This is a genomic window from Streptomyces sp. NPDC104581, from assembly GCF_055583685.1.
On record NZ_JBVJNN010000017.1, the window covers coordinates 56,802 to 142,529 of the forward strand.

104 protein-coding genes and 4 pseudogenes are annotated in these 85,728 nt (G+C 70.6%); 29 read left to right on the top strand and 79 right to left on the bottom strand.

Annotated features, from left to right (window positions below; translation table 11 throughout):
- Positions 1-62: 62 nt before the first annotated feature.
- The 3 genes from ACZ61E_RS16250 to ACZ61E_RS16260 form a co-directional block, all read right to left on the bottom strand.
- A complete protein-coding gene (locus ACZ61E_RS16250; RefSeq protein ID WP_469700269.1) occupies positions 63-248 on the bottom strand; it encodes a hypothetical protein in 186 nt (61 codons plus the stop codon).
- A complete protein-coding gene (locus tag ACZ61E_RS16255) occupies positions 245-439 on the bottom strand; it encodes a hypothetical protein (protein ID WP_469700270.1) in 195 nt (64 codons plus the stop codon). Before ACZ61E_RS16255 ends, ACZ61E_RS16250 begins: the two co-directional genes overlap by 4 nt.
- Positions 440-702: 263 nt before the next feature.
- A complete protein-coding gene (locus tag ACZ61E_RS16260) occupies positions 703-1,953 on the bottom strand; it encodes a helix-turn-helix domain-containing protein (RefSeq protein WP_469700271.1) in 1,251 nt (416 codons plus the stop codon).
- Between the two features lie 121 nt (positions 1,954-2,074).
- Here ACZ61E_RS16260 and ACZ61E_RS16265 point away from each other — a divergent pair, with 121 nt between their 5' ends.
- Positions 2,075-2,269, top strand: a complete 195-nt coding sequence (locus ACZ61E_RS16265; protein WP_469700272.1) for a hypothetical protein — start codon at positions 2,075-2,077, stop codon at positions 2,267-2,269.
- 63 nt (positions 2,270-2,332) lie between these two features.
- Here the strand turns inward: ACZ61E_RS16265 and ACZ61E_RS16270 are convergent, their stop codons facing one another.
- From ACZ61E_RS16270 to ACZ61E_RS16355, 18 genes are all read right to left on the bottom strand, one after another.
- On the bottom strand, positions 2,333-2,596 hold the full coding sequence (locus ACZ61E_RS16270; RefSeq protein WP_469700273.1) for a hypothetical protein: 264 nt from the start codon (positions 2,594-2,596) through the stop codon (positions 2,333-2,335).
- A complete protein-coding gene (locus ACZ61E_RS16275; protein ID WP_469700274.1) occupies positions 2,587-3,015 on the bottom strand; it encodes a hypothetical protein in 429 nt (142 codons plus the stop codon). Before ACZ61E_RS16275 ends, ACZ61E_RS16270 begins: the two co-directional genes overlap by 10 nt.
- Positions 3,015-3,269, bottom strand: coding sequence for a holin (locus tag ACZ61E_RS16280; RefSeq protein WP_469700275.1), 255 nt, complete (start codon positions 3,267-3,269; stop codon positions 3,015-3,017). The genes ACZ61E_RS16275 and ACZ61E_RS16280 overlap by 1 nt, the downstream gene beginning before the upstream one ends.
- An 87-nt stretch (positions 3,270-3,356) precedes the next feature.
- Positions 3,357-4,196 (bottom strand): peptidoglycan recognition protein family protein, encoded by an 840-nt coding sequence (locus ACZ61E_RS16285; RefSeq protein WP_469700276.1) that lies wholly within the window; start codon positions 4,194-4,196, stop codon positions 3,357-3,359.
- 69 nt (positions 4,197-4,265) lie between these two features.
- A complete protein-coding gene (locus tag ACZ61E_RS16290; RefSeq protein WP_469700277.1) occupies positions 4,266-4,673 on the bottom strand; it encodes a hypothetical protein in 408 nt (135 codons plus the stop codon).
- A gap of 10 nt (positions 4,674-4,683) precedes the next feature.
- The gene (locus tag ACZ61E_RS16295) at positions 4,684-7,428 is read right to left on the bottom strand and encodes a hypothetical protein (protein WP_469700278.1); all 2,745 of its coding nucleotides are present in this window, start codon (positions 7,426-7,428) and stop codon (positions 4,684-4,686) included.
- Positions 7,428-9,890: a phage tail tape measure protein gene (locus tag ACZ61E_RS16300; protein ID WP_469700279.1), complete on the bottom strand. Its 2,463-nt coding sequence runs from the start codon at positions 9,888-9,890 to the stop codon at positions 7,428-7,430. The genes ACZ61E_RS16295 and ACZ61E_RS16300 overlap by 1 nt, the downstream gene beginning before the upstream one ends.
- 208 nt (positions 9,891-10,098) lie before the next feature.
- On the bottom strand, positions 10,099-10,620 hold the full coding sequence (locus ACZ61E_RS16305; protein ID WP_469700280.1) for a DUF7426 family protein: 522 nt from the start codon (positions 10,618-10,620) through the stop codon (positions 10,099-10,101).
- Entirely contained in the window at positions 10,620-11,108 is a 489-nt protein-coding gene (locus ACZ61E_RS16310) for a phage tail tube protein (protein ID WP_469700281.1), read from the bottom strand. The genes ACZ61E_RS16305 and ACZ61E_RS16310 overlap by 1 nt, the downstream gene beginning before the upstream one ends.
- A 9-nt stretch (positions 11,109-11,117) precedes the next feature.
- The gene (locus ACZ61E_RS16315) at positions 11,118-11,549 is read right to left on the bottom strand and encodes a minor capsid protein (RefSeq protein ID WP_469700282.1); all 432 of its coding nucleotides are present in this window, start codon (positions 11,547-11,549) and stop codon (positions 11,118-11,120) included.
- Positions 11,546-11,896, bottom strand: coding sequence for a hypothetical protein (locus tag ACZ61E_RS16320; RefSeq protein ID WP_469700283.1), 351 nt, complete (start codon positions 11,894-11,896; stop codon positions 11,546-11,548). Before ACZ61E_RS16320 ends, ACZ61E_RS16315 begins: the two co-directional genes overlap by 4 nt.
- A gap of 12 nt (positions 11,897-11,908) precedes the next feature.
- Positions 11,909-12,226 (bottom strand): hypothetical protein, encoded by a 318-nt coding sequence (locus tag ACZ61E_RS16325; protein ID WP_469700284.1) that lies wholly within the window; start codon positions 12,224-12,226, stop codon positions 11,909-11,911.
- The gene (locus ACZ61E_RS16330) at positions 12,223-12,906 is read right to left on the bottom strand and encodes a hypothetical protein (RefSeq protein ID WP_469700285.1); all 684 of its coding nucleotides are present in this window, start codon (positions 12,904-12,906) and stop codon (positions 12,223-12,225) included. Before ACZ61E_RS16330 ends, ACZ61E_RS16325 begins: the two co-directional genes overlap by 4 nt.
- A 2-nt stretch (positions 12,907-12,908) precedes the next feature.
- Positions 12,909-16,073: an autotransporter outer membrane beta-barrel domain-containing protein gene (locus ACZ61E_RS16335; protein WP_469700286.1), complete on the bottom strand. Its 3,165-nt coding sequence runs from the start codon at positions 16,071-16,073 to the stop codon at positions 12,909-12,911.
- A 16-nt stretch (positions 16,074-16,089) separates the two neighbouring features.
- On the bottom strand, positions 16,090-16,530 hold the full coding sequence (locus tag ACZ61E_RS16340; protein WP_469700287.1) for a hypothetical protein: 441 nt from the start codon (positions 16,528-16,530) through the stop codon (positions 16,090-16,092).
- A 62-nt stretch (positions 16,531-16,592) separates the two neighbouring features.
- The gene (locus ACZ61E_RS16345; protein WP_469700288.1) at positions 16,593-16,985 is read right to left on the bottom strand and encodes a hypothetical protein; all 393 of its coding nucleotides are present in this window, start codon (positions 16,983-16,985) and stop codon (positions 16,593-16,595) included.
- Positions 16,982-17,932: a major capsid protein gene (locus tag ACZ61E_RS16350; RefSeq protein WP_469700289.1), complete on the bottom strand. Its 951-nt coding sequence runs from the start codon at positions 17,930-17,932 to the stop codon at positions 16,982-16,984. Before ACZ61E_RS16350 ends, ACZ61E_RS16345 begins: the two co-directional genes overlap by 4 nt.
- A gap of 23 nt (positions 17,933-17,955) precedes the next feature.
- The gene (locus ACZ61E_RS16355; protein ID WP_469700290.1) at positions 17,956-18,750 is read right to left on the bottom strand and encodes a hypothetical protein; all 795 of its coding nucleotides are present in this window, start codon (positions 18,748-18,750) and stop codon (positions 17,956-17,958) included.
- 131 nt (positions 18,751-18,881) lie between these two features.
- Between ACZ61E_RS16355 and ACZ61E_RS16360 the strand changes: the two genes are divergently transcribed.
- The gene (locus ACZ61E_RS16360) at positions 18,882-19,202 is read left to right on the top strand and encodes a hypothetical protein (protein WP_469700291.1); all 321 of its coding nucleotides are present in this window, start codon (positions 18,882-18,884) and stop codon (positions 19,200-19,202) included.
- On the opposite strand, the gene ACZ61E_RS16365 is transcribed toward ACZ61E_RS16360, so the two are convergent.
- From ACZ61E_RS16365 to ACZ61E_RS16430, 14 genes and pseudogenes are all read right to left on the bottom strand, one after another.
- Positions 19,199-20,302 carry a phage minor capsid protein gene (locus ACZ61E_RS16365; RefSeq protein WP_469700292.1) on the bottom strand — a complete coding sequence of 368 codons (1,104 nt, stop codon included), beginning with the start codon at positions 20,300-20,302 and terminating at the stop codon, positions 19,199-19,201. The two genes, ACZ61E_RS16360 and ACZ61E_RS16365, sit on opposite strands and share 4 nt — an antisense overlap.
- 15 nt (positions 20,303-20,317) lie before the next feature.
- On the bottom strand, positions 20,318-21,826 hold the full coding sequence (locus ACZ61E_RS16370; protein ID WP_469700293.1) for a phage portal protein: 1,509 nt from the start codon (positions 21,824-21,826) through the stop codon (positions 20,318-20,320).
- Positions 21,826-23,094: a PBSX family phage terminase large subunit gene (locus tag ACZ61E_RS16375; protein ID WP_469700294.1), complete on the bottom strand. Its 1,269-nt coding sequence runs from the start codon at positions 23,092-23,094 to the stop codon at positions 21,826-21,828. Before ACZ61E_RS16375 ends, ACZ61E_RS16370 begins: the two co-directional genes overlap by 1 nt.
- A complete protein-coding gene (locus ACZ61E_RS16380; protein ID WP_469700295.1) occupies positions 23,094-23,624 on the bottom strand; it encodes a helix-turn-helix domain-containing protein in 531 nt (176 codons plus the stop codon). The genes ACZ61E_RS16375 and ACZ61E_RS16380 overlap by 1 nt, the downstream gene beginning before the upstream one ends.
- Before the next feature lie 72 nt (positions 23,625-23,696).
- Positions 23,697-24,089 carry a hypothetical protein gene (locus ACZ61E_RS16385; RefSeq protein ID WP_469700296.1) on the bottom strand — a complete coding sequence of 131 codons (393 nt, stop codon included), beginning with the start codon at positions 24,087-24,089 and terminating at the stop codon, positions 23,697-23,699.
- Between the two features lie 221 nt (positions 24,090-24,310).
- Positions 24,311-24,667 (bottom strand): hypothetical protein, encoded by a 357-nt coding sequence (locus ACZ61E_RS16390; protein ID WP_469700297.1) that lies wholly within the window; start codon positions 24,665-24,667, stop codon positions 24,311-24,313.
- A gap of 137 nt (positions 24,668-24,804) precedes the next feature.
- Positions 24,805-24,942, bottom strand: coding sequence for a hypothetical protein (locus ACZ61E_RS16395; RefSeq protein WP_469700298.1), 138 nt, complete (start codon positions 24,940-24,942; stop codon positions 24,805-24,807).
- A 79-nt stretch (positions 24,943-25,021) separates the two neighbouring features.
- Entirely contained in the window at positions 25,022-25,654 is a 633-nt protein-coding gene (locus ACZ61E_RS16400; protein ID WP_469700299.1) for a hypothetical protein, read from the bottom strand.
- Positions 25,654-26,100 (bottom strand): hypothetical protein, encoded by a 447-nt coding sequence (locus ACZ61E_RS16405; protein ID WP_469700300.1) that lies wholly within the window; start codon positions 26,098-26,100, stop codon positions 25,654-25,656. Before ACZ61E_RS16405 ends, ACZ61E_RS16400 begins: the two co-directional genes overlap by 1 nt.
- Before the next feature lie 9 nt (positions 26,101-26,109).
- Positions 26,110-26,700 (bottom strand): hypothetical protein, encoded by a 591-nt coding sequence (locus tag ACZ61E_RS16410; protein WP_469700301.1) that lies wholly within the window; start codon positions 26,698-26,700, stop codon positions 26,110-26,112.
- Positions 26,701-27,092: 392 nt separating this feature from the next.
- Positions 27,093-27,728: pseudogene (locus tag ACZ61E_RS16415) on the bottom strand (DUF2637 domain-containing protein); the annotation flags it as partial.
- Positions 27,725-27,871, bottom strand: a complete 147-nt coding sequence (locus tag ACZ61E_RS16420; protein ID WP_469700302.1) for a hypothetical protein — start codon at positions 27,869-27,871, stop codon at positions 27,725-27,727. The gene ACZ61E_RS16420 and the pseudogene ACZ61E_RS16415, both read right to left, overlap by 4 nt.
- Before the next feature lie 76 nt (positions 27,872-27,947).
- Complete coding sequence (locus ACZ61E_RS16425; RefSeq protein ID WP_469700303.1) at positions 27,948-28,106, bottom strand: hypothetical protein; 159 nt, start codon at positions 28,104-28,106, stop codon at positions 27,948-27,950.
- Positions 28,106-28,414, bottom strand: coding sequence for a hypothetical protein (locus ACZ61E_RS16430; RefSeq protein ID WP_469700304.1), 309 nt, complete (start codon positions 28,412-28,414; stop codon positions 28,106-28,108). The genes ACZ61E_RS16425 and ACZ61E_RS16430 overlap by 1 nt, the downstream gene beginning before the upstream one ends.
- A gap of 175 nt (positions 28,415-28,589) precedes the next feature.
- On the opposite strand from ACZ61E_RS16430, the gene ACZ61E_RS16435 reads away from it, so the two are divergent.
- Together ACZ61E_RS16435 and ACZ61E_RS16440 are read left to right on the top strand one after the other, a co-directional pair.
- A complete protein-coding gene (locus tag ACZ61E_RS16435; protein ID WP_469700305.1) occupies positions 28,590-28,820 on the top strand; it encodes a hypothetical protein in 231 nt (76 codons plus the stop codon).
- A 79-nt stretch (positions 28,821-28,899) separates the two neighbouring features.
- Positions 28,900-29,232, top strand: coding sequence for a DUF6233 domain-containing protein (locus ACZ61E_RS16440; RefSeq protein ID WP_469700306.1), 333 nt, complete (start codon positions 28,900-28,902; stop codon positions 29,230-29,232).
- A 45-nt stretch (positions 29,233-29,277) separates the two neighbouring features.
- Here ACZ61E_RS16440 and ACZ61E_RS16445 read toward each other — a convergent pair whose 3' ends face one another.
- From ACZ61E_RS16445 to ACZ61E_RS16615, 35 genes are all read right to left on the bottom strand, one after another.
- Positions 29,278-29,940: an HNH endonuclease family protein gene (locus tag ACZ61E_RS16445; protein ID WP_469700307.1), complete on the bottom strand. Its 663-nt coding sequence runs from the start codon at positions 29,938-29,940 to the stop codon at positions 29,278-29,280.
- Between the two features lie 115 nt (positions 29,941-30,055).
- Positions 30,056-30,796: a hypothetical protein gene (locus ACZ61E_RS16450; protein ID WP_469700308.1), complete on the bottom strand. Its 741-nt coding sequence runs from the start codon at positions 30,794-30,796 to the stop codon at positions 30,056-30,058.
- A gap of 89 nt (positions 30,797-30,885) precedes the next feature.
- Positions 30,886-31,242 (bottom strand): HIT family protein, encoded by a 357-nt coding sequence (locus tag ACZ61E_RS16455; protein WP_469700309.1) that lies wholly within the window; start codon positions 31,240-31,242, stop codon positions 30,886-30,888.
- A gap of 2 nt (positions 31,243-31,244) precedes the next feature.
- Positions 31,245-32,018: a hypothetical protein gene (locus ACZ61E_RS16460; protein WP_469700310.1), complete on the bottom strand. Its 774-nt coding sequence runs from the start codon at positions 32,016-32,018 to the stop codon at positions 31,245-31,247.
- Positions 32,015-32,284, bottom strand: coding sequence for a hypothetical protein (locus ACZ61E_RS16465; RefSeq protein WP_469700311.1), 270 nt, complete (start codon positions 32,282-32,284; stop codon positions 32,015-32,017). The genes ACZ61E_RS16460 and ACZ61E_RS16465 overlap by 4 nt, the downstream gene beginning before the upstream one ends.
- Positions 32,281-32,523 carry a hypothetical protein gene (locus ACZ61E_RS16470; protein ID WP_469700312.1) on the bottom strand — a complete coding sequence of 81 codons (243 nt, stop codon included), beginning with the start codon at positions 32,521-32,523 and terminating at the stop codon, positions 32,281-32,283. The genes ACZ61E_RS16465 and ACZ61E_RS16470 overlap by 4 nt, the downstream gene beginning before the upstream one ends.
- A complete protein-coding gene (locus ACZ61E_RS16475; protein ID WP_469700313.1) occupies positions 32,520-32,906 on the bottom strand; it encodes a helix-turn-helix domain-containing protein in 387 nt (128 codons plus the stop codon). Before ACZ61E_RS16475 ends, ACZ61E_RS16470 begins: the two co-directional genes overlap by 4 nt.
- Positions 32,907-32,963: 57 nt before the next feature.
- On the bottom strand, positions 32,964-33,164 hold the full coding sequence (locus ACZ61E_RS16480) for a hypothetical protein (RefSeq protein WP_469700314.1): 201 nt from the start codon (positions 33,162-33,164) through the stop codon (positions 32,964-32,966).
- Complete coding sequence (locus ACZ61E_RS16485) at positions 33,161-34,489, bottom strand: hypothetical protein (RefSeq protein ID WP_469700315.1); 1,329 nt, start codon at positions 34,487-34,489, stop codon at positions 33,161-33,163. Before ACZ61E_RS16485 ends, ACZ61E_RS16480 begins: the two co-directional genes overlap by 4 nt.
- A 71-nt stretch (positions 34,490-34,560) precedes the next feature.
- Positions 34,561-35,193, bottom strand: a complete 633-nt coding sequence (locus tag ACZ61E_RS16490) for a hypothetical protein (protein ID WP_469700316.1) — start codon at positions 35,191-35,193, stop codon at positions 34,561-34,563.
- Positions 35,162-35,695 carry a VUT family protein gene (locus tag ACZ61E_RS16495; protein ID WP_469700317.1) on the bottom strand — a complete coding sequence of 178 codons (534 nt, stop codon included), beginning with the start codon at positions 35,693-35,695 and terminating at the stop codon, positions 35,162-35,164. The genes ACZ61E_RS16490 and ACZ61E_RS16495 overlap by 32 nt, the downstream gene beginning before the upstream one ends.
- 46 nt (positions 35,696-35,741) lie before the next feature.
- Positions 35,742-36,026 carry a hypothetical protein gene (locus ACZ61E_RS16500; protein WP_469700318.1) on the bottom strand — a complete coding sequence of 95 codons (285 nt, stop codon included), beginning with the start codon at positions 36,024-36,026 and terminating at the stop codon, positions 35,742-35,744.
- 35 nt (positions 36,027-36,061) lie between these two features.
- Positions 36,062-37,846, bottom strand: coding sequence for an AAA family ATPase (locus ACZ61E_RS16505; RefSeq protein ID WP_469700319.1), 1,785 nt, complete (start codon positions 37,844-37,846; stop codon positions 36,062-36,064).
- 15 nt (positions 37,847-37,861) lie between these two features.
- Positions 37,862-38,149: a hypothetical protein gene (locus tag ACZ61E_RS16510; RefSeq protein WP_469700320.1), complete on the bottom strand. Its 288-nt coding sequence runs from the start codon at positions 38,147-38,149 to the stop codon at positions 37,862-37,864.
- The gene (locus ACZ61E_RS16515; RefSeq protein ID WP_469700321.1) at positions 38,149-38,529 is read right to left on the bottom strand and encodes a hypothetical protein; all 381 of its coding nucleotides are present in this window, start codon (positions 38,527-38,529) and stop codon (positions 38,149-38,151) included. Before ACZ61E_RS16515 ends, ACZ61E_RS16510 begins: the two co-directional genes overlap by 1 nt.
- Positions 38,529-38,891 carry a hypothetical protein gene (locus tag ACZ61E_RS16520; RefSeq protein WP_469700322.1) on the bottom strand — a complete coding sequence of 121 codons (363 nt, stop codon included), beginning with the start codon at positions 38,889-38,891 and terminating at the stop codon, positions 38,529-38,531. Before ACZ61E_RS16520 ends, ACZ61E_RS16515 begins: the two co-directional genes overlap by 1 nt.
- Positions 38,888-39,115 carry a hypothetical protein gene (locus tag ACZ61E_RS16525; RefSeq protein WP_469700323.1) on the bottom strand — a complete coding sequence of 76 codons (228 nt, stop codon included), beginning with the start codon at positions 39,113-39,115 and terminating at the stop codon, positions 38,888-38,890. Before ACZ61E_RS16525 ends, ACZ61E_RS16520 begins: the two co-directional genes overlap by 4 nt.
- Positions 39,112-39,699: a WhiB family transcriptional regulator gene (locus tag ACZ61E_RS16530; protein WP_469700324.1), complete on the bottom strand. Its 588-nt coding sequence runs from the start codon at positions 39,697-39,699 to the stop codon at positions 39,112-39,114. Before ACZ61E_RS16530 ends, ACZ61E_RS16525 begins: the two co-directional genes overlap by 4 nt.
- Positions 39,696-40,136 (bottom strand): hypothetical protein, encoded by a 441-nt coding sequence (locus ACZ61E_RS16535; protein WP_469700325.1) that lies wholly within the window; start codon positions 40,134-40,136, stop codon positions 39,696-39,698. The genes ACZ61E_RS16530 and ACZ61E_RS16535 overlap by 4 nt, the downstream gene beginning before the upstream one ends.
- The gene (locus ACZ61E_RS16540) at positions 40,133-40,504 is read right to left on the bottom strand and encodes a DUF6248 family natural product biosynthesis protein (RefSeq protein WP_469700326.1); all 372 of its coding nucleotides are present in this window, start codon (positions 40,502-40,504) and stop codon (positions 40,133-40,135) included. The genes ACZ61E_RS16535 and ACZ61E_RS16540 overlap by 4 nt, the downstream gene beginning before the upstream one ends.
- Positions 40,501-41,142 (bottom strand): hypothetical protein, encoded by a 642-nt coding sequence (locus ACZ61E_RS16545; protein ID WP_469700327.1) that lies wholly within the window; start codon positions 41,140-41,142, stop codon positions 40,501-40,503. Before ACZ61E_RS16545 ends, ACZ61E_RS16540 begins: the two co-directional genes overlap by 4 nt.
- A complete protein-coding gene (locus tag ACZ61E_RS16550; protein ID WP_469700328.1) occupies positions 41,139-41,570 on the bottom strand; it encodes a hypothetical protein in 432 nt (143 codons plus the stop codon). Before ACZ61E_RS16550 ends, ACZ61E_RS16545 begins: the two co-directional genes overlap by 4 nt.
- Complete coding sequence (locus ACZ61E_RS16555; RefSeq protein WP_469700329.1) at positions 41,570-42,316, bottom strand: exonuclease domain-containing protein; 747 nt, start codon at positions 42,314-42,316, stop codon at positions 41,570-41,572. The genes ACZ61E_RS16550 and ACZ61E_RS16555 overlap by 1 nt, the downstream gene beginning before the upstream one ends.
- Positions 42,313-43,428 carry a recombination directionality factor gene (locus tag ACZ61E_RS16560; protein WP_469700330.1) on the bottom strand — a complete coding sequence of 372 codons (1,116 nt, stop codon included), beginning with the start codon at positions 43,426-43,428 and terminating at the stop codon, positions 42,313-42,315. Before ACZ61E_RS16560 ends, ACZ61E_RS16555 begins: the two co-directional genes overlap by 4 nt.
- A 2-nt stretch (positions 43,429-43,430) precedes the next feature.
- On the bottom strand, positions 43,431-43,754 hold the full coding sequence (locus tag ACZ61E_RS16565; protein WP_469700331.1) for a hypothetical protein: 324 nt from the start codon (positions 43,752-43,754) through the stop codon (positions 43,431-43,433).
- A complete protein-coding gene (locus tag ACZ61E_RS16570; RefSeq protein ID WP_469700332.1) occupies positions 43,751-44,689 on the bottom strand; it encodes a hypothetical protein in 939 nt (312 codons plus the stop codon). Before ACZ61E_RS16570 ends, ACZ61E_RS16565 begins: the two co-directional genes overlap by 4 nt.
- Positions 44,686-45,372: a DNA methylase gene (locus ACZ61E_RS16575; RefSeq protein WP_469700369.1), complete on the bottom strand. Its 687-nt coding sequence runs from the start codon at positions 45,370-45,372 to the stop codon at positions 44,686-44,688. The genes ACZ61E_RS16570 and ACZ61E_RS16575 overlap by 4 nt, the downstream gene beginning before the upstream one ends.
- A 77-nt stretch (positions 45,373-45,449) precedes the next feature.
- The gene (locus ACZ61E_RS16580) at positions 45,450-45,683 is read right to left on the bottom strand and encodes a hypothetical protein (protein ID WP_469700333.1); all 234 of its coding nucleotides are present in this window, start codon (positions 45,681-45,683) and stop codon (positions 45,450-45,452) included.
- Positions 45,680-46,579 (bottom strand): hypothetical protein, encoded by a 900-nt coding sequence (locus ACZ61E_RS16585; RefSeq protein ID WP_469700334.1) that lies wholly within the window; start codon positions 46,577-46,579, stop codon positions 45,680-45,682. Before ACZ61E_RS16585 ends, ACZ61E_RS16580 begins: the two co-directional genes overlap by 4 nt.
- Positions 46,576-47,022, bottom strand: coding sequence for a hypothetical protein (locus ACZ61E_RS16590; RefSeq protein WP_469700335.1), 447 nt, complete (start codon positions 47,020-47,022; stop codon positions 46,576-46,578). Before ACZ61E_RS16590 ends, ACZ61E_RS16585 begins: the two co-directional genes overlap by 4 nt.
- Positions 47,012-47,146 carry a hypothetical protein gene (locus tag ACZ61E_RS16595; protein ID WP_469700336.1) on the bottom strand — a complete coding sequence of 45 codons (135 nt, stop codon included), beginning with the start codon at positions 47,144-47,146 and terminating at the stop codon, positions 47,012-47,014. Before ACZ61E_RS16595 ends, ACZ61E_RS16590 begins: the two co-directional genes overlap by 11 nt.
- Entirely contained in the window at positions 47,143-47,766 is a 624-nt protein-coding gene (locus tag ACZ61E_RS16600; protein WP_469700337.1) for a hypothetical protein, read from the bottom strand. Before ACZ61E_RS16600 ends, ACZ61E_RS16595 begins: the two co-directional genes overlap by 4 nt.
- Positions 47,763-48,539 (bottom strand): hypothetical protein, encoded by a 777-nt coding sequence (locus ACZ61E_RS16605; RefSeq protein ID WP_469700338.1) that lies wholly within the window; start codon positions 48,537-48,539, stop codon positions 47,763-47,765. The genes ACZ61E_RS16600 and ACZ61E_RS16605 overlap by 4 nt, the downstream gene beginning before the upstream one ends.
- A complete protein-coding gene (locus ACZ61E_RS16610; RefSeq protein WP_469700339.1) occupies positions 48,536-49,000 on the bottom strand; it encodes a DUF6197 family protein in 465 nt (154 codons plus the stop codon). Before ACZ61E_RS16610 ends, ACZ61E_RS16605 begins: the two co-directional genes overlap by 4 nt.
- A 274-nt stretch (positions 49,001-49,274) precedes the next feature.
- Positions 49,275-49,610 (bottom strand): helix-turn-helix domain-containing protein, encoded by a 336-nt coding sequence (locus ACZ61E_RS16615; protein WP_469700340.1) that lies wholly within the window; start codon positions 49,608-49,610, stop codon positions 49,275-49,277.
- A gap of 219 nt (positions 49,611-49,829) precedes the next feature.
- Here ACZ61E_RS16615 and ACZ61E_RS16620 point away from each other — a divergent pair, with 219 nt between their 5' ends.
- From ACZ61E_RS16620 to ACZ61E_RS16645, 6 genes and pseudogenes are all read left to right on the top strand, one after another.
- Positions 49,830-50,228 (top strand): helix-turn-helix domain-containing protein, encoded by a 399-nt coding sequence (locus ACZ61E_RS16620; protein WP_469700341.1) that lies wholly within the window; start codon positions 49,830-49,832, stop codon positions 50,226-50,228.
- A gap of 183 nt (positions 50,229-50,411) precedes the next feature.
- Positions 50,412-50,657 (top strand): hypothetical protein, encoded by a 246-nt coding sequence (locus ACZ61E_RS16625; protein ID WP_469700342.1) that lies wholly within the window; start codon positions 50,412-50,414, stop codon positions 50,655-50,657.
- A gap of 26 nt (positions 50,658-50,683) precedes the next feature.
- A pseudogene (locus tag ACZ61E_RS16630) lies at positions 50,684-52,072 on the top strand (YifB family Mg chelatase-like AAA ATPase); the annotation flags it as partial.
- A complete protein-coding gene (gene dprA, locus ACZ61E_RS16635; protein WP_469700343.1) occupies positions 52,069-53,238 on the top strand; it encodes a DNA-processing protein DprA in 1,170 nt (389 codons plus the stop codon). The pseudogene ACZ61E_RS16630 and the gene dprA, both read left to right, overlap by 4 nt.
- Positions 53,239-53,483: 245 nt before the next feature.
- Positions 53,484-54,332, top strand: a complete 849-nt coding sequence (whiG, locus tag ACZ61E_RS16640; protein WP_469700344.1) for an RNA polymerase sigma factor WhiG — start codon at positions 53,484-53,486, stop codon at positions 54,330-54,332.
- Between the two features lie 73 nt (positions 54,333-54,405).
- Entirely contained in the window at positions 54,406-54,966 is a 561-nt protein-coding gene (locus ACZ61E_RS16645; RefSeq protein ID WP_469700370.1) for a TetR/AcrR family transcriptional regulator, read from the top strand.
- A gap of 253 nt (positions 54,967-55,219) precedes the next feature.
- Here ACZ61E_RS16645 and ACZ61E_RS16650 read toward each other — a convergent pair.
- A pseudogene (locus ACZ61E_RS16650) lies at positions 55,220-55,906 on the bottom strand (peptidoglycan DD-metalloendopeptidase family protein); the annotation flags it as partial.
- A 222-nt stretch (positions 55,907-56,128) separates the two neighbouring features.
- On the opposite strand from ACZ61E_RS16650, the gene rpsB reads away from it, so the two are divergent.
- The 9 genes from rpsB (at position 56,129) to ACZ61E_RS16695 (ending at position 66,265) form a co-directional block, all read left to right on the top strand.
- Positions 56,129-57,076, top strand: a complete 948-nt coding sequence (rpsB, locus tag ACZ61E_RS16655; RefSeq protein ID WP_469700345.1) for a 30S ribosomal protein S2 — start codon at positions 56,129-56,131, stop codon at positions 57,074-57,076.
- Between the two features lie 85 nt (positions 57,077-57,161).
- Positions 57,162-58,022, top strand: coding sequence for a translation elongation factor Ts (gene tsf / locus ACZ61E_RS16660; protein ID WP_469700346.1), 861 nt, complete (start codon positions 57,162-57,164; stop codon positions 58,020-58,022).
- 198 nt (positions 58,023-58,220) lie between these two features.
- Positions 58,221-59,000 carry a UMP kinase gene (gene pyrH / locus ACZ61E_RS16665; protein WP_078074827.1) on the top strand — a complete coding sequence of 260 codons (780 nt, stop codon included), beginning with the start codon at positions 58,221-58,223 and terminating at the stop codon, positions 58,998-59,000.
- A 130-nt stretch (positions 59,001-59,130) separates the two neighbouring features.
- Positions 59,131-59,688, top strand: coding sequence for a ribosome recycling factor (gene frr, locus ACZ61E_RS16670; protein ID WP_078074826.1), 558 nt, complete (start codon positions 59,131-59,133; stop codon positions 59,686-59,688).
- A complete protein-coding gene (locus ACZ61E_RS16675) occupies positions 59,688-60,758 on the top strand; it encodes a phosphatidate cytidylyltransferase (protein ID WP_469700347.1) in 1,071 nt (356 codons plus the stop codon). The genes frr and ACZ61E_RS16675 overlap by 1 nt, the downstream gene beginning before the upstream one ends.
- Before the next feature lie 174 nt (positions 60,759-60,932).
- On the top strand, positions 60,933-62,045 hold the full coding sequence (gene rlmN / locus ACZ61E_RS16680) for a dual-specificity RNA methyltransferase RlmN (RefSeq protein ID WP_469700348.1): 1,113 nt from the start codon (positions 60,933-60,935) through the stop codon (positions 62,043-62,045).
- Positions 62,046-62,319: 274 nt separating this feature from the next.
- Entirely contained in the window at positions 62,320-63,393 is a 1,074-nt protein-coding gene (locus ACZ61E_RS16685) for a thiamine ABC transporter substrate-binding protein (RefSeq protein WP_469700371.1), read from the top strand.
- A 158-nt stretch (positions 63,394-63,551) separates the two neighbouring features.
- Positions 63,552-65,165: an ABC transporter permease gene (locus tag ACZ61E_RS16690; protein WP_469700349.1), complete on the top strand. Its 1,614-nt coding sequence runs from the start codon at positions 63,552-63,554 to the stop codon at positions 65,163-65,165.
- Between the two features lie 5 nt (positions 65,166-65,170).
- Complete coding sequence (locus ACZ61E_RS16695; protein WP_469700372.1) at positions 65,171-66,265, top strand: ABC transporter ATP-binding protein; 1,095 nt, start codon at positions 65,171-65,173, stop codon at positions 66,263-66,265.
- 32 nt (positions 66,266-66,297) lie between these two features.
- Here the strand turns inward: ACZ61E_RS16695 and ACZ61E_RS16700 are convergent, their stop codons facing one another.
- The 5 genes from ACZ61E_RS16700 to ACZ61E_RS16720 all read right to left on the bottom strand — a co-directional run bounded on the left by ACZ61E_RS16700 (position 66,298) and on the right by ACZ61E_RS16720 (position 71,538).
- On the bottom strand, positions 66,298-67,476 hold the full coding sequence (locus tag ACZ61E_RS16700; RefSeq protein WP_469700350.1) for an LOG family protein: 1,179 nt from the start codon (positions 67,474-67,476) through the stop codon (positions 66,298-66,300).
- 58 nt (positions 67,477-67,534) lie between these two features.
- The gene (locus ACZ61E_RS16705; protein WP_469700351.1) at positions 67,535-68,692 is read right to left on the bottom strand and encodes a hypothetical protein; all 1,158 of its coding nucleotides are present in this window, start codon (positions 68,690-68,692) and stop codon (positions 67,535-67,537) included.
- Complete coding sequence (locus ACZ61E_RS16710) at positions 68,674-69,402, bottom strand: ABC transporter ATP-binding protein (protein WP_469700352.1); 729 nt, start codon at positions 69,400-69,402, stop codon at positions 68,674-68,676. The genes ACZ61E_RS16705 and ACZ61E_RS16710 overlap by 19 nt, the downstream gene beginning before the upstream one ends.
- A 259-nt stretch (positions 69,403-69,661) precedes the next feature.
- Positions 69,662-71,041: an aspartate aminotransferase family protein gene (locus ACZ61E_RS16715; protein ID WP_469700353.1), complete on the bottom strand. Its 1,380-nt coding sequence runs from the start codon at positions 71,039-71,041 to the stop codon at positions 69,662-69,664.
- Positions 71,026-71,538 (bottom strand): Lrp/AsnC family transcriptional regulator, encoded by a 513-nt coding sequence (locus tag ACZ61E_RS16720; RefSeq protein WP_147878245.1) that lies wholly within the window; start codon positions 71,536-71,538, stop codon positions 71,026-71,028. Before ACZ61E_RS16720 ends, ACZ61E_RS16715 begins: the two co-directional genes overlap by 16 nt.
- A 176-nt stretch (positions 71,539-71,714) precedes the next feature.
- Here ACZ61E_RS16720 and ACZ61E_RS16725 point away from each other — a divergent pair, with 176 nt between their 5' ends.
- Together ACZ61E_RS16725 and ACZ61E_RS16730 are read left to right on the top strand one after the other, a co-directional pair.
- Complete coding sequence (locus tag ACZ61E_RS16725) at positions 71,715-73,163, top strand: gamma-aminobutyraldehyde dehydrogenase (RefSeq protein ID WP_469700354.1); 1,449 nt, start codon at positions 71,715-71,717, stop codon at positions 73,161-73,163.
- Positions 73,164-73,361: 198 nt separating this feature from the next.
- Positions 73,362-73,904, top strand: a pseudogene (locus ACZ61E_RS16730) (HXXEE domain-containing protein).
- Between the two features lie 122 nt (positions 73,905-74,026).
- Here the strand turns inward: ACZ61E_RS16730 and ACZ61E_RS16735 are convergent.
- The gene (locus tag ACZ61E_RS16735) at positions 74,027-74,785 is read right to left on the bottom strand and encodes a glycerophosphodiester phosphodiesterase (RefSeq protein WP_469700355.1); all 759 of its coding nucleotides are present in this window, start codon (positions 74,783-74,785) and stop codon (positions 74,027-74,029) included.
- Positions 74,782-75,807 carry an adenosine deaminase gene (locus ACZ61E_RS16740; RefSeq protein WP_469700356.1) on the bottom strand — a complete coding sequence of 342 codons (1,026 nt, stop codon included), beginning with the start codon at positions 75,805-75,807 and terminating at the stop codon, positions 74,782-74,784. Before ACZ61E_RS16740 ends, ACZ61E_RS16735 begins: the two co-directional genes overlap by 4 nt.
- Positions 75,808-75,968: 161 nt before the next feature.
- On the opposite strand from ACZ61E_RS16740, the gene ACZ61E_RS16745 reads away from it, so the two are divergent.
- Complete coding sequence (locus ACZ61E_RS16745) at positions 75,969-76,688, top strand: DUF4190 domain-containing protein (RefSeq protein WP_469700357.1); 720 nt, start codon at positions 75,969-75,971, stop codon at positions 76,686-76,688.
- Between the two features lie 98 nt (positions 76,689-76,786).
- On the opposite strand, the gene ACZ61E_RS16750 is transcribed toward ACZ61E_RS16745, so the two are convergent.
- Positions 76,787-77,347 carry an NADAR family protein gene (locus tag ACZ61E_RS16750; RefSeq protein WP_469700373.1) on the bottom strand — a complete coding sequence of 187 codons (561 nt, stop codon included), beginning with the start codon at positions 77,345-77,347 and terminating at the stop codon, positions 76,787-76,789.
- Between the two features lie 233 nt (positions 77,348-77,580).
- Between ACZ61E_RS16750 and ACZ61E_RS16755 the strand changes: the two genes are divergently transcribed.
- The 7 genes from ACZ61E_RS16755 to ACZ61E_RS16785 all read left to right on the top strand — a co-directional run bounded on the left by ACZ61E_RS16755 (position 77,581) and on the right by ACZ61E_RS16785 (position 85,598).
- Positions 77,581-79,191: a gamma-aminobutyraldehyde dehydrogenase gene (locus ACZ61E_RS16755; protein ID WP_469700358.1), complete on the top strand. Its 1,611-nt coding sequence runs from the start codon at positions 77,581-77,583 to the stop codon at positions 79,189-79,191.
- Positions 79,192-79,229: 38 nt separating this feature from the next.
- Positions 79,230-80,474 (top strand): ABC transporter substrate-binding protein, encoded by a 1,245-nt coding sequence (locus ACZ61E_RS16760; RefSeq protein ID WP_469700359.1) that lies wholly within the window; start codon positions 79,230-79,232, stop codon positions 80,472-80,474.
- Between the two features lie 121 nt (positions 80,475-80,595).
- Positions 80,596-81,762 carry an ABC transporter ATP-binding protein gene (locus ACZ61E_RS16765; protein ID WP_469700360.1) on the top strand — a complete coding sequence of 389 codons (1,167 nt, stop codon included), beginning with the start codon at positions 80,596-80,598 and terminating at the stop codon, positions 81,760-81,762.
- A complete protein-coding gene (locus ACZ61E_RS16770; RefSeq protein WP_469700361.1) occupies positions 81,759-82,694 on the top strand; it encodes an ABC transporter permease in 936 nt (311 codons plus the stop codon). The genes ACZ61E_RS16765 and ACZ61E_RS16770 overlap by 4 nt, the downstream gene beginning before the upstream one ends.
- Complete coding sequence (locus ACZ61E_RS16775; protein WP_469700362.1) at positions 82,694-83,488, top strand: ABC transporter permease; 795 nt, start codon at positions 82,694-82,696, stop codon at positions 83,486-83,488. Before ACZ61E_RS16770 ends, ACZ61E_RS16775 begins: the two co-directional genes overlap by 1 nt.
- Positions 83,489-83,513: 25 nt before the next feature.
- The gene (locus ACZ61E_RS16780) at positions 83,514-84,929 is read left to right on the top strand and encodes an NAD(P)/FAD-dependent oxidoreductase (RefSeq protein ID WP_469700363.1); all 1,416 of its coding nucleotides are present in this window, start codon (positions 83,514-83,516) and stop codon (positions 84,927-84,929) included.
- Between the two features lie 153 nt (positions 84,930-85,082).
- Positions 85,083-85,598 carry a hypothetical protein gene (locus ACZ61E_RS16785; RefSeq protein ID WP_469700374.1) on the top strand — a complete coding sequence of 172 codons (516 nt, stop codon included), beginning with the start codon at positions 85,083-85,085 and terminating at the stop codon, positions 85,596-85,598.
- Positions 85,599-85,728: the final 130 nt, after the last annotated feature.

The window sequence follows — 85,728 nt, forward strand, 5'->3', positions numbered from 1 at the left end:
CGGCTTCAGCACCTGGCACAGGGGCTTCAGCCCGATCGTGATCCCGCCGTATCCCCGTGTCGTCACCGGCCGGCCTCCTCACGCAGGCGCGCGGCCCGCTGGCAGTACGCCCCGGTGCTCCTGAGCAGCGCGCACGTCGTGCACCTGGCCGCGTGCTCCTCGACCGCGCGGGCCGGATCCGTGCGCGGGACGACCCCGTCGATCTCATCCACCAGCGCGGCGCCGGTCACCGTCACGCGCTGGGTCACGACGCACACCCCGGCCGGCACGCCCGCGGGAACCAGCGCACCTTGGTGCCGTGCACGATCAGCGGGCGGGGCCCCAGGTCCGTCACCTGCCCGGTCACCAGTTCCGCGCCGCACCGGACGCAGTCCGCGCCCCGCTGCTGCCGGTCCGTCAGCGTCTCCACCGCGGGGACCGCGGCGAGCGCTCCGGTCACGGCCGCCGCGGTCACCTTCCGGCCCCCCGCTCGCGTCGGGCGAGCGTCACCAGGCCGGAGACTAAGCGCGCCTCTTCGGGCGCGGTCAGCGCCAGGGGCCGGAGCCGGGACGAGGGCCAGCCCGAGCCGCGGTGGTAGCGCACGTTGCGGTCAGGCTCGGCGGTGACGGCGGGAGTTCGGGTCGCGGTAGCCATACGGGGACCGTAGGAGCGACCGGACGGGAGACGGGGTACAGAAAGTACCCCTCGCTCACCTGTTCGGTGTCACGCTGTCAGCAATCCCAGTTTTCCCGCGAGTTGGGACGCGCTCTGCCTGCGCCTCGGGCTCCGCGACTCGACCTCTTCCAGCACGATCCGGCGCGCGTACCCGTTGTAGGCGATCGTCTCCGGGGCCGCATCGTGGGCGCGCTCCAGCGTTGTCAGGGCGGTGTCCACCTGCCCGTCGAGCTGATACGCGCGGGCCTCCTCGATCCGGTGCCGGGCCAGCCGCGGGCGGGACGGGAGTGTCAGCGCCCTCGCCTGCTGTGCCTGCCGCACGGATTCCCCGCCGGCGTGCAGCTCCACGGCCACGGTGACGGCGTGGGCGCCCATGATGGCCCGGCCGAAGCTGGTGATGGGGTGGTAGTAGGAGGCGGGGAGCTTCTTGGCGGTCTTCTCCGCCTTGTCCCACCACCCCCACGCCGGGCCCGCCTGGCCCCGCCGGGCGGCCGTGTATCCGGCCTCGAACTGCAACGCCCCGGCGATGGCGAGGACGTCGTCGGGCGCGTCCGGGAGGAGTGGTTCGAGGAACGCGAGTGCCTCCAGGGTGACTGCGTCGGCGGCGTCGAAGTGGGCGAGGCCGCTGTCGCGGTGGGCCTGTGCGGCGAGCCACGCGGCGACGCCGATGGAGTGCGGGTCCTCGGACTCCTGCGCGGCGACCATGCTCCGCTCCGCGACGCGCCACAGGAGGGCGCTGTCGGGCTGGTAGGCGACGAAGAACTGGGACAGCGAGTACACCTCGGAGAGGATCGCCTGCGCGGTGCGGCGGTCGGTAGAGGTGTCGGCCTGGCGTACGGCGAGCTGCCCGTCTCGGATCAGACCGGGCAGCAACTCGCCCACGACTTCGCGGTGGTTCGGCGCCTGGTGCCGGGCGGACCATGCTCGGTCGAGCCGGGCCCGGAGATGCGCCATCGGCGGCGCCTGTCGGCCGGTGCTGAGGGTGAACGCGTTGACGGCGTCCTGCACTTCGCGGAGCCGCGGGTGCCCCGGGCCGATGAACAGGTCGGTCGGTGCGGACTGGTCGCCGGTGAGGTCGGACAGGTCTCGGACGCGCAGCAGCTCGGCGAGGCGCAGCACGACGGGGAGCTTGGGCATCTGCAACGTGCCCTTCTCCACGCGCTTCAGCCACTCCGGGGACTTGCCCATGAGGCCGGCGAGGACGGGGCGGCTCATGCCGCGCTTCTCTCGGAGGATCTTGAGACGTGTCCCGAAAGCGACCGGGGTCGGGAGGGGGTCCGGGGTAGCATCGTCAGGCACGGCCTTGCCCTTCTCTGTACAGCTTCGTCACTGTCAGGGTATGGGCAAGGCCACATTTCGTGGGGGCGATCGAGCGAGCGTCCTGAGCCTCCGGAGGGAAGCGCCCGCGTACGATCCGGTCGTGGCCATCGAACTGACCGACGAACTCATCGAGCTCGAACAAGCCGCGTGGGCTGAGCAGCAGGCAGGGGCGCTCACCATCCCCACGGCGACCGCCGTCCAGGCCGCGGTCACCGAGCACGCGAAGGCCACCGGCCAGAGCAGGTACGGGGTAGAGATGGAACTCAAGCGCGTCGTACGGCACCCCGACGCCTGACCCCGGACACGACGAAAGCGCCCCCTGCCCGGCCCGAAGGCCAGACAGGGGGCGCAGTGGTGTTCAGGCCCAGGGGCTGAGGTCCAGCTCCTGCGGGGGCTCCGGGATCGGGTCCGACTCGGGCGCCACCCGACGGCCCCACTTCAGCAGCGACACCAGATAGAACGTCTGGATCCGACGCTGCTCACGCTCGATCTTCAGCTCACGGTCGAGCCGTTCGGTGATCGTGGTGAAGTCGGAGCGGCGGTTCGTGGCCCTGGACTGAGTCCAGCCCAGCAACCCCACGATCAGCCCCACCGCTGCGGCACCTACTCCGGCTACGTCCACGCGCGGCCCTTTCTCACGTGCTGCGGCGCCGGGTCATCCATGCCCGCCGCCAGAACGACCGCGGTCGCGATACCCACCCAGATGCACGCCGATCCCGAAGCCGTGGGGAACTCCGGGATGGCCAAGGTGAACGCGGCGCCCCACAGGCCGGCGACCGCGGCGAGGGCCGCGTATCCGAACGCCTGGACGCGGGGGCAGCGCATGGCGAGCCCGGAGGCGACGCCGATGGTTCCGGCTGTGACCCACATCCAGCCGAGGGCGGGCATGCAGACCCAGCGGGTGATGTGGTCGAGCATGCGGGTCGTGTCGGCGCGCGGGTTGAGGAGGATGCCGAGCGCCCCGTATCCGGCCCAACCTGCTCCGAGTGCTACGAGGATGGCGCGGCGGCGGGAGATGCCGCCCCCCGTCGCCGCGAGCATCAGATGCTCGTGGGTCGGCGTGGGGTGTCCGCGGTGGCGACGGTCTCGGTGATGCCGGGGCCGGTCGTCCCGCCGGACGCGACGATCGCGGTGAGGAGCGCGGCGACGGCGGCCAGGCCGCCGACGGAGAACGCGTCTCCCCAGTCGATGTCGAGGAGCCCGAGGCCGTCGCCGGTCATGAGGGCGAGGACGGCCTGAGCGAACGTCCTGACCATCCGCTCGAAGGTGGCCTTCCAGAAGGCGGAAGTGTTCATGAGTGATCTCGTTTCTGCTGGTGGGTACGGCTTCCCGGCGCCGGGAAACACACAGGTCAGGGCGCGATGTGCGTTACGCGCGTCCGGTCAGGCCGACGTCCCGTTGATGTCGATGTCGACCTTGATTACCGCGTCCGCGATCGCCCGCTCGACCGCCGCGACAACCTGGGCGGTGTCGACGTTGGACCCGACGAGCTGGGCAAGCTTCGCGATCGCCGCAGTCTGTGCGGCCTCGGTCGCGGTGTTCGCCCGGACGCGGGCCTGGATGTCCCGCAGGATGCTCTGTGGCTGCCAGTTCGGGTTGGTCTTGATGTCCTTCGCGTCCGCCGGGGCGGCGAGTGCGTCGGTCTTCCAGACGGCGTTGAAGATGTCCTGCTTGGTGATCGCGGCCATGGGGTCTTCCTCCTCGGGGGTGGTGCTGCCGGTGGGTCGGGGTGCGCCCTTCTGGACCCACGCGTAGAGGGGTCCTCCGGGGCAGGCGGTGGCGTAGCCGTCGCGGTGGCCCTTGATCTCGGTCCCGGCACCGTTCTTTCGCAGCAGGTCGATGCCGTCGCGGATCGCGGAGAGCATGGCGTCCGTCGGTTCCGTGAGGCCACTGCTGCCGACGAGCCCGACGATGGCGTAGTGCCCCTGGTTGAGCGTCTGGTTGCCGTTGGCGCCGGTGCGCTTCCGCAGCCCCCGCCCCTCCAGCAGGTAGCCGTGGGGGCAGGCCGCGTAGTTGTACGCGACGTCGGAGTAGCCCTCAGCCTTGTTCGCGAGGTGCGACTTGCGGATGGCCTTCCACTCGGCCAAGCAGGCATTGTGGTCCGTCAGGAGCTTCGTGCTGACCGGGGTCCCCTCGTAGTGGACCTTCACGCCCTTCGTGGACGTCTGCGACGGCGCGGCCGACGCGGGCCAGCCGAGCGCGGCACGGGTGACGAGCTTCATCGGTTCCCCCTCTCACGGGGCATGAAAAGACCCCGGCCGGGTCGGCTCGGGGATCGGAATGTGGTGGGGTCAGATCCAGGAGCAGAACACCCTGACGTTCGTCCCGGACACGATTCCCGAGTTACCTGAGATCGACCGCAACGTGATCTGACCAGCCGTGTTGATCGAGTACTCCCCGTCCACGGTCCCGTTGCCATAGTTGCCATTCGCCGTCGCGCCCGGCCGCCACCCCGACGGCAGCGCGCACATCAGCGGATCGCCCGCGATGTTCCCCGAGTCCGCCGCCGACTGCGCAACGTCCGCGCCCGTCCTGGTCATCAGCACGTTGATCGTGGTCACGCCGGACACCCGGCGCCCCTCGAAACTGGTCACCGACCAGCCGGCGGCCGGGACGACACCGGAAGAGGTGATCTCCTCCACGTCGTGGTTGTTCAGCCGGTCTGCGGTGATCGTCATACCGGCAAGCCAGAAGGTCACCAGGTGCTCCTTACAGTGCGACGACGGCCGGGCGCGCCAGGCGGACCGGGGTGCCGGAGGAATGGGCCTTGACGATCCCGTTGACCGCCCGGGTGACGCCGAAGGTTTGTGAGAGCGCGGTCCCCGAGCACGAGGTGACGGTCATGACCTCGCCGCCGATGATCACGTCGAACGGGAAGTCCGTCGGGTACGTCGCGCTGTCCACCCACCGAGGGCCTGCCGTGGTGAGCACGTTGGCGATCCCCGACGACGCGGTCATGGGCCCGTTCAGGACACAGCCCGTCGTGTCCGCCTTGGACTGGCCGACCACGGCGACGTTCCACGGCCCGGCGGGCAGGCACTCGAAAACAACGTCCCACGTGCGGGGGCGCGGGGTGTGCGTGATCCGCCGCACCTGGAGGTCGATCGGCCCCGGTTGCACGAAGGCCGGAGGGTTGTTGATCCGGAGGACGTCCCCGATCCGCAGGGACAGGACGGCCGGGATCAGCTCGGGGTGCCGGTTCAGCCGGACACGTACGGACGGGTAGCGGGCCTCGTCCCACGTGCCCAGATGGGCCAGCCAGCCCGCTACCTGGATGGGCTGGTCGTCGTTGTGCAGGTTGAGGGTGACGGAATCGTCGTACAGCCCCACCCCGCCCTGTTCCGGGGGCAGGACGGACAACGGACCCTCCGTGACAACGACCCGCGCCGATGACCCGCCGGCACGTGTGACGGTGCGGTCGTTGCGGGTCCATTTGTCGTCGTCCACCGGCTCCAGCGGCGGCGCGATCTGCTTCGCCGCGTAGTCCAGCACGAGCTTCGGGACCTGGTTCTCCAGGCTCGCCCGGTCCCGGTACAGCAGCCCGAGCCTGCGGGGGTGCTCGACCAGCAGGCCGCCGTCGGCATCGGCGCACTCCTGGAAAAGATCCACCAGGGTCGCAGGGCGCTGCGGGCCCATCCGTGCGCTGCCCCGCGTCGCATCCCCGTCGACCCACGACAGCGGTAGCTGCGGCTCCTCCAAGGCCAGGCGGGAGAGGCGGGACAGCGCGGTCTCCCCGGCATATCCGTCGACCGCCCCGACGTACGCGGTGGTGTCGTACTGCCCGAACACGGCGATGTGGCCGAGCGCCATGGTGTCGAGGTCTGCATGGAACCCGCTCGGGACGGGGCTGGTGACTCCGGTGCAGCGGCCCACCGTCCCGGCCAGGGAGTTGGAGTAGGCGCCGGCGTCGCCGTTGACGTCGCGCCAGATGATCTGCCAGACGACGTTCCCGCCGCTCTGCCGGGCCTGGAAGGTGACCTGCGTCCACCTGTTGAACAGGTCGCTGGAGGTGCCGATGGCCTGGTTGACGACCACGGCGCCTTCCTCGTCGGTCCCGGTGATGCGGGAGATCGAGGCGGCGAACGCGATCGACCACCGGCGCACCGTCCCGGACGAGGTGACGACCATGTACGTGCGCTCGGCCGCCGGGGCCTGGTCCAGGCGGTACACGAACGAAACGTTCCACCCGGTGGCACCGGGTGGCGGAGCAGGGACCGTCCCCTGGAGGGACGCCGGGGCTTTCAGCGTGGGCAGCGGTGACGACGACGGGAGCGTGTCAGTCGAATCGAACTGCACTCCTTCGACCTTCATCGGCCGCACCCCGGGCAGCGGGCTGTACGCCTGCGTCGCCTCGCGCGCCTCCTCCATCGGCCAGTACGCCAGCAACCCTTCAGCGGCTGGAATCTTCCGCCGCAGCGTGCTGTCGATCGCCTTCCTGCCCTGCCCCAGACGCCGCAGGATCCCGGCGGCCTCCACCGTCACCCACACCTGCTTACCGCTGGGCACCCAGCGCGGCGGGTTCTTGGACATCTCCCCGGAGAACAGGTACTCCCGGTCCGAGACGGTGGCGGTCCCGGCGAGCGTCCACGCTCTGCCCGCCCCGTCGGCGAACGAAGCCGTGCCGGGGGTGAGGGCACGGAAGTCGGGCGACGCGACGACCGTGCCACCGATACCGGAGCGCACTTGGGCCCGGTGCACGCGCCCGGCCGCCGGCGCCCACGGAATGGCGGCGGGCGGGGAGGACGGCGCGAGCAGCAGCGGGCTGGTGCTGTTGTAGATGCTGGTGGGGCCGATGGCGCTGGTGCTCTGTGTGCCGCTCAGCGTCCACGGCCCGGCCAACGTGGGAGCCCAGTAGAAGTTGACGGTCAGGCCGCCAGACCCGTTGTTGACGTCCAGCGTGACCCTGAGTGCCGCCCGTGACGGGAGCACGGGCAGCGTCGACGAAGCGAAAAGAGGAGTACTCCCGTCCGCTGTCCACCGGAAGAGCAACAGCCCGTTGTCGATCTGCACGAGCCACGACCGCTGGTTGCCTGCCGCCGTCCACTTCCCGATCAGGTTCTGGACCTTGACTGATCCCCAGTCCGCCGTGGCCTCGATCCTGATGTCGATGTCGCCCACGATGTCGAGTGCGGCTGTGTCGGGGGTGGAGGCGATCCCGCTCTCGCTTCCGTCCAGGTCGAGGTACGCCTCGTGGTAGGGCACGGTCACCCGGACAGGGATGTTCCTGCCCAGGTCGCCGTACCACGGGGACAGCGGGTTCCGAGGTGACAGTGCCCCGTCCGTGTTGTCGAGCCGCAGCGTGCACATGGACGGGTCCACACGGGACCCCTCCGCGCTCATGCCGTAGCTCGCCACCAGCGGATCGGCCGTCTTCAGCCGGGACGTGATGTCCGTCCACACGCTGCCTACCTGGATCTCCGCCCGCAGGTCGAGCGCGTCCTCCGGGAACGCCATCAGTGACCAGCCCCCAATACCGTCTGTACGTCCCCGCCCTTGGCGGCGATGTTGCCCTGAAGGAGTCCGACGAGGACGTCCCCTGTCTGCCCGCCGTCCGACCGCACGACCAACTCGACCTTCGGGCCGCTTCCGCGACCGCCGCGCCCGTACGAACCGCCGGACGACATCCCCACCCCGCCGAAGCCCACCGAGGGGGGTGTGACGAGCCCGGCCATCGTCCGGTCCAGCGCCGGGGTCCCGGCCTGGATGCCCTTCACGATGCCGGAGGGGATGTGCCGGCCGACGACCTTCGCCATGAGCTTCGACGGTGACGCGATACCGAGGGCCTTCGCGATCGGCCCGGGGATGGCCGACTTCGCGAACGAGGTGAGCTTCCCGGCGAGCCAACCGCCCATGGACACGATGCCGTTGAGCAGCCCGCGGACCACGTTCTTACCGGCCCCGGTGAGCAGCGTGCCCAGGGACCCGAGCGCGGACCGGATGCGCCCGGGGATGCCGCGGACGTAGGCGATCAGCGCCGCGGTGCGGGTGGCCACACCCAGCTTGAAATTCGTCCACCAGATCAGCGCGGATGCGACGGCGCCCTTCACCCCGGACACGATCGCCGCGCCAGCGCCCCGCACCTTGGCGACCACGGCGTTCCACGCCGCGACGGTCCACGTCCGGATCTTCGACCAGTTGGCGATGACCAGCGCGACCAGGCCGACGATCGCCGCGATGACCCATCCGACCGGGCCGAGCGCGATGAACCACGCGGCGGCCATGCGTGCGGCGTGGATCATCGACTGAACGCCCATCAGCACCCACGCGGCCACCACACGGGCAGCCGAGGCGAGCGACCGCGCTGCCATCAACGCCCAACCGCCCACCACCCGCAGACCCGCCAAGACCTGAGTCGCAGCGGACGACACCGCAGCCGCACCCGACGAGACCCAGCTCGCGACGACCCGCGCGGCCGAGACCGTCGCGGTGACGCCCATCAGCACGAACGCCGGAACGAGTACACCGGTGATGATCGCGGCGAACAGCTTCACCTTCCCCGGGTTCTCGTTCATCCACCGGGCGAGCCCACCCAGAGCGGGCAGGACGTGGTCCGTGAGGGTGTTCACCAGGCCCTGCTGCATCGTGTTCTTCAGCTTGGTCACCTCGGCGCCCGCGTTGTCCCGCAGGCCCTTACCAAGCTTGTCCGCCGAACCCGCGGCCCCGGCCATCGACTTCGATGCCTTGTCGACGTCCAGCGTGAACAGGGCAGCGCCCAAGTCCTCACCCGGCCCGCCGAACAACTCCTGCACGATCATGGCGCGCTCGGCGCTGGGCGGCATCTTCCCGAGAGCCTTGAGCACGCTGCCGATCGCCTGCTCGCCGCGCTTGCCGCCCGCCCCGACGTCCGCGCCCATCTTCGCGCCGTCGAGACCGAGGGCTTTGAACGCGTCCTGGATCGGTTCCGCGTCGGACACCGCCCGAAGTGAAAACTCCTTCAGCGCGTCGGCCATCTTGTCGGTGTCCTTGGTCCACCCGCCCGCGATGGCCTGCTTGATCAGCCCCATCGCCGTCTGGCCGGACACACCCGCCGCCTTGAACACGGGGCTGTACTCGGTGAACGTCTCGACGAGGTCGTCACCGGCCATGCCCGCGCCCTTGAGGCCGGTCGTGAGGAGGTCGAGGGCCTGCTTGGAGTCCTTCGCCAGCCCGTTCTTGACCATGGCCCCGGCAGCCGCTGCCGCCATCCCGAGGTCCAGCTCGAACGTCGTGGCCAGATCGGAGACGTTCGTGCTGATGGACTGGATCTGGGCGTTCGTCGCGCTCGGCGGCAGCAGACCGGCGGACATCGTCTGCCGGATCGCGTCCGCCGCACCCTGAAAGTCCTCCGTGACGGCGTCCGCGTACATCTTCCCGGCAATGCGCCCGTACCGCTGCGCCACCGCCGGAGTCGTCCCGAGCTGCGCCCCCAGGCGGCCGGTGATCTGGGACTGGGACAGGGCCTCCGTGATGCCCACCAGCAGCGCCCCGCCCGCAGCCACACCGGCTCCGGCCGCGATCATCTGCATGCGGGTCAGGCCGCCCTCGGCCGCCTGGACGGCGTCGTCGGCGCCGTCTGCCGCGCCTTGGCGCAGCCCGTCACCGAGCGCGTCTCCCGCGCGGTCGCCCGCCGAGCCCGCCACGGTCGTCAGCCGGGTCAGCCCTGTACGGGCGCCCGCTGCTGCCCCGTCACCGAAGCCATCGCCCGCCACCCTCCCGGCCGCGACGAACTGCCCCTGGGCGTTTCGGAGGCGCCCGTCGGCGCCGCGGGTGATGCCGTCCCCGAGCGCCTGCCCGGTACGGGTACCGGTGGCGTCCGCGCTGTTCGCCATCCGCGCCCCTGCGGCGTTCAAGGCCCCTTCGGTGCGGGTCAGCGCGGGGCGGACCTCTCCGTCGTCGAGGCGGATGAAGCCCACCAGCTCGCCCACCATGAGGCTCATCTGCGCCTGCCCCCTTTGGAGTTGTCCTGCTCGGGCGGTGAGAAGTGCCGCTGAATCCGCGTCTCAGCGGAGAGCAGTCCGTGGATGCGGATCTTCAGCCAGCGCCAGGACCGCTCACGGAGCAGCCCCGGCGCGGACAGGTCCAGGCCGTACGTCTGCTGGAAGTCGGCCTCGATGAGGGGCCACTGCTCCAGCAGGGCCTCCCACGTCAGCGCCGGGCCCCGCCCTTGGCCCCGCGACGGCGGGAGCCCGCCCTCGTACCACTCGTAGAGCTGCGTGACTGGGTCGTACTCGCCCCGTCCGACGCCGAGGAGCCGCGACTCTGCTGCCGACGTGCTGCCCGGTTCGGGGCCAGGAGAGAAGGGTCGCCACCGGCCGTCCAGTACGCGTGCGCGGTCTCACGGTCCGCCGTGATCCAGTACATGGCTGTCAGCGCGACGAGCTTGAAACGGGACCAGGGCACCTCGGCGACGAGCCGCTCGTACATCGCGTCGCCGAGGGTCAGCCGGTACAGGTCGATCTCCTCGTCGTCGTCGAGGTGACCGGTGTCCGGTGCTGTTCCGCCGGCCATGAGCCGCGCGGCCATGGTGGTGATCTTCTCGACGCGGATGCCGTCCTCGGCCGGGGGCGACGGGATGCGGTACACGCGCTGTTGCCCGTCCTTGCCCTTGACGGGGAGTTCCAGCCAGTCGTCGAGGAAGTCGTCGAGCGCTTCGAACGAAGCGGCCATCAGCCCTCCTCGGCGAGCGGGTTGTCGATCGGAGTGAGCGGGCCGTCGCCGGTGAAGGTGATCTCGGTCTCGCCGAGCGCGGTGTATTCGCCCCCGGACGGCTGCCAGTTGGGGATGGCCAGCCCTTCGTACGCCTCGGGCAGCCCGTTACGGTTCATGTAGCGGAGGTGGACCTTGTTCTCGGCGCCGTACGCGTAGTGCGCCAGGCGGATGGCCTCGTGCACCTGGTTGTAGACCTTGACGTCCTTGTTGGCCTTGCGGCGGATCGTGACCGACAGTTCCCAGGACTGGCCGGTCTTCTCGTTCGACGCCCAGCCCTCCCCGTCGTAGTCCGAGGCGTCCTCGATGTTCGGCTCGGACGCGGGCTGGAACTCCCGCACCCCGGGGCAGAGCTGCCAGTCCGGGGTCTCGGCCGTGCCCATGTTGATCTCAAGGCGCCACTCGCGGGCGAGTTCGGTTTCGTTCGTGGTGGGGGTGGGCGTTGACATGCGGTCCTCCTAGTTGATCAGGTGGGGCCCGGACCGCACGGTCCGGAGGTAGTAGTTCGCGGACCGCTCCATGCGGCCCCGCTGGTCCTGGCCGATCCACGCCTCGGAGTTCCGCCAGGAGATCTCCACCCACACACCCCGCGCCCGCCACGAGCGGCGGTTGTGGAGCACGGCGAAGACGACATCGGACAGAGCCAGCACGTCGAGCGGATCCACGCCTGCGCGCAGCCGCGCCTGAACGCCGGTGACGGAGTCCGTGGAGTCGTCATCGGCGACCGGATAGGTGGTGAGGCCGATCGCCCGGTCCGGGCCGTCCGGCAACCGCCCGAGGACGATCCCGGTGCTGTCGGCAGGCAGCACCCCGGACGGGTCGTAAACGCCGGCGCCCTCGGTAGCGAGGAGTTCGGCGACGCCTTGCAGCAAGTCGGTCTCGTGGCTCACCGCAGCGCCCGCCTGAGCTGGGCGGCGACGAGCGCGGCGACCTCGGCGCGTGCCGCGTTCAGCGGCGTCTCCAGGAACTTCGCCTGGCGGCCCGGGGCGTGCCGGAAGTCCAGCTCCTCATGCTGCCTCGCGGCATAGGGCGTGTCGTAGGAGACCGCAGCCGTCAGCGACGCCTCGTCGACCGACGCAGTCCCCGAGTTCTGTAGAGCGCCTTCGTCGAGCGGTACGACGGCGGTCGACTCGGTCAGGACATGCTCGGCGGCGAGCTGGAGCCCCGCGGCGGCGGCTGCCCGCAGTTCCCGCTGTACGGCCGCCGCGCGGAAGGTGAGATGGAAGCGTGCGGCCACGGGCGGGCCTCCCTACTGAAGTTGGATCTCCACGTGGTCCGGGGTCGGCAGCCCGCCGCCGGACCGGTTCAGGGCGGCGATCACGGTGGTTGTGCGGCCGGACGGCAGCGTCACGCGGGACAGCGGGGGTGCTGTCGTGCCCGGCGCGGTGTACGCGGTGCTCGACGAGGTGGTCTCTTCGCCGCCGGGGGAGCGGACGGCTCGGGTCTGTTCGTCGACGAAGCACCGCACCTGCTGCGGCGGGCCGTAGCGGGCGCCGGTGCTGGAGTCGCCGAGGTAGGGCTCGATGAGGATGTGGTGGCGCAGCAGCCAGCCCGGGATTCGGCTCACCAGCACACCGCCAGCGCGCCGATGACGAACTTGTGGTGCAGGTGCGGGGCGCGGAGTTCGTCCCACACCTGCGGGGCGATCTGCCGGGCCGCCGAATCGTCCCCGGAAACGCTGGTGACGGATCGGCCGAGGTTGACCGAGCCGATCGCGACGCTGCCGTAGCCGACACCGGCCGCCCCGGTGTTGTCGCCGACCTCGTCCCACCACGCAGCCTGGGCGCAGACGGCGCGGCCGATCGCGTCGGCGACCTCGGTGTCGGTGGGCATTCCGTTGGCGTCCACGTCGTACCGGCAGTACGCCAGCACCATGGCGTCGAGCATGCGGGAGGCGTCGGCAAGCCGTCCCGCCGCGTCGACCGGGGGCGCCGCGCGGAGGTAGTTCGCCAGGTCGGTCGTCGTCGCGTACACCCGGCCCGCCCCGGCCGTACCGGGGGTCGGGGCGACGGACACCAGTTGGTGCTCGACGCTGGCCCCCGTGCCGGTCACGGTCCACGACAGGCGCCACACACCGGCCGCCGTGTACGTCACGGGCGCGGACCAGGTGGCGCCCTCGTCGCCGGTGCTGGTCACCGGGGCCGACGTGCTGCCGTCCGGCGCGGTCACCAGCAGGGCCGCCCCCGTGGTCGTGTCGTGCGGGTCCACCGCCAGCCGCGCGGTGACCTGATCTCCCACATCGGGCATGGTCAGCCTCCTGTCGTCGAACTCGCGGTGAGTCGCGGGCCGCTGCTGGACACGGTGAGATCCGGCCCGGTCGTGCCTGGTGTGAGCCGGGGGCCGGACGTGGTCGGAACGAGGCGGTCGGCCGGCCGCTGTCGCACCCCGGCCACCGGGCGGGCCTGGGCGCGGTCGACCGCCGGGGTGAGGCGGATCCGCGGGCCGATCAGCGCGCGATGGACCTCGACCGCAGGCCCAAGGGGCGCGCGGGTGGCTCTGCCGAGGAGCGCCGCCCCGTCTGTTGTGCTCGCAGGGCCGAGAGCCCGAGCCGTCGCGCCGACCATCGGCCAGGCGGTGCTCGTGTCGACCGCCGGGGTGAGCGCGCGGGCCTTCCCGGAGACGAGCGGCCGAGCGGTCGCCGAGTCCACCCCGGTCCCAGCCACGGCCCGTTTCCGCCGGCCGAGTAGTCGCGCGGTCGCCGTCTCGGCCGCGGTCTCCGCACGGCCGGGGATGAGCAGCTGGAGCGCCTCGCCCGTCTCCTCGCCTGCCAGGAGCGGCAGTTGCTTCGCCGCGGTGAGGGCCGCCGCGGCGGTCGCCTCAGTGGCCGTGGGCACCGGTCGCGTCTTGTAGCCCGCCGCGGGCAGCGCGTCCTCGGCAGCCGTCGCGGCCACCAGTACGCGCGTCTTGCGGCCGGTGACGGGCAGGGCCGCAGTGGTCTCGCCGCTGGAGTGGAGCGGCGTCGAGTGCCCACCGGCCATGGCGGGAGCGGACCCGGTCGAGGAGGCGGTGGGCAGGTGGAGCGTCCGGGCGCCTGTCAGGAGCCGCGTGTCCCACGCTTCTTGGGCCGGGGTGAGGGGTGCCTGCTTGGCCTGGCCGAGCGGCTGCGCCTCGCCTACTTCACCGGTCACGTCCTGCGTGGTGGCCTTCGTAAGCCCGCCCGCCTGGGCGGTGCTGGTCTCTTCGGCCGCGGGCAGGGGCAGCGTCTTGACTGTGGCGATGTGCTGCGTACCGTCCACGGTGCTGCCGGGCGGGAGACTGCGCCGCTTGGCCGCCCCCACCGGCTGCGCCGCCTCGACACCGGCGGCAGGGACGGCAGCGGTTCGCTTCCCGCGGGCGAGCACCTGCCCGGCAGTGGTGGCGGAAGCGGCTGGCACGGAACGGGACTTGCTGCGGGCCAACGGCTGGCTGGCAGCCGTCTCGGAGCCGGGCCCGAGCGCCCGCGACCGCGTACGGCCCGGCGCCAGCACCGTGCCCGTTTCAACCGCGGGCGTCAGCGCCAGGGTCTTGCGGCGGGTCAGGGCCAGTCCGCTGGACGTCTGCCCGGCCGCTGTGAGGTGCGCGGACTGGCTCGTGGCCGTGTTGAAGGAGTCGAACTCCGCGAAGTCCGGGGTCCCGCTGTCGCGGTGGGAGATGAGCTGCACCTGAAGCGTCGTGTCTCCCACCCACGCCGGGCTGCCAGCCGTTCGCCGGTTCGTCCACACCATCCCGTCAGGGCTGGTCTCCCAGAGAAGCTGGCCGCCGGTCTCCCGGATGCGGAACCACGCATGCGCGACCGGGTCGTACGGGATCTGCACCTGCGCAGGGTCGTAGTAGGCCGTACGCACGGCCAGGGTGAGCATGCCCGTCGCCGCGTTGACCTCCGCGATCACATCGGTGCCGAGCGTCGTCGTCTGGATCAGGAGCTGCGCCCACGCCTCCGTGACCGCCCCGCCGGCGGCCGGAGAGTAGACGCGGACGCGGGCCGAGGACTCACGCAGCCGGTAGGCCGCGGCCGAGGCGTAGGCGTTGTAGCCGGTGGTGCAAGCGACCCGGGCCCGGCCGCCGGTCTCGCTGTACCCGCCTGGGTCGTAGGAGGAGGACCACTTGGCCGGGTTCACGGTGTCGTCGTCGAACGAGTCCGTGAGCGACCCGATCGGTACTCCGGCGAGGGCGGTGAGCGGCTGCCCGGAGGAGGTTTCCAGCGCGGGCCCGAGCGCGCGCACCTTGCGGCGACCGAGGGCCTGCCCGGTGACGGTCACAGTGCTGGGGGCGAGCGGGGTGGACGATGCGGCGGGGACGAACTCGACCAGCGCCCACAGTGTCGACACTCTGCGGGACGTGGACTGCATGGTGTTGTTGACCCGGTAGCCGATCTGCGTCGTGTCCAGCGCCGCCGCCGTCCACGCCCCGCCGGTCTGCGGGTTGACGTACTGGGTGAGCTGGTGGACGTACGGCGCCGTCGCCTTGTGCGTGGCCCACCCGTTCAGCGCGACGGACACGGACGCCGACTCGGCCAGGGTGCCGTTCGACTGGCTCTTGATCCGGTAGACCAGCGTTGCCGCGGTCGTGGCGTTCGAGCCGACCCGGCCGCCGACGGCGACGAGGCGGATCGTGTCCGTCGACCCGATGCCTGCGGACGCCGCGGACTGGAGGTTGAAGTCGTCGAAGACCGTGAGGAGCATCGATGTCGTGGAGTTGTACGTGGTCCCGTCGTCGGGGGTGGTCTCGGCGGCGCGCTGCCAGTTCGAGGTGCCGCCGACGGTGGTGGTCCATCCGACGCCGTCTCCTGCGCTGTCGGGGCGCAGGTGCACGACCGATCCGGAGCCGGGCAGCCCGTTCTGCATGGTGCCGGTGGTGTCGTTGACGGCGATGTCGTCCACGTAGACGTCCGCCGTCGCTGCGGCCTGCGCCCCCACTCGGATCCGGGAGAAGCCACTGTTCGACGCGGCGTTGATCGCGGTGATGCTGCCGGTGCCGAACGGGACCCCGTTCAGGTAGCCGGTGATCGTGCCCGGCCCGGGGAACGCGTCCTGGTCGTCGATCTCCACCCGGTACCACGTGCCCAGGGCCAGTACCGGAGACGCGGCCCCGACCGTGGCGGCCGTCAGGGCGTCGTACAGCTGGAGGGTGCGGTCGGTGTTGAGGCGGACCCGGTGGGCGCTGTTCCCGGACTGGCCGATGCCGTAGAGGTCCATCACCGTGGTGGGGGCGGTGGCGATGCGGACGTAGAACCGGTGGAAGGTGCGCATCGCGCCTGCGCCGCTGGTGATCTGCTGCTCGACGTACTGGACGGCAGCCGCAGGGTTGATCCGTAGGGAGGCCGCTCCGGCACGGCGCACGGTGGTCGAGATCGTCGGTGTGCCGGTGACGGACAGGATCTCCATCCCGGCCGCCACCGACTGGAGCTCGAACCCACACGTCCACAGCCGTGCCATCAGACCTCCCCGGGGATCAAGCCGCCGACGCCGACCGCGCGAAATCCGCGATCGTCAGAGTGAAGTCCGTGCCGTCCGGGGTCATCACCACGTCGTGCTTCGTCATCGGGACGATCGCCGAGTCCGCCGACGCGGTGTCCGGCTTGTAGCAGATGACGACCGCGCCGATCGCCGCCCCGCCGGTTGCCGTCCAGGTGACGTCGTCGCAGTCGATCGCGACCCGGTCGTTCGTGTTGTCGACGGTGACGGTGATGTTCGCCAGGGTCTTCCGGCCGAGGGTCGTCTGCTCGGTCGCCCCGGCCTTGACCGCGGCGAGGTTGGCGTAGTCCCGCATCACCGCGTCGGTCGGCAGCGCCGCCGCAGCGAAGGGGACGAGGATGAGTGAGTCCGCGGCAGCCGGGAGGTCCCCGTACTGCGCCAGCCGCCCGAGGGCGACGTTGAAAACGATGTTGGCCATCAGTCCTCCAGGAACGCGAAAGGGGGCCCTCTAGGGACCCCCTCATCGCAGATCGTGGCCGCTTAGTCGGCCGGGTTCTCGCCGTACTTCGCGATCAGCACGGCCTTCGTGAGGCCCGGGACCTCGGCCCGCTCCTCGTCGGACACCGCCCGCTTCAGGGCGTAGTCGATCCAGGTGTCCTTGGACGCGGACCGGTCCGGCGGGGTGCCGGCCTCCTGCTGCTGCTCCCGGTGCTCCTCCTCCGCGGCGGCCCGCTCGCCCTCGGTCGAGGTGAGCGCGACACCCGGGGCCGCCTGCGGGCGGGCGAGGACGCCGTCCGGCTGGACGGGCCCCGGCTTGGCGTCGCTGCCGTTGCCGTCGCTGAGGCGCTCCCAGTTGGGCAGCATGTCCAGCCGGGCGTTCGCCTGGTCTCGTTCGACGATGTCCCCGGTGTTGGTGTTGTGGTAGCGGATCATGCGGCGTCAGCTCCCTGGATCAGCACGGCGCGGTTGGCGTCGAGGGTCTTGGTGCCGTACAGGCAGTCGACGGAGACGACGGTCTGCTTGTACTTGATGTCGTAGTCGTAGACGACGCGCAGGCCGAAGCCCTTGTACTGCATGATCGTCGCGTCCTGGGCGCCCGGCGGGACCTCCAGGGTGCGGGTGACCAGGGCGAACGCGGTCCGGTGGAAGGCGACGTTGACCTCGGTGGTCGGCTCCCCGGGGTCGGGGTCGGCCGCCGGGCCCGCGATGTTCTGCGTCATGTACGGGTCGAACCCGGACGTGCGCGCGCCGAACTGCGCCTCGGTCAGGCCCGTGGTCGCGCCGCGCTCGTTCGCCGCCCGCCAGATCTTCTCCGCGATCCACCGGGCCTTCGTGCGCGGGCCCACGGCCACCCGCCGGTCCGCAGGCGGGACGTTCCGCGTGTCGAGGAGGGCCCCGGCCTCGATCAGGACGCGGGAGTCCGACCACGGGTACTGGCCGTTCGGGTAGTTGTAGTTCTCCCCGTCGCCGTTCTCCGTGACCGCGCCGACCGTCTGGGTGATGTCGTTGCGCAGGGCGAGGATGTCCCGGTCGATCTTCTGCGCCATCGCCTCCATCGCCGGGTCGAGGAGCTGCTCACCGAAGTCCTGGATCTCCAGGTTGAGCTGCTCCGTCGTCACCGTGAACGACACGTCGGGCAGGTGGTTGAGCACGACCGGGAAGCCGGACTCGGTCGCGTTCTGCGGCACGATCCCGGTGGACCGGTTGAACTCGTTCGCCGTGAACACGGCAGGCTTCCGCACGGTGATCGTGTCGCCGACCCGGCCGGTGAAGTCGGCCTCGTAGTCGCGGTGCACGAGCTGCGCCATGTGCGTGGTCTCGTACAGCGTGGCCAGCGCGCGGCGGGCGATGGTGTCGGGGGTGAGGAACGTGTTGGGCATGGGGCCCTCTCTTCAGATGGGGCTCAGCCGCTGCGCTGCTTGCGCCGCTGCTCGCGGTGAGCGTCGATGCTGTCGTCCTTGGCGCTTCCGCCGGTTCCGCCGGAGAAGTCACCTGAGCTGCGCGCGGGCGCCTGGCTCGCGGCCTTGAGCTTGGGGTTGTCATCGGCCGCCTTCTTCATGGCGGCCTGGACTGCCTTCGCGAATCCCTCGTCGGACGGGTCGAGATCCTTGATCGACGCCATGAAGGCGCGCGAGTCGGTGATCGCGTCCGGGTCGACGCCCGCCCTGCCCGCGCCCCGGTACACCGCCAGTTCAAGCGCGGTTGAGCGGTGCGCAGCAGTCGCGGACTCGATCTGCGCCTTGAGGGCGGCCGGGTCCGGCGGGGCGTCCTTGTCGTCCTTGATCAGGCCGAGAGCCTTGCCCAGCTCCTGCACCAACTCGCTGCGGGCGTCGTCGGCCGCCGCCTTCTTGGCGTTGGTCCGGGCCTTGCCCGCGTCGGCGTTCGCCTGTTTCAGCTCCTTCTGGAGCCGTGCGATCGTCGCGGCCGGGTCCTCGTCGGCGGGCTTCTTCGCCGGGGGCTTGGGCTTGGGCTTGTCGTCCTTGCCCGTGCCGTCGTCGGTGCCGTCGTCGCCGGTCCCGCCGGCGTCGTCGTCCGAGTCGCCCCCTCCGTCGCCGTCACCGTTGTCGTCGTTGGTGGAGTCGGAGTCGTCTCCGTCCCCGCCGTCGGCGTACAGGTACGGGTCGAAAGGGCCGGTGGCGTAGGGGTGGACCCATCCGGCGCCGTCGAGACGCTGGCGGGTGAGGGTTCGCTTGTTCATGCGTGCACTCCTGGTGCGCGTCGGGGTAGTGATGGCCCCGCGCCTGGCGGGGGTTGTGCGATCCGGCCCGCACCCGGCGGGCGGAAGACTGTGGGACGACACGGCGCCGCCCGAGGGGTCACACTGAAGGCATGCCAGAGACCACCCTGCTTAGCCTCAGCCGGTACAACGGACCCGCCACGATCGGTGGTCTCGACTTCCCTGACGTCCATCTGCGCGAGCAGGCGGAGTCCGAAGGGAGCGTGGTCCTCAAGAGCTGGGACGGACAGGCTTTCGCGTCGACAGACGACGCCCCACAGGTCAGCGCCGAGTGGGGAGAGACGCAGAGCTTCGTTGAGGTGCGGTTGCCCGACGGCGGGACAGGGACGGCTTACCTCACCGGCATGCTGCTCCGCGACGGCCGGATGTGGGAGATCGAGCTGACCGGCAAGGGCCCGTCGCCGATGGCCTAGCGGGCTCTCGTGAGCTGCTCGCGGTGCGACTTGCGCGGCAGGCCCGTCTCCGAGACCAGCTCACGCACCCGCGCCTGATACGCGCGCACCCGCGCCCGCGTCACCGTTCGCCTCGCGTCGTCCATGGCCGCAGCCTCCAGCCGCTTCCACTTCCGGATCTGCCGCTCGAAGTACCGCTGCCGCTGCGAGTCCTCATACGACCCGCGCGACGCCTGACGCTCCGGCACCCGGGACACCCCCGGGAGAAACGCGCTCACCGTGTGACGGCAGTTCGGATGCATCAGCCCCGCCCCACGCGCCTCCGGCAGCGACCCCGCCACCCGCACGGTCACCATGCGCCCGTCCTCCGTCGCGGACTCCACCCGCACCGTCCGAGCCCCCGGCGCCCCCGTCCGTACGAGGACCTTCCGCTCCCACGGGCGGCACAGCGGGCACTCCTCCGGCGACTGCGACACCAGCACCAGATCCACGCCGTACGCCCCCAGCCGGTCGGAGTGCGCCTCCACCGCCGCCCGGCCGAGCGCCGAACGCGCGGCCATCTCCACGTACGACCGCAACTCCCACGACCGGCCAGCGCTGTCGACGAACCCCTTCACCCCGCGGGCCGCGAACTCGTCCAGTGCGGTCTGCGCCGCCTGCCGTCGCGTCTGCGCCCCCAAGGCCGGCGCCGCCGCAGCGCGGGCGATCACCTGCCGGTAGACGTCCATCGTCTGCCGCAGCATCCGTACATGCACCGGCCCCGTGTCCGCCACGACAGCCTGCGCCAGCCGGTCCACCACCTGAGTCCCGGCCGGGACCGCCGCCACCGTGGGGGCGAGCGCCCCGAGTTCGACGACGGCCGCCTGCGCGCCCCGGCTGTACGCCTCGGCCACGGCCTGGTGGATCGCGCCCGAGGCGTCGAGCGCGAGGGCGTCAATGACCTCCTGGATCGCCGTCTGCAAGCTGCCGACGGCGGCCAGTTTCAACTCCACCCACGCGGGGCTGTTGATGCCCGCGGCGAGCGCGTTGCGGATCCGCTCGATCATCGTGCCTTCGGCGGCCTCATACAGGTCGGCGATCGCCGTGGCGAGGTCTTCGGCCATGGACGGGGAGACGGGCATCTTGGGGCCGCCCTTCTACGCCAGGGCTCCGGTCTGCATGGGGTCCTCGACGGCCTGCCCCGACTCGGCCTGAATGCGGGCGACCTCAGCCTTGACCATCGTGTCGTTCCACTCGGGGTGGACCATGCGGACCAGGGTGTCCGTGGACGCCGCCATCGCGCGCTTCAACACGTCTGCGGTGTTCGCGAGGGACAGCGGGTCTTCCTGCACGGAGTCGTAGAACTCGATGTTCGGGCGCTGCGGCTTGATCTGCGTCCCGAATACGTGGCGGTCGACGGCGAGGAGCGCGTGCCCCGCGTTGCCGAGACCCGGCCGGGTGCGGAGGATCTTCCGCCCGCGCGTCGTCATCGAGCGCCGTTCCTTGGCGTTGGACTCCGTCGCGGTGACCGCGACGTCGCCGCCGATCCCGAACGTCTGCCCCGAGTAGCCGGCCGAGCGCAAGATCTGGTTCACCAGGTCCTCGGCACTGTCGCGGTGCTCCTGGACCCGGATGTTGAACTGCGCGACCGTCAGCTGGGAGCCTTCGCCGCGGGCCAGCATGTTGATGCCCGCGAACGCCTCCTGGTCCGGGTTCCAGGAGGCTCCCTGACCAGGCCCGTTGGACTGGAGGTAGGCGGACGGGACGACGATGCGGCCCTTCCCGAGGCGGATGTCGCGCATCCAGCTCGCGTACACCTCGTCCAGGGAGTCCATGAGCGGCTCGACGCCGTCGAGGTCGCTCCTCCCTAGGTCCTTGAGCGCCGGGTCGCACCGCCACCGGCGGGACATGTCGTTCGGGATGTACGACACGTCGAGCCCGTCGTACCCGGTGTCGACCAGCCCGTCCTCGGACACGATCGCGGCGAAACCGGCCGTGGCCGGGTGGTCTTCGAGCGGCACGGGGTGGCCGAGCTTGGCCCTCGTGCCTTGGTAGAGCCCGTGTTGGATGGTGCCCGGCTCGTGCCGTTCCAGGTGCCGCCAGACCTGCCCGTCGTCCTCGTGCACCACGCGCCAGAACGTGACCGCGGCCAGGCGGCCCCACCGGAACTCGGGAACGGCCCGGTCGGCGTGGACGGCGTCGAGCCACGGCCGGTCAGCCAACTCCAGGTCGTACACCGGGCGCAGGTACACCCCACCCAGTGCGGCACCGACCTCAGCCGCGCTCTGGAGGGTGGCGAGCATCCCGTCATCGACGAGTTCGTCCAAGCGCTTCTGCGTCGCGTCGTCGTCCACGCTGAACGTCGGCGGTTCGGAGAACAGCAGGTTCGCGGATCCGCCGCAGAGGTCACCAGCGATCGGAACGTGGAGCTTGGTGCGGCGCTCTCCTGGCGCGGTGGGGGTTCCCCACCACCAGCGGGCCATGCGGCCGACAACACCGCCGGCGTACTGCATGCGCTTGGGGTCGGGTCCTCCGTGGCCGCCGCCGTACAGCTTCTCCAGTCGGTCGGGGTCGCCGGACCACCAGGTGTCCCAGGTGCTCATGGCTTCGAGGGCGGGCTTGAGGTACGGCGGCGGCCAGGGCGCGTTGCCTGTGGGCAGGGACATCAGGCAGCCACCTCCATGAGCGTCGGAATGTGCGGGCGCCACAGGACCTCGGTCGTACGGACCCCATACCGCAGGGCGTCACACGAGTGGTCGTCGCGCTTGATCGGCTTGTCCTCGCCCTTCGCGGCGGCCTCGTCGTCCCACGAATAGCCGGGGAGCTCGTCGACGAGCCCGGTGCACGAGCGGTGGATCTTCAGGCGGTCCCCGGCGAAGAGGCCAGCCACGCCGCGGATCCCGTCGAGGACGGTGTTGTCGGCGGGGGTGACTCCGTGGACGCCGTCGCGGTGCAGCTGCTCGATGAAGCTGGAGGCGGACGGGTCGACGATCGTCCACTCCGGGGACACGCCGAGGACGTTGCCCCCGGCCGGGACGCTCTGGAGCCAGCGGCGGCGGGCCTGTGAGTACTCGGAGTCCGTCATCTGCTTGCGGGCGGTGCGGGAGTCGTGCCGGTACTCGGACACCACGTACAGCGTGTTGTCCACGCCGAGTCCGATGAGCAGGTCCACGAACGGGTTGACGGTGCCGTAGTCGATCGCGTCGCACAGCCACCGGGAGATCGGCGGCACCGAACTGACGACGTGCCGTTCGGTGTCGAACGCGTCGTAGATCGCCCCCTCGGACTGCACCCAGTGCCCGAGGATGAACCGCCGATACCAGAGACCGATGTACTCCGCCTTCAGTGAGGCCACGTACTTCGGGTCCAGCGCGGGGTTGTCGTCGAGGGTGAACTGCCACGAGCGCAGGTCGAGTTCGCCGGCGCGGTTGATGAACTCCTTGCGGAGCCAGTGGCCGGGGTTGTCCGGGTTCGTTGTGGCCATCAGCCTGGCGCCGGGTACGGACAGGCGGCCGAGGAGCTGGTTCCAGAAGCCGCGCGGGATGAGCGTGGCCTCGTCGACGTAGGCGAGGCAGCACGTCATGCCACGCAGGCGGCCCTCGGCGCGGGAGTCTGCGGCGCCGACGAGGTGGACGGTGCGGCCGAGGATGACGGCGGTGCTCGCCCCGCGGGTGTGCTTGACCATGCGGGCGATCGGGCCGAACAGGGCTTCGTCCTGGAGGGGGTCGAAGACGTTCCGCTCGATGGTCTGCAAGCTTCGGCCGACGATGACGATCAGCCCCGAGGACGGGGCCGCCGCGACGCCGATGAGGAACGCGATCAGGCTGGCGAAGGTTTTGCCGGAGCGGATTGCGCCGTGCCAGATGTTGATGCGCGCGGTCGCGTCGGCGATGGAACGGATCTGCTTGCGTGACAGCGGCAGCGAGTCGAGCATCAGCCCTCCCCGACGTCGTCCCCCTGCGCGTCCGCGAGCTTCCGGATGCCGTCGGCAAGGGCGCCGAGGACCGAGCGGGCAGAGTCCGTCTCGGGGTCGCCGTCGAGCGCTTCGAGGCGCGCGGCGGCGGTGGTCGCGGAGCTGACGGCGGTGACGAGGGCCTTGCGGTCCTGCGCGGGCAGCCGCGGCGAGTTGTAGCGCACCGGGGCGCCCATGGACACCTCGACCAACTCGACGGGGTCCTTCTGCCGGAGGTAGGCGAGGTCGTCCTCGGCGACGTCGTAGAGACCTTCGATGATCGCGGCTCGGCGGGCCTTGGCGTCGGTGACGCGTGCTGCGGTAGCGACGGCGGTTGCGGTGCGGTCGAAGGACAGGTTCATCTCCGCGGCGAGGTAGCTGACGGTCCGCGGCGAGCGGCCGATGCGGGTCGCGATCGCGTTTCTGCCGAGGCCCTGGGCGTGCAGGGCGCGGATGTCGGCGCGGTCTTTGTCGGTGACGCGCCGGAGCGGTCCGTCCTTCTTGGCCGGCATACGGGTCACCTCCGGGCGTGCGAAGGCCCGGCCGCGTTGGGGCGCAGGCCGGGCCAGGTGTTCGGGACGGGGTCAGGAATCGGGGCAGGTGCGCCCCTCGTTCTCTGTGAACTCGCTCTTGCCGTCTTCGAGTCCGGTTGCCGCGGCGCCCATGTTGCCGACGGCGTACTTCCCGTTGGCGAGCCGGTTGTCCGACGTGCCGGTGCCGCCCGTGGAGCAGTTGATCAGCACGTGATAGGCGGCTTCGTCGTCGAGGTCCTTGATGACGTCGTCGAACACGGCGCGGAGGTTCTTGGTGCTGTCGACTTCGACGGTGACGCCGCGGACGTTGCCGGTGGTGTCCTGCTCGGTGACCTTGTAGGCCGGCGGCGGTGTCGCGGGCTTGTCGTCGTCTTCGCTGCCGCAGGCGGTGAGCGTGAGGAGGAGGGCGGCGGTGAGCGTGGCGAGGGTGGTTCGGGTGCGCATGGTTCCCCCAGGTGTGACGTGGTGTGGGGGCCAGCATGCGGGATGTGACGGCGTGTTCGTGGGGAAACGGTGAAGGCCCGCGCTTTCGGGCGGGCGGGTTGTTTCCGGGCATGCCGGATCTGCGGCCCATGGTGCGCCATGATCGGCAGTTTTGCAACTGGTTGCATACGGAGGCCCCGCCGCTAGGGGGGTGGTCGCGGCGGGGCCTCTTTCTGGAGCGGCTACTTGCCGATGGTGACCTTGTCGCTGTCGAGAAGCGCCGTGTGCGTCGCCGAGGTCACAATCAGCAGGACCAACAGCAGACCGACGAACGGGTTCTCGCCCTCCGGCGCGGCGAGCGTGGAGATGCTCAGGAACACGATCTCCGTGACCGCGTACGCGACGGCCACCCAGGGCTTTACGACGCCCTTCACGGCGGCGACGACGAACGGAATCGCGGCGCCGATGCTGATGGTGACGATCGGTACGAGCGTCCAGATGACCTTGGCGAGCGTCGACTCGTACATGCGGGGACGGGCGTTGGGCATCGGGGTGTTGATGTACGGGCTCGGTCCGGCGGGCTGGTACGGGTTGCTCATGAGGTCCCCCAACGGTGGTGTGGTGGCGGCAATGATCAGGGATTTCCCTTTCAAGTACCTGTACAGGCGGTCTTGATGGGGAGTCAGTGAATCTATCGAGAGATGTGGGGGTGTGTGGAGGTTTTCGACGGAAGTGGTCAGTTCTGCTTCGGCGCCCCGGGAAGGGGCTTCTTCGGGGCGGGATAGTGGCCGCCACGGGACGGCTGGTAGACCGTCTCGTGCTTCGGGTCCGGGCGGGTGCCGGGGGCTGTCGGGATCTTCGCGTTGAGTGCCATGATCGGGTCCTGTCTCAGAGATGGGATGGGACCCCGGGGTGGCCGGTCTGCTTGCCGGCGTGACGGCCGCCCTGGGGGTTCAGTGGGTGGCGCGCTGGTCGGGCTGGACCACGATCCAGCGGTGCCCGTGCTCGGGGTCGGGGATGATCGACCGCCCCTCTCGGCCCTCCTCTCCGGCCACGTTGTTGCTGTTGTTGTTGCTGGTCACCGACCCAACAACCCGGGTCGCGTGGGTGGTCTCGACGGTGGGGAAGTGGTCGGCCTTCACGCCGGTGCTGACGCCGGCCCCCTTCATCCGCACTCCTCCCGCGATCGGGATACCGGCGAGGGAGCACCCTTCGCGGACCCGCTCGGGGGTGGTGTTCAGGTGGGTGGCGAGGGCGGACAGGTGGGCGTGCGGGGCGCCGATCTCGCGCATCGCGGCACCGAGTTCGGCGGCGGTCAGCGGGGCGGTCTCCGCAGGCTCGGCGGGGGCGTCCTCCGCGGTCTCCTGCACGTCCTCCGGGGTCGCCCGGAGGCCGAGTGCGACCGCGGTCACGAGCCACGCGGAGGCGGTGAGCACCACGATGTTCGTGGTCCAGGGGAGGCCCTTCACGAACCCTGCGAGGAGGCCGAGGGCGACCAGACGCAGCGCCCAACCGCCCGCGAGCCATCCGGCGATGCCCGCGCAGAGCTGTGACGAGCCGACCCAGATCGCGATCCAGACGCGCATCACGAGCCCACCATCATCAGGACGGCGGCGGCCAGTTCGGCGGGGATTGCCCAGATGGTGCCGTCCCCGGTGGCGGGCCACACGAACGAGGCGATCATGCCGAGGACGGCGCCGAACAGCGGGGTCAGCTTCGCGGTGAGCATGACGATCAGCAGGATCAGCGCGACGGCGCCGATCCCGACGTTGCCGAAGGGGCCTCCCCCGGTGCCGACGCCGAGCCCTTCAAGGCCCTGACCTGTGATCTTCGCCGGGTTGAGCCAGATTTCCCCGGCGGCGGTGAACGCGGTACCGGCGATGAACGCGCTGATGAGCGCGGGGTTGTCCTTGAGTTTCACCCGGCCCTTGCCCTGGACGCCGAGGACGAGGAACACGGCCAGGGCCAGGGCGAGTCCGCCGGCGCCGAGGGCGCCGAACACGGCTCCTCCGGTCTCTGCTGCGAGGTACACGACGATCTCCTAGAAGGTGGCGGCGGGCGCGTGGAGGGCGAGGGCGAGGGCGGCGGTGCAGGCGGGGATGCGGCAGGCCCACGCGACGGGCGGGCGCAGCGGGGGTGGGATGTAGGGGAGTCCGGGGAGGTAGAGGCCGAACATGCTGGTCACGGCGATGAGGCCGATCCCGGCGGGGGCGGCGGCTTGGCCTGCGGTGGTGAGGTAGTCGGCCATGGCGGGGCCGAGGCCGAGGTACCAGCCGGTGCCGGCGGCGGTGCCGTGGGTGAGGAGCCAGCGGCGGATGCGGGCGCGGCGGGCTTGGGCGCGGTCGTCGGTGGGTGTGGGCTGGTTGACGGTGATGTGGACCTGGGGCCCGGCCGGTTCGGGCGCGGGTGGGGGGTCCTTGGGGTGGCGGATGCCGGAGTGCCAGCGGGTGGGTTCCTCGGCTGCGGGCTGGGCTGGTTCCTCGTTGTCGTAGAGGCGGTCGAGCCAGTCGCGGTCTTCGGGGAGGCGGGTGGTGACGTCGGGGGCGGCGGGTGGTGCTGCGTCGGGGCCTACGCCTCGGCGGCGTAGGAGGTGGCGGATGCGGTGCTCGTCGGGGCCCGGGTCGGCGGTCACGCGTAGCCGTCCTTCATGTCGTTGGTCGCTTTGCGAGCACGGCGAACAGCTGCCGCGACGCTGTTCTTGTTCGCGTCGGGGATGATCGCGAGCACCCCGCGTACGGCGGTCCCGTTGTCGGGCGTGAGGGCGATCTGCTCGCGTACGAGGTCGGCGATGCTCGGCTGTTCGCGATCGGTGTTCGGGCTGGTCGCGGCGTTGTTCGCGATCTGTTCGCGGACGGTGAGCGGCTCCGTCGGGGTCGTGATCGGGGTGGGGGCGATCTGCTTGGGCGGCTCGTGTTCGTGTTCGCCGATCACAGCGATCGCCTGCTCGGCGTGATCGTCGAGCGTCGCCGCAGCAGTGATCGCGGCGGTCTTCGGGGGGATCGGGTGCAGCGGCGCCAGCGCCCGCCCGTACTTCGTGAGGCGCAGCGGCAGCACCTGCTCGACCGGCGCCTTGCGCCGCCAGTTGCGGCCGTACTGCGCTTCGAGGCGGGCCCGGTAGATGAGCCGGTCCTGTTCGAGCTGAATGACGTCCTCGTAACTGCGGATCTCCCACAGCTTCATCCGGCGCCACAGCTTGAACGTCGGGACGGGGGAGAGCAGCCAGCGGGTGAGGCGGACGCCCTCCATGTGCCTGTCGGCGGTGATGTCCGCGATCCGTCCGGTCGCGTGCCGGGCGGCCTCGACGACGACCACGAACAGGACCGGGATCACTGCGTGCATGCCGACGCCGATCGGGTCGGGCCACGCGGCGGCGGCGTTGAACGCGATCGTGCCCGCGGTGAGTACCCACGCGGTGTGGCGCAGCAGGGGGAACGGGATCCGTACCCAGGTCAGCAGGAGGTCGAGCGCGAGGAGTACGCCGATGCCGGCGTCGATGCCGATGGGGAAGACCAGGGCGAAGGTCCCGAAGCCTTTCTGTTCGGCGAGGTCGCGCACGGCGGCGTACGAGCCGACGAAGCCGATGGCGGCGATCAGCACGGCGCCCGCGATGACGACGCCGATCAGGCGGCGTTGCGTCGGGGTGAGGTCAGGCCGTGTCACGGTCGTGCCTTCCAGGCGAGTGCGGCGAGGGTCGCGCAGATGAGTGCGGGGATGGGCTGGCCGGTGGCGATCGACAGCGCGGCGAGGGTGGTGAACCCGTAGCGGGCGAGCGGTGTGCCGAGGATCGGGCGACGTCGGCGCATGAGCTGTGGTCCTTCGAGGTGAAGCCGGGCCCCCGCGGCGGGGGTTGGAGTACGGGGGCCCGGCGGTCTGGGTGGGTCAGCGGGAGCCCGCTGCGTTGTTGCCTTGCGAGCGCGCCTCGCCGAGCTGCTTCGCGGCGGCGTCCGGCCCCTGCGCGGCCTCTCTGTCGGCGGCGCACGCGTCGACGGTCGCGGGGGCGTCCACGATCGGGTTCGGGCGCGGCTTCTCGGCGGCCATCAGGCGGTCTTCGCTGCCGAGTCGAGGAGCAGCGCGTACTCGCCGTGCGTCACGGTGTCGCCGACGGGCGGCAGGACGGCGCGCGCCTGGTCCATGGCGTCGAGCTGGACGGCCAGCGGCAGTTCTCCGACGATCGCGTCGGCTCCGAAGCCGAGGGCGATGTCGAGGACGCGGGGGTGGAGGGGGCGGCCGGCCTGGATGCGGAGGACGGCGGCGGTGGTGAGGAGGATCTGCTGCGCGTAGGACGGGGATGCCTGGATCTGTCGCAGGGCTTCGTCCGCTTGGGTGGGGTAGCTAGGGTGGCTCATGGTCATTCCTCCTGGTCGATCAGGCGGGATGGCTGGCCCCGACCCGAGTTCGCAGCTCAGGTCGGGGCCGTTCTTTCGTTGCCAGAACGACAGTAGAGGACTAGTTGCGCTATGACAACTACTCAGTCAGGATGGGGCCATGCCCGGTTCCGCTGAGAGGGGGCCAGAGCCTCAGATGGTGACCTTCACCGACATCGCCCGCCTCGCAGTCGAGCTCGGCTTCACCGATCACCTGACGCGTCAAGGCGTGCGGAAGATGGCCGACGAAGATCCGAACTGGCCTGTGCCGCAGGAGGAGTGGGTGAAACTCGGGAACGCATGGGTGTTGCCTTGGCAGCCGGTGCGGGCTTACCTGGAGAGTAGGCAGTGGATCGGCCGGGGCCCCTCGAAACCGGCAGCCGAATAGCCGCCCGCCGCGAGCCCCCGGACCGTCCTGGTCCGGGGGTTTCGTGGTGCTCGGATGCCTGCCATCTACACTCGAACGCGTGTCCGAATCCACTCCGGAGGAACGCCTCGCCGCGCTCCGCTTCCTACGCCGCGTCCAGGAACGCGACCTCGCACGCACCGACCAGTGGATTCGGGACGCCGAGCAGCGCGCGGCTGAGCACGCCCGACGGCCCCCGCCCCCGGCCACGCCGGACTGGGCGCTCGAACGCGGTGAGCGGGCGAAGCCGAAGCTGGTCCACACCGACCAGTGCTGGAACGAGTTCTTCATGCAGGGCATCACCCGGGAGCAGGCGATCGAAGCCCTGACGCGCGGTGGGGTGCCGGCGTGCCCGCGGTGCGAGCCGGACAAGGACCTCGGCGTGCTGGACTGACGCACGTGCGCCCGCCCCGGAACCGAGACGGGCGCACGAGGGCCACTACGGCGCGGCGGTGTACTCCACCTGCTGCTGCCCGCAGTCCTCCGCGATCCGGGCGAGCGTGTCCCGCTCGGTCTGGTCGGCGGCGAGCTGCCAGCGGAGCTTGGTGCTCACCCAGTCGGCGATGTAGGTGCAGCGGGCGTCGGCGGACGGCGGCATCCACTCGGCCGGGTCCTTGTCGGCCTTCGAGCGGTTCGTTTTCGCGGTGACGGCGACCAGGCTGCGGTCGGCGTCGAGGTCGTTCGCGTACGCCTCGCGCCGCTGGGCGGTCCACGCGGAGGCCCCGGAGTCCCACGCTTCGGCGAGCGGGACCATGTGGTCGATGTCCAGGCCGCCGGGCGCCGTGACGGTGGCGCCGTCGTAGTAGCTGAACCACTGGCCCGCGGTGACCTTGCAGCCGGGCTCGACTGTGGGCTCGATGCGGGACTCGGCGATCAGGACCTCGGCCCGGGTGTTGCATCGGTCGCCGTCCTCGTCGACCCAGTGCTTGAACGACGTTCGCTGGTAGCCGGTCCGGTCTTCGACGGTGATGGGGAGGGCGCTGATGCCCTGGGTCAGCGGCATGACGGCCGGAGCAGGTTCGGGTGCGGCGGATGCCGGCGCCGCGGTGGCCAGGGGCAGGGCGAGCAGGGAGGCGGCGAGACCGCGGGTGATCAGGTTCATGTGCCTGTCGTAGCTGCCGTGGTGGGCGCGCCGGAAGGGAACCTCGCACGCGTCACCCGTGTGCGGGGAATGGTCGTACCGGCCGCGCTTCTGGGGAAAAGCGCGGCCCGTTCGACTACGCGGCGAGTCCGGCCTCCGTCCAGATGTGTCCACAGGCGGTGCAGTGCGCGAGGGGTGCGGCCCCGGACCCACCATGGACGTCGATGCGCCCGCCGCAGACGGCCCCGTCTCGTACGGCCGGGCACGGAAGGTCCAGCGTCTCCTGGCGGGCGGCGAGGTCGAGGGTGCGCTCGACACGCTGCGCGGCGCCGGCGGCGACGCGGGCGATGTGCTGCTCCAGCTCGGGGGTGAGCGGGCTGAACGGGCCGGGCGCGTGGCTGACTCGGGCGAGGAGCCACAGGGCGGCGTACGGGGCGGTGCGGTGCCCGGTGTACCGCCACCGTCGCGGGTCGGCGGCGTCCGCGCGGGCGAGCTGGTCGCGGCGGGCGCGGTCCGCTTTGGGCCAGCCGCGGGGTGCGCCGGCCATGGGTGAGCGCTGGATCGCGGCGGCGGTGTGGTCGGCGAGTTCGACGAGTGCGGCTTCGACGGTGCGCATGGTGTCGTAGACGGCGACGGACATGGGGGCCGGGGACGGGGTGAGCGGCGTGGGTGCGCCTTCCAAGGCGCGTGCGGTGGCGTCGCGGTGACGCTGGGCTTCGGCTTCTTCGGTGTCGATGCGGTCGATGACGGCGAGGTACGTGCGGAGCCCGGACGGGGGCCACGAGACGGTGTTGGGGGTGCCGAGGGCGTCGGTGAGGTCGGGCCAGTGGGCGATCACGGTGCGGAGGTGCGTGGCGGTGGTGGCGGTGGTGGTCACTGCTGCTCCTGGTGCTCGGGCGGTACGGTGAGTCCACCTGTGGGGCGTCCTGGTCTGGGGAGACTTGGGGGACGCCCCACGCGCATGTCTCAGGACTTGATGCGCCCGGAGTGCCAGGGCAGCGCCAAGCCGTCGTTCTCGGCGCGGGGCACAAGGTGCAGGTGGAGGTGGAACACGGACTGGGTCGCCTCCCGGCCCCGACTGGTGATCAGGTTCATCGGCCGGTCGGTCCAGCGCATGAGCTGCGCGGCGTGCAGCATGGCGTCGGCCGACACCTGCGGGTTGCTCGCGAAGTCGCGGACGTGGCGCTTCGGGATGACGAGGGTGTGGCCGTCGACTACCGGTTTGAGCGGGACGATCGCGATCACGTCGGACCACTCGTGGACGATGGTTGCGGGTGCGCGTCCGGCGATGATTTCGCAGAAAGGGCAGAGGTCTTCGGGCATGGTCAGTGCTCCTTCGGTCCGTTGAGCGCGGCGTTGAGTTCGATCAGCCGTGCGTCCCACCAGCGGTTGATGCTGGTGCCGAGCGGGATGGTCGTGCCGACCCACGACGTGCGGAGCTGCCGTACGCGGTCGAGCGCGGCCCGGTAGGTGTCGCGTTGGGTGGCGAGTTGCTCGATCGCGGGGGCGAGACGGGGCCAGTCGTCGCCGTGCGCCCGGGTGATCCTGGCGTTCTCCAGGGCGTCGCGGGCTTCGTCGAGGAGCGCGGACCGTTCGCGGGCGCCGTTCTCCAGCTCGGCGAGGCGGGCGGGCGCGGCCTCGGCGGTTTCGGCGCGGCGGGTGAGTTCGATGGCACGTTCGTTCATCTCGCCCTGCACTTCTTCGTAGCGGGCCAGGTCGTCGTACAGGGCGTCGAGTTCGTCGCTGGTGATCGTGTCGACGGTGAGACGGGGCTGGTCGGCCTGGATCTGTTGCTTCGCGACGTGGACGAGCGCTTGGAGTGCTTCGGCTGCGTCGGGGGACATGCCGTCTGCGCTCTGGCACACGGTGACGGTGGCGGGCTCGGGGTCGTCCCAGACGAGTTCGGTGTGCCCGCCGTGGCCGTGGATGGTCTCGGCGTCGGTGATGGAGTCCCAGTGGACGGTTGAGGCGCGGTCGCCGCGCCAACGGAGGGTGGCGGTGCCGTCCGGCCACTCGACGCCGTCGGCGACGCGCCCGGTGCCGGACGCTCCGGTGACGTCGTGATGGCGCTGGAGGTGAAAGCGGCGAGGCTCGGTCATGAGGGGTCTCCCATCGATCCGGTGCACTTCCGGTGCGCGAGGTACTTGCTGTACGGCTGTTCGCACTTGAAGCAGCCGGGCCCTTCGAGGGTGATCAGGTTTTCGTGGTCGAGGAGGCTGGGGCCGGGGTCCTTGCCCTGGTTCATGAGGCGGATCGCAGTGTCGCTGACCCGGTACATCGTGAGGATGGTCCAGAGGTGTTCGCCTCGGCCGGGGTCGGTGAGCGTGGCGCTGATCTTGCTTTGGGGTACGGGCGTGGTGGTCATGCGGCGTGGCCCTTCGTGGTGTCGTGCAGCTGCTCGTGGTCGTGGCGTTGGATGGCCGCGTGGTCCTGCTGCGCGGTGCCTGTGTGGGCGCTGTGGGGCCTGTCAGCCCTCGGGTGGCCGTGGGCGGCTGCCCGGTCGCGTCGGCGCGCCTCGCCGAAGCACAGGGCCGCGAGAACACCGAGGGATGCGCTGATGCTGAGTCCGGGCGCGGCGCCGGCCAACCACTCGGCGGGGGTCACCGCGGGGCCTCTGGGCTCGGTCCGGTGCCTTGCAGGGCGCGACTGATGACGTCGGCGGGATCAGTGCCGAGGGTCTGGCAGAACGCGACCCAGAGGTGAAGCGACAAGTGCTGGGTCCCCAGCTCGATCTGCGCGATAGAGCTGCGGCTGATGTTGAGAGTTGCGGCGACCTGCTGTTGGGTCAGTCCGCGCTGGTGGCGCACCTCCCGGAGGATGAGCCCGATGGTGGGGTAGACCGGCGGGAAATCACGGCGGGCGTACCAGCGGCCGTCATCGTCCCAGGCGAGGAAGCCTCGCCGGTGGTCTTCTTCAGGCGGGTGTGGTGTGAGTGTGCATTGCACGGTTTCGTGGCCGTCGTGGATTGTGCCGGGGCAGATGGTCACGGTGGTCCTTTTGGTTGGGGTGGCCGCCCCGTGGCGGGGGCGGCCACACGGGCAGGGTCAGGCGGTGGAATGGGGCTGCTCGGCGGCGTGTTCGGGGCAGAGGTCGCGGCCGTCCGCGGTACGCCGCCAGCCCTCGCGGCGCAGCTTCTGTCGCGCCTCGGTAGCTGTCCTGGGCTCGCCAAGCGGTGTGTCCTCGGACATGCACCGCCCGAGCCCGGGAACCTCGGCGTCGCAGGCGATCACGGCGTAGGCGCTCACGGCTTCGGCTCATCGGGCGCGGTAGGGACAGCGGGTGCCCCCAGGCACTCGCAGTCCCCGACGACCCGGCCTTCGCAGACGTGCTCGTCGAGCGGTGTGCGGGTGTCGGCGTGGAGGCGGTAGGTGTCCAGCACCTCGTCGAGCGCCAGCCACTCGCGGCCGGTGGTCTGGTGGTACTCGTCGCGCTGCTCCTTGAGCCACTGCTCGAACGCGTCGCCTCGCCGGGGGTGCGCCTCGGTGTCGGCCCGGTCGCCGGGCGCCTCGGCGCGGGCCCGGTCCAACTCGCCGCGCAGGCGGGCCGCCAGGGCTTCGGCACGGTCCCCGCGCTCCTGCCACACGTACCGTTCCTCCGCCATCTCCTGACGCTGCTCAAGCAGTCGACGGGACGTCGCCAGTTCCGACCGGTACTCAGCTACGACCGCGTCCACGACCTGCTCCAGGCTCATGTCCTGCGGCGCGTCATCCAGGCCGAGGACGACACGGCACAGTTCACGTCGAGCGTGGCCGATGTCTACGGCAAGGTCGGCGATGGACTTCAGCAGCGGAAGCTGCTCCTCGTCCGCCCTGGTGATCGCGGCGTCGGCGAGGTGGCTGTCCCAGTCGTCCTCGTCGGAGCCCATCGGGCCGGGCTCGCGCCAACCGCCGCACCGGCATGGCAGGTTGCCGTCCGCGTCGGCCTCGGCGCGGTCGCTGCTGAGGTAGTGCTCGCGCATCGCCGCCGCGTACCACTCGCGCCGCTCGTCGTCGGGCACGGGCTCGGGCTCGGTGGTGGGCTGCTGCACACCGGCGGCAGCCCCGTCGGCCAAGTCGCGGAGCAGGACGGCGACCTGGTGCCCGAAGAACCGGCTTACCGTGTGGCCGTCGAAGTGATCGGCGGCATCGCGCAGCACGGCGGACCGGTCGACAGGCGCGGGACGAACGCCGTGCTCCGGGCAGCCCTCCTGCGGCCCCTCGTAGTTACCGACGCCCGGCGTACCGCACGTGCACTCCATGGCGCCGAGGACCTGCCGGGCCACCACCAGGGCTTCGTCGAGGAACGCCCCACCCTCGTCGTCGACGGTGCGGGCCATGATGTCCAGCCAAGCGGCGACCGCGAGACCGACCGACGGATCCATCAGGGCGATGTACGGCAGATCAGCCCGCTCGGCCGGGTGATCGGTGCCGCTGCGGTCGGCCACGATCATGCCGTCGGCGCAGCGCACGACGTGCTCGTCGGTCACGGTCCACGGGGGCGGGGACGCGCGGCGGGCCGCAGTCGCGTCGTCGCGCAGGCGGGCGGCGGCGGCGCGTAGTACGGGCGCGGGGGCGGGTGTGGGATCAGACATCAAGTCCTCCAAGTGGTGGGTACGGTGAGAAGGCGCCCGGCCGGATAGCAGCCGGCCGGGCGTGCTGTGCGTCATGCGGCGTCTCCGAACAGCGACGGCGCGTGGTGCAGTTCGTGAAGCCAACTGGTGAGCTGGGGCAGGTTCTTGTCCGGGCCGAAGGCGAGGAACGTCCCGTCGGCGGTGTCGCACCCGAACCACTCCGCCGTCCGCAGGCGTTGACGAGAGTTCACGCGGCCCATGTGCACGGCCTTGCCGCGGGCTTTCGCTTCTCGACTCAGGCGCTCGGCGACCGGGCCGATCTTCCATTCGGTGCTTCCGGCCAGGAACAGGACGTCGAAGTCGTCCCACGGCACACCGAGGTGGTCGCAGCCGTCTTGCGCGGCAAACGCGGCGGGTACGCCAAGAGCGCGGATGCGGGGCAGCCACGGCAGAGACTCGGCGAGGGTGCCTGCGGCGTCGAACGGGACGTCAGGGGCCACGGCCCACAGGCAGCGGTCCGCCCCGTACCGCTCGACGGTGCGGGTCAGCCAGTCGAACCAGCGGTCCGCGCCGGGCCAGCCCTTGCCGAACTTCCCGTTGTCGCACGCGTAGTCGGCCCCGTTCGGAATGCGGTTGCCTTGAGCGGGGGTGGTCATGCAGCCGAGGAGCCCCGCGGACATGGCCGCGCGCACGTCAGGCCCCGACGGTGTGCCGAGGTAGAGCACGCCGCCACCCCCTCACAGCGACAACCGCGGCGACGGGCAGCAGCGTGGCCCACAGGATCTTCCCGACGAGCTGCCCGCCGACCGTGGCGGTCGTGACCGGGAACCCGGCCAGGTACAGGAACAGCAGGGTGTCGACCACAGCGCCCACGGCCCCGGAGGCGAGCGCGGCACGGGCCCATCCGCGGGTGCGCAGCGGGGTGTACACGCCCATGTCCGCCAGCTCGGCCGCACCGAACGCCACGGCGGACGCGACGGCGAGGGCGGGGCTGGTGACGGCGGTGAGCGCGGCCCCTGTGGTGATCCCGGCGAGGACCCACGCCCGGCCGAGGGTGTCCTGCACGGTGTCGCGGAGGAGGAGCGCGAGCCCGGCGGCGATCGTGCCGGCGGTCGCGGTGAGGCCGAAGCCCATGGGGATCATGCCGTGTTGGGCGGTGAGCCAGTTGGCGGTGGTGATGGTGGTGGCGTAGGCGGTGAGTGCGGCGGGTCCTGCGAGGCGGTTCAACGGTGCTCCTTCGATGTGCGCGGCCCGGCCGGAACCGGATACGCGCTCAGGTCGTGGGGGTGGCGGTCGCCGGGACGGCAGGGGCGTGGACGGCGCGCGCCTTGTCGGCTTCGGCCTTGCGGAGTGCGGTGATGTCCTCGGCCGTCTGGAGGCGCAGCGTGGCTCGGTCTCTGAAGTCGCCGTGGTAGGCGGTGAGCTTCCAGGTGCCGGGGTGCAGGCCTGCTGCCAGTTCGGGCAGTTCGAGGTAGTTGCCGGTGCCGAGGTCGGCCAGGGTTTCGCCGTTGTCGAGTTCGATGTCGATGCAGTCGACGGTGATCACGGTGTCAGTCATGTCGGGTTTCTCCTGTTGGGTCGGGGTGTGGTTGGTCAGGCGGCGGGGTGTTCGGGTCGGTCGGGGTGGCTGCCGGTGGCGGGGTCGCAGCTGAGGTGGGTGTCGTATCCGCGGTCGAGTCGGTAGCCCTGGAGGGGTTCGTGGCAGACGGTGCAGAGGGGGTTTTCTGTGGCTGCCGTTCCCGGCGTTCCCTCCCCGTCCCCTCTCTTCGAGGGGGGGACGGGGGGAACGGGGGGCGTTCCTGACGTTCCCTCCGCGTTACCGGGGAACGTTTGACCTGCACCGTTATGCTCCTGTGACTTGTTCCGGGGAACGTTCCCCGGGAACGGGTCCGGGAACGGGTCGGGGGAACGCTGCGGGGGAACGTTGGCCGCAGCCTCTTTGGCACGGTTTTGGCGGATCTTGACGACGCGGGAAACCTTGTCGCTGCCGGCCGGGATCTGGAGCTCCGCGAGCTTCGCCTTGACGACCCGGTTGCCCGCTTCGAGGGGCACGTGGTGGGCGTCGAGCTGCATGATGATGTGCTCGTCCGTGCCAGGGGTGTTCTGCTCCAGGTGCTCGTACGCCATGACGACGTGCCGGGTGCCGCCGGGCATCCACCGGTCGCCGTCGCGGCGGGCCTGGCGCAGCAGAGAGAAGTGCTCGGGGCCGATGCCGGTTCGGGTGTGGGTGCGCTTGAGGGTGAGGGACCCGCCGCCGTTGGCGCGCAGTTCCCACACGTGGTCGACGTCCTGGGTCTTCGCGCTGCTGCCGCGGGCGCCGCGTTCGCCGTCCTTACCCATGTGGTCCAGGCGCACGGAGCTGATGCCGGCGCGCTTGAGCGGGAGGAGGGTGTGCCGGTAGAGGGACAGCCAGGTGTCGGCGTCGTTCTCCGGGCCCGAGATGAAGCGGGACACCGTGTCGAGGCAGACGAGTTGGGCTTCGCACTCGCGGACCAGGGCGAGGAGGTCCTGCCCGCCCCCGGCGGTGTCGAGCGGGCGGATCGGCGGGAAGCTGGCGTACGACATGAGGCCCATGCGCCCGGGGCCGCCTCCGTAGGAGACGAAGCGCTCCTGGATGTCCTGGTGGCCGTTCTCCGCGTCGACGTACAGCAGGGGGATCGGGGCCTGGGGGCGGTCGCCGAGGAAGGATTGGCCGGTGGCCATGCGCCAGAGCCATTCCTGTACGAGGAGGGACTTGCCGGCCTTGCCGTCGCCGACGACGGTGATCTGCTGGCCGGGGGCCATGAGGCGGCCGGGGAGGAGTTCGACCTGCCCGAAGTCGATGGTGAAGAACGGGTCCCAGTCGAGGAGCGCGCCGGTGAGGTGGGCGGGGCCGTTGGTGCTGGTGCGGGCGTTCTCGTATTCGGCGTGCTTGACGGCGAGTTCGTCGAGGTGGTCCGGGTCGGCGGTGCCGGTGAGGATCTGCGCCTGGACGGCGACGGCGTGTTCCTGGTGCCGCCGGAGGCGGGCCTTGTCGCGGATCTGTTCGGCGAAGTGGGGGGCCATGGACGGGGACAGGTAGTCCTCGCCGAGGCGCAGTAGGAGGTTTCCGCCGTCGACTTCGTGGAGGCGTCCGGCTTTCTCGATGTCCGCGCGGACGGTGACGGGGTGAAGGGCTCTGCCTTCGGCGACGATTCCGCCGACGGTGTCCCAGATGAGGCGCACCGCGGGCAGGTAGATGTCGTCGCGGGTGATGATTTGCGCGCATTCGAGGTACGCGGGCGCGTCGTGCAGGATGACGCCGGCCACGAGGTTTTCGGCTTCGGCGTCGTGGGGGGCCGTGCGCGCGTAGCCGTGGTCCGCCGGGTCGTGCGCGTTCAGGTGGCGGACTGTGTCCACGGGTGGCTCCCTTGGTCAGAAGAGGGTGGTGGGTTCGGCGGGCGGGCACTGGTGGTCGATGACGGTGTCGTGGCCGCAGTCGCGGTTTGTGCAGCGCCATCGGAGTTCGGGGTCGCGGTGCGGGCCGGTGATGAGGCACCAGGTGAGGCGGTTGCGGGTGCGGAGCTGTTGCTCTTGTTCGCGGGTGATGGGCGCCGTGTCGGTGGCGGCGTCGAGTGCCGCGGTTCGGCCGACGAGTTGCCGGTAGACCCGGGCCCCGCACGGGCACTTCGCGGTGACAGCGCCCGTGCGGGACCGGCCCATCAGCGGTTCAGCCCCATGACGTGCCGTTCCCACGGCGAGGCGAACTGGTCGAGCGGCTTGTCCGGCTTGGTGAACCCGAAGCGCTCCCCGCACTGGCAGCGGCCGTACACCTCGCAGTCGCCGTACTCGATGACGAGGGAGTGCCCGCCGCCCCAGGTGGCCGGGAACTCCGGGTCGCCGTCCGGGGGCGTCTCGTTGGCTGTCTTGCCGTCCCACTGCTCGGCGACGTTCCGCAGGACGTACGCGGCGGCCGACTGGGAGAGTCCGTTCGCGGCGGCCTCGATGGAGACGGCGCCGTCGGTGGCGCCGGGCCGGATGATGACGAAGGCGAGGGCGTCGCGTCCGTCGATGGCGGTCATCGTGGTCTCGGGGGCGGCCATCAGTTGTTCGACCCGACGAGGAGACCGGAGCCGTGGCGCAGTACGTCCTTCGCCTGCGCGATGTCCGGGTGGAGTTCGCCGTCGAGGGTGCCGTTGCTGGTGCGCTGCCGGAACAGGCCGCGGAGGACCTCGCGGAGCCTTTCGTCGCTGAAGTCGTCGGCGGCGACTTCGATGTCGACGACGCGGACCTTGACCGAGGGGGACTTCTCCTCGTCGGGGCCGGGCTCGGTGCGCTCGACGTGGGCGAGCTCGACGACGGCCATCCAGCGGCCCTTGCGCTGGCGGAACATGGTGTCGGCGTGGTCTTCGAGTGACTCGGCGACGCCTTCGAGGACCTTGGAGTCGAACTTGATGTTGGTCATGCGGCGTGTGCTCCTTGCTGGTTGGCGGTGCAGTAGGTCGGGTGGTCGGTTCGGATGCGGGCGACGAACTCGCGGACGCGGTCCTCGCCCTGGACGGGGCCCTCGACGGTGCGGCAGAGCACGCACTCGTACTTCGCGCGTGGCGGGCGGGCCCATGTGCCGTCGCGGCGGGTCTGGCCCATGTCGACGAAGAGGGCGGCGGTGACTTCCTGGCGGCCGGTCACGCGGCGGCCTTGCGCATCGCCGCGTCGACCAGGTGCTCGGGGGCGACGCACCCGCGGACACCGCACGCGGCGCGCACCATGCCGTCGGGGGCCCGCCCGTGGCCGACGGTGAACGCCAGGGCCATGGAGCTGTAGGTCCTGCCCTGGAACGTGACGCTGGTGGTCCGGCGGTTCCACTTCACGTGGCCGTCCTCGCCGGGGACTGCGCGGCGTTCGTACGCGTCGCGGAGAGTCCGGGGCAGCGCGGTCACGCGGTCCGCCGACGCGATGACGGCTTCGGCGATGAGGTCGGCCGCCGGCCGGTCCGAGTTCGTGATGCGGTCGTACAGCTTCTGCCGGGTGTGGCGGGTGGTGCCGCCGCGGATGCCTTCGCGGCCGGCGACGCAGCCGCTTTCGGTGGCGAGGGCGTCGGTGAGGCAGGCGGTGGCGGTGGCGAGGGGGCAGGTGGCGCAGATTTCGAGGGCTCGGCTGGCGGTGTTGTGCTTGCCGTCGGGGAAGAACACGTCGTCGGTGCCGGGTTGGGCGCAGGCGGCGGTGTGGTGCCAGGTGTGGGTGGGGCGGGTGATGGTGAGGATGGGGTTCATGACGCCACCTCTCCGAAGATTGCGGTGAAGGTCTCGTTGAGGCGGTCGCGCATGGGCTGGTCCTCGACGTGGTCGGGTGCGACGCAGCGCGGCATGTCGCAGCCGGGGAGGACATGGCCGACGGGTTCGCGGTCCCAGCGCAGGGCGAATGCCATGCGGAGGCCGGACCAGTGCTGCTTGCCGTAGCGGACGGTGGGTGTGCCGCGGCTGGTGGTGGATCCGGTCCAGCGCATGTGGCCGCCGGGAAGGGGTTCGGTGCGAGCCTGGAAGCGGGACTTGAGGGTGCTGCCGGCGGGTCGGCCGGGCGGGGTGGGCGAGATGCCGAGGGCGCGGCGGCACGCGGCGACGGTCTTGGGTGCGGCGCCGGTTTCGCGGGCGACGGCGAGGTTGGTGGCGCCCTGGCGCAAGAGAGCGGCGACGTCGGATCGGATCTTCATGCGGTCACCCCGAACAGATCGAGTTGCACCGGCAGCTCGGCGGGCGCCGGGGCAGAGGGCGGATTGCCGTGGCAGGTGCAGCCGCAGCGCTGCACACAGATGCGGTCGCTGAGCCACAGGGACACCGGCGCCCCGGTCGGCTCGGCCGTACGGTCGTAGACCCACCCGGCGGGGCCGATGAGAAAGGTCTCCGCGGCGAACGCCACGACGTCGTTGGAGCAGTCGTGGCTTCCGCCGTCGCAGCTGGCGGTGATGAACCGCTGGAGGCACAGGCAGAGGCCGAGGATGCTGCCGGGGTGTTTGGCTTCGGCGTGCACGGCGGGCGTCCAGGCGTTGCTGCGCACCCACGCGGCGGCGGTCTCGTTCACCGGGCCACCGCCACGGGCGCCGTCGGCCACTGCACGCCGTCCAGCGCGCGCCGTTGCCGCTCGGGCACCTCCACCAGCGGAAACCCCAGCCAGTGCATCCCCATCGCCGCGAGCGTCGCCGCGTCGCTGGCGTCGTACCGGCCGGCGCCCTCGCACCAGATGCCGAGCTGCTCGACGACGAACGTGTGGACCATGCCCTTGGCGACCCGGGCCCGCTTGTCCTTCGGGTGGTCCTTGGCGGGGAACGCGGAGCCGGTCGCGTAGATCGTGCGGTTGTGCGGGGAGGCGACGGCGTACGGGATGCCCTTGCGCCACAGTTCGTGGGTGAGGATCCACCACAGGCCGGCGGTTTCGTGCTGGCCGGGGAGCATCTTGGACCCGTAGGAGGGGCCTTCGATCACGATGAGGTCGGCGCTCTTGGTGCGGTCGAGGACTTCGGTGCGGAGCCATTCGATGCGGGCGTGGCCCTTGTCCTTGTGGTTCCAGCGGAGGGCGTCGGCGCTGTCGGGGGTGGCGATGCCGAGGCTGGTGAGGCTTGAGTCGATGCCGATGACGAGGGGCCGGGGGGTGGTCACCGCGGCCGGGCGGGTGGTGGGCAGCCCGGCCGCGGGGGTCGTGTCGAACAAGGTGCTGGTCACTGGGTGGCTCCGATCGGGCCGGGCTTCGGCTTGTCGCCGCGTCGGGTCTGCCACAGGGCGCCGGAGTCCACCGCCGGGGTGTTGATGCCGACGGCGTCGTCGAGGCGCTGCTGGAGCTGGTCCGCGCGCCGGGTCTGCGCGGCGGGGTCCCGCCGGAGCCGCGCCACGATGCGCGCCAGCCGGTCGATCCGCCCCTCGTAGCGGACGAGAGCCGTCTCGCTGCCCTCGGCGTACTGCGTCATGTGGGCCAGCCGGTTGCCGACGTTGCGGGCGGCGTCGAGCTGGTCGGAGAGATGGACGTTTCGGGCGGCGGTGCGCTTGGCGGCGCCGAGGTGCGCGGCAGCATCCTCGCGGGCCTCGTCGCGCTGGTCGACCAGGTCTGCGATGCGGTGGAGAAGTGCCTCGTGGGCGCGGCGGCTGATGAACATCACGCACCGCCCCGCTGCGCCGGGATCAACGGCCAAGAGCCGTCGATCACCTTGTCCGGCGCCCCGCCCTGCTCCGGCGTGGCCTTCGTCCGGAACCACCGCTGAAGGCCAGCCTGCTGCTCCGCGCGCCACGCCTTCTGCGCGGCGAACATCTGCTGCGGCCCGTACGTCTGGAGCTGCGGGTACTTCTCGAACTGCGCCTCCGCGATGAGCAGCGCGGCCAGGGCGTCGGCCTCGGCGGTGTGCCAGTCCTTCAGCTCGATGCCGTACCGCTCGCAGGTCGGTTGGAGCTTCCGGTTGCCGGTGCCCTTGACGTACTTGTCGACCTGCTTGTCGATGACGTGGCTGTCGATCAGCGGCGGCGCCGTCACGCCGGGCAGCCGGTCGGCCATCGACGGCAGCCCGTGACGCTCCAGCTCGCGCGTCAGGACGGTCCAGTCGTACGCGAGGTTGAAAGCCACCACCGGCATGCCGTACCGCAGCGCCGCGGCGAGCCGGTCGGCGATGTCGTCGAGCGCGTCCTTCGGAGCGGCGCCCTCGGCGGCCTTGGCGTCGTCGATGCCGTGGATCTCGGTCGTCTCCGGCGGGATGGGGACGCCGGGGTTGATGAGCCAGGACATGACGGTGTCGTCCCGGCCGCCGCCGCGGACGATGAGTGCGGCGGTGACGATGCGGGCCTGGTTGGGGTCGGGGGCGGTGGTCTCGGTGTCGAAGGCGACCTTGCGGACGTTGGCGAAGGTGGTCACGCGCGGGCTCCCTTCAGGGAGGCGAGGAAGGAGCGGAGCCGCTCGGCGCTCGCGGTGCTGGGGTGGAGTCCGCCGTTGGCCTCGGCGAAGCGCTGCTCGACCTGCTCGGTGGTGAGACCGTGCGGGCCGGCGGCGGCGATGATCTGGAACCAGATGCCTTCGATGTCGTCGTCCTCGACGAACTCGCCGTCGACTACTCCGTCCTCGTCGGGGACGGGCTCCTGCACGTCGGGCGAAGGCGCCTCGGCGGGCTTGCTCAGGCCGATGGCCTTGATCTGCTCCTGGTAGGTGATGGGCGCACCGGCGTTCTTCGCGGCCTGGAAGATGCTCAGGACCTCGGCCTGCGTGGCGGCCTGCTTGGCCTCCAGCAGGAAGTCCTTCGGCGGTCCTGCCGGGGTGCTGCTCGGCGCGGCCTCGATCGCGGCCCGTTCGCCGGACGTCACGGCGGCTGGAGTGGTGCCGGTGATCTGCCCGGCCATCAGCGCGGCCGGGGTGATCTCGACGTCCAGCGTCGGGACCATGAACCGGGCCGGACCCTCGTCACGGACGACCGACTTCTCTTCCATGCCGAGCCACCCGGCGACGTACCCGCCGGCCTGTGCCAGCAGCTCGGCCGCCGGGGGCAGGGTGACCGCCGCGTAGAAGCCCTTGGAGACGAGGAGCCACTGGCCGAGGGCGGGGACGTCGCGGAGCATGACGTTCACACGGGTCGTGATGGAGCACTGCCGCTTCTCCGGGTTGCACATGCACGGCTTGTCGGCCTTCTGCTCGACCTGGCCGTCGCACCGGCGGATGCACTTCGATCCGGCGTACAGCTCGTACCACTGCGATACGGCGTCGCGCGGCGGGATGAGGACGGGCAGCCGGTTGACGGTGGAGTACACCTCGAACTCGGCCGGGCCGCCGTTGGCCGGGGTCCACGGCTTGACCTCGCCGCCGTACAGCTCGGCGACAGCGGCGAGGATCTCGCGGGACGGGCTGGTGAAGCGGAACTTGTCCAGCTTGGCGGGGCGGGTGTACGCCTTCCCGGCTTTGCTGGTGCCGGCCACGACGTGGCCGATTCGGATTTCGCCGAGCTGCCGCATGCGGCGCTGCAAGTCCAAGATAGGCATGGTCAGTTCCCCTGTTCAGCCCGCGCGAGCAGGGCCTTGATGAGCGGCTTGTCGTTGATCCACGCGAGAGGGTCGGCATGCATCCGATCGGTCTCTTCGTCGATCGAGGCGGTGACGGACAGGTACGCCTGGGTGTCCTCGTCGGGCAGTTGCGTGCGGGCCAACGAGAGGCCGACCACCCAAGTGATCTCGTCCACGCGGCGCTGTAGGAAGGCGATGACGTTCCGGCAGTAGCGCGGTTCCATGTCGGCGATCTGGTGGACGGAGCCCGTGGCGTCGGTCCAGGTCTTGCCCTGGTTGAGGATGGAGAGGTCGATCGTGCTCACGCTGCGGCCTCCTTGACGGCGGTCGGCAGGGTGAGCGCGGGGCGGATGACCGTTTTCGACAGGCCCGAGGTCCACTCGGCGTTGCGCTTGACGGTGAGGAACGCCTCGAACACGGCGTCGTCGGCGACGGCCGGGATCAGGCGGTAGCCCTCCGGCCGCAGGTGCAGGACCACGCCGGCCCAGAACGTGGCGGGCATCGGCACCTTCGTGCCGTCCCGCAGCCACGCGACGCGCGCCTTGCGGTACGCGGCCATCTGGAGCGCCGCCTCGGGGTAGACGCCCTTGAGGTCCAGCTCCCCGCCGGTCTTCGTGTCGCCCATGAACACCGTGTCCGCGGGGACTTCGGTGTCGAAGTACGCGGCGAGCGCGGCGGCGATCAGCGGGGAGCGGAGCAGGTAGTCGAGCGTTCCGGCGTAGCCCTCCTCCTCGTTGCCCACGACCATCTCGGACGCCTCGAAGGTGACCTGCCAGTCCTCCAGGAAGCTGAGGAAGTGATCGAGGTACGGGGCCATCTCGTCGTCCGTGAGCAGCTCGGCGGGCATCGGGGTGCCGAGGACGTTCGCCTCGATGAGGCGGTGGACGGCGGTGCCGATGTCGCCGCGTTCGTCCTTCTTGCGGGTGTGGGCGCGACGCAGCCAGTCGTACGCCTCAGTGCGCTGGACGGGGTGGAGGGACGAACTCACCAGCCGGGGGAGGTTGTTCATCGCCGTCTCGGCGGTGATGTTCCCGGCCCAGAAGGTGAGGGCGTCGCCCTTGCTGGTGCCCTGTTCGAGGATGGTGGTGACGCGCCGGAGCTTGAGGCTGGTGCCCTTGACGCGGTACCAGCCCTGGGAGGGCTGGGGGATGCGGTCGGTGCCGGTGGGTGCGGGGGCCGGTGCCTTGCGTCGGCGGCCGGCGGCCGGGGCGGTCGCTCCGGGTTCCACGTTGATGGTCATGCCGCCACCTGCACCAGGAACTGCTCACCGATGTACTGCGCGTACGCGGGCGGGATTGCCTCGGCCAGCTCCTTGCGCACGTCGGTCCAGTGGATGCCCATGGCGTCCTGCCATTCGCGGACCGTCCCCTTGCCGCCGCCCTCGCCGTACACGGCGACGTACGGGCCGTCGTGGTACTGGCCGTGACGCCAGCCGCGCACCCGGCCCCGGTGCGGGATGTGGGCGGGCTGAGGGGCCTTCCAGAAACCAAGCTCGAAGTCCCGGTGGCGGATCACGCCCAAGCCGAACTGTTCGCCGCACAAGGTCAGGTCCTTGCGGATCTTCGCCTTGCCGATGGGCTGCTCGATCACGTACGGCACGCCGATGTGGTCGAGCGCTTCCCTGGTGGGCCCGACCAGGTCGATGTGGTCGCTGCCGGCGCCCCACTTGCGGGACCGGTTGGTGCCCACGGTCAGCGAGCACTCGCTCTGACACGGCGGGCTGGCGTGGATGAAGTCGAAGTCACGTCCGTACGCCAGGAGGCACTGGATTGCGTCGTCCAGCGTGAACGGGAACGGGTAGCGGGGGCGGTGGACGATGTCCACGCCGCGGGCTACTTCCAGTCCGGCCACGTTGTAGCCCCATGCGGCGCCGCCGGAGCAGGAGTAGAGGTCGAGTGCGCGCACGACGGGGGGTGAGGTGATGGGCTGTGGGGAGTGCGGGCCCGGTGTGGTCGGGCCGGCGGCCGGGGCGGTGGTGGCCCCGGCCAACGCGGTGTCGGTCATCGGGCGTCTCCGGTGGTGCTGAGGGTGTACGTGCGGCGCCCGTCCACGTCGGAGGCCACGAGCACGCCGCGGGCCACCAGGGCGCGGAGGTCCTTGCGTGCGGTGTTGCGGTGGCAGGAGAACGGGGAGGCGGCGAGGAGTCGTTCGGCGGCCTGGGTGGTGACGGGGCCGGGGGTGGTCTGGAGGGCGGCGGTGAGGTAGCCGCGCCGGGTGAGGGTGTCGGTGCTCATCGGGCGCCGTCCTTCCGGGCGGTCAGCGGGGCAGGAGAGCTGCTGGTCTTGCGCCACTGGATCCGCAGGAAGCGGCGCGGCTCGCCGTACCCCTTCGACTCCATCTGCACGTTGATGCCGCGCTCGACGGCGTGCCCGTGCAGGTGGGCGTACTCCATGCGCTGCGTACCGGCCGGGGTGTCCTCGGACGGCCAGCCCTCGGGGAGCCAGCCGCCGATCTGCATGTACGTCCGGCCGTAGAAGTCGGGGGCCAGCTCGGTGAACTTCCAGCCGGAGAGGGTGATCGGCGGGTAGCCGAGGATGCTGATCTCCCCGTCGAGCACGTCGGCGTACGGCGGGTTGTCCGCGTCGTCGGGAGTGGCCGTCGGCGCGGGGGCGCTGGCCTTCTCCGTCGCGGTGACCGCCATGGCGCGCAGGCGCTCGGCGCCGTACATCAAGCCGCGTTCGTGCTCGGTGCGCGCGCCGAAGATCGGCGTGCCGATCTCGGCGAGGAAGTCGGCCGCCGCGCTCAACACCTCCGCGCGGTGAGCGTCCATCGCGTCCCGGAAGTGCCCCGTCCCGATGAAGGCGCGGACGGCACCCCGGTCGACCTTGGAGGCCAGGTCCTCGACGGACGCTCCCTCGCGGGCCTTCTTGATCAGCCAGGCCACGGTCTCGGTCTTCGCCTCGGCCAGCACCTCGGCGCGGAACTCGCCCAACTCGGCTTCCAGAACGGTGAGTACGGCGTCCGCCCGGCGCTCGGAGTGGCAAGTGAGCCCCGTACCGTCGGGGTGGTAGCAGCCGGTCCAGTACGCGCTACCGGTGACCGGGCACGGGTGGGTGTGGTTCGCGTTGTCGAGCGCGGCCACGAGGGCGGCGCGCAGCCGGGCACGCTCGGGGGTCAGGGGCTCGGTCATGACGCCCTCCGGTCCTGCTGCGTCGGCAGCGGGTTCGCCGCGAAGTACGCCCGAGTCGCCGCGTACGACGGATGCGTGATCCGCGCCGGACGCCGCTCCGGGTTGAACCGGGCCAACACACTCACCGCGTCGTCCAGTTCGGCGCGCAGCCGGATCGCGTCCGGCAGCCGCACCTCGGTCTCGGCCGCGTCCATGTCGGCCGCGTCCTCGATGTGCTCGACCAGCTGGTCCAGCTCGCCTTCGCGGGGAGAGGCGACGGCTTCGGCGAGGGCGTCGAGCTGTGCGATGACGTCGTCGCGGGTGTCGGGGTCGGACCATCCGGCGACCAGGGAGATCAGGGTGTTGTGGCGGTTCTGGTCGTCGCGCCAGATCGCGGCGAGGTGGTCGGCGCGGAGGCGTACGGACAGTGGGGGGCGGGTGCTGGGGTTGTGGTCAGCGGGCATGGCGGCCTCCGTGGCGGCGCAGCAGGGTGACGGTGGCGGCGAACGTGGCCGGGGCGCGGAACGCGGCGGCGCACAGGCCCCACCACGTCGCGGTGAAGGAGAGGGCGAGCAGGAACGTCGTCACACCGCACCGCCCGACTCGGCCTCGATGACCGGGAGCACGGAGGTGCGGAACCACGCCGACGCCTCGAAGCCTCCGGACGCGAGGTCAATGAGCCGCGAGTACCCGGAGTGGATCTCCCCGGTGAACTCGTTCATCCACTCCCAGCGGACACCTCGCTCGTCGAGCCACTGGCCGAGCCTGGCGATGTACTCGGCGTGCAGGTCTCCGCAGCCGAAGCCGCGCTCATCGCTGTAGCCGTACGCGGTGTCGAAGGAGACCGTCAGCCAGTTGGCGCGTCGCCACGCGTGGAGACCGTCGCAGGGTCCAGAGTCCACGTCGTACCAAGACGCGTCCGGCAGGTTGCAGATGTCCTTGTCGTGTTCGGCGGCCTGCTCCGGGGTGCGCAGCGGGGCGCCAGGGCGGTAGTGGAGCATCAGCCAGGCGGGCAGCCCCTGTCCCGGGTCGTTGGAGATCGTCCACGGGTTGCCGGGCTCGACGAACGACTCGCCGTTGCGCCAGGCCCCGTCCTGCTCGTCGGTGAACGTGTGCCGGTCGGCCGCGCCGAGCAGGTCGCGGCAGAACGAGAAGACTTCCTGCGGGTCGATCACGTCGAGCACGTAGATGCGGGAGTCGAGGGTCACGACGCGCTCCCCTCGGTGTCGCCGAGCGGGTCACCGGACGCGCGCTGCATCTCCGGCAGCGCCGCCGGGCGCCGTACGGGGAGGAGTTCGAGGGTGTGGTCCAGCGGGTCCATCAGGTGCCGCTGCTCGGCCAACTGGCCAAGAGACGGCGCCACCACGACCACGGTCGGAGCCTCGGAGAACGCCGAGCATGAGCAGATCGTGATCGGCTCGCCGTGCCCCTTCGGCAGGTGAGCCCAGCACTTCGTGTCCCCGTGGTGGTGATCCGCCCCGCTGTGACCGCAGCCGGGCCGGACGCACACGGCATCCCGCGCGGGCAGCACGGTCGACACGTACGGCGGCGTGCCACCCTCGTCGCCGTCCTCGGCCCGCTCGCGGAGCACGTCCTCCACCAGAAGGTCGTCCCGCTGCTGCACCAACTCGTCGATGCGCCGCTGCTGCTCAGCGACCCGGGCAATCAGCCAGTCCACAGCCGGAGTGAGCGTCTCGCCGAGCTCGAACGGAACCTTGCGGTCCTCCCCGTTCGGCGACAGCGCCCCCCGCATGGCCAGCGCATCGTTCTCAAGCGCGACCAGACGGCCGTGTCGGCGATCCCGCTGCGCCTCCAACTCGGCGACGCGGTCCTTAAGCCGCTCCATCTCGGCCGCCGTCTCCGGGGACTGAAGCAGACACGCCGACTCCAGAGCAGCCGCCCACGACAACGGCAGGGCCTTCCCGTTCTTCATCGCGGCACAGATCACGTCCGCCGCCGCCGTCACGCGCTTTGTATTCACGCGGTCACCTCCGCGACGTCAGCGGCCTGGTACAGCACCGCGACAGCGGACTCCGTCGTACACCCCGGCAGGTCACCCCACGCGTCCACATGACGCCAGAGCGACTCACCGTCCCCGTACTGCGGACCCAACTCGCCGTCCAGCTCCAGCCGCAGCGCCAGATACTCGATCGCCTTGTCCGCGAGCGGCGACTCCAGATGCGGGTCCCCCGACGCCGCGCACCGCAGCGAGGCCACGATGCTCATGGGCCGCAGGAAGTGCGGGATGCACATCTCCCGGTCACGGGAGTCGGGCACGAAGTCGCCCTGATACAGGCCGTTCGACGCCAGGATCCGGGCGGCGGAGCGCAGCAGCTCGGCCACGGTGCTCGGGCGGCGAGCCGGAAGCGCGACCAGGCTCGTACGCCGGTCCCCGCTCGGGAAGTTGGTCGGCGCGGTGGCCGGTGGAAGAATGGTCTTCAAGGTGTCCACTTCTCTCTATGGGGTGTGTGGATGTCCGAGGCCCCGCTGCCGGTGTGTGAGAGCCCGGCGGTCGGGGCCGACTTGCGTGATGCGGGTCAGGCCACCCGCCGCGTCGGCGCCGCCGTACTGCGGGCAGACAGGAACAGAGCCCTCAGCTGCATGCGCTGTTCGGCGCTGAGCGGGGGAGCTTCGGCCACGTGCTTGTCGATCGCAGCCACAGCGATCGGCCCAAGCCGCCGGCGGGCAGCCTCCGGGTCGAACGGCGGGGCGGCGCTCACGCCGAGACCTGAAGTCGCGGCCGGGGGAGCGCGGCCTCTGCGCGCTCCAGCGGGATGAACAGGACAAGCAGGTCCACGCCGAGCGCGGCGGTGATGGCGTACGCCGTGTCGGCGCGGACGCTTTCCTGTTCTCCGGTGAGGAGGTTGCCGATAGTCCCGTGGGGGATGTCGGCGCGTTCGGCGAGCTGCCGGATGCTGACCGCGTCGCCGCGGCCCGTGCGCTTCATCAGCAGTTCCAGGAGCTGGATGCTGGCGAGCTTGTAACGGAGTGCTGGTCTAGTCACGTCCACCTCGTGCATGGATTCGTTGCACTGCTTGGATGACCAGAGCATTGCACAGCTTGGACGACACGTCCAGTTGCTTGGACGTCCGGGATGGTTTCGGTCAAACCGCCGGGGCGCACTAGCCAGGGTTGCCTAAGTTGCTGGACACTTTGTCCAGCGAGTGGGATGGTGCACCGGGTGCCATCTGGGGGACGTTCCCCCATGGCTCACCGGCCCCATGGACACCCCACGGCCCATGACATGACACGGAGTGGCAGGATGAGCCTCATGGCAGCGGAAGACCGAGCGGCACCGGTGGGGAGATCGCAGCTCCGCGACCTGGTGAGGGAGCGGCGCGCCGCGCTCGGGCTCAGCTACGAGAAACTCGCCCACCGCTGCGTCGACGAGTCGGGCGAGCGCCCGGTCAAGAGCAGCTGGCTGCACCGGCTGGAGTCCGGAGAGAAAGTCCTTCCACCGGACTACCCCCAACTCAGCGCCATGGCGACAGGGCTGCAAGTCCGCCTGGAGGTCGTGCAGGACGCGGCCGGCGCCCAGTTCTTCGGCATCGATGTCGTCCGGGCCGAATCGGGCTCCGCGCGGGCGCTCGTTGAGCGTGCCGACCGCATGACGGAGGAGCAGCTTCAGCAGTTGCTTCGCTTGCTGGACTCGTTCGCGCCGCCGGAGTAGCCCTGCGAACCTTTGGCCAGGGCCCTTACTTGCAGTAGTGCTAATGCACTTGTTGTAGTCGAATCCTGTTCAAGATGGCACCATTGCTGATCCGCCTGGGGGGCGTGGTAGTCGAGTAGCCTGCTTTTACCAACTGGGTCGAACAAACGATCGAATTGGGCAGGCCGCGCCAAGGGGGTCACCATGGAGGAATGCGCCAACCACGCCATCGCCCGCGCTCGAATCGTCATCAGCGATCTCGTTCCGGACGGCAAAACCATGATCGAAGTAGAGCGACCGGGCGAGACGGTCATCGCCGTGCACCCGGACCATGTGAGCGCCGAGCTGGTGCGTGAGTGGAACCTCCACCTTGAGCACGCGACCAGATCGGGCCGCTGGCTGCGCGCGGAGACGCCCTCTGACCAGCCTGAAGGGCACCCGGCGATCTGACGACTTAAGAGTGTCTTTTCTGGGTCTTCGATCTCGCCGTAGCAGTCGCCGTGCTGGGAGCGGCGGAGCGTATCGAGGCGAGGGCCATCGCCGATCTGGTGCTGATCGGTGAGCTGGGACTGGACGGCAGGGTCCGTCCGGTACGCGGCATCCTTCCGGCCGTCCTCGCCGCCGCCGAGGCCGGCTACAGGCAGGTGGTCGTGCCGGAGCAGACCGCGGGCGAGGCGTCCCTGGTGCCGGGGGTGTCCGTGCTCGGCGTACGGAGTCTGCGCCAGCTCATCGCCGTGCTGACCGGTGAGACGGTGCCGGAGGAGCCCACGGTCACCGAGGAGGGGCGCCCCGATCCCATGCTCGCCGGACTGGTGATTCCCGGCGCCGGGGTGGGAACGGGGCTGACTCCCGGTTTAGGCCGGCACGGCACGCACCGCCCGGACCTCGCCGATGTGGCGGGTCAGCAGGGGGCCCGCACGGCATTGGAGGTCGCTGCGGCCGGCGGGCATCACCTGCTCCTCCAGGGACCGCCGGGCGCGGGCAAGACCATGCTGGCCGAGCGGCTGCCCGCACTGCTGCCGGTGCTGACGCGACAGGAGTCCGTCGAGGTCACGGCGGTGCACTCGGTCGCCGGGATCCTGCCGCCCGGCGAACCGCTCGTCCGTACGGCGCCCTACTGCGCCCCGCACCACTCGGCGACCATGCAGTCCCTCGTAGGAGGCGGCAATGGCCTGGCCAGACCGGGAGCGGTGTCCCTGGCACACAAAGGTGTGCTCTTTCTGGACGAGGCGCCGGAATTCTCCGGCAAGGCCCTCGACGCACTGCGCCAGCCCCTCGAATCGGGGCAGGTGGTCATCGCGCGCAGCGCCGGGGTCGTACGGCTGCCCGCCCGCTTTCTGATGGTGCTGGCCGCCAACCCGTGCCCCTGCGGGCGGCACACCCTGCACGGCGCCGGGTGCGAATGCCCGCCCTCGGCGGTCCGCCGCTACCAGTCGCGTCTGTCCGGCCCGCTGCTGGACCGGGTCGATCTCCGGGTGGAGGTCCAGCCGGTGCACCGGGCGGATCTCCTGGGCCAGGGCGGCAGGGGCGAGACGACAGCGGTCGTCGCCGAGCGGGTCGCGCGGGCCCGGCTGCGGTCGGCGGAGCGGCTGGCGGGGACACCTTGGACGGTCAACAGCGAGGTGCCCGGTCACGAACTGCGTACCCGGTGGCTCACCGCTCCCGGAGCCCTCGACGCCGCCGAGCGTGACCTCGAACGAGGACTGCTCACGGCACGGGGCCTGGACCGGGTCCTGCGGGTCGCCTGGACGGTCGCGGACCTCGCCGGACGCGACCGCCCCGACGGCAGGGACGTGGGACTGGCACTGGAACTGCGCACCGGCATCGCCCGAGGCGGCGCGGCCACGATCGGAGAGATGTCATGACCGCGGGCGTCGACGCGGAGGAGCGGCTCGCGCGGGCCGCCCTGACGCGAGTGATCGAGCCAGGCGACGAGCTCGGCGGGCAGTGGTTGCGCAAGTACGGCGCCCGGGGACTGATGGACCTGCTCACCTCTCCCGGAAAGCGCGAGGACGGGGCGCTGAGGGATGTTGGTCCACGCCGTCTCGGTGGCCTCCGGGCACGAGCGACGGCAGTCGCCCCCGAGCGGGACCTGTCGGTCGTCGCCGGGATCGGCGGCCGGTTCGTGTGCCCCGGAGACCACGAGTGGCCGACGCAACTCGACGATCTCGGCACGGCACGCCCCATCGGGCTGTGGGTGCGCGGCAAACCCGACCTGAGGCTCTGGTCGCTGCGCTCGGTCGCCATCGTGGGAGCCAGGGCCTGCACACCGTACGGGGCGCACATGGCGGCGGGCATCGCGTCAGGTCTGGCCGAGCGGGGCTGGGTGGTGACATCGGGCGCGGCGTACGGAGTCGACGGAGCCGCCCACCGGGGCGCACTGGCCTCCGGAGGCGCTACCGTCGCCGTCCTGGCCTGCGGGGTCGACGTGGTCTATCCGCCCGGACACGCGGAACTGGTGCGCCGCATCGCCGAACAGGGCCTCGTCGTGGGGGAGCTGGCTCCCGGCGATCATCCGACCCGCAGCAGATTCGTCCTCCGCAATCGGGTGATCGCGGCTCTCACCCGGGGGACGGTCGTCGTGGAGGCCGAGTACCGCAGCGGTTCGCTGGTCACCGCGCGCGCCGCACAGCGGCTGGGGCGGTTCACCATGGGGGTGCCGGGCCCGGCCACGAGCGGGCTCTCGGCCGGGGTGCACGAACTGCTGCGCGGAGAAGGCGTGCTGGTCACGGACGCCGCCGAAGTGGCCGAACTGGTGGGGGACATGGGTGACCTCGCGCCCGCCCGGCGCGGTCCCGTCCTGCCCAGAGACCTGCTCGACCCCCTCGCCCGGCGGATCCTCGACTCGCTGCCCGGCCGCGGCGCCCTCGGCACGCGGGACATCGCGCGGGAGACGGCGACGACGGCGGATGAGGCCCTCGGCAAGCTGTACGAACTTCACTCCCTCGGGTTCGTACAACGCCAGGGGGACGGCTGGCAGTTGACGCCGCGGCCCACAAGGGCGGGCGGTACGCGGCGAGCCGTTACTTGACCTGGGGCATTCGGGTGAAAGGGTGAGGCAGATGACCATCGCAGCTCTCCCGACGGTGCGACGGCGGCCGATACGCGCGGTGCCTACGCCCGGCCGCGACCTCGTGGATCCGGCCGACCGCGCCTGACCGGACCGGCGCCTGCCCCGTCTTCTCGCGCACCGCGACCGCGCTGTCACGCTACGCTCAGGAATCCGCCCCAGACGCACTTTCCCTCACTTCACGGCAGAACGGCTCAAGGCAACGCATGCCCCAGCACACCTCCGGGTCCGACCGCGTGGCGGCGCTACCCCCGGCGCCCCCAGCGGCCCGCGGCGAAGTGCGCCCTCCCGCCCCCTCGGCGCTCGACACCTTGTGGCGGTCGTACAAGTCCACGGGCAACGAGCGGCTGCGTGAACAGCTGATCCTGCACTACTCGCCGCTGGTGAAGTACGTCGCCGGCCGGGTGAGCGTGGGACTGCCGTCCAACGTCGAGCAGGCGGATTTCGTCTCCTCCGGGGTGTTCGGACTCATCGACGCCATCGAGAAGTTCGACATCGAGCGGTCGATCAAGTTCGAGACCTATGCGATCACCCGTATCCGGGGCGCGATGATCGACGAACTGCGCGCGCTGGACTGGATCCCGCGCTCCGTACGCCAGAAGGCCAGGGCCGTCGAGCGCGCCTACGCCACCCTGGAGGCGCAGCTGCGGCGTACCCCCTCGGAGGCCGAGGTCGCCGCCGAGATGGACATCCCCGTCGAGGAACTGCACGCCGTCTTCAGCCAGTTGTCGCTGGCGAACGTCGTGGCGCTGGAGGAACTGCTGCATGTGGGCGGGGAGGGCGGCGACCGGCTCAGCCTGATGGACACGCTGGAGGACACGGCGGCGGACAACCCCGTCGAGGTCGCCGAGGACCGCGAGCTGCGCCGGCTGCTCGCGCGGGCCATCAACACCCTTCCCGAGCGTGAGAAGACCGTGGTCACGCTCTACTACTACGAGGGGCTCACGCTGGCGGAGATCGGCAACGTCCTCGGAGTCACCGAGAGCCGCGTCAGCCAGATCCACACCAAGTCCGTGCTGCAGCTCCGCGCCAAACTCGCCGACGCGGGACGCTGAATCGTCACTGCCCACCCTGCGCGACCGGTCTCCGCCGTAGAGTGGGTGCGTGCCCAGGATTCGAGCGGCCTCCGTGGCCGAGCACCGGACCATGCAGCGCGGCGCCCTGCTCGACGCCGCACGCTCCCTCTTGTCCGAAGGCGGCACGGAGGCGCTGACCTTCCCCGCCCTCGCCGAACGCACCGGCCTCGCCAGGTCGTCGGTCTACGAGTACTTCCGCTCGCGCGGCGCCGTCGTCGAAGAACTCTGCGCCGTCGACTTCCCCGTCTGGGCCGCCGAGATCGAATTCGCCATGGCGGAGGCGGCAACTCCCGAGAGCAAGGTCGAGGCGTACGTACGCAAGCAGCTGAGCCTCGTCGGCGACCGCCGCCACCGCGCCGTGGTCGCCATCTCCGCGAGTGAACTCGACGCGGGCGCCCGGGAGAAGATCCGGGCGGCGCACGGCGGGCTCATCGCGATGATCGTCGAAGCCCTCGGGCAGCTGGGCCACGAGCAGCCGAGGCTGGCCGCGATGCTGTTGCAGGGCGTGGTGGACGCCGCCGTGCGGCGGATCGAGTTGGGCGCGGCCGAGGATCCCGTGGTGATCGCCGAGGCGGCGGTGTCCATGGTGCTCCAGGGCGTACGCGGTACCTGACGCCCGTACGACCGCGCTGCCGCACCCAGGCGGCTGCCGCGAGCAGAGCCGCGGCGTGCAAGGCGTCACCCGCCGCAGCGGCGCTCTCCTCGGCCATGATCGCGGCCTCCTCCGTAAGACCGTCCGGGAGCGAGGCCGGCCCCGATCCCGTCGGCGCAGCAGGCGTCGGCTCGGGGATCCCGAAGATCGGCAGCAGCCGCGGCGGCCCGCCGTTGAGCAGATCGTCGGGGAGCAGGGACAGGGGGTCGAGATACGTCTCGCCCCGCAGCAGCCCCCAGTGCAGGCAGCCGCCCGGACAGTGGAACGGCCCCGGTCCCAGAACGGCCACCACCTGGCCCGCCGCCACCTCGTCACCCTCGGCGACAACAGCCGTCACCGGTTCGTAGGTGGTGCGCAGCGGTGGTTGCCCGGAGCCCGTGAGCGTGATCGACATAACGCCGCGTCCCGCCACCAGCCCGGTGAAGGACACGCGCCCGGGGGCGGCGGCGCGGATGAGAGTGCCCGGGGCGGCTGCGAGGTCCACTCCCCGATGGCCGGGGCCGTACGGCGAGGCGGGCGGCTCCCACCCCCGTACGACGGTCGGTCGCGGTCCCACCGGCCAGGCGCGATCGCCGCTGACGCCGTTGTCGGCCGCGCCGGTGTCGGTATCGCCTTCCGGGGCAGCCGCGGTCGCGCCGGAGCGGGTATCGGTGCCCGTGCCCGCCTCCTCGTCGTCCGCCGCCCACGTTTCGGACGAGGGGGAGAACAGGACGGCCGCCACCACCCCCGCCACCGCGGCGACGCCGGCCCTGACGCACAGCGAGAGGAGCCGCCGACCCCGGCGGCCGGACCGTGAGGAGGCGTGAATGAGCAGTTCGTCGACAGTGATCATGCCGCTCACGTTGCCGCACTCCGCGGATTCGAGTGGATCATGCTCGGATCCTGTGGATAACCGGGCCATTGTGTATATCTCCGTCACCCTCGCACTCCGTCGCGGGGCGCTGTGCGGGTCCCGTACACTTCCTGTGGCGATCCGGGTCACCGGATCGACTTCGCACGCCCCGCCGCCGGCCTTCTCGCCGGTGTCCGCGCTTCTCGGTCCCTAGTGGCAAAGCGTTCCGGGGCGTCAGGCGCGACCGCCGTCCGGTGGACGCGACAACCGAGTACCTCAAGGAGTACGGCCATGGCCGTCGTCACGATGCGGGAGCTGCTGGAGAGCGGCGTCCACTTCGGTCACCAGACCCGTCGTTGGAACCCGAAGATGAAGCGCTTCATCTTCACGGAGCGCAACGGCATCTACATCATCGACCTGCTCCAGTCGCTGTCGTACATCGACCGCGCCTACGAGTTCGTCAAGGAGACCGTCGCGCACGGCGGTTCCATCATGTTCGTCGGTACGAAGAAGCAGGCCCAGGAGGCCATCGCCGAGCAGGCGACGCGCGTCGGCATGCCGTACGTCAACCAGCGCTGGCTGGGCGGCATGCTCACCAACTTCTCCACCGTCTACAAGCGCCTTCAGCGTCTGAAGGAGCTCGAGCAGATCGACTTCGAGGACGTGGCCGCGTCGGGCCTCACCAAGAAGGAGCTCCTGGTCCTCTCCCGCGAGAAGGCCAAGCTGGAGAAGACCCTCGGTGGTATCCGCGAGATGCAGAAGGTGCCCAGCGCCGTCTGGATCGTCGACACCAAGAAGGAGCACATCGCCGTCGGTGAGGCGCGCAAGCTCCACATCCCGGTCGTAGCGATCCTCGACACCAACTGCGACCCCGACGAGGTCGACTACAAGATCCCGGGCAACGACGACGCGATCCGCTCCGTCACCCTGCTCACCCGTGTGATCGCCGACGCCGTCGCCGAGGGCCTCATCGCCCGCTCCGGTGCCGCCACGGGCGACTCCAAGCCGGGTGAGAAGGCCGCCGGCGAGCCCCTCGCCGAGTGGGAGCGCGACCTCCTCGAGGGCGACAAGAAGGCCGAAGCGGAGAAGTCCGCCGACGCCGCCACGGCCGACGTCCAGACCTCCGCCGAGACGGAGAAGGTCGCCGACGCCGAGCAGGCCGACGAGGCCGCCGCTCCGGCCGAGGCCCCCGCCGCCGAGGTCACCGAGGCTCCGGCCGCGGACGCCGACAAGGCCTGACCTCAAGGTTCGGTTGCTGACGGCGGGGGCCACAGCCCCCGCCGTCCACCCGTAGATCTTCGACTTCCGAGAGAGATTCACAGACATGGCGAACTACACCGCCGCTGACGTCAAGAAGCTCCGCGAGCTCACCGGCGCCGGCATGATGGACTGCAAGAAGGCTCTGGTCGAGGCCGACGGCGACGTCGACAAGGCCGTCGAGGTGCTCCGCGTCAAGGGCCAGAAGGGCGTCGCCAAGCGCGAGAGCCGCAGTGCCGAGAACGGCGCCGTCGTCTCCCTCGTCTCCGACGACCACACCTCCGGTGTGCTGCTGGAGCTGAAGTGCGAGACGGACTTCGTCGCCAAGGGTGACAAGTTCCAGGCCGCCGCCAACGCGCTCGCCGCGCACGTGGCCGCGACCAGCCCGGCCGACATCGACGCGCTGCGCGCCTCCGAGATCGAGCCCGGCAAGACCGTCCAGGCGTTCGTCGACGAGGCCAACGCCAACCTCGGCGAGAAGATCGTCCTGGACCGCTTCGCCCAGTTCAAGGGCGACGGCAGCTTCGTCGGTACGTACATGCACCGCACGATGCCCGACCTCCCGCCGCAGGTCGGCGTCCTGGTCGAGCTGGAGAAGGGCAGCGCCGACGACGCGACGGCCGCCGAGGTCGCCAAGGACGTCGCCCAGCACATCGCCGCTTTCGCGCCGAAGTACCTCACCCGTGAGGACGTTCCGGCCGACGTCGTCGAGAACGAGCGCCGCGTTGCCGAGGCCACCTCCCGCGAGGAGGGCAAGCCCGAGGCCGCGCTGCCCAAGATCGTCGAGGGTCGCGTCAACGGCTTCTTCAAGGAGGTCACCCTCCTCGACCAGCCGTTCGCCAAGGACAACAAGAAGTCCGTCAGGAAGGTCCTGGACGAGGCCGGTGTCACGCTGAAGCGCTTCTCGCGCATCCGCGTCGGCGCCTGACGTTCCGGTCATCGTCCCGGGGCCGGGCATCCGGGACAGCGCAGTCGTACGCGATCGACGGTGGACCCCGCTAGGGTCTATCGCAGTCGCCGGCCGAACACGCGCCGGACGGCCGCAGATCTGACGAGGAGGCCATTGCCGCTAGGGACACAGACCCATCGGCAATGGCCTTCTTCGTATGTGCACGAGGAGATCCCCATGAACAAGGGCGCGGACGCCACCCAGTCCACCGACGACAACAGCGACCCCGGCAAGAAAGCCGGGCGCTTCATGCTGAAACTGTCCGGTGAGGCGTTCGCCGGCGGGGGAGCGCTCGGCGTCGACCCCGACGTCGTACACGCCATCGCCCGTGAGATCGCCGCCGTCGTCCGGGACGGGGCGCAGATCGCCATCGTGATCGGCGGAGGCAACTTCTTCCGCGGCGCCGAACTCCAGCAACGCGGCATGGACCGGGCGCGCTCCGACTACATGGGCATGCTCGGCACGGTCATGAACTGCCTCGCCCTCCAGGACTTCCTGGAGAAGGAGGGCATCGACTCGCGGGTGCAGACCGCCATCACCATGGGGCAGGTCGCGGAGCCGTACATCCCGCTGCGCGCCGTACGGCACCTGGAGAAGGGACGCGTCGTCATCTTCGGCGCGGGCATGGGGATGCCGTACTTCTCCACCGACACCACCGCCGCCCAGCGCGCCCTGGAGATCGACGCGGAAGCGCTGCTGATGGGCAAGAACGGCGTGGACGGCGTGTACGACTCCGACCCCAAGACCAACCCCGACGCGGTGAAGTTCGACGCGCTGGAGTACGGCGAGGTGATCACCCGCAACCTCAAGGTCGCCGACGCCACGGCGGTCACTCTCTGCCGCGACAACGCACTGCCGATCCTTGTCTTCGAACTCCTCACGGAGGGCAATATCGCGCGCGCCGTCAAGGGTGAGAAGATCGGCACGCTCGTGAGCGACCAGGGCACCCGGGCCTGAACTCGGGCTGCCCCGCACGGGGATGGACAAAGCCCTGCCGGTCGGACACCGTGCAGGAAAGAAGACGCGACGCAGGTGCCGCCGGCCCTGTGAGCACACCGGGCCCACTCAAGACACGCAGGAGCAAGTGGTGATCGAAGAGACCCTCCTCGAAGCAGAGGAGAAGATGGAGAAGGCCGTCCTGGTCGCCAAGGAGGACTTCGCCGCGATCCGCACCGGTCGTGCGCACCCGGCGATGTTCAACAAGATCGTGGCGGACTACTACGGTGCGCTGACCCCGATCAACCAACTGGCCTCCTTCTCGGTGCCCGAGCCGCGCATGGCCGTGGTGACCCCGTTCGACAAGAGCGCGCTGCGCAACATCGAGCAGGCCATCCGCGACTCCGACCTCGGCGTGAACCCGAGCAACGACGGAAACATCATCCGGGTGGTGTTCCCCGAGCTCACGCAGGACCGCCGCAAGGAGTACATCAAGGTCGCCAAGACCAAGGCGGAGGACTCGAAGATCTCGATCCGCTCCGTACGCCGCAAGGCCAAGGAGACGATCGACAAGCTGATCAAGGACGGCGAGGTCGGCGAGGACGAGGGCCGCCGCGCCGAGAAAGAGCTCGACGACACCACGGCGAAGTACGTCGCCCAGGTCGACGAGCTGCTCAAGCACAAGGAAGCCGAGCTGCTCGAGGTCTGATGAACGACTCTTCCTGGGGGGCCCCGCCGACCGCCGGCTACTGGGGACCGCCTGACCAGGGGGCTGCCCCGGCGGGTCCCGCATACGATGAGCTTGACGCACAGCAGACTCGGCCCATGCCCATCGTGCCCGACGTACCCGCGAGCGGCGGGGCCCAGGATGACGACCGGGGGGCTGCTCGGCCGGGCGGCCCCCTGTTCCGTGACGAGACGCCGCAGGAGCCCATGTCCGCCCCTCCGCCACCTCCTCCGAAGAAGCGGGCGGGCCGCGATCTGCGCGCGGCCATAGGGGTCGGTGTGGGGCTCGGCGCGGTCATCGTGGCGTCCCTCTTCATCGTGAAGGCCGTGTTCATCGGCGTCATAGTGGTCGCCGTCGTCGTCGGTCTCTGGGAGCTGACCTCCCGGCTCAGCGAGAAGAAGGGCATCAAGGCACCCCTCGTCCCGCTCGCGGTCGGGGGTGCGGCGATGGTCGTCGCCGGTTACGTACGGGGCGCTGAAGGCGCCTGGGTCGCCACCGCTCTCACGGCACTTGCCGTGCTCGCGTGGCGCATGACGGAGCCGCCCGAGGGCTACCTCAAGGACGTGACGGCGGGGGTCTTCGCGGCGTTCTACGTGCCCTTCCTGGCGACGTTCGTCGCGATGATGCTCACGGCGGACGACGGCGCGCAGCGTGTCCTCACCTTCCTGGTGCTCACCATCGTCAGCGACACCGGGGCGTACGCGATCGGCTGGCGCTTCGGCAGCCACAAACTGGCACCGCGCATCAGCCCCGGTAAGACCCGTGAGGGTCTCCTCGGGGCTGTGGGATTCGCCATGGCGGCGGGAGCGCTGTGCATGCAGTTCCTCATCGACGACGGCACCTGGTGGCAGGGGCTGCTGCTCGGCCTCGCCGTGGCGGCCAGTGCCACCCTCGGTGACCTGGGCGAGTCGATGATCAAACGGGACCTCGGGATCAAGGACATGGGCACGTTGCTGCCGGGTCACGGCGGCATCATGGACCGACTCGACTCACTCCTGCCGACGGCCCCCGTCGTGTGGCTGCTGCTGGTGGTGTTCGTCGGCTCGGGCTGACCCGTACCCGTACCGGTTACCCTGGTAAGGCCCGCCGTCCCGGACGGCGGGCCTTACTGCGCTCCGCGGTCGCGGGGCCCGTCACATGAGGTCCCCTGGCACCGGCAGCGTGCCCGTGTCCCTCCCGCGCTCGGCGGGGACACCGGCCTCGTCGTACCGAGGAGAAAACAGCTCATGGCACCGCCCAATCCCGGAGAACTCACCTTCGTCGCGCCCCGTGGCGCCAAGAAGCCGCCGAGGCACCTGGCCGACCTCACACCGGGGGAGCGCCGCGAGGCCGTGGCGGCGCTCGGCGAGAAGGCGTTCCGTGCCAAGCAGTTGTCGCAGCACTACTTCGCGCGGTTCGCGCACGACCCCGCCGAGTGGACGGACATCCCCGCCGCCGCGCGCGAGAAGCTCGCCACGGAGCTGCTGCCCGACCTGATGTCCGTGGTGCGGCACATCTCCTGCGACGACGACACCACCCGCAAGACCCTGTGGCGGCTGCATGACGGCACGCTCGTCGAGTCCGTCCTGATGCGCTACCCGGACCGCGTCACCATGTGCATCTCCTCGCAGGCCGGCTGCGGGATGAACTGCCCTTTCTGCGCGACGGGACAGGCGGGCCTCGACCGCAACCTGTCCACGGCGGAGATCGTGCACCAGATCGTGGACGGCATGCGGGCGCTGCGCGACGGTGAAGTCCCCGGTGGCCCCGCCCGGCTGTCCAACATCGTCTTCATGGGCATGGGCGAGCCGCTCGCCAATTACCGCCGCGTCGTCGGGGCGATCCGCCGGCTGACCGACCCCGAGCCGGACGGCATCGGCCTCTCGCAGCGCGGCATCACCGTGTCGACGGTGGGCCTGGTGCCCGCGATGCTCCGGTTCGCCGACGAGGGTTTCAAATGCCGCCTCGCCGTCTCGCTGCACGCGCCCGACGACGAGCTGCGCGACACCCTCGTGCCGGTCAACACCCGCTGGAAGGTGCGGGAGGTGCTGGACGCCGCCTGGGAGTACGCGGAGAAGTCCGGCCGCCGGATCTCCATCGAGTACGCCATGATCCGCGACATCAACGACCAGGCGTGGCGGGGCGATCTGCTGGGCCGGCTGCTCAAGGGGAAGCGGGTGCACGTCAATCTGATCCCGCTCAACCCGACACCCGGGTCCAAGTGGACGGCATCCCGCCCGGAGGACGAGAAGGCGTTCGTCGAGGCGATCGCGTCCCACGGTGTGCCGGTGACGGTGCGCGACACCCGCGGCCAGGAGATCGACGGGGCGTGCGGTCAGCTGGCGGCGACGGAGCGCTGAGCGCGGCGACCGGGCCCCGACGGGGCCCATGTACGCTGGTTCGAACGAATTACATATTCCGACAGGGGAGCGCCACAGCGCTGAGAGTGCGGCAGAGGCTCGGACGAGCCTCACGGTCGCAGACCCTCTGAACCTTGCCCAGGTCATTCTGGGTAGGAAGTTCGGACACCACTCAAGCTGCTGCGCCCTGCCCTGCTCCGGTCCGCCGGTGCGGGGCAGGGCCGCGTCTTCTCCTGGACATCCCAGGAGGAATTCAGTGCGTACCGCGAAGAGAATGGCGGCCGGCGCCGTCGCCGCCGCACTCGGCGTCTCCGTGCTCGCCGCGTGCGGCGAGTCCGACGACGCCACGTCCGCCGACGGCACGAAGTCCAAGAGTGTGACGCTCGTCGCCCATGACTCGTTCGCCGCCTCGGGCACCGTGCTCAAGGAGTTCACGAAGCAGACCGGCTACACCGTCAAGGTACTGAAGAGCGGCGAGGCGGGCGAGGCGCTCAACAAGGAGATCCTCACCAAGGGTTCGCCGCAGGGCGATGTCTTCTTCGGCGTCGACAACACCCTGCTCTCCCGAGCGCTCGACAACGGCCTGTTCACGCCGTACGAGGCGAAGGGGCTCGACCAGGTCCGCGCCGACGTACGGCTCGACGACGCCGAGCACCGGGTCACGCCCGTCGACACCGGCGACATCTGCGTCAACTACGACAAGAAGTACTTCACCGACAAGAAGCTGGCGCCGCCGCAGTCCTTCGCGGACCTGGCCAAGCCCGCGTACAAGGACCTGCTCGTCGTCGAGAACGCCGCGCAGTCCTCCCCCGGTCTCGGCTTCCTCCTCGGCACCGTCGCGGCGTACGGGGACGGCGGCTGGCAGGGCTACTGGAAGCAGCTCAAGGCCAACGGTGTCCAGGTGGTGGACAGTTGGGAGCAGGCGTACAACGAGGAGTTCTCCGGCTCCGCCGGGGGCAAGAAGGCCGAGGCGGAGCGCCCGCTCGTCGTCTCGTACGCGTCGAGCCCGCCCGTCGAGGTGCTGTACGCCGACCCGCAGCCCAAGGAGGCGCCGACAGGCGTCGCCACAGGCACCTGCTTCCGGCAGATCGAGTTCGCCGGCCTGCTCCAGGGCGCGAAGAACGAGGCGGGCGGCAAGGCTCTGCTGGACTTCCTGGTGAGCAAGACCTTCCAGGAGGACATGCCGCTCAACATGTTCGTGAACCCGGTCGTCGACGGTGCGAAGCTGCCCGCGCTCTTCACCGACCACGGCGCCGTGGTCGACGAGCCGCAGACCGTGGCCCCGGAGAAGATCGCCGAGAACCGTGACGAGTGGATCCAGTCGTGGTCCTCACTCGTCGTCAAGTAGCCGCCAGGGGCGCCCGGGAGGGCGACACGGCCACGCGTGCCGAGGAGAGCCCGGTCGCCCCGGGGGCGGGCGGAGAGACAGGGCGAGGAAGCGGCCGGAACGCCGGCCCCGCGGTGCGCGCCGCGCGGTACCGGAGGAGCGCCGTACGGCTCTGCCTCATGGCCGTGCCCGTCGCGTTCTTCGCCGTCTTCTTCGCCTACCCCGTCACGGCGATCGTCGGCCGTGGACTGAAGGCGGACGGCTCCTGGCACTGGCGCCGGTTCGGGGACGTGCTGAGCCGGCCCGACATCGGGCAGGTGCTCTGGTTCACGACGTGGCAGGCCGCGCTCTCCACCGTCCTCACCCTGCTGATCGCGCTCCCCGGTGCCTACGTCTTCGCGCGCTTCGAGTTCCCCGGCAAACAACTCCTGCGCGCCGTGGTGACGGTGCCGTTCGTCCTGCCGACCGTCGTCGTCGGCACGGCGTTCCTGGCGCTGCTGGGACGTGGCGGCCTGCTCGACGAGTTGTGGGGGGTGCGGGCGGACACGACGGTGTGGGCGATCCTCCTCGCGCATGTCTTCTTCAACTACGCGGTGGTCGTCCGCACCGTGGGCGGCCTCTGGTCGCAGCTCGACCCGCGCCAGGAGGAGGCGGCGCGGGTGCTCGGCGCCGGCCGGTTCGCGGCGTGGTGGCGAGTGACGCTGCCCGCGCTCGGCCCCGCAGTCGCCGCGGCGGCGCTGATGGTCTTCCTCTTCACCTTCACCTCCTTCGGCATCGTCCAGATCCTGGGGGGCCCGGCGTACTCCACCCTGGAAGTGGAGATCTACCGGCAGACCGCGCAACTCCTCGACCTCCCCACCGCCGCCGTCCTGACGATGGCGCAGTTCGCCGCCGTCGGCGCAATTCTGGCGCTGCACTCCTGGACCGTACGCAGGCGGGAGACCGCCCTGAAACTTGTCGACCCCGCCCAGACGGTGCGCAGGCCGCGCGGAGCCGGCCAGTGGGCGCTGCTCGCGGGCGTGCTCTCCACCATCCTCCTGCTGGTCCTGCTGCCCCTTGGCGTACTGATCGAGCGATCGCTCGACGGCCCGGGAGGCTACGGCTTCGGCTACTACCGGGCGCTCAGCTCGGTGGAGGCCAGCGGCGGCACCTTCCTCGTGCCGCCCCTGGAAGCGGTCGGGAACTCCCTGCGCTACGCCTTGACGGCGACGGCCATCGCCCTGGTCGTGGGCGGGCTCGCCGCCGCGGCCCTCACCCGGCGGGCGGGGCGCCTCGTACGGGGCTTCGACGCGCTGCTGATGCTTCCGCTCGGGGTCTCCGCCGTGACAGTCGGCTTCGGGTTCCTGATCACGCTCGACAAGCCGCCGCTGGACCTGCGGGCGTCGTGGATCCTGGTGCCCCTCGCCCAGGCGTTGGTGGGCGTCCCCTTCGTCGTCCGCGTCATGCTGCCCGTACTGCGCGCCGTGGACGGGCGGTTGCGGGAGGCCGCGGCCGTGCTCGGGGCCTCGCCCGCGCGGGTGTGGCGGGAGGTCGATCTGCCGATGGTGCGGCGGGCGGTGCTGGTGTCAGCGGGGTTCGCCTTCGCCGTCTCGCTCGGTGAGTTCGGCGCGACGGTCTTCATCGCGCGCCCCGACCGGCCGACGCTGCCGGTGGCGGTCGCCCGGTTGCTGGGGCGGCCCGGAGAGCTCAACTACGGGCAGGCGATGGCACTGAGCACGGTGCTGATGGTGGTGTGCGCCGTGTCGCTGCTGCTGCTCGAACGTATTCGTACCGACCGTTCCGGAGAGTTCTGATGGCCCTGCTCACGATCGAGGACGTGACCGTACGATTCGGGCGGCGTACGGCGCTCGACGCGGTGGACCTGGAGATCGCCGCGCACGAGATCGTCTGTGTGCTGGGGCCGAGCGGCAGCGGGAAGTCGACCCTGCTGCGTGTCGTCGCCGGACTTCAGACACCGGACGCCGGGCGGGTGTTGCTGGAGGGCGCCGACCAGTCGGGGGTGCCGGTACACCGGCGCGGCGTAGGGCTGATGTTCCAGGACCACCAGCTCTTCCCGCAGCGTGACGTCGCGGGCAACGTCGCCTTCGGACTGCGGGCGCGCGGCGAGTCGCGCGCTGAACAGCGGCGACGTGTCGACGAGTTGCTGGATCTCGTCGGCCTGCCGGATGCCCAGCGCCGCGCGGTCTCCGAGCTCTCCGGTGGTGAGCAGCAGCGTGTGGCACTCGCGCGTGCGCTCGCCCCCCGCCCCCGGCTGCTCATGCTCGACGAACCGCTCGGCCAGCTCGACCGGAGTCTGCGGGAGCGCTTGGTCATGGAACTGCGCGGGGTGTTCGCCCAGTTGGGTACGACGGTGCTCGCCGTCACGCACGACCAGGGCGAGGCGTTCGCGCTCGCCGACCGGGTCGTGGTCATGCGCGAGGGACGCGTCGCCCAGACCGGCAGGCCGGTGGAGGTATGGCAACGGCCGGCGTCCGCGTTCGTGGCCCGCTTCCTGGGCTTCGACAACGTCGTGTCGGCCACAGTGGACGGCGACGTCGCCGACACGCCGTGGGGGAAGATCCCGGTGCCCATAGCTTCCCCCCAGGGTTCGCGCGCGCTCCTGGTGCGTCCCGGCGGGGTACGGCTCGGCGCCCCCGAGGACGGACTGCGCTGCACCGTGGGGGCACGCGCCTTCCGCGGCAGTCACGTGGCCGTCCTGCTGCGCCCCTGGGACGGGCCACAGATCGAGGCGGAGTGCGGCCTCCGCGACGTACCCGAGGAGGGAGCGACGGTCGGGGTCTCCTTCGTCGCCGAGGACGTGGTGGTCCTGGACGACCGTGAGCCGGACGCGACCGATGTCGCTGGTCGCAAGGCCCCAGCAGAATCCCCAACCGGCCACAACGGGGCGGATTGAGGCGACGTCTCCCTGCTCCCGCCCGACTTCGATCAGCCGGAGAGCCGCGCCAGAGCCTCGGGAGCCTCCGCCACCGAGTCCACCAGTGCGATTCGCGATTCCATCGAACGCTCCCGTGCCAGTGACATGAGCAGCGGCCAGGCCGGCAACCGCTCGGTCCAGTGCGCACGGTCAACCAGGACCATCGGCGTCGGCTCGCCGCGTGACTCGTAGTAGTTCGGCGTCGCGTTGTCGAAGATCTCCTGGACGGTGCCTGCCGCGCCGGGCAGGAAGACGACGCCCGCGTTGCAACGGGCGAGCAGACCGTCCTCACGGGTCGCGTTGGCGAAGTACTTCGCCAGGTGGCTCGCGAAGGCGTTCGGCGGTTCGTGGCCGTAGAACCAGGTGGGGATGCCCACCGAGTCCGCGCCTCCGGGCCAGCGGCCCCGTACCTCGAAGGCGGCGCGCGCCCAGTCGGAGATCGACGGGCTGAACGACGGTGTCTTGCCGAGGACTTCGAGTGCCTCGTCCAGCATCTCGTCGGAGTGCGGGGCGGCGTACGCGCCCAGGTTGGCGGCCTCCATGGCACCGGGGCCGCCGCCGGTCGCGACCGTCAGCCCCGTTCGGGCCAGTTCGCGGCCGAGGCGGGCCGCTTCCGCGTACGCGTCGGTACCCCGCGCCAGGGCGTGGCCGCCCATCACGCCCACGACCCGTGCGCCGACGAGGAGTTCGTCCAGCGCGTCCGAGATCGCGTCGTCGTGGACCGACCGCAGCATCGAGGAGAGTATGTCGCCGTCGGCCTTGGTGCGCTGGAACCACTCGTAGGCCAGAGCGTCCGGCGTCGCCTCGTACCCGTCCTCGTCAAGCTGCTCGAAGAGTTGCTCGGCGGAGTAGAGCAGGCCCCGGTACGGGTCGAACGGAAGATGCGGGAGGGGAGGGAAGACCAGGGCCCCGTCGGCGCGTATCTTCGCCGCGGCGTCCGACGCCATCGGGCAGCCGAGGAAGACGGTCTCGGAGGTGTCGGTGGACAGCAGCGCGAGCGTACGGCCCGTCAGGTCGACCGACTGGATCCGGAAGCCGCTGAGCGTCCCGCCGAGGATCACCTGGTCGAACTCGTCGAGGGTTTCGATCTCGCGGTCCAGGCCGTCCGCCCGGTGCTCCCAGATCCCCTGGGGGCTCTGTGTCGCTGCCTGTTGTGCCTCGTGCCCGTCGTGTCCCGCGCCGTTCGCCATGCGGACACGATAGGCCCTGTGTTCGAACGGGACGCCGGAGTGCGGGAAGGTGGCCGGTTCAGCCGGTGAGCGGTACGGCGGCCAGCGCGGCGATCATCCACGTCAGCGGGCCGAAGACGGCGAGCAGCGCGCCCGCCCGCAGGACCGCCGCGGTACGCAGGAGCCCCGTGGGCGCGCCCACCCGCACCAGCGCAGCCGTCGTGTCGGTGCGGGCGTGCTTGGCCTCCAGGACCGCCATCATCAGCGTCGCTAGGGTGCAGCCCACCACGAGCGTGGCGCCGAGGCCGGTGAGCGGCCCGAACGGGCGCTCGTCGCCGGGGCCGTAGAGCGCCGCGGCGGCGAATCCGCCGGAGATCACCGCGCAGACGACGCCGAGGGGGCGGCCGATCCGCACCGCCTCCTCCATCAGGATCCGCCCCGCGAGCAGTCGGGTGGCTCCGGGGCGGAGCATCTGGAGGAACTGACCGCAGAGGTAGGCGATGCCGGGACCGGCGAGGGCCAGGCCGAGCGCCGTCAGTGACCAGCCGGCCAGGACACCGGCCGGGCTGCCCTCGAAACGGCCCGGCATCGGCAGGGGCGATCCGGAGCCGCTTCTGCTCGCGTAGGTCTCGACGGCGAGTCCCGCCGCGGTGAGCGCGACGCCCCAAGGGAGCCCCGACGGGGCTGGCTTCGGCGTCGCGGGCGTCTCGGAGTCGGCGTGTTCGGCAGCCCCCGTCCCACGCGGACGCAGGGCGAGCCCGGTGGCCAGCCCGGCGAGGACAGGTACGACGGCGAGCAGCGTGAGGGCGGCGGCTAGCGGCAGCGGCTGTCCCGCACCGAGCAGATCGGCCGCGGCACCGTCGAAGGGAAGCCCCGTGATGTCGCCGCGCAGATGGAGGAAGAACAGCAGCGCCACCATGCTGCCTGCGGCGCAGGACAGCGTGGTCGACGCGGCGGCCAGCGCGGTGAGCTGAGCCGGGCCGAGCCCGACCGCGGAGAGACCGGAGCGGGGCCGGGTGCTCGGGTCCGCGCGGGCCACGGCGACCGCGAACTGCAGTGTCGCGGCGAGCGGAAGTGCGCACCACAGCAGGCGCAGCAGCGATCCGGACGGGTGGTTCACGGCCCAGCCCAGGGTGCACAGCAGGAGGAAGCCGACCCCCGCCGACGCCGCGGCGACCAGCAGTCGGCGCAGCAGGACGAGGGGGTGGCTGCCACGGGCTAGACGGAGAGCGAGCACGCTGCCTGGCCCTCCGCCTCGGTCGGCCGCAGGGCGCCCACGCGGTGGCCGTCGACCAGGGTGACGGTGCGGTCGGCGAGTGTCGAGACCTCGTCGTCGAGGGTGGCGATGACGACCGTGATGCGGTGCGAGCGTGCCGCGGTCGTCAGCGTGCGCAGGACCTGTGCGCGCTCGGCGGCGTACAGCGGCGCCGTCGGCTCGTCGGCGAACAGCACGGACGGCGTGCTGACCAGGGAGCGGGCGACGGCGACGCGCTGGCGCTGGGACTGGAGCAGGGCGTGCGGGCGCTTGCGGGCGCACATGCCGACGTCGAGGCGCTCCAGCCACTCCGTGGCAGCCGCCTTCGCCGCGCGGCGTGAGGAGCCCCGCAGCAGCAGCGGCAGAGCCGCGTTCTCCCAGGCGGTGAGCTCCTGGACCAGGACCGGCTCCGAGTCGATCCACCCGAAACGGTCGCGCCGGAGCCGTTCGCGCAGGGACGGGGGCATGGTGTGGACGGCGGTGCTGTTGAACCAGACCTCGCCCTTCTCCGGGACGAGCTGGCCCGAGAGGCAGCGCAGCAGGGTCGTCTTGCCGCTGCCGCGTGCGCCGGTGACGGCGAGGATCTCCCCCTCGCGCACACCGAGCGAGACGCCGCTGAGCGCGGGTGAGCCGTTGTGCGAGTGATGCAGGGAACGCGCCCAGAGCACGTCGTTGTCCGGCGGGGCAACCATGGCGTACACCTCGGTTCGGATCAGGCTCGGTCAGAGATGACGTACCGCGCCCCGTCCGGGGGAACGAAGGCGAAGCCGATCGGTCACTGCACCGTAAGGATCGAGAACCAGATGGGCGGACAGCACGCGGCCCGGGTGCCCCCTTTGCACTCGAACGGGGGCACCCGGGCCGTGCTGCGAATGACGCGTGGATACGGCGCCTGCGGGGCGGCCCGGGACACCTAACTGGTGCCGTACGCCGCCCCGTACGCCGCGGGGATCAGAGCTTCGTCCAGGCTTCCGTCAGCACCGTGCGCAGGATCTGCTCGATCTCGTCGAACGTCGACTGGTTGGAGATCAGCGGCGGCGCGAGCTGTACGACCGGGTCGCCGCGGTCGTCGGCGCGGCAGTACAGCCCGTTCTCGTACAGAGCCTTGGAGAGGAAGCCGTACAGGACGCGCTCCGTCTCCTCTTCCGTGAACGACTCCTTGGTGACCTTGTCCTTGACGAGCTCGATTCCGTAGAAGAAGCCGTTGCCCCGTACGTCGCCGACTATCGGCAGGTCGTGGAGCTTGCGCAGCGTCGAGAAGAAGGCGTCCTCGTTGTCCAGCACATGCTGGTTGAGGCCCTCGCGCTCGAAGATGTCGAGGTTGGCGAGGCCGACGGCCGCGGAGACCGGGTGACCGCCGAAGGTGTAGCCGTGCAGGAAGGTGTTGTCACCTTCGTAGAAGGGCTCCGCGAGACGGTCGGAGATGATGCAGGCGCCGATCGGTGAGTAGCCCGACGTCATGCCCTTGGCGCAGGTGATCATGTCTGGTACGTAGCCGAACTTGTCGCAGGCGAACATCGTGCCGAGCCGGCCGAACGCGCAGATGACCTCGTCCGAGACGAGCAGCACGTCGTACTGGTCGCAGATCTCGCGCACCCGCTGGAAGTAGCCAGGCGGGGGCGGGAAGCAGCCGCCGGCGTTCTGCACCGGCTCCAGGAAGACCGCGGCGACCGTGTCCGGGCCCTCGAAGAGGATCTGCTGTTCGATCTGGTCGGCGGCCCAGCGCCCGAAGGCCTCCGGGTCGTCGCCGTGGAGCGGGGCGCGGTAGATGTTGGTGTTCGGCACCTTGTGGGCGCCGGGGACCAGCGGCTCGAACGGTGCCTTCAGGGCCGGCAGCCCGGTGATGGACAGAGCCCCCTGCGGCGTGCCGTGGTAGGCGACGGCGCGCGAGATGACCTTGTACTTGGTCGGCTTGCCCTTCAGCTTGAAGTACTGCTTGGCGAGCTTCCAGGCGGTCTCCACCGCCTCGCCGCCGCCGGTGGTGAAGAAGACCTTGTTGAGGTCCCCGGGCGCGTGGTGGGCCAGCCGCTCGGCGAGCTCGACCGCCTTGGGGTGGGCGTAGGACCACACGGGGAAGAAGGCGAGCTCCTGAGCCTGCTTGTAGGCGGTCTCGGCCAACTCGTGGCGCCCGTGGCCCGCGTTGACCACGAACAGGCCGGAGAGGCCGTCCAGGTAGCGCTTGCCCTTGTCGTCGTAGATGTGGGTGCCCTCACCACGCACGATGGTGGGCACGGGTGCGTTCTCGTACGACGACATGCGGGTGAAATGCATCCACAGGTGGTCGTAAGCGGTCTTGGAGAGGTCCTTGCTCACGGCTATCGGGTTCCCCACATGTAGGTCTGTTTCTTCAGCTTCAGGTAGACGAAGCTCTCGGTGGAGCGCACGCCGGGGAGCGCGCGGATCCGCTTGTTGATGACGTTCAGCAGGTGGTCGTCGTCCTCGCAGACGACCTCCACCATCAGGTCGAAGGAGCCCGCGGTCATCACCACGTACTCGCACTCGGCCATCTCCGTGAGCGCGTCGGCCACGGAGTCGAGGTCGCCCTCGACGTTGATGCCGACCATCGCCTGGCGCAGGAAACCGACGGTCAGTGGATCGGTCACGGCAACGATCTGCATGACCCCTTGGTCGAGCAGCTTCTGGACACGCTGGCGTACGGCCGCCTCGGAGAGGCCGACGGCCTTGCCGATCGCGGCGTAGGGGCGCCGCCCGTCCTCCTGAAGCTGTTCGATGATCGCGAGGGACACGGAGTCGATCGCCGGTGACGATCCGTTTCCGTGCCCGTTCCTGGGGTCTGCGCTGCGACTGGCCACGCGCTCACTGTGCACCGCGACTCGTCTGTCTCGCAACCCTCAATCGATGAAATTCGTTGTGCCAGGGTCGGAATATGACTGAATCCGAAGTTGAGAGGGGGTGGGTCTGTCGAAAGCGTCAGCTGAACGCTTAGGGTTGGGGTGTCTCACCCATCGGACATCCGGCATGACTTCTGTAAGGAGGGGTGGCAGTGACCACCGAGCTGCGCCGTCTGCGTAACTACATCAACGGGGAGTTCCGGGACGCGGCCGACGGACGGACCATCGAGGTGGTCAACCCGGCCACGGGCGAGGCGTACGCCACGTCCCCGCTCTCCGGCCAGGCCGACGTCGACGCCGCCATGGAGGCCGCCGCCGCGGCGTTCCCCGCCTGGCGCGACACCACGCCCGCCGAGCGTCAGAAGGTGTTGCTGAAGATCGCGGACGCGATCGAGGAGCGCGCCGAGGACCTGATCGCCGCCGAGTCGGAGAACACCGGCAAGCCGCTGGAGCTGACCCGCACCGAAGAGATCCCGCCGATGGTGGACCAGATCCGCTTCTTCGCGGGCGCGGCGCGGATGCTCGAAGGCCGTTCGGCCGGCGAGTACATGGACGGGTTCACCTCCATCGTGCGGCGTGAGCCCGTGGGCGTCTGCGCGCAGGTCGCCCCGTGGAACTACCCGATGATGATGGCGGTATGGAAGTTCGCCCCGGCGCTCGCCGCGGGCAACACCGTCGTACTGAAGCCGTCGGACACCACTCCCGCCTCCACGCTGCTGATGGCGGAGATCATCGGCGCGATCGCGCCCAAGGGTGTCTTCAACGTCATCTGCGGCGACCGCGACAGCGGGCGCGCGATGGTGGAGCACGCGACCCCGGCGATGGTCTCGATCACCGGCTCCGTACGGGCCGGGATGCAGGTCGCCGAGTCCGCCTCCAGGGACCTCAAGCGCGTGCATCTGGAGCTGGGCGGAAAGGCGCCCGTCGTGGTCTTCGAGGACCTCGACAGCGAGGCGATCGCCAAGGCCGTCGAGGAGATCTCGGTGTCCGGCTACTTCAACGCCGGGCAGGACTGCACGGCGGCGTGCCGCGTGCTGGTGCACGAGTCGATCCACGACGAGTTCGTGGCGGAGCTGGCCAAGGCCGCGGCGGGCACCAGGACCGGTGCTCCGGACGACGAGGACGCCCTGTACGGGCCGCTGAACAACGCCAACCAGCTGAAGCACGTCTCGGGCTTCATCGAGCGCCTGCCGGCCCATGCCAAAGTCGAGGCGGGCGGTCACCGGGTCGGTGACAAGGGGTACTTCTACGCGCCGACCGTCGTCTCGGGGCTCAAGCAGGACGACGAGATCATCCAGAACGAGGTGTTCGGGCCGGTCATCACGGTGCAGTCGTTCACGGACGAGGCACAGGCGCTGGAGTACGCGAACGGGGTCTCGTTCGCCCTCGCCTCCTCGGTGTGGACGAAGGACCACGGGCGTGCGATGCGGATGTCCAAGAATCTGGACTTCGGCTGTGTGTGGATCAACACGCACATCATGCTGGTCGCGGAGATGCCGCACGGTGGCTTCAAGCAGTCGGGCTACGGCAAGGACCTGTCGGCTTACGGCTTCGACGACTACACGCGAATCAAGCACGTGATGACATCGCTCGACGCGTGAGGTACGGGATCTGCTGAGGCATCGGATCGAGGCCGTCGCGGCGATGCGACGGGCTCGTCGGTTCCTCGATTTCTTGAGGCGCCAACTCGCGGATACGTCGCCCGAGTTGATTTCCCCGGGGCGGGGCACGGCCACGCTGGTGGTTCGTGCCCCGCCCCGCCCCGTCCGTCGTGGACCGTGCCTGAGAGGGGCGCGGACATGACCGGCATACACGTACGCGGCGAACGGGTGGGCCCCGCCGTGACTCTGGGACTGCTGGCGGCCCGGGCCCTGCACGACGCCGAGGAACTCGCCACCGGGCCCCGCTGGATCAGCGAGAACCTGCCCGTGCTGCGGGAGTGGCTCCCCGGCATGCCGGAGCCTGTGTGGAGTGCCATGGCCGCTGTGGAACCGCGTGAGTTCGCCCTGGCCGTCGGGGTGATGGCCGGCTTCGTCGGCTCCGCGGCCGTCGCGGGGCACCGTACGGGGCCGGTCCGGCTTCTGTCAGGGAGCGCTGGACGGATTCGGCCTGCACGGTCTGGTGCATCTCGCCCAGGCCGCGCCGTACAGGGGTACACACCCGGGTCCGTCACGTCGCCGCTGTGCGTGGCGCCGTTCACGCTGTGGGCGCGGGGGCGGCTGCGCAGGGCCGGGGTTCTGAAGCCGGCGCGGGCGCGCGACGTCGCTTTGGGGCTGGCCGTGGCCGCAGGCGCCCCCGCCCTCTCGCACACCCCCGCCCGCAGGGTGGTCGGGGGCCGCTGAACTCCGGCACCGTTCGTGGCAATTGGGGCGAGCGGGCGCCGGGAGCCGCGCTCGGCCCCGGGGGGCAGGGTCGAGACCCCGCCCCCCGGTTCCCACCCTGCGTCGACCGTTCCCGTCGCCCTTCAGGCCTCCGGCCGAACCTGACGGCCGGCGCGCAGCAGCTTCGCGAGCGTGTCGATGCGGTTGGTGGTGATCGAGTCGACTCCAGCCCCGACCAGACGCCGCATGCTCCGCGCCGTGTCCGCCGTCCAGGCGGAAACCAGCAGCCCGTCGCGGTGCGCCCGCTCCGTCAGCTCCCGACTCACCAGGCCGAAGCGGTAGTTGAGCCAGCGGGGCCGTACCGCTTCGAGCAGTACGGGGCGCGGCGGGGACAACGACTGCCACGTCATCGCGATCTCGGCGGCCGGGTCGGCGTCACGCACGGCGAGCATCGCGTCGGCACCGGCGCAGTAGTACACCCGGTCCGCCGCACCGCATTCGCGCACCGCCCCCACCACCGCGCGCACCGTCGCCGCCGTGGCGCTGGGCAGATCGATCATCAGACGCGCGCCCGCCACCGGCTCGGGCGCCAGCAGCACCTCCCGGAGTGCCGGTACGCCGCCCCGTGTCAGGGCGCCCAGCTCGGCGTGGGTGACGTCCGCGAGCGCCCCGTCATGTCCCCACAGCCGTTTCAGCGAGGAGTCGTGCAGCAGGACGGGCACCCCGTCGCGCGTGACGCGTACGTCGATCTCCACGGCGTCCGCGCCCCGTTCCAGGGCGGATCGGACCGAGGGGAGGGTGTTCTCCCGGACGCGGTACGGATCTCCTCGGTGCCCGACGGCCACGACGGAGCGCAGCAGCGCGTCCGGGACCCCGTCGGCGCCGCCCCGTGCGGCCGTCACGTGGCGAGCCACTGTGCGGTGTACGTGTCGATCTCGGCGGTCAGCCGGTTCTTGCCTGCCTGGTCGAGGAACGACGCCTCGACGGCGCCCTTCGCGAGCTCCGCCAGACCTCGCTCGTCCAACTCCAGCAGTTGCGCCGCGACGGCGTACTCGTTGTTGAGGTCGGTGCCGAACATGGGGGGGTCGTCGCTGTTGACCGTCACGAGCACGCCCGCGGAGACGAGCGTCCTGATCGGGTGCAGTTCGAGGTCGGTGACCGCCCGCGTGGCGATGTTGGAGGTGGGGCAGACCTCCAGAGGGATGCGGTTCTCGGCGAGGTACGCCATCAGCTCCGCGTCCTGGGCGGAGCTGATGCCGTGACCGATCCGTTCGGCGCGCAGTTCCTTCAGGGCGTCCCACACCGTCTCGGGCCCCGTCGTCTCGCCGGCGTGCGGTACGGAGCGCAGTCCCTCTGCGATCGCCCGGTCGAAGTGGGGCTTGAACTGGGGCCGCGGTACGCCGATTTCCGGTCCGCCGAGACCGAAGGACACCAGACCCTCGGGGCGCAGGTCGACAGCGAGCCGCAGGGTCTCGTCCGCGGCCTCCAGGCCGGCCTCGCCGGGGATGTCGAAGCACCACCGCAGTACGACGCCGAACTCGGCCTCGGCCGACTTGCGGGCATCCTCGATCGCCTCCATGAACGCCTCGGCGGGGATGCCGCGCCGGGTCGAGCTGAAGGGCGTTATCGTCAGCTCGGCGTAGCGGATGTTCTGCCGGGCCATGTCGCGGGCGATCTCGAACGTCAGCAGGCGGACGTCCTCCGGGGTGCGGAGCAGATCCACGACGGAGAGGTAGACGTCGATGAAGTGCGCGAAATCGGTGAAGACGAAGTAGTCGGCCAATGCCTCGGGGTCGGTCGGCACCTTGGAGCTGGGGTGCCTGGCCGCCAGTTCGGACACGATACGGGGCGAGGCCGAGCCGACGTGATGGACATGCAGTTCGGCCTTGGGCAGCCCTGCGATGAAGGGATGAAGGTCGGTCATCGGGTCCTCCGCGTGCTGAGCGGCGGCGGAAAGGGTGTCGCCGTCCGCCGGGCAGGACGTCTCCCTGCCCAGTGCTTTACCGGTCGGTGGCCATCGTAGGCGGGGCGGACGGCGCGTCCGGCAGAGGCCTTAGCATGACGGAATCACGATGGGGGAGGACCATGTCAGACAGCAGCCCGCAGCAACCGGGCGCCAACGACCCGAGCGATCCGTGGGCGCCGCCGGAGCGCCGGGTGCCGTTGGACAAGCCCGCGCAGGCGTCGAACCCCGTCCAGGACCAGCCGCCGGTCACGCCCGTTCACGACCAGTCGACCGTCACGTCGATGCCCATCGGCGGGCCGCGGCCAAGCGCCTCCGGCGCCGGGCCGGTCCCCGGAGCCGTACCACCGCCCCCCATAGCCCCCGGGGGGCCGGCCCCGACGACTTCCGGTCCGTACGGCTACCCGAGCGCGCCCGTGGCCACCCCGTACCCCGGCACCTCCTATCCCGGGTACCCGGGATACCCCGGCTACCCGGGATACGGCCAGGGCGGCTGGCAGGCCAGTCCGGCCAACGGCATGGGTGTCGCGGCGATGACGCTCGGGATCCTTTCGATCTGCCTGTTCTGCCTGTACGGCGTCGTCGGCATCGTCCTGGGCATTCTCGCCGTGATCTTCGGCGTCGTCGGCAGGAAGCGCGCCGAGCGGGGTGAGGCCACCAACGGTGGTCAGGCGCTCTCCGGAATCATCACGGGCACCATCGGCATCGTCATCGGTGTGGTGGTCATCGGACTGATCGTCTGGGGCATCACCGACGCGATCAAGAACGACAACAACGACTACGACTACGACAGCGGCACCGACGGCTACTCCGCCATGCTCCTAGTCGACGCCGACCGCTGATCCCACCACCGGGACTCGATACGCCGGCCCTGCCCCGGGGTGACGAGGCGGTCGGTGAGGCCGGTCGGCGGTGCGGCCGACGGGCGACCGGCGCGATGTCAGGCGCCCGCCGCCTCCGCGCGGAGCCGTTCACGCGCCTCCATCAGGGCGAAGCCCAGCAGATTGATCCCGCGCCAGCCCGCGGGATCCCGTGCCCTCTCGTCGTCCGAGGCCAGCCCGATGCCCCAGATCCGGTCCATCGGGCTGGCCTCGACGAGGACACGGTCCCCGGTGCCCAGCAGATACTCGTTCAGCCGGTCGTCCTGCCGGAACTTGTGGACGCTGCCCTCCACGACGATGCCGGCCCGCTCGCGCTCCCACACGGCCTCGTCGAACCCCCGCACCTGCCGCCCGGCCTTCTTCGCCGAGGCCGGATCGGAGGCGGTCAGCGCCTGCCGCTCGGCCTCCGCGTCGTCGAACAGCCGGGCCTTTGCCGCCATCATCCAGTGCTCCGCCGTCGCGTACCGAACCCCCTCCACCGCGAACGGCGACTGCCACCACTGGCTGAGGCAACTCGCGCCGATGGCGCCGTCCCGCCGCGGGGCGTGCCCCCAGAAGTACAGATACTCGAAGCTCTCGCCGCGACCCGTACGGTCGATCAGCTCGGCAACCGTGATCATCCCCATGCACGCGAGTCTGGCAGCCACCACTGACAGTCCGTGTGTCGATCAACGCGTTGTGGCGACACATGGTCAACCGATTCCGTCGCGTAACCAAAAGGCAACAACGGAATCACTTGTTGGACGCCCCGTGCTCTGTCAGTATCGGCACTCAATTCAGGCCAGAACAACAGCCACGGCGTCGGAACGACTGGCACGACCGGAGCGACGACAGCCGGAACACGGAGGGCGCCATGGGCAACCGCTTCCCCGCACGGGAGCGTTTCGCGGACGGTGCGCAGTTCATCGACGGGCGACTGCGGCCCGGCACGTCGGGCCGTACGCACGCCGTGGTCGACCCCGCGACGGGCGAGGAACTGCTCACGTACGAGCTGGCGGGGCCCGCCGACGTCGACGCGGCCGTCGCGGCGGCGCTCGCGGCGTACCCGGGCTGGGCCGGCGCCACTCCGGGAGAGCGTTCCGACGCACTTCACCGTTTCGCCGCCGTACTCGCCGACCGTGCCACGGAATTCGCGGAGGCCGAGTCGGCGCAGTGCGGCAAGCCCATCAAGCTCTCCACGGAGTTCGACGTTCCGGGGACCGTCGACAACGCCGCCTTCTTCGCGGGCGCGGCGCGTCATCTGGAAGGCGCGTCGGCAGGGGAGTACAGCGGCGATCACACCTCCTACGTACGACGCGAGCCCATCGGCGTGATCGGCTCCATCGCCCCCTGGAACTATCCGCTCCAGATGGCCGCCTGGAAGATCCTTCCGGCGGTCGCCGCGGGCAACACGATCGTGCTGAAGCCCTCCGAACTGACGCCCTTCACCTCACTGATGTTCGCCCAGGCCGCACAGGAGGCGGGCATCCCCGACGGTGTGATCAACATCGTCAACGGGGCCGGCGCCGACGCGGGTGAGCACCTCGTGGGCCACCCCGACGTCGCCATGACCTCCTTCACCGGTTCCACCGCCGTCGGCAGGCGTGTAGCCGAGATCGCCACGGCCACGGTCAAGCGGCTGCATCTGGAACTGGGCGGCAAGGCCCCGTTCCTGGTCTTCGACGACGCCGACCTCGACGCCGCCGTCCAGGGCGCCGTCGCGGGCTCGCTCATCAACACGGGGCAGGACTGTACTGCCGCCACCCGCGCCTACGTCCAGCGTCCGCTCTACGACGCCTTCGTGAGCGCCGTCGCCGCGCTGATGGAGACGGTGCGCCTCGGTGACCCGTTCGCCCCGACGACCGACATGGGGCCACTGATCTCGCACGCGCACCGCGACCGGGTCGCCGGCATCGTCGACCGGGCGCGCGCGTACGCCCGCGTCGTCACCGGCGGCAGCGCGCCGGGCAGCGACGATCCGCCCGGTGATGCCCCGCACGGCCACGATCCGCACGACCACGCCCGGGAGGGCCGTGCCCCGGAGGGCGGTCACACGGAACGCGCCGCCCTCGCCGACGGCGCGTACTACCGGCCCACCCTGGTCGTGGACGCCGCCCAGGACAGCGAGATCGTCCAGTCGGAGATCTTCGGCCCCGTCCTGGTCGTGCTGCCCTTCGACTCCGACGACGAGGGCCTCCGTCTCGCCAACGACACCCCGTACGGCCTCGCGGCGTCCGTCTGGAGCCGCGACGTGTACCGCACGGGACGCGCCACCCGCGAGATCAAGGCTGGCTGTGTCTGGGTCAACGACCACATCCCGATCATCAGCGAGATGCCGCACGGCGGCTACAAGTCGAGTGGTTACGGAAAAGACATGTCGGCGTACTCGTTCGAGGAGTACACACAGGTCAAGCATGTGATGTACGACAACACCGCGGTGGTCAGGAAGGACTGGCACCGCACAATCTTCGGGGACCGTCTCTAACTCTCCTCACCCTCTCCTCACCCGAAAGGGCACCGCCCATGGAGCAGTACGAGCCCGACCGTCTCTCGGCGGCCCAGATAGCCGCGACGCGTCGCAGCCTCAGCAACGGCAGAGGCGCGCTCAGCCGCCGTTCGCTGCTGCGTGCCACCGGTGCCGGGGCGCTCACGATCGGCGGCGTGGCAGGTCTCGCCGCCTGCGGGATCCCACCCGCGAAGAGGGAGGGCGGCCCGGCGTCCACCGACCACTCGGCGAAGGAGAAGCGCGTCGTCTTCTCCAACTGGACCGAGTACATGGACGTCAGTGAGAACGAGAAGGGCTACCCCTCCCTGGAGGCGTTCACCAAGCGCACCGGGATCCAGGTGAAGTACACGGCGGACATCAACGACAACGTCGAGTTCTTCGGCAAGATCCAGCCGCAGCTCGCCGCGGGCCAGGACACGGGGCGCGACTTGATCTGCGTCACCGACTGGCTCGCCGCCCGCATCATCAGGCTCGGCTGGGCGCAGAAGCTCGATCCCGCCAACCTGCCCCACGCGTTCGCGAATCTCTCTCAGCAGTTCCGCTCGCCGGACTGGGATCCGGGGCGCGCCTACACCTATCCGTGGACCGGAATCCCGTCCGTCATCGCGTACAACACCAAGGCGACGGGGGGCCGCAAGATCGAGTCCGTGTCGCAGTTGCTCGACGACCCGGACCTCAAGGGGCGGGTGTCGTTCCTCTCCGAGATGCGCGACTCGATCGGGCTGACCCTGCTCGACATGGGCAAGGACCCGGCGTCGTTCTCCGACGACGACTTCGACGGGGCGGTCGCCCGCATACAGAAGGCCGTCGACAAGAAGCAGATCCGCCGTTTCACCGGCAACGACTACACGGCGGACCTCAGCAAGGGCGACATCGCGGCGTGCGTCGCCTGGGCCGGTGACATCGTGCAGCTCCAGGCGGACAACCCGGACGTCCAGTTCGCCATCCCGGAGACCGGCTACATGATCTCCAGCGACAATCTGCTGGTGCCGGCGAAGGCACGGCACAAGACCAACGCCGAGAAGCTCATCGACCACTACTACGAGCTTCCGGTCGCCGCCCAGCTCGCGGCGTACATCAACTACGTCTGCCCCGTCGAGGGCGTCCGTCCGGAGCTCGCGAAGATCGACGAGTCGATGGCGTCCAATCCGCTGATCCTCCCGGACGCGGAGATGGCCTCCAAGTCCCACGCCTTCCGCTCACTGAGCAGTGAGGAAGAGACGGCGTACGAAGAGAAGTTCGCCAAGCTCATCGGCGCCTAGGCCACCGGCACCGGCTCACCGGCCGGGGCTCACCGGACCACCGGGCCGTACGGCCGCGCGGGTCCCCAGAGGCCCCGTCCGCTCCGTTCCTCCCCCTCTCAAGCCCCCGGGATCGTTACCCATGACTGAGACCGCATCCACCGGCCGGGGCGGCGACGACGTCCGCCTCACCGGGATAAGCAAGTCGTACGGCTCCTTCCACGCCGTGAAACCCCTCGACCTCACCGTCCCCGAAGGCTCCTTCTTCGCCCTCCTCGGGGCTTCGGGCTGCGGCAAGACCACCACGCTGCGGATGATCGCCGGACTGGAGGACCCCACCACGGGATCGGTCTTCCTCGGCGATCGCGACGTCACCGGCCTGCCGCCCCACAAGCGCCCCGTCAACACCGTCTTCCAGAGCTACGCGCTCTTCCCGCACCTCGACATCTACGAGAACGTCGCCTTCGGCCTGCGCCGCCGGGGCGTCAAATCGGTGAAGAAGCAGGTCGGCGACATGCTCGACCTCGTCCAGCTCGGCGACTACGCGAAGCGCAAGCCGCACCAGCTCTCCGGCGGCCAGCAGCAGCGCGTCGCCGTGGCCCGCGCGCTCATCAACCATCCGAAGGTGCTGCTGCTCGACGAGCCCCTCGGCGCGCTCGACCTCAAGCTGCGCCGCCAGATGCAGCTGGAGCTCAAGCGCATCCAGACGGAGGTCGGCATCACCTTCGTGCACGTCACGCACGACCAGGAGGAGGCCATGACGATGGCCGACACGGTCGCCGTGATGAACGCGGGGCGGGTCGAGCAACTGGGCGCACCGGCGGAGCTGTACGAGAATCCGCAGACCACTTTCGTGGCCAACTTCCTCGGCACCTCCAACCTCATCGAGGCCGACGTCGCGGAGCGGACCGGCGACGAGCTGGTGGTGACGTCGGCGGGCGTGAAGCTGAGGCTGCCCGCCGATCGCTGTTCGACGCGGGTGACCGACGGCGGCCGACTGCTCGTCGGCGTGCGCCCCGAGAAGATCTCCCTCGCGCACGCGGACGACGAGGGATCCATCCCCGCGGGACGCAACCGGGTCACCGGTCGCGTCGTCGACTCCAGCTTCATCGGGGTCTCGACCCAGTACGTCATCGACAGCCCCGTGTGTGCGGAGTTGGAGGTGTACGCGCAGAACATCGAGCGCGACGGCCGGCTCGCTCCGGGGGCGGAGGTGGTCCTGCACTGGAACCCCGCTCACACCTTCGGGCTGGACGCGGACCAGGACATCGACGCGGGCGTCAAGACGGTGGACGAGGAGGGGTCGTGACCGCCACGGCAGCACCACCGGCGCCGCCCACACCACCGGTCACCGACGCGGCGGTACGCAAGGTTCCGCGCCGCAAACGTCTCGTCCCGTACTGGTTGCTACTGCCCGGCATCCTCTGGCTGCTGGTCTTCTTCGCGCTGCCGATGGTCTACCAGGCGTCGACCTCCGTACAGACGGGCTCCCTGGAGAAGGGCTTCGAGGTCACCTGGCACTTCCAGACCTACTGGGACGCGCTGCGTGAGTACTACCCGCAGTTCGTGCGCTCCCTGCTGTACGCGGGCACCGCCACCGTCCTGTGTCTGCTGCTCGGCTACCCGCTCGCCTACCTCATCGCCTTCAAGGCCGGCCGCTGGCGCAACCTCCTGCTGGTCCTCGTCATCGCCCCGTTCTTCACGAGCTTCCTGATCCGTACGCTCGCCTGGAAGACGATCCTGGCGGACGACGGCGCCGTGGTCGGGGCGCTGGACGCCCTCCGGGTGCTGGACGTCACCAGCTGGCTCGGCTGGACGGCCGACGACCGCGTGCTGGCCACGCCCATGGCCGTCGTCTGCGGCCTCACGTACAACTTCCTGCCGTTCATGATCCTGCCGCTCTACACGTCGCTGGAGCGCATCGACGGGCGGCTGCACGAGGCGGCCGGAGACCTCTACGCGAAGCCCTCGACGACCTTCCGGAAGGTGACCGTCCCGCTGTCCATGCCGGGCATCGTCTCCGGCACGCTGCTGACCTTCATCCCCGCGAGCGGCGACTACGTCAATGCCGAGTTGCTCGGTTCCACCGACACCAAGATGGTCGGCAGCGTGATCCAGAGCCAGTTCCTGCGGGTCCTCGACTATCCGACGGCGGCGGCCCTCTCGTTCATCCTCATGGCGGTCGTGCTGGTCGTGGTCACCGTCTATATCCGCCGTTCAGGGACGGAGGACCTGGTCTGATGCGCTGGATCCGACGCAATGTGGTCGTCGTCGCGGGCCTGCTCACGCTCGCGTACATGATCCTGCCGAACCTCGTCGTGATGGTGTTCTCCTTCAACAAGCCGAAGGGGCGCTTCAACTACGCCTGGCAGTCGTTCTCGCTGGACGCCTGGAAGGACCCGTGCGGCGTCGCGGACCTCTGCGGGGCGCTGACGCTCTCGTTCCAGATCGCCGTCTGGGCGACGATCGGGGCGACCGTACTCGGCACCATGATCGCCTTCGCGCTGGTCCGCTACCGCTTCCGGGCACGCGGCGCGATCAACTCGCTGATCTTCCTGCCGATGGCCATGCCCGAGGTCGTGATGGCCGCCTCACTGCTGACTCTATTTCTGAACATGGGGGCGGAGTTGGGCTTCTGGACCGTCCTCATCGCCCACATCATGTTCTGCCTCAGCTTCGTGGTGACGGCGGTCAAGGCGAGGGTCATGTCCATGGACCCGAAGCTCGAGGAGGCGGCGCGCGATCTGTACGCGGGGCCGGTGCAGACCTTCGTACGGGTCACCCTGCCGATCGCCGCACCGGGCATCGCCGCGGGCGCACTGCTTGCCTTCGCGCTCTCGTTCGACGACTTCATCATCACCAACTTCAACGCCGGTTCGTCCGTCACCTTCCCCATGTTCGTCTGGGGATCGGCGCAGCGTGGCACGCCGGTGCAGATCAACGTCATCGGGACCGCGATGTTCGCCGTCGCGGTACTGATGGTGATCGGCGGCCAGCTGATCAGCAACCGGCGCAAGAAGGCCGCGAGACCCTGAGCAGTTCCTGAAGGAGATGGAAGACATGGCCCCTGGAGCCATGCGTACAGCCGCCGCCTCACTCACCGACGCGCAGCCCGTCGCCTACTGGCTCGACGACCCCGGCAGGCCGGGCGCGGTGCCCGCGCTCGCGGGCGACGAACGCTGCGACCTGCTCGTCGTCGGCGGCGGCTACAGCGGTCTGTGGACCGCGCTCCTCGCCAAGGAGCGCGACCCACGCCGCGACATCGTCCTGATCGAGGGCCGCGAGGTGGGCTGGGCTGCCTCGGGCCGCAACGGCGGCTTCTGCTCCGCCTCCCTCACCCACGGTCTCGCCAACGGGCTCAGCCGCTGGCCCGGCGAGCTGCGGGCACTGGAGGACCTCGGCGAGCGCAATCTCGACGCCATCGAGTCGGCGGTCGATCGCTACGCCATCGACTGCGACTTCGAGCGGACCGGTGACATCGCCGTCGCCACGGAGCCGCACCAGGTGGCCGGTCTGCGAGAGCTGTACGACCAGGCGACCGCGGCCGGCTTGACGGGTCTGGACCTCCTGGACGCCGAGGCGGTTCGCGCGGAGGTCGACTCGCCGACCTTCCTGGGCGGCCTGTGGGACCGGCGCGGCGTCGCCATGCTGAACCCGGCTAGGCTCGCGTGGGGGCTGAAGCGGGCCTGTCTGGACCTCGGTGTACGGATCTACGAGAACACGCCGGGGCTTGAACTGGCTCGTTCCGGCGCCGGTATGGCCGTCCGCACACCGTACGGGCGTGTCCTGGCCCGTCACGTCGCGCTCGGCACGAACGCCTTCCCGTCCCTGGTGCGGCGCGTGCGGCCGTACACGGTGCCCGTCTACGACTACGCCCTGACGACTGAACCTCTTACGGAGGACCAGCTCGGCGCGCTCGGCTGGAAGAGGCGGCAGGGGCTGAGTGACGGTGCCAACCAGTTCCACTACTTCCGGATCACGGCGGACAACCGAGTCCTGTGGGGCGGCTACGACGCGGTCTATCCGTACGGAGGGCGCGTCGACGCCGCTCTCGACCACAGGCCGGAGACCTACCTCAAGCTCGCCTCGCACTTCTTCGAGTGTTTCCCTCAGCTGGAGGGGCTGCGGTTCAGTCACGCGTGGGGCGGGGCCATCGACACCTGCTCGCGGTTCTCGGCCTTCTTCGGTACGGCGCACGGAGGGCGGGTCGCGTACGCCGCCGGGTACACGGGCCTCGGCGTGGGCGCGACTCGCTTCGGCGCCGATGTGATGCTCGATCTGCTCGCGGGGGAGCGGACTGAGCGGACGGGGCTGGAGATGGTCAGGACGAAGCCGGTGCCCTTCCCGCCGGAGCCGGCCGCGTGGGCCGGTATCGGGCTCACCAAGTGGTCGCTCGCCCGCGCGGACGCCCGGGGCGGCCGTCGCAATCTGTGGCTGAAGGCCATGGACCGGGTGGGGCTGGGTTTCGACAGCTGACGCCCAGCCATGTGTGGCGGCCCGGCGTCGGCCCGGTGGTCATGTGATCCACATCACCACCGGGTGCCGCCCCGAACTCGCGTAATGATCCGGCGCGGTCTCCCTCTCCCCCTGTGGACGCACTGTCCGGCAATGTGGAGTGGAGGTCGCATGATGACTGACTCGGGGGCCCACTCGGGGTCGAGGGCCGCGCTGGAGTGGCTGGCGTCGGTGGCGCCCGATCCCGACGCCTGCCGCTCGGAATGGGAGCGGGACCCGTACGGGGTCGCTCTCCTGCCCGCCGGGAAGCGCTGGGACGTCCTGATCCTCCCGGGTGGGCTGGGGTATCCGACGCTGGACGTGATGACCCGCCTCGTGGACCGGCCGGGCCCCGTCCTGGCCGACTTCGGCGACGCGCGCCTCGGCTTCTTCGTGCCTCCGGGCACCGTCGCCCGCTGGATCGGCACGGGGGTACGGGGCGCGGGCGGCGGGACCTGGATCGTCGTTCCGTACCCGGGGCGGACCGGCGGCGGTGTCCGGTGGCTGGTGGCGCCCGACGGCTCGGGCACGCTCACCGATCCGCTGTTGCTCGAACTGGCGATGCACGAGGCGGCGGCCGGGGTCGCGGGGGATTCCGGCGTCGGCGGCGTCGCTGACGGCCGAGGCGGGGCCGGCGATCGTGAGGGCTGAGGGCCGAGGCTTCGGGCTCTGGACTTCGGTCTGAGGGCAGCGGGGGGGGGGGGGGGGGGGGGGGGGGGGGGGGGGGGGGGGGGGGGGGGGGGGGGGGGGGGGGGGGGGGGGGGGGGGGGGGGGGGGGGGG

Bases quoted from the DNA above. Each gene is read 5' to 3' on its own strand.
- ACZ61E_RS16535 (WP_469700325.1), bottom strand. From the start codon at position 40,136: ATGAAGATCCGATCCGACGTCGCCGCTCTCTTGCGCCAGGGCGCCACC.
- ACZ61E_RS16760 (WP_469700359.1), top strand. From the start codon at position 79,230: ATGGAGCAGTACGAGCCCGACCGTCTCTCGGCGGCCCAGATAGCCGCG.
- ACZ61E_RS16375 (WP_469700294.1), bottom strand. From the start codon at position 23,094: ATGCTCGACTCGCTGCCGCTGTCACGCAAGCAGATCCGTTCCATCGCC.
- ACZ61E_RS16775 (WP_469700362.1), top strand. From the start codon at position 82,694: ATGCGCTGGATCCGACGCAATGTGGTCGTCGTCGCGGGCCTGCTCACG.
- ACZ61E_RS16755 (WP_469700358.1), top strand. From the start codon at position 77,581: ATGGGCAACCGCTTCCCCGCACGGGAGCGTTTCGCGGACGGTGCGCAG.
- ACZ61E_RS16765 (WP_469700360.1), top strand. From the start codon at position 80,596: ATGACTGAGACCGCATCCACCGGCCGGGGCGGCGACGACGTCCGCCTC.
- ACZ61E_RS16700 (WP_469700350.1), bottom strand. From the start codon at position 67,476: ATGGCGAACGGCGCGGGACACGACGGGCACGAGGCACAACAGGCAGCG.
- rlmN (WP_469700348.1), top strand. From the start codon at position 60,933: ATGGCACCGCCCAATCCCGGAGAACTCACCTTCGTCGCGCCCCGTGGC.
- ACZ61E_RS16390 (WP_469700297.1), bottom strand. From the start codon at position 24,667: ATGAGCAACCCGTACCAGCCCGCCGGACCGAGCCCGTACATCAACACC.
- ACZ61E_RS16420 (WP_469700302.1), bottom strand. From the start codon at position 27,871: ATGCGCCGACGTCGCCCGATCCTCGGCACACCGCTCGCCCGCTACGGG.
- ACZ61E_RS16430 (WP_469700304.1), bottom strand. From the start codon at position 28,414: ATGAGCCACCCTAGCTACCCCACCCAAGCGGACGAAGCCCTGCGACAG.
- whiG (WP_469700344.1), top strand. From the start codon at position 53,484: ATGCCCCAGCACACCTCCGGGTCCGACCGCGTGGCGGCGCTACCCCCG.
- ACZ61E_RS16485 (WP_469700315.1), bottom strand. From the start codon at position 34,489: ATGTCTGATCCCACACCCGCCCCCGCGCCCGTACTACGCGCCGCCGCC.
- ACZ61E_RS16305 (WP_469700280.1), bottom strand. From the start codon at position 10,620: ATGGCCGCTTCGTTCGAAGCGCTCGACGACTTCCTCGACGACTGGCTG.
- ACZ61E_RS16560 (WP_469700330.1), bottom strand. From the start codon at position 43,428: ATGCCTATCTTGGACTTGCAGCGCCGCATGCGGCAGCTCGGCGAAATC.
- ACZ61E_RS16280 (WP_469700275.1), bottom strand. From the start codon at position 3,269: ATGAACACTTCCGCCTTCTGGAAGGCCACCTTCGAGCGGATGGTCAGG.
- ACZ61E_RS16295 (WP_469700278.1), bottom strand. From the start codon at position 7,428: ATGGCGTTCCCGGAGGACGCGCTCGACCTGCGGGCGGAGATCCAGGTA.
- ACZ61E_RS16330 (WP_469700285.1), bottom strand. From the start codon at position 12,906: ATGCCCGATGTGGGAGATCAGGTCACCGCGCGGCTGGCGGTGGACCCG.
- pyrH (WP_078074827.1), top strand. From the start codon at position 58,221: ATGAACAAGGGCGCGGACGCCACCCAGTCCACCGACGACAACAGCGAC.
- ACZ61E_RS16395 (WP_469700298.1), bottom strand. From the start codon at position 24,942: ATGGCACTCAACGCGAAGATCCCGACAGCCCCCGGCACCCGCCCGGAC.
- ACZ61E_RS16400 (WP_469700299.1), bottom strand. From the start codon at position 25,654: ATGCGCGTCTGGATCGCGATCTGGGTCGGCTCGTCACAGCTCTGCGCG.
- ACZ61E_RS16530 (WP_469700324.1), bottom strand. From the start codon at position 39,699: ATGAACCCCATCCTCACCATCACCCGCCCCACCCACACCTGGCACCAC.
- ACZ61E_RS16365 (WP_469700292.1), bottom strand. From the start codon at position 20,302: ATGCCCGTCTCCCCGTCCATGGCCGAAGACCTCGCCACGGCGATCGCC.
- ACZ61E_RS16340 (WP_469700287.1), bottom strand. From the start codon at position 16,530: ATGGCCAACATCGTTTTCAACGTCGCCCTCGGGCGGCTGGCGCAGTAC.
- ACZ61E_RS16300 (WP_469700279.1), bottom strand. From the start codon at position 9,890: ATGAGCCTCATGGTGGGCGAGCTGGTGGGCTTCATCCGCCTCGACGAC.
- ACZ61E_RS16355 (WP_469700290.1), bottom strand. From the start codon at position 18,750: ATGAACAAGCGAACCCTCACCCGCCAGCGTCTCGACGGCGCCGGATGG.
- ACZ61E_RS16615 (WP_469700340.1), bottom strand. From the start codon at position 49,610: ATGCTCTGGTCATCCAAGCAGTGCAACGAATCCATGCACGAGGTGGAC.
- ACZ61E_RS16345 (WP_469700288.1), bottom strand. From the start codon at position 16,985: ATGATCCGCTACCACAACACCAACACCGGGGACATCGTCGAACGAGAC.
- ACZ61E_RS16685 (WP_469700371.1), top strand. From the start codon at position 62,320: ATGGCGGCCGGCGCCGTCGCCGCCGCACTCGGCGTCTCCGTGCTCGCC.
- ACZ61E_RS16350 (WP_469700289.1), bottom strand. From the start codon at position 17,932: ATGCCCAACACGTTCCTCACCCCCGACACCATCGCCCGCCGCGCGCTG.
- ACZ61E_RS16690 (WP_469700349.1), top strand. From the start codon at position 63,552: ATGGCCGTGCCCGTCGCGTTCTTCGCCGTCTTCTTCGCCTACCCCGTC.
- ACZ61E_RS16500 (WP_469700318.1), bottom strand. From the start codon at position 36,026: ATGACTGACACCGTGATCACCGTCGACTGCATCGACATCGAACTCGAC.
- ACZ61E_RS16710 (WP_469700352.1), bottom strand. From the start codon at position 69,402: ATGGTTGCCCCGCCGGACAACGACGTGCTCTGGGCGCGTTCCCTGCAT.
- ACZ61E_RS16510 (WP_469700320.1), bottom strand. From the start codon at position 38,149: ATGGGCCGGTCCCGCACGGGCGCTGTCACCGCGAAGTGCCCGTGCGGG.
- ACZ61E_RS16550 (WP_469700328.1), bottom strand. From the start codon at position 41,570: ATGTTCATCAGCCGCCGCGCCCACGAGGCACTTCTCCACCGCATCGCA.
- ACZ61E_RS16570 (WP_469700332.1), bottom strand. From the start codon at position 44,689: ATGACCATCAACGTGGAACCCGGAGCGACCGCCCCGGCCGCCGGCCGC.
- ACZ61E_RS16285 (WP_469700276.1), bottom strand. From the start codon at position 4,196: ATGAAGCTCGTCACCCGTGCCGCGCTCGGCTGGCCCGCGTCGGCCGCG.
- ACZ61E_RS16460 (WP_469700310.1), bottom strand. From the start codon at position 32,018: ATGACCGAGCCTCGCCGCTTTCACCTCCAGCGCCATCACGACGTCACC.
- ACZ61E_RS16750 (WP_469700373.1), bottom strand. From the start codon at position 77,347: ATGATCACGGTTGCCGAGCTGATCGACCGTACGGGTCGCGGCGAGAGC.
- ACZ61E_RS16675 (WP_469700347.1), top strand. From the start codon at position 59,688: ATGAACGACTCTTCCTGGGGGGCCCCGCCGACCGCCGGCTACTGGGGA.
- ACZ61E_RS16370 (WP_469700293.1), bottom strand. From the start codon at position 21,826: ATGTCCCTGCCCACAGGCAACGCGCCCTGGCCGCCGCCGTACCTCAAG.
- ACZ61E_RS16465 (WP_469700311.1), bottom strand. From the start codon at position 32,284: ATGACCACCACGCCCGTACCCCAAAGCAAGATCAGCGCCACGCTCACC.
- ACZ61E_RS16520 (WP_469700322.1), bottom strand. From the start codon at position 38,891: ATGACCAACATCAAGTTCGACTCCAAGGTCCTCGAAGGCGTCGCCGAG.
- ACZ61E_RS16275 (WP_469700274.1), bottom strand. From the start codon at position 3,015: ATGCTCGCGGCGACGGGGGGCGGCATCTCCCGCCGCCGCGCCATCCTC.
- dprA (WP_469700343.1), top strand. From the start codon at position 52,069: ATGACCGCGGGCGTCGACGCGGAGGAGCGGCTCGCGCGGGCCGCCCTG.
- ACZ61E_RS16435 (WP_469700305.1), top strand. From the start codon at position 28,590: ATGGTGACCTTCACCGACATCGCCCGCCTCGCAGTCGAGCTCGGCTTC.
- ACZ61E_RS16585 (WP_469700334.1), bottom strand. From the start codon at position 46,579: ATGACCGAGCCCCTGACCCCCGAGCGTGCCCGGCTGCGCGCCGCCCTC.
- tsf (WP_469700346.1), top strand. From the start codon at position 57,162: ATGGCGAACTACACCGCCGCTGACGTCAAGAAGCTCCGCGAGCTCACC.
- ACZ61E_RS16335 (WP_469700286.1), bottom strand. From the start codon at position 16,073: ATGGCACGGCTGTGGACGTGTGGGTTCGAGCTCCAGTCGGTGGCGGCC.
- ACZ61E_RS16785 (WP_469700374.1), top strand. From the start codon at position 85,083: ATGACTGACTCGGGGGCCCACTCGGGGTCGAGGGCCGCGCTGGAGTGG.
- ACZ61E_RS16425 (WP_469700303.1), bottom strand. From the start codon at position 28,106: ATGGCCGCCGAGAAGCCGCGCCCGAACCCGATCGTGGACGCCCCCGCG.
- ACZ61E_RS16745 (WP_469700357.1), top strand. From the start codon at position 75,969: ATGTCAGACAGCAGCCCGCAGCAACCGGGCGCCAACGACCCGAGCGAT.
- ACZ61E_RS16380 (WP_469700295.1), bottom strand. From the start codon at position 23,624: ATGCCGGCCAAGAAGGACGGACCGCTCCGGCGCGTCACCGACAAAGAC.
- ACZ61E_RS16385 (WP_469700296.1), bottom strand. From the start codon at position 24,089: ATGCGCACCCGAACCACCCTCGCCACGCTCACCGCCGCCCTCCTCCTC.
- ACZ61E_RS16780 (WP_469700363.1), top strand. From the start codon at position 83,514: ATGGCCCCTGGAGCCATGCGTACAGCCGCCGCCTCACTCACCGACGCG.
- ACZ61E_RS16625 (WP_469700342.1), top strand. From the start codon at position 50,412: ATGGAGGAATGCGCCAACCACGCCATCGCCCGCGCTCGAATCGTCATC.
- ACZ61E_RS16360 (WP_469700291.1), top strand. From the start codon at position 18,882: ATGCCAGAGACCACCCTGCTTAGCCTCAGCCGGTACAACGGACCCGCC.
- ACZ61E_RS16620 (WP_469700341.1), top strand. From the start codon at position 49,830: ATGGCAGCGGAAGACCGAGCGGCACCGGTGGGGAGATCGCAGCTCCGC.
- rpsB (WP_469700345.1), top strand. From the start codon at position 56,129: ATGGCCGTCGTCACGATGCGGGAGCTGCTGGAGAGCGGCGTCCACTTC.
- ACZ61E_RS16515 (WP_469700321.1), bottom strand. From the start codon at position 38,529: ATGGCCGCCCCCGAGACCACGATGACCGCCATCGACGGACGCGACGCC.
- ACZ61E_RS16445 (WP_469700307.1), bottom strand. From the start codon at position 29,940: ATGAACCTGATCACCCGCGGTCTCGCCGCCTCCCTGCTCGCCCTGCCC.
- ACZ61E_RS16310 (WP_469700281.1), bottom strand. From the start codon at position 11,108: ATGTCAACGCCCACCCCCACCACGAACGAAACCGAACTCGCCCGCGAG.
- ACZ61E_RS16590 (WP_469700335.1), bottom strand. From the start codon at position 47,022: ATGCCCGCTGACCACAACCCCAGCACCCGCCCCCCACTGTCCGTACGC.
- ACZ61E_RS16455 (WP_469700309.1), bottom strand. From the start codon at position 31,242: ATGCCCGAAGACCTCTGCCCTTTCTGCGAAATCATCGCCGGACGCGCA.
- ACZ61E_RS16580 (WP_469700333.1), bottom strand. From the start codon at position 45,683: ATGAGCACCGACACCCTCACCCGGCGCGGCTACCTCACCGCCGCCCTC.
- ACZ61E_RS16740 (WP_469700356.1), bottom strand. From the start codon at position 75,807: ATGACCGACCTTCATCCCTTCATCGCAGGGCTGCCCAAGGCCGAACTG.